Genomic DNA, 115,343 nt, shown 5'->3' on the forward strand with positions numbered 1-115,343 from the left:
AGGAAGAAGCACATGCCCGCGATGAAGTACGGGGCGTAGATCGGCATGACGAAGACGCTGACGAACTCGCTGTGCAGCGAAGGCCCGATCGCCGTGAGCACGGTCCACACCGCGCAGAACACCAGCAGATTGCGGTACGTGATCCCGAACAGCATCACCACCGCGATCAGCAGATAGAACTTCAGCTCCACGAACAGCGTCCAGTAGACATGGTCGATGTCCGGTGTCCCGTTGCCCGCCTGCAGCATCGTCATGTTCACGATGACGTGGTCCCACCCCTTGATGGGAAACACCTCCGGCCACGCCTTCAGGAACAGCGCGGTGACGGGCACAGCGACCCAGTACGCGGGGAAGATCCGTGTGACCCGGGAGACCGCGAACTCACCGACGGTGCGCCCCCACAGGCTCATGGGGATGACGAATCCGCTGATGAGGAAGAAGAGTTCGACGCCGAGCCAGCCGAACTGGGCGAAGTCGAAGAGAGTCGGGAAGATCGTGGCGGGTTTGTGTCCCCAGGCGTGGCTCAGTGCCACGTAGTGGTAGAGGACCACGATCAGTGCGGCGATAAGCCGCAGTCCGTCCAGCGCGCTGAGTCTGTTCTTGGGGGGTGCCGTCCGGCGTTCGGTCATGTCGTGCCTTCGTTGTGCCGGAGGGTGGCCCGCGTGCGCGGGAGAAGCATCAGTAGGGGTAGTGAGAATGTAAGGAAAGAGTGCGCAACTCGCACACGCGAGCCGATCTGATATGCCGTCAAATCGGATGCGCAGTGGTGCGACTCACACGGTGGCGACGACCTGACTCGAAGTGCCGCTGCCTGCCCCCACGTACATCAGGGCAGGCAGTAGCCGTATTACGCAGGGTCAGCCGGTGGCCTTCCTGAGCTTGAGGGTGTTCCAGGTGTTGCCGGGGAGGGTGGAGTTACTACCGGAGATCTGCCGCCGCCGGGCTGGCAGGCGCGGGAGCCGCTGAGTCCTCCGGCTCCGCCCCCGCGTCCGGGCCGGTTGTCCTGGTGTCCGCGTGCTCGTGAAGTGGCTTTGGCGAGATTTTCGTAGGCGTAGATCATCCCGGGTGTGTGATCGGCTGGTCCGCAAAGCAAGCAGCCTATGAGTCTGCTCTGTTGAACTGATCTGTGTGTTTTGGTAGTTGCCTGATGTGTTGGTGGGCTCGGTCGACTTCTCCGATGCCGCGGTGGCGGTCGGCGCCCGCACGGGGTGAGGAGTTCGGCGTACCCGGACGGGTCGGCCACCGGGGGAGTGGCCACCACGGCCGGAACCAGTGCGGCGGTCCGGCGGCCTGCGCACGCCAGACGGCCATCCGAACCGGCAAACACCCGTCGCCGGGCACTACCGAGCGCGGTCGAATTGTGACGGGCGGGGCGCCTCGTCGGGGGCGGCGCGACGAGCGGAACGCGAAGACATGGGCACCCCAGGGGGTTCGCAGCGGGGCATGGCACCCGCAGACAACCCACCGGGCCTTACGGGTTCGTTGACCGAATCCACCTGACCGCGATCACAGGCCGGAACCGGCCGGCCATCGTGCTCAGCGAGGAGCGGTATCGCCCTCCGCCCGAAGCCGCTGACGAGCCGCCTCAAGCCGCTGGCCGTAGTCCGCCGCGAACAGCTCAGGAAGCGTCTTGTCCAACGTTCCGGCGATGCGATGGATCAGTGACCACACGGCCGGATCGTCGATGACACGCCTGAGGTCCGTCATCTGGAGTTTCTCCAGCCAGTCCGACAACACCAGTGCCTGATCGCTCGTGAGCTTGATCGTGATCTGGTTCTCGCTCATACGCCCAACCCCTTACAACTCACCCTCGACCACACGAACCTACGGCCCTCGCCCTTTGGCCAAATACACAGGGGCACCCCTCCCGCAGGGGTGCCGGTAGGCCGAAAGAGAGATGGGTCCGGCTCGTTGGGAGTGATTGAGTTGAGCTGGCGTTCGTGAGAGCGGTCTGGTCGTGGGTGCTCGTGGCTTCTGCTTTCTCGGGCAGGCCACGACGAAGGAACCCGGGGAAGTATCTTCAACTCCCCTGAACTGGCAGTCGGCAGACGGATACTTCTTGCATGACTGGCATAGAGGACCTGATGCGCCGCCTGGAACTGCTGGAGATTGACGTACGCTCCCTGCGCGAGCAGCAGCGTGCAGACGCCGACGTGATCCGTGTGCTGCGCGACACTGTGACCGCTCAGGCCAGAGCCCTGCGTGCTCTGCCGGGACACGGACTGCTGGTACACGATGGGGATACCAGGGAGTTCAGCGACGAAGAGGCCCGCGCCATCGTCGCGGGACCAGACCTGGCGCAGACCACCGTCATGGAACTCTGAGCCCCCCCGCCACCCTCGCCCAGAAGCCTGCTTCCGCGACGGCGTCGACGGGGTCCGAGACCTCTTTGGGCCCAGATCGGCGGCCACCGCTGGCGGGTGCAGAGGTGGGTTCTACTGGACGGCGCCCTCGGGGATGCAGGCGTATCCGGGGCCGAAGATGTTCGGTTCGACACGGTCGGGCGGCAGGCAGTTCTGCCATACGTGGCGGTACTCCGGGTCTTCGAGGATGCGCTGCTGGTCGTCCGCTGATTCCTGGAGGAAGCGGGTGAAGTTCTCGGGGGAGAGCGGTTCGGGGCAGTACGCGAGCGCGGGCGATGCGGCGGCGAGGAGACCGGCGGCGGCCAGCACGGCCACAGCCAGACGGCTACGGGTACGGGGCATTCTGTGCTCCAGTCAGGGAGGCTTGGATGATCGCCCCCCTAACCCGTCTGACCGCAGAAAGGTCACTCCCACCTTGGCAGTGGAGAGCATCGCGCTCAGCCGAGAGTGTGCAGCACGGTTGTCCTGGGCGGCTCCGCCATGCCGGCTTGGGCAGCGTCCTGCGTGTGGGTGTGAAAGGCGGCGGCGCGGGGGGCACTGGTGTCCTCGTACTCGGTGGAACTGACCACCCCTGGCTTCTCCGAGGTCCGCATCGCCCGGAGCAGCGCGTCACGGGCTTCCCGTTCCTGTCCAGCTGGGACTCGCTGCGGACCCTCGGGCTGCGCCTGCGCACCACCCGCCAGGTCGCGACCACCCTCGCGGTGACGGTGCGTTACGCCGAGTCCTGACCCTGGGCGCCTTCGTCAGCTACTTCCTGATGGTGCTCGGCGCCAAGTGGCTCGGACAGAGCAGAGAGCGCGCCATGGGCCTGCTGTCCGGGTACGTGGGAAACCCCGCGATCCTCGCGTACGCCAACAACCGGGCATCCGACAGCCGGATCAACGTCGCCGACGGGATCGAGGGACTGGTTCACCTGCGCGAGCTCGCCTGGACACCGGTGGAGACGTCGGCAGATGTCGTCCAGGTCGGCGACGCGATCACGGTGGTCGTCACCGAGATCGACCGCGAGCGACGCAGGCTGTCCCTCTCCCGACGACAAGGCTCATCCGCCGGCGTGTGACGTGCAGCGGTCCCGCGACGGTTCCCTCGCCCGAGTGCTCTTGAACGACTGCTCAGCCAAAGCAAGGCACACGCCCCAGGTCGGTGAGAGCGGTGCCGAGCAGTGAAGAACCTGCCACGTGGCCTGTGCTGGGCCGAATGGGCCCCAGCTAGGAGTGGTGACGGTTCGACATGACGATCTCGGAGTTCGTGTATCGCCTCATCAACGCCGACCCGGCCGTGAGCCCGTTCCGCATTCCTGAGGTCACGGGCCCACGTCGCTCGGGCTCGCGCCGTGAGCGGCGAACCTTGTTTTCGCAGACTGAGGTGCCGCCCCCGGCCCGTGGTCAGAGCGGTAGGGCAAGCTCAGGGCGCCCAGGGTGCGAGCGTGCTCTTCATCGCGTCCGCCATCGCGAACTGGAGCAGGGGGCCGTAGGTGATCCGGCCGACGCCGAGGCGGCGGAAGCGCGCGAGGTCGTGCTTGACGGGATGGGCGGTGGAGTTCACGGGAATGCCGAGAGCGCCGGTGACCGCCGTGAGCAGGTCGTCGTTGTCCTGAATGCCCACGGGGTAGACACTGTCGGCGCCGGCCTGCTCCAGGGCCCGCAGCCGGTCGAGCGCCTCGTCGAGTACGGCCGATGCGTCCGGCGCGTGCATGAAGAGGTCGGTGCGCCCGTTGATCCAGACCGGGATCCCCGCCTTGTCCGCCGCCGCGCGCAGACCTGCGATGTACTGCGCGTGCTCGGGCGTGGTGCGTACGCGTCCGCCGGCGGAGTGGACGGTGTCCTCAAGGTTGAGACCGACGCCGCCGGCCTCGGTGAGTCCGGCGATCAGGTCCGCGGGCTCCTGTCCGTACCCTGCTTCCAGGTCCACGGACACGGGGACGTCGACCGCCGCGATGATCGGCCTGACGGCGGCGAGAACCTCCTCGAAGGTCTGCCCCTCATGGTCCTCGGCTCCCCGGGAATCGGCGAGCGGGTGACTGCCGATGGTCAGAGCGGGGAACCCGGCGGCGGCCGCCGTCCTGGCGGACCAGACGTCCCAGACCGTCGGGAGGACGAGCGGCTTGTACTCGGCGTGCAGCTTCTTGAGGCGCTGAGCGCGTTCAACAGTGGTGTGAAAGTCCATGCCGGAGACGCTACTCCCTGAACGGAAGATTCCGCGGGGCCACCTGGGGGATCCCCATTCCTCCTGGGGTTCCTCCTGGTCGGCGGGCTCGGGCCTGCGCGCGGGGCGTCCTCTGTGTCCTTGTCGGCGGCGGCGTTCCTGATCCGGGAGGGCTCGTTCGCGGGCCCGGACATCGTCATCCTGGAGGGCTGGAGGAGCAGGACCGTACCGGCGGCAGCCTGGACGCGGCGGGATCGCCGGAGACGAGCTACACCATGCGCGGCGGCCGGATGTTCGAGATCCACTTCGAGTGCACCTACGACCTGCCGTCCTCGATCCCCTCACTGGACGATCCGTCGAAGTCGGTCACGGACGACACCTTCGCCTTCCACGAGGACTTCGCCTGGGACGACCACGCACGCCTGGTGGACGCGAACGGCAAGGTCGTTCCCTCGCACTCGATGGGCTTCTCCGAGCGCGACCGGCTGGAACTGGTCACGTGCGTGGCGACCCCCGAGAAGCACCTCGACGGCAAGCGGATCACCGACTGCTTCGGCCCGGGGTTCTTCGACACCGACTTCTGGTGGATGTGGTGCACCACGTTCGCCTTCGAGCCCTGGCACAGTGCCATCGAGTTCCGCCGCTACCTCAACCGGTTCATCCACCTGTTCAAGTCCTTCGACTCCATGTCGGGGATCTACCGCACCCGGTTCAACCAGTACGACTCGATCGTGCGCCCGCTGGTGAAGTGGCTCGCCGACCAGGTCGTCCCCGCGGGCTCCACCAACCTCGCCTTCATCGGCCAGTACGCGGAAGTCGCCGACGACGTGGTGTTCACCGTCGAGTACTCCGTACGCACCGCATGGGCGGCCGTGGCCACGCTCCTCAAGCTCGACAAGCAGCCTCCGCCCGTCTACAAGGGCGGTCACGACCCGAAGGTCCTGGTGGAAGCACTCGCCACCATGTACCGTCGCTGACACACCCGTAGGCCCGCCGTGGAGGCGGCCAGCACGACTGCCGAGTCGTGCTGGCCGCCTCCACTCGCCCTGGTACGTGGCGCCAGGAAACCGCCGTCAGGAACCGTCCGTCGGAACCTCCGGCTCCAGAGAGTTCCCCGCCGGGATGCGGCCGCAGTCCGAGGGGGCCTTCTTGCCCGCGAAGCGGTCGTTCAGCCAGCCCAGTGCGGTGGGTGCCCACGGAACGGCGGCTCCGACGTGGCTCAGCAGTTCGAACTGCTGGTACTTCACCGCCGTGTTGCCCTTGTCGCAGTACTGCCGCGCCAGCGCCCGCACGTCACCGGCGACCATCACGCCGTCGCCCCGCCCGATGCCCGGGAGGTTGCTGAGGGTGCCCTCGAAGACGCCCCCGTTGCCCTGCGCGATGTAGCCGGGGATCTGCGGGGTCGCGGCCGAGCCGAGGTTGAGCTTGTTCACCGCCTCGACGAAGGGCTTCACCGAGTTCGGGTCGGCGTACTGCGGCTTCACCATCTTCTTCCAGGTCAGACCCGGGTACTGGCCCAGCGCATTGGCGATCGAAGCCTTCTCCAACTTCTTGAAGACCTTCAGGCCGTAGTCGTTCAGGTAGGGCGTGAAGTCGATGTCGTACGCACGGGCCGCCCCGATGACGGCCATGGGCGCGACGCCCGCCCAGATCGCACTGCCGCCGATGTACTTGAGGTTGTGGGACGGGTTCACGAGCAGCCCGCCCTCGGCGTACCCCACCAGTCTCTTGTTGACGTCCGGCGCGTAGCTCGGTGCGAGGACGGCTGCCCAGTGGGTGGCGATCGCCCCGCCGGAGTACCCGGCGAGCCCGAAGCGGGTCGTGGAGTTCAGCCCGGTCTCCGGGGCCTTGCTCGCGGCCCGGATCGAGTCGAGGGTGTTCGTTCCGTACTCCGGTCCGGCGGCGAAGTTGGCGGTCTGCCCCTCGGTGTCCGGGATGACGACGTTGTAGCCCGCGAGCAGCAGCGGGGCCATGAGCAGGGACTCGCCGTTGGCGATCGCCCCGCCGAGGGAGACATCACCGGCGATGGCGCGGGAGGGCCCGTGCTCGGGGTCGAGGGAGTCGTAGAAGGACTGGTACGAGACGGCCTTGGTGCTGTCGCCGTTCGGGCTGCGGACCACCGAGGTCACCCCGGCGGACGGCCGTCCCTGGGCGTCGACCGTACGGAAGAGAAGCTGGGTCGCTCTGACCGGCGTCGCGATGCCGAGGACGTGGTACTTGAGCGTCCGCGTCTTCAGCACGTCACCCGGCGCGTATTCGGAGAGGGGCTTGCTGCCGTCGTACGCGTAGAAGGGGTCCTTCGCGGAAGCGGCGGCGGTGCTGGCAGCACTGTGGGGGGCCGAAGCGGCCTGCGGGGCGGCCGAAGCGGTGGCGGCCATGGGGACGGCGGTGACGGCGGTGACGGCCAGGACGGTGACGACGGCGGCGGCCAGCTTGCCCGGTGCGGTGCGGTGCATGGTTCCCTCGGATTCGGCTCATGGAACACGGGGATGGCGGGGGGTGGTGTTTCGGGGGGTGTTACCTAGCGGTAACAGTGCCGAAAGTTACCAAGGGGTACGCCTGTTGACCAGTGTTCTCACAAGACCGTGTGACTCGACGGCCCCGAACGGGGGCCGGTTCGGCGTTCGGCGGCGAAGCGAGCACGCGCCCGGTCAGCGCGCGGAGAAGCTGTGCACCGTGGTCGAGCGGTACGTGTGCCCCGGGCGAAGCACCGTCGAGGGGAACGCCGGACGGTTCGGGGAGTCCGGGAAGTGCTGGGTCTCCAGGCAGAGTCCGTCGCCCTGCCGGTAGGTGCGGCCCGAGGGGCCGGTCAGCGTGCCGTCCAGGAAGTTTCCCGAGTAGAACTGCACCCCGGGCTCCGTCGTCGCGATGTGCATCGTGCGTCCGGAGCCCGGGTCGCGCAGGGTGGCGAAGTGTTCCGGGTGGCCGGTGAGCCCCTTGTCCAGTACCCAGGTGTGGTCGAAGCCCTTCGCGGTGACGAGCTGGGGGTGGGACGCGCGGATGTCCTCGCCGACGGTCTTCGCCGTACGGAAGTCGAAGGGTGTGCCCGGGACCGGGGACAGCATGCCGGTGGGTATCAGGTCGGCGTCGGTGGGGAGGAACCTGCTTGCCTCCAGGGTGAGTTGGTGGTCGAGGATGTCGCCGCTGCCCTCCCCCGCGAGGTTGTAGTAGGTGTGGTTGGTCAGGTTAACGACGGTGGCCCGGTCGGTGGTGGCCGTGTAGTCGATGCGCCAGTCGCCGTGGGGGGTCAGGGTGTACGTGACCTTCACGCGCAGGGTGCCGGGATGGCCCATCTCGCCGTCGGGGCTCACCAGACGGAGGTGCACGCCGACTCCGGAGGGGCTGTGGAAGGGCTCGACGGCCCACACGCGCTTGTCGAAGCCCTGGGGGCCTCCGTGCAGGCTGTGGGGGCCTTCGTTGGCGACGAGCTGGTGCTCTGCGCCCTCCAGGGTGAAGCGCCCCTTCGCGACCCGGTTGCCGTACCGGCCGATCAGTGCGCCGAAGAAGGTGCTGGCGGTGAGGTAGCCGTCGAGGTGGTCGAAGCCGAGGGAGACGTTGGCGTACGTGGCGTGCCGGTCGGGGAGTTCGAGGGACTGGACGACGCCGCCGTAGGAGAGGACCTTCAGGCGGGTGCCCCCCATCTCCAGGGTCCAGCGGTCGACGCGGGTGCCGTCGGGGAGGGTGCCGAAGTGTTCGCGGATGGGCTTCATGATGCGGGCGCCCACCTGTGCGTACGACATGATGCGGGCGCCCACCTGTGCGTACGGCGTCTTGCGTGGGTACGAGAGGTCCCGGCGGCAGCCGCCGTGGGGCGGGCCGCGGCGGCGGCGCCGGGTACGGATCGTCTGCTGGGGTTCATGTTCCGCTCCCTGGAGGACAGGTGACGTCGCGTCAGCGGCCGGCCTTGCGCTTGTTCCAGATGTCGAAGCCGACCGCGGCCAGGAGGACCAGGCCCTTTATGACCTGCTGGTAGTCGGTGCCGATGCCGACCAGGGACATGCCGTTGTTGAGGACGCCGAGGACGAGTCCGCCGATGACGGCGCCCATGACCGTGCCGACGCCGCCGCTCATGGAGGCACCGCCGATGAAGGAGGCGGCGATGGCTTCGAGTTCGAAGTTGAGACCGGCCTGCGGGGTGCCCGCGTTGAGGCGTGCCGCGTAGACGCAGCCCGCGAGGGCGGCCAGGACGCCCATGTTGACGAAGACGAGGAAGATGACGCGCTTGTCCTTGACGCCCGACAGCTTCGCCGCCGCCTTGTTGCCGCCGAGGGCGTAGACGTGGCGGCCGATGACCGCGTTGCGCATCACGTACCCCAGCCCGATCAGCAGCGCGCACATGATCAGCATGACGACGGGGACGCCGTGGAAGCTGGCGAGCGTGAGGGTGAACGCGATGACGGCCGCCGCGATGGCCACGCACTTGGTGATCCACAGGTTCATCGGCACGACGTCGAGCCCGTAGGCCAACTGCCGCTTGCGGTCGCGTACTTCGCGCAGAATGAGGACGGTGAGTGCGAGTGCGCCGAGGACCAGGGTCGGGTTGTGGTACTGGGTGTAGGGGCCCATCTCGGGGATGAAGCCCTTGGCGATGTTCTGGAATCCCTCGGGGAAGGGGGCGAGGGACTGGCCTTCGAGGACGATCTGGGTGAGGCCGCGGAAGAGCAGCATTCCGGCGAGGGTGACGATGAAGGACGGGATGCCGACGTAGGCGATGAAGAAGCCCTGCCAGGCTCCCGCGACCGCGCCGATGCAGAGCGACAGGACCAGGGCCAGCACCCAGGGCATGTCGTGTTTGACCATCATCACGGCGGACATCGCACCGACGAAGGCGACCAGTGAGCCGACGGAGAGGTCGATGTGGCCGGCGATGATGACGATCATCATGCCGATGGCCAGGATGAGGATGTAGCCGTTCTGCTGGATCAGGTTGGAGACGTTGTTGGGGAGGAGGAGGGTGCCGTCGGTCCAGATCTGGAAGAGGACGACGATGAAGAGCAGGGCGACGAGCATGCCGTACTGGCGCATGTTCGACCGCACGCTGTCGAGCAGCGCGGCTGCGGCCGACGGGCGGGCGGGTCCGGGCTCGTCGGGCGCGCCCTTGCGGAGTGGTGTCGTGGTGGTCATGGCGGGGCCTCAGCTTCGGTTCATGGTCGTAGGTCGGGTACGCGGCGGGCGTCAGGGCGGGGCGGCAGATGCGGAGGGGCAGACGCGGAGGGGCAGGCGGCGGGGCCGTCAGGTGCGGGTTTTCGTCATGTGGCGCATCAGGGACTCCTGGGTGGCGTCCGCGCGGGCGACCTCGCCGGTCAGCCGCCCCTCGGCCATCGTGTAGATCCGGTCGCACATCCCCAGCAGCTCCGGCAGCTCGGAGGAGATGAAGACAACTGCCTTGCCCTGGGCGGCCAGTTGGTCGATGACCGTGTAGATCTCGAACTTGGCGCCGACGTCGATCCCGCGCGTCGGCTCGTCCAGGATCAGGACCTCGGGGTCGGCGTGGATCCACCGGCTCAGCACGACCTTCTGCTGATTGCCGCCGGAGAGCCGTCCGACCTGCTCGAAGACCGTGGGGGTCTTGATGTTCATGGAGGTGCGGTAGCGCTCGGCGACCTGCCGTTCGTGATGCTCGTCGACCACGCCGCGCCGCCGCATCCCCGGCAGCGAAGCGAGGGAGATGTTGCGGTTGATGTTGTCGATGAGGTTGAGGCCGTACTGCTTGCGGTCCTCGGTGACGTACGCCAGACCCGCCTCGATCGCCGCCGGTACGGTCCTCGTGCTCACCTCGCGGCCGCCGACCTCGACGCGCCCGGCCTCGTACCGGCCGTAACTGCGCCCGAAGACGGACATGGCGAGTTCGGTGCGGCCCGCGCCCATCAGGCCCGCGATGCCGACGATCTCGCCCCGCCGGGCGGTCAGGGAGACGTCGTCGACCACGAGGCGCTGGTGGTCCACGGGATGGCGGACGGTCCAGCCGGAGACCGCGAGCGCGATACTGCCCGCGTCCTCGCCCCGGTACGTACTGCGGTCCGGGAAGCGGTGGTCCAGGTCGCGGCCCACCATGGAACGGATGATCTGGTCCTCCGACAACTCCGGTGCCGAGGAAGGAGAGTGACGAACGGTCAGGGACTCGATGGTGCGTCCGTCGCGGAGCACGGTCACCCTGTCGGCGATCTGCCGGATCTCGCTCAGCTTGTGGGAGATGATGATGCAGGCGATGCCCTGATCGCGCAGTTCCACGATCAGGTCGAGGAGTTTCGCGCTGTCGTCGTCGTTGAGGGCGGCCGTCGGCTCGTCGAGGATGAGCAGCTTGACCTCTTTGGCGAGCGCCTTGGCGATCTCGACCAACTGCTGCTTGCCCACGCCGATGTCGGCGACCGGCGTCTGTGGCCTGTCGGGCAGGCCGACCCGCTTGAGGAGGGCGCTCGCACGGCGCAGGGTGTCGTTCCAGTCGACGAATCCCCTTCTGCCGCCGGTCTGTTCGTTGCCGAGGAAGATGTTCTCGGCGATCGAGAGGTACGGGACGAGTGCCAGTTCCTGGTGGATGATCACGATGCCCCGGCGCTCGCTGGCCCGGATGTCCTTGAAGGCCACCGGCTCGCCCTCGAAGAGGATCTCGCCCTCGTAGGAGCCGTGCGGGTACACCCCGCTCAGCACCTTCATCAGGGTCGACTTCCCGGCCCCGTTCTCCCCGCAGATCGCGTGGATCTCGGCGGCGCGGACGGTCAGGTTGACGTCGGAGAGCGCCTTGACGCCGGGGAAGGCCTTGGTGATGCCGCGCATGTCCAGTACGGGGGCCTTGGCCGCGGGAGCCTCTGCGGCGGGGCCGGTCACTTGAGCTGCCCAGCCGTGAAGTACCCTTCGTCGACGAGGAGTCGGGTGTTCGACTTGTCGATGTTCACCGGCTTCAGCAGGTACGACGGCACGACCTTCTTGCCGTTGTCGTAGTCAGTGGTGTTGTTGACCTGCGGTTTCCTGCCGTTCAGTGCGGCGTCTCCCATCGCCACCGCCTGCGCGGCCAGCTTCCGGGTGTCCTTGAAGACGGTCTGCGTCTGCTCGCCGCCGATGATGGACTTCACCGACGCCAGTTCCGCGTCCTGCCCTGTGATGACCGGCAGCGGCTGCGCAGCGGAACCGTAACCCGCGCTCTTCAGGGCGGAGATGATGCCGATCGAGATGCCGTCGTACGGGGACAGCACCGCGTCCACCCGCTGTTCGCCGTAGTTCTTGCTGATCAGGTCGTCCATCCGCTTCTGCGCGGTGCCGCCGTCCCAGCCCTGGGTGGTGGCCTGGCTCATCTTGTTCTGCCCGCTGCGCACCACGAGTTGACCACTCGTCAGGTACGGCTGGAGGACCTTCAGGGCGCCGCCCCAGAAGTACTTGGTGTTGTTGTCGTCGGGGGAACCCGCGAACAGCTCGATCGAGTGCTTCTCGCGCTTCGCCGCCTCCTTCGACGGCTCGCCCAGCTTCAGCTTGTCGACGATGTACTTGCCTTGGAGCTCGCCGACCCGCGCGTTGTCGAAGGACGCGTAGTAGTCGACGTACGGAGAGCCCAGGATGAGCCGGTCGTAACTGATCACGGGGATACCCGCGTCGTGCGCGCGCTGGAGGACCTCGGTGAGCGCCGAGCCGTCGACCGCGGCGACGACCAGGAGCCTGCGTCCCTTGGTGATCATGTTCTCGATCTGGGCGATCTGGTTCTCGGCCTTGTTGTCGCCGTACTGGAGGTCGGTCTGGTACCCGGCCTGCTGGAACTGCTTCGCCATGTTCTGGCCGTCGGCGATCCAGCGCTCGGACGCCTTCGTGGGCATCGCCAGCCCGATGGTGCCGCCCTTGCCGGTGTCGGCCTTGTAGCGGCTGCCGCCCCGCGCCTCCTGGCCGCAGGCGGTGAGGGAGCCGACGAGGAGGGCGGTGAGGGTGAGGGAGGTGGTGAGCGTGAGGCTGCGGGTGCGGGTGCGGGTGCGGGTGGTGCGGGTGCGCATGGGTCAGTGCCCTTCCGGGGTGGGGGAGTCCGGGGCGGGGAAGCGGTTCAGCGCCCCCGGCAGCCGGGAGCCCAGCGGCGACATGCCGCCGTCCGCCCCGTGCCGGGCCAGCAGGTCGAGCACGAGGCGGCCGCGCCGGACACGCTCGCGCGCCGAGGCGAGTGCGGTGTCCCGCAGTTGCGCACCGTACGGGTAAATGCCGGGGGAGCGGCTCAGCCCGAACTTCAGGTAGAGCGGGGCGCCGCGCCGGATCAGCTCGGCGACCTCGTACATCCGAATGTAGCCGCCGAGATCGTCCGGAGCCTCCACGTACATGTCCATGGGTGCGCCGCTGACCCGGCGGATCTCGGTGAGGTGGTCGAGGGTGAGGTCGGAGGGCACGTTGAGGGAGTCCGCGCCGAGGCGTTCGTAGACCGCGTACGAGGCGGGATTGACCGGTCCGGTGAGCGCGGACAGCTTGAACGTGGTGTCGGCGGGCAGTACCCCGGCCACGCGCATCCGGTGCAGGCTCCAGAGCACGCCCTCGTCGGCGACGAGCAGGCAGCGCACCCCCAACTCGGTTGCGCGTACGGCGTCTTCGACGCATCCGGCGAGCGCGTCGTGACCCCGGGCACGCAGCCCGCCGCCGCCGGAGTCGGTACGGGTGGAGCCGCCGGTGTCCCAGGTGCCGCGCGGTCCGGTGAACAGGCACAGCTCGATGTCGTGCGCCGCGCACGTGTCGACCATCTCGGTGATCTCGGCGTCGGTGAGCATCCAGATGCCGGAGCCCTGGCTGATCCGGTGCACGGGGACGCCGAGTCCGACGCTCTCCTTCAGTACCACCGAGAGCGCTTCCGGCCCTTCCACCGACGGGATCTCGGTGCGCCAGGTGCCGCCGTCGGGGAAGGTGTGCGCGGAGGTGTCGGCGGGGTCGGTGCCGGGGAAGGGGTGGCCGATCCGGGCGAGGGCGTCGGCACCGGGACGGCGGGGGAGGTCGGCAGGTGTATCGGGCATGGCGCTCCGTAAGTTCTGTTCGAGTTTTCGAACATCGGTCGGGGGAATGGTCGTGCGGGGCTGCGGAGGTGGTGCGTGCGGAGGTGGTGCGTGCGGCGGTAAGGAGGCATCGGGTGCACCCCGAACCGCCGCACGGTCGAGGAGGGAGGGCCGGCCGGGCCGTGGCTACGGCCGCAGCAGCACCTTCCCGGTCCGGGGGTCGCCCCCGCCCACCAGTGCGATCGCCTCCGCGAACCGCTCCAGCGGGAACTCGTGGGTGATGAGCGGCGCAGGGTCGATCAGCCCGATGCCGAACGCCCGGACCGCGTCCGACCAGGCCGAGGACGGCGCCCCGAAGACGCTGCGCAGCTCCAACTGGCTGAGCGAGAGGTGCACCGGGTCGATGCCGGTCGCGCCCGGCGCGAACATCCCGGTCAGCACCACCCGTCCGCCCCGCCGCGCCAGCAGGCAGGACGAGGCGGCGGTGGTCGGTGCGCCCGCCGTCTCCACCACCAGGTCGAAGTGCCCGTGCGCCGACCGGGCTTCGTCCGGCGTCAGAGCCTGCGTCGCACCGAACCGCCGCGCCTGTTGCCCGCGTGCCGGCCGGGGGTCGACCACTGTCAGTTCGGCGGGCGAGGACGCCGCGAGGAGCTGTACGGCGAGCAGCCCGAGGGTGCCCGCGCCCACCACCGCGATCCGCTCGCCGGGGCTCGGCCGACCGGTCCGTACCGCAGCGGCGATCACCGCGGCAGGCTCCAGCAGGGCCGCGGCGCGCAGGTCCGCGTCGTCGTCGAGGAGGTGCAACAGCCGTGCGGGGACCGTGAGACGGTCCGCGAAGGCTCCCGGTTCGGTGAAGCCGGTCTCCGCGTACCCGCTGGTGCACAGGCTCGTTTCGCCGCACCGGCAGCGCGCGCACGTACCGCACGCCCTGAACCCCTCGGCGACGGTCCTGCGGCCAACCAGCGCCGGGTCCACGCCCGCGCCGACCGCCTCCACGGTGCCGGACCACTCGTGTCCCGGCACCAGCGGATAGCGTACGAAGCCGGGGTCGCGGTGGCCGTCGTACACCTCGCGGTCGCTCATGCAGATCCCGGCGGCCGCGACCCTGACCAGCACCTCGCCGGGCCCGGGGGCCGCTGTCTCTCCCTCGGTGAGGAGGTGTTCGCCGGGCCGGTCGATGACGATCGAACGGGTGAGGACGGCCGCCGGCCCCGGATCCCGGACAGCATCGCGGTTCACTTTCGGGCTCGCTTTCGGGCTCACTTGGGGGCTCGCTTCTCCCAGCCCTCGGCCCACAGGTCGAAGCGCGCCTGCTGCTGCGGGAATTCGGCCGCCGCGTCGACGTCCAGCTCGACGCCGAGGCCCGGTGCGTACGAGATCTCGAAGCAGCCGGTCTCCGGGTCGACCTGCGGGGCGCCCTTGACGACCTTCTTGATCTCCGCGTCGGCGAAGTCGTTGAAGTGTTCCAGGATCTTGAAGTTCGGGGTGGAGAAGCCCACCTGGAGGGAGGCGGCGGTCAGGACCGGGCCGCCGACGTTGTGCGGGGCGACCAGCGTGTAGTGCGTCTCGGCGGTCGCGGCGAGCTTGCGGGTCTCCGCGATGCCGCCGATGTGGCCCAGGTCCGGCTGGATGATGTCGGCGGCCTGCGACTCGAAGAGTTCGCGGAACTCGATCCGGTCGTGGATGCGCTCGCCCGTTGCGATCGGCATGTCGACCTTCGCGGCGACCTTCTCCAGCGCCTTGAGGTTCTCCGGCGGCACCGGCTCCTCCAGCCACGCGGGCTTGAAGGGGGCCAGCTCCCTGGCCAGACGTACCGCCGTGGCGGGGCTGAAGCGGCCGTGCATCTCCAGCATGAGTTCGGTGTCCGGGCCGATGGCGTCCCGTACCGCCTCGATGAGGGAGACCGCGTACCGGCTCTGCTCGGCGTCGAGTTCGAGGTGGCCGGTCCCGAACGGGTCGATCTTCAGGGCCCGGTAGCCGCGCTCCACGACCGCCTTCGCGGCCTTGTGGTACGCCTCCGGGGTGCGCTCGGTGGTGTACCAGCCGTTGGCGTACGCCTTGACGCGCTCGGTCACCTTTCCGCCGAGCAACTGCCAGACCGGCACGCCCAGGGCCTTGCCCTTGATGTCCCAGCAGGCCATCTCGACGCACGCGATGCCCGACATGACGATCTCGCCGGCCCGCCCGTAGTCGCCGTACTTCATGCGGCGTACCAGGGCTTCGGTGTCGAAGGGGTCGGCGCCGACGATGTGGTGGGGGGCGGCCTCGTTCAGATAGCCGATCAGGGCGTCGGTGTGCCCGAGCATGCGGGTCTCGCCGACCCCGGTCAGTCCCTCGTCAGTGTGTACGACGACGTAGGTGAGGTTGCGCCAGGGGGTCCCGACGACATGGGTGGTAATGCCCGTGATGCGCACGGAAGTTGCTCCTTCTGAGCCGGAGTGGAGCTTGGCAGTTGTTCGATATTTCGACACACGTTCGAAATGTTGGCGTGACCGTAGCCAGTGACTCCGAAGGGTGTCAATGGATCACGCAGGGATCGCTCATGAGGATCATGCCCGTCACGGAGGGTGGGCCCGTTGCCCGGCGGTCTCGCCGGGGGCTAATCTGCGTTCGGCATACTGGCCGACAGCCGGAATCTCGAACGCCCAAGACATCGAACGACCACGACGCAGAGGGTGGGTGGACGGACATGGGACGTCATGTTCCCGCAGTGACCAGAGCACTGGACATACTCGAACTGTTCCTGGAGGGCGACGGTACGCTCTCCGCGCCGGACATCACCCGCAAGCTGGGTCTGCCGCGTACCACCGTCCACGAACTCGTCACCACCCTCGCTGCCCGCAACTACCTGGTCACCACTTCCGAGCAGCCGGGCCGCTACCGACTGGGCGTGCGCACCTACCAGTTGGGCAGCCGGTACGCCGAGCAGCTCGACCTCGCGGCCGAGGGGCAGCAGGTCGCCCGCGAGGTCGCCGAGACCTGCGACGAGACCGTCCACGTCGCGGTCCTGGAGGGCACCGACGTCATCTACATCGCCAAGGTCGACTCCACCCACGCGGTGCGCATGGTCTCCGCCGCGGGCCGCAAGCTTCCCGCGCACTGCACCTCCGTGGGCAAGATGCTGCTCGCCTCCCTGCCGGAGGCCGAACTCCGCTCCCGCGTCGACGGCAGGGAACTCGTCGCGATGACCCCCCACAGCATCACCGACCCCGAAGCCCTCCAGCAGGCCCTGGCCGAGATCCGTGCCCGCGGCCTGGCCACCGAGCACCGCGAGTCCAACCCGGACGTCAGCTGCGTCGCCGCCCCCGTGCACGACAGCGCGGGCCGGGTGGTCGCCGCCCTGTCGGTGTCGGTTCCGATGACCCGGTGGAGCGAGCAACGCGGCGCGGAACTGGCCGAGTTGGCTGCCAAGGGCGCCGCCGACCTCTCGCTGCGGCTCGGTCACCGAGGGCGTCTGGGATGAGGATGCGTACGCGGGTGGAGACGGCGGTACGGGAGCACGCGGCGCTCGGCGAGGGTCCCACCTGGGACCGGGCGGCGGGCCGGTTGATCTGGGTCGACATCCTCGGCTCCCGCGTTCACACCTATGACCCCGGCACCGGCCGCCGCACCGTCATGGCCACCGAACAGCACGTGGGCGCCGCGAAGCCGACCGCTGACGGCGGACTTGTCGTCAACCTCCGTGACGGAGTGGCTGTTTACTCTCCCGACGGGAGCTTCGGCTGGCTGCACCACGACCCGGTGCCCGGCAGGCGCGGCAACGACGCGGCGGTCGCCCCGGACGGCTCCCTGTGGGCGGGCACGATGCGCTACGACGAAGCCTCCGGCGGCGGCCACCTGCTGCGCATCGGCCCCGCCACCGCCGGACCCACCGTCCTCTTCGACTCCGTGACCGTCAGCAACGGCGTCGGCTGGTGCCCGCTCAGCCCCCGCGTCTACTACATCGACAGCCCCACCCGCCGTATCGACGTGTGCGACCTGCTGGACCACCTCCCCACGGGCAGACGTCCGTTCGTCGAGATCGAACCCGGCGCCGGATTCCCCGACGGGCTCACCGTCGACGCCGAAGGCTGCGTCTGGGTAGCCCTGTGGGACGGCGGCCAGGTCCGCCGCTACACCCCCGACGGCAGCCTCGACCGTACGGTCCACCTCCCCGTGCCCCGCCCCACCGCCTGCGCCTTCGGCGGCCCCCACCTGCGCGACCTCTACATCACCACCGCCCGCACCGGCCAGAGCCGCCCGCACCCGCAGGCGGGATCCCTGCTCGTGGTCCCGGACGCGGGGCAGGGGCTGCCGTCCCCGGCCTTCGGGGCGTGACACCCCGGCGGTGTCTTCGGCCGGCGGGCGGTCACGGCGCCGGTACGAACCCTCCCCGGACCGAGACGGGGCCGTCCGAGGACCGTGCGTCGACGCGGTAGCTGTCGGCCGAGGCGTCGCGGGTGCCGGGGGCGTGGTTGTACTGGGCGGCGAAGGTGTGCTGCCAGGCCGGCACGGTGCGACCGGGTTTGAGGGTCCAGCGGTAGAGAAGTCCGCCCCCGGACTCCTGCACGGTGACGGTGAAGTCGTCGCTCGGCAGCGTGCGCCAGTTCCCGGTGTCCCGTACACCACCGGTCGCGGCGATGCGGAGTTCCACCGTGAGGGAGGTGAGCGGCCGGGTGGTGGTGAGGAGCAGGTTGCTCTGGGCCCAGTAGCGGGTGCTGTGGGAATCCACCGCGCCGTTCGACGACAAGGGGCCGCTCTGTGCGCGGGGGGCATTCGACGCGGGAGGCGGGCTGGCTGGGTGCGATCCGGTGGGGTGCGAGCCGGTCGGGGGACGGGTGACGGGGGGAGGGGAGGCGGGGGAGTCGCGGGGAGGCGAGGGGGGCGTCGGAGTGGGGGTGGGGGAGGCGGCGGTGGGAGGGGGAGGGGCGGCCGGAGCGGTGGGGGTGCCGGTCGGCGGCGGGGTCCGGACGATCCCGGCGACGGCGAGCGTGCCGGTCGCCAGGATGCCGGCGGCGGCGAGGCCGGTGAGGGCGGCCTTGGGCCACGACCTCGCGACCGCCGGGGCGTGGTGCCGGACGGTGGGGCCGGACTCGCCGCGTTCCACCCGGGCCAGGATCCTCGCGCGGTCGGGCTGATGGGCCTCGGCGGCCTCGCGCAGCCGCCGGTTGATGTCGTCGTTCACCGGTTCCTCCTCCCTGCCATCAGTTCCCCGGCCGCTCGCACGCCGAGCGTCCGTTCCAGCTCCGCCATCCCCTTGGAGGTCTGGCTCTTTACCGTACCGACCGATATGCCCAGTGCTGCCGCGGTGTCCTTCTCCGACAGGTCGAAGGCGTGCCGCAGCACCACGCACGCCCGCTTGCGGAACGGCAGCCGGTCGAGCGCCGCGCGTACGTCCAGCACGGACGCCACGTCGGGCCCCTCGGTCCGCTCCGGACTGCGGGACCAGAACAGGGCGACCCGGCGTCTTTCGCGCACCGCGCTGCGGATGCGTTCGCGCGCCATGTTGGCCACCACGCCGCGGGCGTACGCCAACGGGTGGTCAGCCTGACGGAGCCGGCCCCAGCGCTGCCAGAGAGCGACCAGCGCGTCCGCGGCCAGGTCGTCGGCCGCGTCCGTCTCGCCGGTGAGGAGATGGGCGAATCGGGCCAGTTCGGCGTAGTGGCGTTCGAAGAAGTCGTGGAACTCCGCGGACGCGTCGTCGAGGAGCATTTCCCTCGGTCGCCCTCTCCCTGCATTTTGTATTTTGTGCGTCAAATACCGGCTTGAGCGTAACAACGGCCGTCACCGCGGCCGCCCGGAGGTGGGCTCCGGAAACTCCGCCGTGACCTTGGACGGGGGCACGGTCAGTGCCGGGCGAACTGGACGCGGGCCGACTGGACGACGTCCGGTTTCACCGCGATCCCGTCGACGGTCAGCCGCTGCCCGTGGATGTCGGTGATCCTGATCGACCCGCCGCATCCGCTGCCGCTGGGCGAGAGGAAGTAGTTGTACGAGGAGCGGGGCAGCCGCCGCCAGCCGTCCGCCGTACGGAATTCGAGCGTGGCCACCGGGTTGCGGTGACCGATCACCTGGACGGCACACCAGTGGGGGCTGGAACCCGTCTTGTACCGGAGGGACATCGGCCCGGCGGCGGCGGGGCTGAGCAGCTCCCAGGTGATCGGGATACGGCCCACCTTGAGGTCGGCTAGTTTGGCGAAGGCCTGCTGGCTGAGGTCGAGCTGTCCGGGTGCGCAGGGCAGCGGGCACTCGTTGACGATCCGTACCGTCAGGGAGGCCCCGCTCGCGGCACGGACGCGGACGTACGCCCCGCAGGCCTTGGCCGACTCGTAGTCGGTGTGGTTCATCGCCGCGACCATGAGGTCGGGGGCCGGGCCGTACAGGCAGGCGCCGTTCCCGTCGGCCGCCTCGTAGGCGGTCGCGACGCCCCGGTAGGCGACCTTGGGCTTGATCCGTCCGGCCAGGGAACCGGCGGAGGACACGGACCCGGCGGCGGCCGGGGGCGCGGCGGACGTCTTGCGCGGGCCGGGCCCGGCCGACGGCGTCGGGGTCACGGTGGGCGACGGAGTCGACGGGCCGGTGGACGGCGGCTTCGTCGGTACGTTCATGGGGTGGGCCGTCATGGCCGGGGAACCGGTCAGGGGCGGGACGGTCGCCGGGGCGGCCGCGACCGAGTCACCGGCGGGGGCCCCGGAGCCGTCCCCGCTCCCGGGGAGGAACGCGAGGAGCAGGCAGCCCAGAAGGGCGACGGTGCCCAGAACCAGCGGAACACCGAGGGCCGGTCCGCGTCCGTGTCTGCGCCGTGGCGGGGGAGTGCCGTGCTGCGTGGTCGTCCTCGGGTCCATCCGTGGGGTCCATCCGTTCGGTTCTACGTGTCGACGTGGTGTTCTTCAGTGGCCGCCGGAGGCGGAAAGGTTGCCGCCCCGGTTCTCGCCGGGGGGCGCAGTCAGGAGAGGTCGCCGTACACCACGCCTCGGCCGTAGCTGCCGACGTAGACCCGGCCGTACCTGTCGGGGTCGCCGGAGATGACGCTGATGGAGCTGCCGCCGAACTGGTTGCGGTCGTCGTTGATCCGGACCCAGGCGGTGCCGCCGTCGTCGGACCGGAACAGCCCGGTGACGCCCTTCACCGTGCCGCTGAGGTACAGCGCCTGGTGGCGGGCCCCCGGGGCCGGCTTGCCGAAGCCGATGCCCGACGCCTTCTGCACGCCGCTGAGCCTGGTGAAGTTCGCCCCGCCGTTGGTGGAGTGCAGCAGACCGCCGTCCCCGGCGCTGATCCACAGGTCACCGGCGGCGCCCGGGGCGGCCTTGAGGGGGCCGGTGCCCAGGCCGTTGCTCAGGCCGGTGGCCCGGCCGCTGAAGCTGCGGCCGCCGTCGGTGCTGGCGTACAGGGTGCCGCCGCTCAGGGCGTAGAAGGTGCGCGCGGCCGTACGGTCGGCCACCACGGCCGTGTCCGCGGGAAGCCCCGTGACCGCCGTCCAGGTCGCACCCCGGTCGGTCGAGTGGTGCGGGCGCTGTCCCTCGGCGGTCCAGATCAGGGTGGACCCGTCCGCCGCGACCGCCACGCTGCCGCCGCGCGCGCCGTTCACCGGTACCCCGGCGAACGCGGCCCAGTGGGCCCCGCCGTCGGTCGAGTAAGCGCCGTGCTGCTCGTGGCCGAGCCCGACCCGCGCCATGAACGCGGGCTTCGACTGGGCGAAGTCGATACCGGTGGTGTTGGTGAACAGCGGTCCCGACAGAGCCTTGGCGGGAACCTTGGTCAGGTCCTCGTGCCGGAAGCCGCTGACGTCGCCGAGCGCGCTGATCAGCGGCTGGCCGGGCGGCTTCATCAGCCCGAGGGTCGCGGTCTCCTCCAGACCCTTGGCCGGAACCGTCCAGTGGGTCCTGCCGCCCTTGTCCGCCGCGGTCACGTCCTTGCTGCCCCAGATCCCCGACCCGGTGCCGTACAGGACGTGCCCGGAGTCGAAGGGGTCGATGGCCAAGGCGCCCATCCAGTGGCCGATGCCCTTGCCGACGTACGGCGCCGCGGAGTTGTCCCGTACCGAGGTGGCGCCGAGCGCCTTCCAGGAGGCACCGCCGTCGTTCGACCGGTACAGCTCGTCCGAGGGCCACCAACGGCCCAGCGTGGTGACCATCACTGTGGACGGGCGCCGCGGATCGACGGCCAGCCCGGCGAATCCGTAGGTGCCGCTGGACGGCGAGATGTTCTTCCACGCCCCGGTGGCCGGGGTGTGCTTCCACACCGAACCGCCCGTCACCCCGTTCGGGCCGGGCTCGTTGGTGTACGTCAGATACAGCGAACCGTCACCGGAGAGCACCCCGTGGTGCGGCAACTCCCCCTTGGGCCGGCCCGGTACCGGCTGCCAGCTGCCGCCGTTGTCGGTGGAGCGGTACAGCGAGGTGCCCTTGTCGGCCACCCCGACGTAGAGGGTCCTGCTGCCGGACGGGCCGAAGGTCACGAAGGACAGGCCGACCCCGCTGCTCGCACCGTCCTTGACGGGGAAGCTCGCGACCTGGCTCCAGGTCACCCCGAAGTCGGTGCTGCGCCAGAGCCCGTTCTTGCGGGTGCCCAGGTACAGCTTGCTGTGGTCGGCGGGGTCCACCACCAGCCGCTCGCCCATGGACCGGCCGTCCTCGTTCCCGCCCAGTTTGAACGGCAGGTCGGTGCGCTGGAACGTCCGGCCCTGGTCGGTGGAGCGCAGGATCGCGCCGTTGCCCGCCCAGCCGTTGGTGTAGTGGCCGCTCGCGAGGTACACGCGGTCCGGGTCGACGGGATCGGTCGCCAGGCTCTCGATGCCCAGCAGGTTCCAGTCGTCCCCGCCGATCCAGTCGGTCATCGAGGTCCACCGGCCCGCGGTCGTGTCCCAGCGGTAGGCGCCGCCGATGTCGGTCCGGGCGTACAGCAGGTCCTTGCGGGTGGGGTGGAAGACCAGCCCGGTGACGAATCCGCCGCCGACGATCTGCGCGTTGTTCCAGCTGTAGCCGCCCTGCGAAGCGGAGTCCTTCACCAGCTTCCACTGCTGGTTGGCGGTGTTCCGGTCGGTGAACTGGATGAGCGGCGCGCCCTCGTCGCGGGAGCCGCCCCGCACGTCCAGCACCAGGCCGGTCCTGCGGGAGACGAACTTCACCGCCCCGTCGCCCACTTCCTCCAGCTTCCACTGCTGTGCGGCGGAATCACGGTCGGTCTGCTGCTCGACGGCGGCAGTCGCGTGGGTGGCATCGCCGGGTATGCCCAGGACCTTGCGGCTGGTGCGGTTCTCCAACTCGTAGTAGCCGTCGCCCACCGGCCGCAGCCGCCACTGCTGGCTCGCGGCACCGGCGACGCGGCCCGCCTGCCGTATCCGGACGCCGTCCGAGGTGGCCGCCCCGGGCACGTCCAGCACCTTGTCGCTCCGTACCGACACCAGGGTGTAGTACGCGCCGGGGTCCACCGCTGCGGCGTCCGCGTCGTCCTGTACGAAGAGCAGGTACGGGCCGAGCACACCGGTCACGCCCAGCGCCAGACCCAGGGTCGTCCTGCGCCGGCGGTGGCGTCCACGGGCGCGCTGCTCGGGGGCGGCCGCGTGGGCGCGCCGCCGTCCGCCGTCGGCGCGGGGGTCCATCTCGTTCATGGGGGGTGGTCCTTGCTTCGTTCCTGGGGGTCGCCTCCTCGTTGCCGCCGCCGCGGAAAAGGTTGCCGCCCGGTTCGGACTCATTGCCGCGCGCGGAATATCCGTACGTCCCAGGCGCCGAGAGACACCGGCTCACCTGCGGCGACGGCCGTGCCGTCGAGGGCGTCGACCAGGTGCGCGGGCGCCGGAACGTCCTCCGGCTCCCAGCTCCAGTTGTGCACGACATGGACGCGCCGCCCGTCCGGGGAGGTACCGGTCGCCACCGTGACGGACTCGGGCAGCTCGTCCCAGCCGCTGACGGGGGCGGGCGCCAGCCAGGCGGCCAGCGACCGGGCCAGGCCGCGCCCCGGCACCGTACCGACGCAGGTCACCCGGCCCGTGCCGTGCGGGCGGGTGGTGACGGCGGGCCAGCGGCCGAAGTGCAGGTGGTTGTACCCGGCCAGCACCGTCGCGTCGGTGACGGTGAGGCCCTCCACCCAGTGGGTCGCGGTCGCGTCGCCGTCGAGGTGCAGGGGGCTGCCGGGTGCGGCGTGCAGCCGGAGCGCGCCGGAGAGGTTGCTGAACTCGTCGTACGACACCCCGGCGGCGGCCGTCAGCCGGGCGGGGGCCGGTTCGGGGCGGGCCCGCGCCTCGTGGTCCGCGTAGCCGGTGCGGGGGCCGAGGACGAGGTGGCCGCCCGCGGCGGCGTACGCCTCGAACCAGTCGAGCAGGGAGTCCTCGGCCAGGTACAGGCCGGGGACGACCAGGGCGGGGTGGCGTGCGGCGGCCACCTCGGGCGCCAGGCCGTCCCGTTCGCCCCGGGCGTCGTGCAGCTGGCGGGCGTGCAGGACGCGCACCTGGCGGTCGGACTCGAACGCGCCCCGGTAGAAGGGATCGAAGATGCGCTGGTACGAGGCGGAGTCCGGACAGCCGTCCGCGCTCGCCAGCGGCGGGTACTTCTCCATCAGCCACTGGCTGGGCGTCGAGTGCACCATCGCGATGTCGGCATCGGGTGTGATCCCGGCGAAGAGATCGCCCACGTGCTCGAACTCGGCGCCCAGCGCGGCGAGTTCGGCGTACACCCGGCCCGGCCGCCCGCTGTGCGGCAGCACTCCGCCCCAGTGTGTCTCGGTGCCGAAGTGCAGGGTGTGCCAGTGCCAGTACTCGATCATCCGCGCGCCGCGCGAGACGAGCGCCCACGCGGCCTGCCGCCACTGCCCGTCGTAGCCGGGGCGGTTGTCCGAAGTGCCGCTGATGGCCTGGGCGTTGGTCTCGGTGACCAGGAAGGGCTCCTGGCGGGAGGAGAAGATCCGGTCGGCGCTGCGGTACAGGGCCCACACACCGGTGGTCTTCCACTGCTGCTCGTGGGTGAGGGGGGTGGGGTCGGGCAGGCTGAGGGCGTCCTGGAGGTCGTAGTAGGGGTTTCCCGCGGTGACGTCCAGAGCGTCGGTGAGTTCGTCGTCCTCCAGCGCGGGGTGGGCGTAGGAGAGGCAGGTGGTGACGAACTGGTCCGGGCGGGCGTACTCGCGGGCGATGTCCGCCTGCCGGCCGATGAACTCGGTGGTCAGGCGCGCCTGGAACGCCCGCCAGGCGACGTCGTACTGCGGCTGCTGGTTGCCGTCGGGCTTCCACAGGTCGGCCCAGGTGGACAGGCGGTGCGACCAGTAGACCAGGCCCCACTCGCGGTTGAGGGTCTCCACGTCGCCGTACTTCTGGCGCAGGTGGTCGGTGAACCGCTGGAAGACGCCGTGGTTGTGCGGCAGGCGCAGACCGGGCTCGTTGTCGACCTGGAAGCCGATGACGGCCGGGTGGGCGGCATGGCGGGCGAGGATCGCCCTGGTGACGCGTTCGGCGTGGAAGCGGAAGGCGGGATGGGTGAAGTCGGCCTCCTGGCGGGCGCCCCAGCCGGTGGGCCGCCCGGTGGTGGGCTCGACGGCGATCTCCGGGTACTGGCGGGCCAGCCAGGGCGGCACGGCGTAGGTGGGGGTGCCGAGGACGACGGAGATGCCGCGGGCGTGCGCCCCGTCGAGCACCGGGGTGAGCCAGTCGAGCTCGAAGCGGCCGTTCTCCGGCTCCCAGGTGGACCAGACCGACTCACCGACCCGGATGACGGTGAACTTCGCCTCCGCCATCAGGTCGAGGTCTTCCTTGAACCGGTCGTGGGGCTGGTACTCGGGGTAGTAGGCGGCGCCGAACAGGACGCGCGGGGGCAGGGGGAACACGTCGGATGCACCTCGGAATCGACAGCGTGAGTGCCCCGGCTGCCGGGGGAGCGGCAGCCGGGGCGTGGGTGGGGGCAAAGTCAGGGTCAGGGTCAGGGTCAGGCGACGGTGCCGGTGACGGCGGTCCCGGTCCTGGTCACCTTGTAGGTGACGGTGGCGCCGCTGTAGAAGTGGAAGACCAGCGTGGCCGTCTGCCCCTCGCGGAGCGACGTGTTGAACGCCGGGGTCAGGACGATCGTGCTCTTCGGGTAGTCCGGCGAGAACGCCTGGTTGAACTCCTGGTACGGAGTCCAGTTGGTCGGGCCCGCGTTGCTGCCGTCCGCGTAGGTGGCGTGCATGGTGGCCAGTTGGTCACCCCGGTACTGGGTGGGGACAGCGAACGCCTCGGTGGTGCCGGTCGCGTTCGTCAGCACCGGGCGGTCGGTGGTGACCACCTCGACGGTCCAGGGCCGCCCGGCGGAGAACCGGGCCTGCACTTTCGCGTTGACCCCGTATCCGCGGTCACCGGCCAGTCGGGTCAACAGCTGTGCGGTGAAAGTGAGTTGGTCGCCGGTGACGGTGTAGTCGCGGCCCTGGACCAGCTTGCTGGAGCCGTGCCACAGGCCCCGGAAGGCGAGGCCGTTGCGGTTGAGGGTCAGTGAACGGGTGCCGATCTCACCGGACTTGGGCAGGTACACCCGGTCGAAGGACGTGCTGCCCGAGCGGGAGGTCCAGCTCGACTTGATCAGGGCGAACAGTTCCGGGTCACGCCACTTCAGGGTCTCCCGGTTCAGCAGGTTGAACGCGTCCCACAGGGCGGTGGTGATGCCCAGGGTGCGCATCTTGTGTCCGAGGTGCTCGAAGTACTTCAGCGCCTCGCCCCGCTCGACGCTCTCGGGGTGGAAGTGGTTCGGCCAGCTGAGCAGGCCGAACTCGCCGAGGTACACCGGGATGCCCCGGGCGAGGAGGGTGTCGCGCACCCGGTTGAAGGAGTCCTCCAGGTCCTTCCTCGCGACCTCGTCGTAGCGGGTGCCGCCCGCGATGTTCACGCTGAACGGGTACCAGCTGTAGTAGTGCACGGTGGCGATCAGGTGCGGGTCCTTCAGCGCGCGGATCGTGGTGACGAGGTCGTCCAGGGGCTTCTGGTTGGAGGAGGTGTTCCAGGAGGGCAGGACCAGCACACGATTGCCGTTGCCGCCGCCCGAGGCGCGGACGATCGAGTGGAAGGAGGTGTTGAGTTCGTGCAGGAGCCGGGTGATCTGCTCCTCCGAGGCGTCCGCGAACTGCGGTTCGTTGATGCTCTCGAAGAGCACGCTGCGCGGGGCGTCACGGAACTGCCGGGCGATCTGGGTCCACAGGGAGTTGTAGCGGGCGACGACCGAGTCGTGCTCGGTGGACATCTTCTTGATCCACTGCCACGAGTCGTGGTGCACGTTGAGCACCACGTACAGGCCCTCGGCGACCGCGAAGTCCACGACCTGCTGGACCCGCTTCATCCAGGTGGCGTCGACGGCGTAGGGCGCGGTGGCGGATTGGTGGTCGGTCCAGGTGACGGGGATGCGGACGCTGCGGAAGCCCTCGGAGCGGATCTTCGCGAAGTGCGCTCTGGTGGTCAGCGGGTTGCCCCAGGACGTCTCGTCCGGGATGGCGTCCAGGGTGTTGCCCAGGTTCCAGCTGGGCTGCATCGCCGCGTTGACGTCCTTGGCCTTGTACGGCACGGCGACGGCGGGCCGCGGCGGCTTCCTGTCCGCGTCCGGCCCGGCCGCCGCCGTACCGGCGGACAGGCCCAGCACGACCGCCAGCGCCAGCAGCACGGCCAGCAGACGGCCGGGACCGTGACTTCGGTGGTACGAGGAGCGTCGTAGGTCGTTCACGGTGTTCCTTTCGGTCGGTGGTGCGCCGTGGTGCGGGGGAGTCGACTGGCTCAGCCGTCGAGCGGCTCGTAGTCGAACCAGTCGAAGTGCACGGTGCCGGAGGCGGCGTACATGCCGATCACCCGGCCGGTGAAGCCGCCGGCGACCTCGGTGGAGAGGTACCGGCCGTCGAGGGAGGCGAGTTCGGTGCGGGTGCCGTCCGGGGCCTCGACGCCGAGGACCAGCCGGTCGGGACCGGTCCGCGGGCCCTGCGGAGGCTGCCGTACGACGTCGAGGCCGAGCACCACCGGACCGGCGGGCACCGGGGCGGAGGCGACCTCGGTGCGCACGGACCCGATCCGGGCGAGGACCCTCACTTCGCCGTCGGCCGCCTCGATCTCGTAGTGGTGCTGCTCGTCCAGCCGTACGGCCAGCCCGCCGCGTCCTTGGCCGGGGTCCACGAGGGTGCGCACCCGGCAGGAGAAGTGCTGCTGGCGGCGTCCTACGAGGGTCACGTCGGGCGCGTCGAGGGACTCCCCTGCGGCGCGCAGCGTCAGGTGGCCGGGGCGTTCCCCGGTGGTGCACAGCTGCTGGGGGCGGGCGCGCACCGAGATCCAGTGGAGGGCGAGCTCGGCGTCGTCGAAGTCGTCCCGTTTCGTGGTGGCGGGAACGGGGTGCAACGGCCAGGCGGGGGTGGGCAGTTCGCCGGTGACCTCCCCGACCACGGGCCAGCCGTCGACCCATTCCACCGGGGCGAGGAAGGTCTCGCGGCCCAGTACGTGCCAGCCGGGGGTGCCCCCGCGTGGCCGTACGGCGAGCAGCACCATCCACCAGGAACCGTCGGGCGCCTGGACCAGGTCCGCGTGACCGGTGTTCTGGATGGGACGGTTGGTGCCGCGGTGGGTGAGGACGGGGTTGTCCGGGCACGGTTCGAACGGGCCCGAGGGGTGACGCCCGCGGGCGATCGAGACACCGTGGCCGCGCTCGGTCCCGCCCTCGGCGATCATCAAGTACCAGAACTCGCCGATCCGGTACAGGTGCGGCGCCTCGGGGGCCAGGGCGCCCGGGCTGCCGGACCAGAGCGGGCGTGGCCCGTCCAGCACCTTCCCGCTGTACGGGTCCAGACGGACCTGCGCGACCCCGGCGACCGTGCACCAGCAGGTGCCGTCCTCGTCCCAGGCGAGGTCGGGGTCGATGCCCGGGACGTCCGGCAGCCGCACCGGGTCGGACCACGGGCCTGCCGGGTCGGTGGCGGTGAAGAGCATGTTGCCCTCGTCGCTCACGTTGGTGACGATCAGCCAGAAGCGGCCGTCGTGGAAGCGCAGGGTGGGCGCGTAGATCCCGCCGGAGGACGGAGTGTCGTACGGCAGACGCAACTGGGCGGGCCGGTCGAGGGCGTTGCCGATCTGCTTCCAGTGCACCAGGTCGCGGCTGTGGAAGACGGGGATGCCGGGGAAGTACTCGAAGCTGGAGCAGACGAGGTAGTAGTCGTCGCCCCGGCGGCAGATGCTGGGGTCGGGGTGAAAACCGGGGATCACCGGGTTGGTGAGGGTGCGGGTGCCGTCTGAGCGGGGGTGGTCCGACACGTGGCGGGGTCCTTTCGCCGGGGCGGAGAGGCGGAGGGGCGGGAGAAGCGCGTTCGGTATATCGGACATCGTTCGGAACGAATCCCGTGATGCCCCGAAGAGGCGTTCGGGCGAGCGGGTCCGCTACGGCAACGGCACCGCTGAAGTACTCAGCCCTTGATCGCACCGGTGAGGACACCGGTGCGCAGGTGCTTCTGGACGAAGGGGTAGACGACAAGCAGCGGTATCAGCGTCAGGACCACCACCGCCATCTGCAACGACAGCGGAGCGGTCTGCATCTGGGTGCCGCCGAAGCCGCCGTCGACCGAACCGGGCATCCCGTTGCCCCTGTTCACATAGGTGAGCAGTACGTACTGCAACGGCCACTTCGCGCTGTCCGTCGGCATGTAGAGCATGACATTGAAGAAGGAGTTCCAGTATCCGACCCCGTAGAAGAGCGCGATCACGGCGGTCACGGCACGGGAGGTGGGCAGGACCACGGACCACAGGATGCGCCACTCGCCGGCGCCGTCCATCCGGGCCGCGTCGATGAGTTCGGAGGAGGTCGACTGGTAGAAGGCGCGCAGAACGAGGATGTTGAAGACCGAGACCGCGCTCGGCAGCACCAGCGCCCACCACTGGCCGTAGCCGCCGAGCCCGGTGACGACCAGGAAGGTCGGAATCAGTCCGCCACCGACGAACATGGTGACGATCAGCAGCATCAGGACGAAGCGGTGGCCGAGCGACCTGGACCGGGAGAGCCCGTAGGCACAGGTGATGGAGACGGCCATGGAGAAGACCGTGCCGACGAGGGTGATGCCGAGGCTGACGATCAGTGCGTTCAGTACGGTCGAGTCGCTCAGCATCTGCCGGTACGCCTCGGCGGTCAGCCTGTCCGGCCAGATCACCAGACCACCGGCCCGGTTGATCGAACCGGCGTCGGAGAAGCTGGTAAGGACGATGATCCAGAGCGGGACGACGACGAGGGCGAGCACTCCGCCGAGCGTCAGGCCCTTGGCGGCCTGCCCGGCCCTGGTGGGCGGTTCCTCCCAGGACGGGCGGTTCGAACTGCCCTTGGTACGGGGGGACCTGAGTGCCGAGCGCCGGGTGGTGGCGTGGGTGAGTGTGTCGGTCATTTTCGGTACAACCCGTCTTCGCCGAAGGCGTGGGCCAGCTTGTTGGCGCCCCAGATGAGCAGGAGCGAGATCACGCTCTTGAAGAGGCCGGCCGCAGCCCCGTAGCTGTAGTCGCCGGTGGCGATGCCGTAGTAGAAGGAGAAGGTGTCCAGGACGTCCGCCGTGTCGTGGCCGACCGCTTCGCGCTGGATGAGGAACTGCTCGAAGCCGACCGTGAGCGCGTTGCCGAGCCGCAGCACCAGCATCAGGACGATCACTCCGCGCAGACCGGGCAGCGTGATGTGCCACATCCGCCTGAAGCGGCCCGCCCCGTCCACCGCCGCCGCCTCGTAGAGGTCGGTGTTGATCGCGCTGAGTGCGGCGAGGAAGACAATGATCCCCCAGCCTGCCTCCTTCCAGACCGCCTGCGAGGTGACCAGCAGCGCGAAGGTGTCCGGGTTGGTCATGATGTCCCAGGTCCCGAGGTCGTGCCGGCGCAGGAAGTGGTTGATCGCCCCGGCGCCGCCGAGCATCTGCTGGAAGATCGTGATCGCCAGCACCCAGGAGAAGAAGTGCGGCAGATAGACCACGGACTGGAAGAAGTTGCGGATTCTCGTGCTGAGCACGGAGTTGAGGAGCAGGGCCAGCACGATCGGCACGGGGAAGAACAGGATCAGCTGGACGAAGCTCAGATAGAGCGTGTTCTGCATCGCCTGCCAGAACTGGGCGTCGGAGACGAGCCTGTTGAACTGCTCGAACCCGATCCACGGGCTGTTCCACACGCCGTTCAGCGGGTCGTACTCCTGGAAGGCGGTGAAGACGCCGAAGAGCGGGGCGTAGTTGAAGACCAGGAGCAGGACGACGGCCGGCACCGTCATGAGCAGCAGGCTGCGGTCCCGGCGCAGACGGATGCGCCAGTTGCGCGGGTCCGCCTTCTCGGCGCCCGCGTCGCCGGGACCGGTGGGGCCCTTTGGCGGAGGGGGCTGCGGGGCGTCCGGATCGGGGGTGCGGGCGGCGGGGGCGTGCGCCGTGCTCACAGGCCCGTCCCGTACTTCTCCAGGACGTGGGTGGTCATCCACTCCTTGAGGCGCTTGCCCTGCCCGGACTTCCAGGAGTCGACGACCGTCCGCACCTCGGACACCGTCTTCTTGCCGTGGTTGCAGTCCTTGATGGTGTCCGCCACGGCCTGTGCGGCCTCCGCTGTCGCCATCGCCTGCGGCAGGCTGATGTTCATGCCCCAGAACGGCGGCTTGACGAGCGCCTGGACGTTGGCCTTCTCCCAGTCCGTGACGTCCTTGACCAGCTGGTCGGCTCCCGGGGCACTGATCACCGCCGCGGGGGTCGCGAGGCCGGAGTAGGTGCCGGTCTGGGCGAACTTCTTGCCGTCCTCCGTGTAGACCGGCACCCCGTTCTCACGGGTGTGGTGGACGCCCTCGACCCCGAACTGGGTCATCGTGTACTCGGCCGAGCCGTACGGAGCGGCCAAGTAGTTTGCCACCGCGAGGAGTTCCTCGATCTGAGCGGGCTTCAGATTTCTGTTGAGGTAGCTGATCATGCTGGAGGCGGGGCCCATCTCGATCCTGGGCTTCCCCTTGCCGTCGGCGGTGAAGACGTTGAGCGCACCGCGCCGGAACCGGGGATTGGCGGCGAGGCCGGACTGGTGGTCGGCGAGGACCCAGGCGCCCTTGCCGTCGCCCTTGATGAGCGTCTTGCCGCTGTAGAAGCGGGTGTTGGCGGCGGCGTTGTCGCCCGCCAGGGCATCCGGGTGCATGGAGCCGGACTTGGCCAGCCGGTAGTGCCAGTCGAGCGCCTCCAGGAACTCCTGGGTCTCGTAGAGGTGGATGAGCTTGCCGTCCTCCACTTTCCACTTCGTGGGAGCGCCCCAGAAGGTGTACACGTACGTCCAGATGTCGTCGAAGGCCCAGACGCCCCGCTTGGCGTCGGTGAGTTCCTTGCCCAGGCGCATTAGGTCGTCGGCGGACCTGACCTGGTCGGCGGTGATGCCCTTGGCCTCCAGGATGTCCCGGCGGTAGAAGGTGGCGCCGACTTCGTAGTTGCTGGCGTGCCCGGGGACGCCGTAGAGCTTGTCGTTCCAGACACCCGTCTGCCAGGCGCCGGTGGGCAGGGCCGCCAGGTTGGGGTACTTCCTGACCTTGTCGCCCGCCAGGTACGGCGTCAGGTCGGCCAGTTGGGAACCGGCCAGCTGCCCGGTGGCGAAGTTGGGGTTCCACCAGGCCGGCAGCAGTATCCAGTCCGGCAGCTTCTTGGCGGCGGTCATGGTGGGGACGATGGTGTTGTAGGTGTTGCCGTCCGCAGGCTTGACCTGGAGTTCCACCCCCAGCGCCTTGTTCATCGCCCGGTAGAAGGAGTTGCCGGCCTGCGGGTTGGTGCCCCACAGCGGAGTGACGGCCGTGTAGCTGCCGCCCTTGCCCGGTACGCCCTGGACGGTGACGGGAGGCTTGGCCGGGTACGAGAGGTAGCCGGGGTGCGTGGCCACGTCCTTGCCCCCGGCCACCGGCGCTATCTCCGGTTTCACGGCAGTGCGTGCCACATACGTCGGCAGCGCCGCCTTCATGCCTTCCTTGGTGTTCGCACCGCCGCGCTGTGCCCCTCCGCCCCCTCCGCAGGCAGTGAGCAGGGGAGACATCGCGGCGGTGCCTGCGACGGTGGCGGCGGCGGTGAGCAGACGCCTGCGGCTCATCTGGTGGCTCATGACGGTGGGGGCCCCTTCCGGCAACAGCGTGTCGAAGCGCTTCACTTGGCAGCGGAAAATAGCCGAGTTCATTCGGACGAAACAAGAGGGAGAGCAGAAGGAAACTTTCTTTTCCCTTCTCGTTGACAGGTTCTCGGCGGGAGTGAGAACGTCGATGCGCTTCGATGATGGTCTGTCAAGGCCCACCCGTCCAAGGGGAGTTGCACGTGAGTTCCGTGCCCGAGTCCGCAACTGATCAGCCTGTCTTCCGCGATTCCGGCCAACCGTTGCGCAAGCGCGTCGACGATCTGCTCTCGCGGCTCACGCCCGACGAGCGGCTCGCGATGCTGCACCAGCACGTACCGGCCGTTCCCCGCCTGGGAGTCGAGGGATTCCGTACCGGCAGTGAGGCTCTGCACGGAGTCTCCTGGATCGGAGAGGCCACCTCCTTCCCGCAGGCCGTGGGCCTCGGCGCCACCTGGGACGAGGACCTGGTGCGCAGGGTCGGCGAGGCCGTCTCGGTCGAGCTGCGCGCCTTCCACCACCACCGCACCCCCGCCACCGGCCAGGGCCGCCACAGCCTCCAGGCCTGGGCGCCGGTCCTCAACCTGCTGCGCGACCCGCGCTGGGGCCGCAACGAGGAGGGCTACTCCGAGGACCCGGTGCACACCGCCCGCATCGGCGAGGCGTACTGCCGCGGCATGTCCGGCGACCACCCGGACTACCTGCGCACCGCCCCCGTCCTCAAGCACTTCCTCGCCTACAACAACGAGGACGACCGCTGCACCACCTCCTCCGGGCTGCGCCCGCGCGTCCTGCACGAGTACGACCTGGCAGCCTTCCGCCCCGTCATCGCCTCGGGCGCCGCGACCGGCGCCATGGCCGCGTACAACCTCGTCAACGGCCGTCCCTGCCACGTCACTCCGCTCATCGAGACCGAACTGCGCCGCTGGGCCGAGCCCACCGGTCACCAGCTGTTCGTGGTCAGCGACGCCGAGGCCCCGTCCAACCTGGTCGACCCGGAGCACTACTTCGACGACCACGCCGTCTCCCACGCCGCCGCGCTCAAGGCCGGGATCGACAACTTCACCGACCACGGCGAGGACAGCGACATCCCCCTCGGCAGGCTCCGCGAAGCCATGGGGCGCGGCCTGATCGACCAGAGCGACATCGACCGCGCCGTCCGCCGCCAGCTCGAACTACGCTTCCGCCTTGGCGAGTTCGACCCGACACTCGACCCGTACGCGGCCATCGGACCCGAGGTGATCGACTGCGCCGAGCACCGCACCCTGGCCCGCGAGGCCGCCACCGAGTCCGTCGTGCTCCTCAAGAACGACGGACTGCTCCCGCTGGACGCCCGGCCCGGCCCCCGGATCGCCGTCATCGGCCCGCTCGCCGACACCCTTTACGAGGACTGGTACAGCGGAACCTTGCCCTACCGGGTGAGCATCGCCGACGGCCTCACCGCGGCACTGGCCGCCCACGGCGGCGAGGTCGTCCACGTGGAGGGTGCCGACCGCATCACCCTGCGTTCGACCACCACCGGAGAGCTGCTCGGCAAGACCCCCTTCGACGTCAACGAATGGGGCGACGACGTCCTCACCCTGCGGGCCGCCGACACCGGACTCCACCTCAGCCTCAAGGAGGACGGGACCCTCGCCGCCGACCAGGAGATCCTCAAGTCCTGGTTCGTCAACGAGACCTTCCGCCTCGAACCGGCGGGCGAGGGGCGGGTGTTGCTGCGTTCGGTGATCTCCGGCCGGTACGCCGCCGTCGACCCTGAGGACGGCCGTACCACGGTCACCGCCGACACCCCGGACACCGCCGAGCAGTGGGAGAGGGAACTGCTGCACGACGGCCTCGCCGCAGCCCGCGCCGCCGCACAGTCCGCCGACGCCGCCGTTGTCGTCCTCGGCAATCACCCGATGATCAACGGCCGCGAGACCGAGGACCGCACCGGCATCGCCCTGCCCGCCACCCAGGAGCACCTGCTCCGCGAAGTCGCCGCCGTCCGCCCGGAAACCGCGCTGACCGTCATGAGCAGCTACCCGTACGCCGTCGACTGGGCCGACCAGCACCTGCCCGCCGTGCTGTGGACCTCCCACGGCGGCCAGGAGACCGGCCACGCACTGGCCGCCGTACTCCTCGGCGACGCCGACCCCGCCGGCCGCCTTCCGCAGACCTGGTACCGGGGCGACGACGAACTGCCCGCACGCCTCGACTACGACATCATCAAGGCGGGCTGGACCTACCAGTACCACCGCACCGCGCCCCTCTACCCCTTCGGCCACGGACTGTCCTACACCGGCTTCGGCTACGGCGACCTGCGTCTTTCGCGGTCGTCGATCGACCAGGACGGCACGGTCGACGTCACGGTCACGGTGACCAACGGCGGACCACGCCCCGGCAGCGACGTCGTCCAGCTCTACGTCCGGGCGCTGGACACCCGTTACGAGGCACCCCGGCTGCGTCTCGCCGACTTCCGCAAGCTCCGGCTCGATCCCGGCGAGAGCCGCGAGCTGACGTTCCAGGTACCGGCCGAACGGCTCGCCCACTGGGACGTCGCCACCGGCGCCTTCACCGTCGACCCCGGCGGGTACGAGATCCTCGTCGCCCGCTCCGCCGGACACTCCGTCCTCACCGCACCCCTCACGGTGACCGGGAGGGACCCCGAGCCCCGTGTGGTCGTCGAACGACGCACCCTGACAGCCGACTTCGACGACCACACGGCCATCGCCCTCGTGGACGCCACCCCCACGCACGGCGACGCGGTCACCGCCGCCGACCCCGGGCGGCCCGCGACCCTGCTCTTCCGCGACACCGACCTCTCCGGAGCGGTCCGCGTCGCGGTGGAGGTCGCACGCGAGGACACCGGAACGGACGAGGCGCGGCTCGAACTCCGGGCGGCGGGGCGGCTGTTGGCCGTGGTTGACGTGCCGGTCACCGGCGACCGCCACTGGTGGACCACCGTGACCGCCGCATTCGCCGAACCGGCCGCCGGCGTCCACGACCTGCACCTGACCCTGCACGGCGAGTTCCGCCTCCGAGCCTTCCGCTTCACCGGGTCCGCCGGGTCCGCCGGGGCCGCCGGGGCCGCCGGGGCCTCCCGGTCCGCCGGGTCCTCCCGGTCCGCCGAGGCCCACTGAGGCCCACTGAGGCCCACCCCACCACGCGCGGCGGCCCGCCCTCGCACGGAGGCGGGCCGCCCGCCCCCCGACCGCGCCCGCACCACCAGATGTGGCCCCGGCGCCGGTCACGTACCCGCACCACGGCACCCCGCCGTCCCCCGACAACCGGAGAACCACCATGCCGCTCACCGACCTCGGCCCCGATGAACTCAACGAGTACCGGCCCGAGTTGTGCGTCCCCGAGGACTTCGACGACTTCTGGCGGCGCACCCTCGAAGAGGCCCGCGCACACGGCAGCGCGGTCAAGGCCGATCGGGTCACCTCCGCACACCTCCTGAGCAACGTCGAGGTCGACGACGTACGCTTCCCCGGCTGGAACGGCGAGCCGGTGGCCGCCTGGCTGCTGCGCCCGCGCGGCGCGGAAGGACCGCTGCCCGTCGTCGTCACCTACATCGGATACAGCGGCGGCCGCGGCCTGCCCACGGAACATCTGCTCTGGGCGTCCGCGGGCTTCGCCCAACTCGTCGTGGACAGCCGGGGCATGGGACACGACACTCCGGACCGGACCGTGGGCGACGGCACCCAGTGGTCCGAAGGATTCATGACCCGCGGCATCGACCACCCCGACCACTACTACTACCGGCGGCTGATCACCGACTGCGTGCGCGCCGTGGACGCCGTCTCCCAGCTGCCTGGCCTCGACGAGGACCGGATCGTGCTGACCGGCGGCAGCCAGGGCGGCGGACTCGCCCTCGCGGTCGCGGCCCTAGTCGGCGACCGTGCGGCGGCCCTGATGACGGACGTCCCGTTCCTGTGCCACTACCGCCGGGCCGTGGACATCACCGGGGAGGCCCCGTACTCGGAGATCGCCAAGTACCTGCGCTGGCACAGCCGCCACCGCGTGGAGGAGACCTTCGCCACCCTCGACTACTTCGACGGCGTCCACTTCGCCACCAGGGCCACCGCGCCCGCCCTGTTCAGCGTCGGACTGATGGACCCGATCTGCCCGCCCTCCACGGTCTACGCCGCCTTCAACCACTACGCGGGCGAAGACCGCACCATGACCGTGTGGCCGTTCGCCGACCACGGCGGCGGCTACGGCTCCAACCCGGCCGTCCAGCTCGCCTGGCTGCACGAACGCGGCACGGCCCCCGGGCTCTGACCGACCCGACGGGACCGCACCATCAACTGGCCTGTACGGAAGGGCAGTTGGCCAGCCCGGGTCAGCCCAGGCCAGCCCGGGACAACCCAGCCCGGGACAACCCAGCCCAGCCCAGGCCAGGCCAGGCCAGCCCGGCCCAGCCCGGCCCAGCCCAGGCCAGCCCAGCCCATGCCGGCCCGCGCCCAGCCCCACCCCGACCCACCCACGAGGTACCCCGTATGCACCCTCCGGACTTCCCGGAACTGCCCGCAGGATTCCGCTTCGGCGCCGCCACCGCCGCCTACCAGATCGAGGGCGCCCACGACCAGGACGGCCGCGGCCCGAGCATCTGGGACACCTTCAGCCACACCCCCGGCCGCACCCTCAAGGGCGCCACCGGCGACACGGCCTGCGACCACTACCACCGCTACCGCGAGGACGTGGGGCTGCTGCGCGACCTCGGCGTCGACAGCTACCGCTTCTCGCTCTCCTGGTCCCGCCTGATCCCCGCGGGCACCGGCCCGGTCAACCCCCGGGGCCTCGACTTCTACGACCGCCTCATCGACGAACTCCTCGCCGCCGGCATCGCACCCGCCGTCACCCTCTACCACTGGGACCTGCCGCAGGCCCTGGAGACCCCGCCCCCGGGCAGCACCGCCACCGGCGGCGGCTGGCGGGTGCGCGAGACCGCCGAGGCCTTCGCCGAGTACGCCGCCCTCGCCGCCGCGCGCTACGGGGACCGCGTCGAGCGCTGGATCACCCTCAACGAGCCGTACTGCTCCGCCTTCGTCGGCCACGCCGAAGGACGCCACGCTCCCGGCACCCAGGAGGGCCGCGGCGCGCTGGCCGCCGCCCACCACCTCCTGCTCGCCCACGGCCTCGCCGTACAGGCGCTGCGCGGCGCGGGTGCCCAGGAGGTCGGCATCGCCCTCAACATCGACCGCATCCACGCCGCCTCCGACCGCCCGGAGGACCTCGCCGCCGTACGCCGCGCCGAAGTCCTGCACAACGAGACCTGGACCGAACCGCTCCTCGGCGGGCGCTACCCCCGTGGCGAGCACGAAACCTGGGGGGCGCTGGCCGACGGCTCCTGGCGCCGGCCCGGCGACCTGCGACTGATCGGCGCCCCGCTGGACTTCCTCGGCGTCAACTTCTACCGGCCGACCACTGTCGGAGTGGCAGCCCACCGCACACCTGACCCCGGCCTCCGCGACGCCGTTGACATCGGTGTCACCGAACTCGACCCGTACGGCACCCGGCACACCACCATGGGCTGGCCCGTCGTACCGCCCGCACTCACCGAACTGCTCCGCGACCTCCACGCCCGCTACCCCCACCTCCCACCGGTGTGGATCACCGAGAACGGCTCGGCCGAGGACGACACCGTCGCCCCCGACGGCCTCGTCCACGACACCGGCCGGATCGCCTACCTGGCCGACCACCTTGCCGCCGTCGCCGACGCCGTCGCACAGGGCGTGGACGTACGCGGCTACTACGTGTGGTCCCTGCTGGACAACTTTGAGTGGGCGCGCGGCTACGACCAGCGTTTCGGCCTGGTCCACATCGACTACGACACCCTGAACCGCACGCCCAAGGACAGCTACCGCTGGTACCGGGGCATGATCACCGCGCATCGAGCGCGGACGGAGGAACCTGCCCGATGAAGTTCACCGACGGCTACTGGCTGATGCGTCCCGGCGTGGTGGCGCGCTACGCCGCGGAGGTCGCCGACATCCGGGCCGACGAGCACCGGATGACCCTCTACGCCCCCGTGAAGCACGTGCGCGGCCGGGGCGACACCCTCAACAGCCCGCTGCTCACGGTCGAGTGCTGGTCGCCCGCCGAGGGCGTGATCGGGGTGCGCACCACCCACCACGCCGGTACGCCGGACCGGGGGCCCCACTTCGCACTGCCCGGCGCGGAACCGGGCGCGGGAAAGGTGCGCAGGGACGGAGCGGTGACCGAACTCTCCGCCGGCGAACTCACCCTGCGGGTGGACACCTCCCAGCCGTGGCACCTGGAGTTCACCGCCGAAGGCCGGACCCTGACCACGGTGGGGGAGCGCGGCACCGGCTTCGTCACCGACGCGGCCGGAAGCCATCACATGTTCGGTCAACTCGCCCTAGGAGTGGGGGAGTTGGTGTACGGGCTGGGCGAGCGGTTCACCCCGTTCGTCAGGAACGGCCAGACGGTGGACATCTGGCAGGCGGACGGCGGCACCAGCAGCGAGCAGGCCTACAAGAACATCCCCTTCCACCTCACCAACCGGGGCTACGGAGTCTTCGTCAACCACCCCGGCAAGGTCAGCTACGAGATCGGCTCCGAGTCCGTCGGCCAGGTCCAGTTCAGCGTCGAGGACCAGACGCTGGAGTACTTCGTCGTGCACGGCCCCACCCCGAAACAGATCCTGGAGCGCTACACCGCCCTCACCGGCCGCCCCGCCCTCCCCCCGGCCTGGGCCCTGGGCCTGTGGCTGACCACCTCCTTCACCACCGACTACGACGAGGCCACCGTCAACCGCTTCGTCGGCGGCATGGCCGAGCGCGGCATCCCGCTGAGCGTCTTCCACCTGGACTGCTTCTGGATGCGCGAGTACCAGTGGAGCGACTTCGCGTGGGACCCCGAGACCTTCCCCGACCCGGCCGGAATGCTGGCCCGGCTCAAGGAGCAGGGACTGCGGATCTCCGCCTGGATCAACCCGTACGTCGCCCAGAAGTCGGCTCTCTTCGCGGAGGGCATGCGCGAGGGGTACCTGGTGCGCCGCGCGGACGGCAGTGTCTGGCAGTGGGACCTGTGGCAGCCCGGCATGGCCCTGGTGGACTTCACCAACCCCGCCGCGCGCGACTGGTACACCGGCAAGCTGCGCGCCCTGCTCGCCCAGGGGGTGGACTGCTTCAAGACCGACTTCGGCGAACGCATCCCCACCGATGTCGTCTGGCACGACGGTTCCGACCCCCAGCGGATGCACAACTACTACACCCAGCTCTACAACGAGGCCGTGTTCGAGCTGCTGCGCGAGGAACGCGGCGAGGGCGAGGCACTGCTCTTCGCCCGCTCCGCCACCGCCGGGGGCCAGCAGTACCCGGTGCACTGGGGCGGTGACTGCGAGTCCCACTTCAACGCCATGGCCGAATCGCTGCGCGGCGGGCTCTCCCTGGGGCTGTCCGGCTTCGGCTTCTGGAGCCACGACATCGGCGGCTTCGAGGGCACGCCGAGCCCGGCCGTCTTCAAGCGCTGGGTGCAGTTCGGCCTGCTCTCCTCGCACAGCCGGCTGCACGGCAGCAAGTCGTACCGGGTGCCCTGGGACTACGGCGACGAAGCCGTCGACGTCACCCGGGAGTTCACCCTCCTCAAGCACCGCCTCGCCCCCTACCTCCAGCGCGCCGCCCAGCAGGCGCACACCACCGGCATCCCGGTGATGCGCGCCATGGTGCTGGAGTTCCCCGACGACCCCGCCGCGGCCACCCTCGACCGGCAGTACCTGCTGGGCGGCGACCTGCTCGTCGCCCCGGTCTTCAGCGACGACGGCACGGTGGAGTACTACGTCCCCGAGGGAACCTGGACCAACCTGCTGACCGGCGAGCAGGTCACAGGACCGCGCTGGACCAAGGAACAGCACGGCTTCCACACCCTGCCGCTGCTCGTCCGCCCCGACTCCGTCATCCCCCTGGCGGCCGACGACCAGCACCCCGTCTCCGCCTGGGCCGACGGCATCGAACTGCGCGTCCACGCCTTCGCCGACGGCGCGGAGCGTACGGTCGTCATCCCCCGCTCCGACGGCCCCGGCGAAAGCGCCCGCTTCCAGCTGCGCCGCAGCGGCGACCGACTCCACGTCACCACCGACAGCCTCCGTCCGTGGCACCTGCGGATCGGCGGACCGGACGGCACCCTGCACACCTGCCCGGGCGGCACCCCGCAGGCCGACTTCCCCTGGCCGGCCTGAATCAGGCGCTTCGCACCGGTTTCGCGTTCGAGGAGCCGGACATCGGGGCAGGGTGACCGACACACGGCCGAGTTCATGTCCTACGGTTTCCGGAAGGCACCCGGATCCCTTCCGGGCGCACAGCTACGGAGGTGGGGACTGTGGCCGGGAAACGCGCCCAGCGCACGACAGGTACGCAGAGCCAGGACGGGGCGGCCAAGGTGACCATCAGCGAGATCGCCCGGGAGGCCGGAGTGTCCGTGCCGACCGTCTCGCGCGTCGTCAACGGGCGTTCCGACGTCTCACCCGACACCCGGGCCCGTGTGGAGGACCTGCTGCACCGGCACGGTTACCGGCGCCGCCCGGGGGCACAGGGGGCCCGGGCGGCGCTGCTCGACCTGGTCTTCAACGACCTCGACAGCCCCTGGGCGGTGGAGATCATCCGGGGTGTGGAGGAGGTCGCGCACGAGCAGGGCGTGGGCACGGTGGTCTCCGCGATCCACGACCGGGCGGGCGCGGCCCGCCAGTGGATGACCAACCTGAGGGCCCGCGCCTCGGACGGCGTGATCCTGGTGACCTCCATGCTTGAACCCGGTCTCCACGACGAACTGCGGCGCCTGGGCGTGCCGTTGGTGGTGATCGACCCGGCCGGATCGCCCGCCACGGAAGTGTCCACCGTCGGCGCCACCAACTGGGCCGGCGGGATGGCTGCCACGGAGCACCTGCTGGGGCTCGGCCACCGCAGGATCGGCTTCATCGAAGGCCCGCCCAGGCTGCTGTGCTCCCGGGCCCGCCTCGACGGCTACCGCGCCGCACTCGACGTGGCCGGGGCCCCGGTCGACGACGAGTTGATCGTGCCCGGCGACTTCTACCACGAGTCGGGCTTCACCGGTGCGAACCGGCTGCTCGACCTGGACGAGCCGCCCACCGCGATCTTCGCGGCCAGCGATCAGATGGCGCTCGGCGCGATCGAGGCACTGCGCCAGCGCGGTCTGCGCGTGCCCCAGGACATGAGCATCGTCGGCTTCGACGACCTGCCGGAGGTGCGCTGGTCGTCCCCGCCGCTCACGACGGTCCGTCAACCCCTGTCCGACATGGGCAAGTTGGCGGCCCGGGCGGTGCTGGACCTGGCCCGGTCGGTGCAGCCCGCCTCGCCGCGGGTGGAGCTCTCCACGGAGTTGGTGGTCCGCGCGAGCACGGCGAGGCCGCACCGCGCATAACCGAGCAGTGACTTCCGCCCCGGAGGGGCGGCAGGGGTGTCAACGTCCTTTTTCGCCAGGACCGTTGACACCCCTTTCACATGCCCGTAACTTCCGTGTCCGTCTCCCGAAAATTCTCGGACTTCTTCCGGAAGGTGCGCTGTGTCAGCCTCCGATCGAGTCGCCGCATCCCTCTTCGGTGCCGCGTCCTCCCCGTTTCCCCGCCGCCGATTTCTGGGAGCCGCGACAGCGGCCGGACTCGGTATGGCCGGACTGTCCGCCTGCTCGGACTCCGGGGCCACCACCACCGACAGCGAGGGCCGTACGGTCGTGGAACTGTGGAACATCCAGACCACGGAGCCCTCGAAATCCGTCTGGCCCGAGCGGGTCAAGGCGTTCGAGGCCAAGAACCCCAAGGTGCGCATCAAGCTCGTCACCCTGGAGAACGACGCGTACAAGTCCAAGATGACGGCGCGCACCAGTTCCGGAAAGCTGCCGGACATCTACCACACGTGGGGCGGCGGTGTCCTGAGGCAGCAGATCGACGCGGGACTCGTGGAGGACCTCACGTCCGCCGTCAGCCCCATGGCCCCCACCTTCATCCCGGCGTCGCTCAAGCCCTACGAGTTCGACGGCAAGACGTACGCCATGCCCATCGACATCGGCGCCGTCGGCTTCTGGTACAACAAGGCGCTCTTCGCCAAGGCCGGGATCACCGCCCCGCCGGCCACCTGGGCCGACTACCTCGATGCGGTCAGGAAGCTGAAGAGCGCGGGGATCACGCCCATCGCCCTCGCGGGCAAGGAGAAGTGGCCCGGCATGTACTACTGGGCGTACCTCTCCATGCGGGTCGGCGGAGTCGACAGCATGCAGAAGGCCGCCGACGCGAAGGACTTCACCGGCGACAGCTTCCTCAAGGCCGGCGAACACCTCAAGGAGCTCGTCGCCCTGGAGCCGTTCCAGAAGGGCTTCCTCGGCGCCGGGTACTCCACGCCCAACGGCGAGGCCGCGGTCATGGGCAACGGCAAGGCCGCGATGGAGCTGATGGGCCAGTGGGGGCCCAACGTGCAGGCCGACTCCGGCAAGGGCATCGGCAAGGACCTCGGGTTCTTCCCGTTCCCCGCGGTGGCGGGCGGCAAGGGCGCACAGACCGACGTGTTCGGCGGCGGTGGCGGGTACGCGGTCCGCAAGGGCGCCCCGCAGGCGGCCGTCGACTTCCTGAAGTTCTTCATGTCGCCCGAGTCCGACCGCATCCTCGTCACCAAGGCCGAGATGATGCCGGTCGTCAAGGAAGCCGTCGGCGCCCTGACCGACCCCAGCCTCAAGGCCGTCTCCGACACCCTCGGCAAGGCCACCGGCTTCCAGCTCTACCTCGACCAGGCCTACCCGCCCGCCGTCGGACAGGAGATCAACGACTCGGTCGCCGCCCTCATCGCCGGGGCCAACTCCCCCGAGCAGGTGGCCCGTTCCGTCACGCAGGTCGCCAAGAGCCAGTAAATGACCATGACTTCGACCGATAAGCGCCTCCAGCAGCAGGCCCTCGCCGAGCAGCCGGACGCGGACGGGCCCACCCGCCGCCCGTTCGCCCGCCGCTTGCGGGACTGGCTGACCCCCGTCTTCTTCACGGTGCCCGGCCTCGCTCTGTTCGGCCTGTTCGTCCTCGTGCCGATCCTGTACGCCGGGTACGTCAGCTTCTTCAACTGGGGCGGTTTCGGGGCCCCTTCGGACTTCACCGGCATCGACAACTACACCCGGCTGCTCAGCGACCCGGTCTTCCTCGGCGACCTGTGGCGCGGACTGCTGCTGGTCCTGCTGTCCCTGGGGATTCAGCTGCCGTTCGCGCTCGCCATGGCCGTGCTGCTCAACCAGAAGCTGCGCGGCCGGGCCTTCTACCGGATGCTGTTCTTCGCCCCGTACGTCCTCTCCGAGGTCATCACCGGCGTCCTGTTCTCCATGATCTTCGCGCCGGACGCGGGCCTCGCCGACAAGGTGCTCGGCGCGATCGGCCTCGACGAGCTGGGCGGACTGTGGTTCGCCGACCAGGACAACGTCCTGGCCACCGTGTTCCTCGTCATGATGTGGAAGTACTTCGGCTTCCACATGATGCTCTACCTGGCCGGCCTCCAGGGCGTCCCCGCCGCACTCCACGAGGCGGCCCGCCTCGACGGCGCAGGCCCCTGGCAGCGCTTCCGCCACATCACCCTGCCGCTGCTGGGACCGACGATCCGGATGAGCGTCTTCCTGTCCGTGATCGGCGCGATCCAACTGTTCGACCTGGTCTGGGTGGTGACCCAGGGCGGCCCCGACCACCACTCCGAGACGATGGCCGTCACCCTCTTCCAGTTCGGGTTCAAGCGCACCCAGATCGGCTACGCCAGCGCGATCAGCATCGCGATGTTCCTCATCAGTCTCGTCTTCGCCGTCGCCTACCAGCGCTTCGTGCTGCGCCGCGACACCGAAGGAGCCCTCACCTCGATGCGAGGCAACCGATGACCCCGACGCAGCCGACGCCACCGATGACCTCGAAGGCGCCGACGCCCCCGAAGGCACCGATGTCCCCCACGCTGCGGCGCAGACTGCGCTCCACACCCCTGTACGTCACGGTGTGGGTGATCGGCGTGGTCATGGTCACGCCCCTGCTGTACGCGCTCGTCTCCGGGTTCAAGTCCACCGACCAGCTCTCCGGGAACGGCTTCGGACTGCCCTCGCCGTGGGTCACGTCCAACTACACGGACGTCCTGGCCTCCGCCTCCTTCTGGCGGATGCTCGGCTCCTCCACCCTGATCGCGGTCGGTACGACCCTGCTGACGGTCGGCGCGGCAGCACTCGCCGCGTTCGCACTCGCCCGGTTCGCCTTCCGCGGCCGGGAGGTGCTGTTCACCCTCTTCACCGTCGGGCTGATGTTCCCGTTCGCCGTGGCGATCCTGCCGCTGTTCATCCTGCTGCGCACCTTCGGCCTGCTCGACAACCCGTGGGGCGTGATCCTCCCCCAGGCCGCGTTCGGACTGCCGATGACCATCGTCATCCTGCGCGGCTTCTTCCGGGAGATCCCCGGCGAACTGGAAGAGGCCGCGACGCTGGACGGCTGCTCCGCCTTCGGCTTCTTCTGGCGCATCCTGCTGCCGATGGCCCGCCCCGCCCTGGGCACGGTCTCCGTCCTCGCCGTGGTGGGCAGTTGGAACAACTTCCTGCTGCCGCTGCTCGTCTTCAGCGAACCCACCTGGTGGACGATCCCGGTCGGCGTCCAGCAGTTCCAGGGCCAGTACGCCGCGGACATCGCCCGCGTCTTCGCCTATCTGGTCCTCGCCATGGTGCCCGCGCTCGGCTTCTACGCCGTCGCCGAACGGCAGCTGATCGGCGGCATCACCATGGGCGCCACCAAGGGCTGAGCCCGCACGGGCCCGCCCGGTCGCCTCCCTCAAGCCCCCTTCGCACCACCCATTCGTACCGCACATAAGGAGTTCCATGGCCGAGCCATGGCAGAACACCAACCTGCCCGCCCACGCCCGCGCGGCGGACCTGCTCGCCCGGATGACCCACGAGGAGAAGACCGCCCAGCTCTCCAGCGTATGGATCGGCGCCGACACCGAAGGCGCCGACGTCGCACCCGGACAGCACACCTACGCCGCCCGCAGCGCCGCCCTCGACGCCCTGCTGCCCTACGGCCTCGGCCACCTCACCCGCCCCTTCGGCACCGTCCCCGTGGACCCCGCCGAAGGCGCCGCCCGCCTCGCCGGACTGCAACGCGCCATCCGCGCCGGCAACCGCTTCCACCTCCCCGCGATCGCCCACGAGGAGTGCCTGACCGGCTTCACCGCCTGGCAGGCCACCGTCTTCCCCACCCCCCTCGCCTGGGGCGCCACCTTCGACCCCGCGCTGATAGCGGAGATGGCCCAGGCCATCGGTACGTCGATGCGCGCGGTCGGCGTCCACCAGGGACTCGCCCCGGTCCTCGACGTCGTACGGGACCCGCGGTGGGGTCGCACCGAGGAAGCCATCGGCGAAGACCCGTACCTCGTCGGCACCATCGGCACCGCGTACGTACGAGGTCTGGAGACGGCCGGGATCGTCGCCACCCTCAAGCACTTCGCCGGATACTCGGCCTCGCGGGCCGCCCGCAACCACGCCCCCGCCTCGATCGGCCCGCGCGAGCTCGCCGATGTGATCCTCCCGCCGTTCGAGATGGCGCTGCGCGAAGGCGGCGCCCGCTCCGTGATGCCCGCCTACAACGACATCGACGGACTGCCCGCCCACGCACATGTCCAGCTCCTCACCCAACTCCTGCGTGAGGAATGGCAGTTCACCGGAACGGTGGTGTCGGACTACTACGGTGTCTCGCTCCTGGAGGAAGCACACCGGCTCACCGACGGGGAGGCCGGGGCGGCGCGGCTCGCGCTCGCGGCCGGTGTCGACGTGGAACTTCCGGCGGCCCGCTGCTTCACCCCCGCCGACCCGCTCCCCGAGGACCTGCTCGACCGGGCCGCACTGCGTGTCCTCACGCAGAAGTGCGAACTCGGCCTGCTCGACCCCCACGAAGGACCCGAACCCGCCGAGACCGCCGGCGCACCTGTCGACCTGAACCCTCCGCACATGCGGGAACTGGCACGACGGGTGGCCGAGGAATCGGTCGTACTGCTCGCCAACGACTCCGGTGTGCTGCCGCTCGACGGCGGATCGCGCCTCGCCCTCCTCGGCCCGCTCGCCCACGAGCAGGCCGCCATGCTCGGCTGCTACACCTTCCCCCGGCACGTCGGCGTCCACCATCCGGACCTGCCCACGGGTGTCGAGGTGCCGACGCTCGCCGAGGCGCTGCGCGCCGAGCTGCCGGATGCCGTGTTCGTCGAGGACCCGGCCGGTGCCGATGTGTGCCTGGCCGTGGTCGGGGACCGCTCCGGCCTGTTCGGCCGGGGTTCTTCGGGTGAGGGGTGCGACGCGGAAGACCTGCAACTGCCCTATGGTCAGGGTGAGTTGCTGGACGAGGCGATGGCTTCCGGTGTGCCAATGGTCATCGTCGTCCTCGGCGGGCGGCCCTACGCGCTCGGTCGCTGGGCCGACCGGGCCGCCGCGGTCGTCGCGGCGTTCTTCCCCGGGCAGGAGGGCGGCGGAGCCGTCGCCGGAGTCCTGTCCGGGCGGGTCGAACCCTCCGGGCGGCTGCCCGTCGCCGTACCGCGCAACCCCGGCGGCCAGCCCGCCCCGTACCTCGCCCCGCCCCTCGGCAGGCACGGGTTCCCCAGCACCGTGGACCCCACCCCCCTGTACCCGTTCGGGCACGGCCTCTCGTACACCGCCTTCGCCTGGGACCAACCCCACTGCGAAGCACCGGAGTTCTCCACCGACGGCGAGACCACGCTGCGCCTGACCGTACGCAACACCGGCGACCGGGCGGGCACCGAGACCGTCCAGCTCTACCTCCACGACCCGGTCGGCACCGTCGCCCGCCCCGAGGTCCGGCTCGTGGGATACGCCCGCGTACCGCTCGAAGCCGGTGCCTCGGCCGAGGTGCACGCCACGTTCCCCGCCGACCTCGCCGCGTACACCGGCGCGGACGGCCGCCGCGTGGTCGAACCCGGAGCCCTCGAACTGCGCGTCGCCGCCTCCAGCGAACACGTCCACCACACGGTGCCGCTCACCCTGACCGGCGCAGCGCGGCAGGTGGGGCGCGAACGCCGGATGCGGTGCGAGATGCGGGTGAAGTAGCACCACTCGTCCCTGTGCACGGTCAACAGCACGTCCCTTCCGCGTAGTTGAGAAACCCAACCGAGGAGAGACACCCATGCGCACCCCCGTACGCCGCCCCCGCGCCACCGCCGCCACCCTCCACGCATCGCGCGCCGCACAGTACAGTGCCGCGCGCTGAATCCGCCCCGGGGCCCGGCGAACGCCACGCCGGGCCCCGCAGCACGACGAACGAGAGGACGGCAGAACGTGCCCAGCGAACCCTTCTCCTCGCGGACGACGGTGGAGGGTCTGCCCGTGGGGCTGATGCCCCTGATCGCCTCGGTGCCGGCTCACCCACCTCGGCGCGGCGCTCAGCGGGCCGCGACACCACGACCTCACCCAGGAGCACGCCATGGGAAACGCAGCGACAATGACCCTTCCGGGACCCGTACGTCCCCACCCTGCGGCCTTCACCGTGCTGGACCTCGATCAGGCCATCCACTACTTCGTCGACGTGGTCGGCGGCGAAGTGCTGTACCGGCACGCTCCGTTGCGGGGTACGGACATCGACGGGACACCGCGCCCGTCGGAAGTCCATCTCTGCGCGCCCGCGGAGACCGCCCTGGTCGTACTGCCCCACGGCCAGCAGATCGAGCTGTCCGAGTACCGCACGACACCAGCCGCACGCATCTGAAGGCTCGTCCCTTCGCACTCGCCTCCGAGGGGTCCTCCCTGCCCCCGCTTCCCTCAACGTCCGGTATTTCGTACGGTGTTCGAAGTCTGTGACCGAGAAAAATAGAGCCGCGCCCCGGCCACGTCAACGCCTTCTCCCGAACCGGTTCTCACGCCGCCCGCGGCGCGCCCCGCATGCTTCCGCCGTGTTACGCAAACGTGATGTCCTGCTCTGGTGAGACCTCTTGACCAGCGTGAATTGTTAGCGCTCACAATGACCCTCGCAATGGTCGTTCGACCCTCGTCCGACACCCAGGAGGTGCGGTCATGACACAAGCTCAGTTCCGGCCGCCCACCATGGCCGATGTCGCACGACTGGCCGGTGTCTCGCATCAGACCGTCTCTCGCGTGCTGGGCGACCACCCCCATGTGCGGGACGCGACACGGGCCAGGGTGCTGGATGCGATCGCGGAGATGGGCTATCGCCGCAACTCCTCCGCACGAGCCCTCGTCACCCGGCGCACCCGGACCCTGGGTGCGGTCGCTTCCGACACCACCCTCTACGGTCCGGCCAGTACGTTGTGCGCGCTGGAGGAGGCGGCGCGCGCCGAGGGGTACCTCGTCTCCACGGTCAGCTTGCGCGCGTTGACGGTCGACAGCTTGTCCGAGGCGCTGGAGCACCTCAGCCAGGGGGGAGTCGAGGGAGTGGTCGTCATCGCCCCGCAGCGGTCGGCGGTCGAGGCCCTCGCCGGACTCCGCCACCCGTTCCCGGTGGTGACCGTGGGCACCGGGCCGGGGCTGGGGACCCCCAGCGTCAACGTCGATCAGCGCGCGGGTGCCTGCCTGGCCACGGAGCACCTGCTGGCCGCGGGCCACCGTCAGGTCTGGCACCTCGCCGGACCGGAGGACTGGCAGGAGGCCGTCGACCGGGCCGCCGGCTGGCGGGCCACGCTCGAAACAGCGGGTGTCGAACCGCCGTTGATGCTGCGCGGCGACTGGAGCCCCCTGTCGGGGTACCGGGCGGGCCGGAAGCTGGCCGAACGGGTCGGCAGCGGACTGACCGCGCTCTTCGTCGCCAACGACCAGATGGCGCTGGGGGTGTTACGGGCACTGCGCGAAGCCGGTGTACGAACTCCCCAGGACGTGGCGGTGGTCGGCTTCGACGACATTCCGGAGTCGGAGTTCTTCGCTCCTCCGCTCACCACCGTGCGACAGGACTTCTCGGCGGTGGGCAGGCGAAGTATCGCCCTGCTGCTGGATCTGATCGAGGGCCGGGATCTGTCCGGGACGCCCGCGACCGCCATCGAGCCCCGGCTGATCGTGCGCGACAGCTCTTTCTCGTACGGTCCCGGCCAGGGTGCAGGCGCCGCCTGACGCTGCGACTCCAAGTGCCGACTTGCCGTACTGCCCCATTTTTTTTGATCGGTATATCGAACATCGGCCGACTGGCTGGACACACGACAGTCTGTTCTCAAAGGAGAAGACCATGCTCAACCGAAGGAACTTCCTCACTGCGGCGATCGGCGCGGCGGCCGCGGGTGCCCTCACGGCCTGTGCCAAGCAGGACGACAGCGCATCGGGCTCCGACGGCGGCAGCGGCGGTGGCAAGAAGCTCACCCTCGGCTTCTCCCAGGTCGGCTCGGAGAGCGGCTGGCGTTCCGCCAACACCGACTCGGTGAAGTCGTCGGCGCAGGAGGCGGGTTACCAGCTCAAGTTCTCCGACGCGCAGCAGAAGCAGGAGAACCAGATATCCGCGATCCGCAGCTTCATCGCCCAGAAGGTGGACGTCATCGCCTTCTCGCCGGTGGTCGTCACCGGCTGGGACGCGGTTCTGAAGGAGGCCAAGGCCAAGAAGATCCCGGTCGTCCTCACCGACCGTTCCGTCGAGACGTCCGACGACTCCCTGTTCGTGACGCTGGTCGGTTCCGACTTCACGGACGAGGGCCGCCGCGCGGCCAAGATCCTTCAGAAGGTCCTCGAAAAGGCGGGCCACAAGGGACCCGTGAAGATCGCCCAGCTGGAGGGCACGACCGGTGCCGCCCCCGCGATCGAGCGCGCCAAGGGCTTCAAGGAGGTCATGGACGCCGAGCACAAGGACGACTGGAAGATCGTCGTCAGCCAGACCGGTGACTTCACCCGCGCCGGAGGCAAGCAGGTCATGGCGGCCTTCCTGCAGTCCAACCCGGACATCGACGTCCTGTTCGCGCACAACGACGACATGGGCATCGGCGCCATCCAGGCCATCGAGGCGGCGGGCAAGAAGCCCGGCAAGGACATCCTGATCGTCACGGTCGACGGCGTGAAGGACGGCTTCGCCGCCATGGCCGAGGGCAAGATCAACGCCATTGTCGAGTGCAACCCGCTGCTCGGCCCCCAGCTGATGGAGGTCGTGAAGAAGGTCAAGAACGGCGAGCAGGTCGAGCGCTGGATCAAGACCAAGGAGGGCGACTTCATGCAGGACCAGGCCAAGGAAGCCCTCCCCGGCCGCAAGTACTGATCGACACCCTTGCGGGCCGATACCCGCGCGGGCCGATATCCGTGCGGGCCGGCACCCGTGCGGGCCGACCACCCGTACATCCGTACGTACTGACCAACCGCAGGCACCGGCAGGGAACCACCGCCCTCCGCCCCTCCGCCCGGAGGGCCGCTCAGGAGGTTCCCCGCGGGCCTGACCGAATCCACGAGGAGCGCTGCCATGGCAGAGCCGCAGCCTGTCCTGGAGATGACGGGCATAGTCAAAGAATTTCCGGGGGTGCGAGCTCTGTCGGGTGTCGACTTCCGGCTCTTCCCCGGCGAGATCCACGCCCTGCTCGGCGAGAACGGCGCGGGGAAGTCCACTCTCATCAAGGTGCTGACCGGCGTCCACCCCCTGGACGGCGGCACCATCACCCTGAGCGGCGAGTCCGTACGGTTCGCCGGCCCGGCACAGGCGCAGCACGCGGGCGTCAGCACGGTCTACCAGGAGGTCAACCTCTGCCCCAACCTTTCGGTGGCGGAGAACGTCTGCATCGGACGCGAGCCGACACGCTTCGGCCGCATCCAGTGGAAGAGGCTGCGCCGCGAGGCGGCCGAGCTGGTCGACCGGCTCGGCCTCGACATCGACGTCACCGCTCCGCTGTCCTCGTACCCGCTGGCCGTGCAGCAACTGGTGGCGATCGTACGGTCGGTGGGCACCGGGAGCGCCGACGGCCGGGGAGCGGGCACCAAGGTGCTCATCCTCGACGAGCCGACCTCCAGCCTCGACCGCGACGAGGTCCTCGAACTCTTCGCCCTGATGCGGCGGTTGAAGGAAGAGGGCGTCGCGATCCTGTTCGTCTCGCACTTCCTCGACCAGATATACGAGGTCTGCGACCGGATGACCGTCCTGCGCAACGGCACCCTCGTCGGCGAACACCTGGTCCGCGACCTCGACCAGGTCGGCCTCGTCCAGCTGATGATCGGCAAGACCCTGGGCCAGCTCGACGAACTCCACGACCACCAACTCCACGCCGACGTGGGTGAGTCGCTGCTGAGGGCGGACGGCGTGGGCAGGGCCGGCGGTATCGCCCCGTTCGACCTGGAGATCAAGAAGGGCGAGGTCGTCGGACTCGCCGGACTGCTCGGCTCGGGCCGCACCGAACTCGCCCGGCTGCTCTTCGGCGCCGACCAGCCCGACAGCGGCACGGTGTCCATCGGCGGCAAGCAGGTCCCGATGAAGGTCCCGGGCGACGCGATCGGCGCCGGAGTCGCCTTCTGCTCGGAGAACCGCAAGACCGAGGGCCTGGTGCCGGACCTGACGGTGCGGGAGAACATCATCCTCGCCCTGCAAGCCGCGCGCGGCTGGACCCGCCCCATCCCCATCGCCCAACGCGACGAACTCGTCGCCCAGTACATCGCGGCCCTGGACATCCGCCCCGCCGACCCGGAGGCGAGGGTCGGCCAACTCAGCGGCGGGAACCAGCAGAAGGTGCTGCTCGCCCGCTGGCTGATCACCCGGCCCAAGCTGCTGATCCTGGACGAGCCCACGCGCGGTATCGACGTCGGGGCCAAGGCCGAGATCCAGAAACTCGTGGTCTCGCTCTCGGAGGAGGGCATGGCCGTGCTGTACATCGCGGCCGAGCTGGAAGAGGTCCTGAGGCTCAGCCACACCATCGGAGTGCTGCGCGACCGCAGGCTGGTGGCGCGGCTCGCCAACGGGCCGGAGATCACTCCCACCCGGGTCCTGGAGACCATCGCGAGCGGAGAGCACCAGTGACCACCACTCCCCGATGGCGGGCATGGACGCACCATCACCTGTTCTGGCCGGTTGCCGTGCTGGTCGTCCTGCTGCTCGTCAACGTTCCCTTCACCCCCGACTTCTTCTCGATCAAGGTGACCGACGGCCACCTCTACGGCAGCCTCGTCTCGATCGTGCTGTTCGGATCGCCCCTCATCCTGGTGGCGGTCGGCATGACCCTCGTCATCGCCACCGGTGGCATCGACCTCTCCGTCGGCGCCGTCGTCGCCATCACCGGTGCCCTGACCTGTTCGTACCTCAGCGGGCAGGCCGACCAGAGTGCCCTGTCCGGGGTGTTCACGGCCCTGGCCATCGGCCTGGTGGCCGCGGTCGTCTGCGGTCTGTGGAACGGTTTCCTGGTCGCCAGGATGGGCATCCAGCCGATCATCGCCACGCTGATCATCATGGTCGCCGGGCGCGGTGTCGCCCAGCTGATCACCGACGGGCAGATCATCACCGTCAGCAGCGAGCCGTACAAGCTGATCGGCGGAGGCTACTGGCTGACCCTCCCCTTCTCCCTCTTCGTGGTGGCCGCCGTCGTGGCCGTCACCGTCGCGCTGACCCGGCGCACCGCCCTCGGCCTGCTCGTGGAGTCCGTCGGCGGCAACGCCGAGGCCAGCCGCCTGGTGGGAATCCGGTCCGCGCGCATCAAGATCATGGCCTATGTGTTCTGCGCGCTGTGCGCCGGCGTCGCGGGCCTCATGATCAGCTCCAACACCTCGGCGGCGGACGGCAACAACGCCGGGCTGTGGATCGAGCTCGACGCCATCCTCGCCGTGGTCATCGGCGGTACGTCGCTGCTCGGCGGCCGGTTCTCCATCGGCGGCACGGTCGTCGGTGCCCTCGTCATCCAGACCCTGACCACCACGATCTACACCATCGGCGTACCGACCCAGACCAACCTCGTCTTCAAGGCCGCCGTCGTCATCATCGTCTGCCTGATGCAGTCCCCGAAGTTCCGCGCCCGGGCGTTCGGCGCGAAGGGCGCCGCCAAGCGGGCCGCGGCACCGGCCCCCGCGGACACCGCCCCGACGGCCGAGGCCGCTCCCAAGATGGAGGTGTCGTGATGAGCACGACCACCCAGAGGCCCACGGCGGCGGACAGCCGTACGAAGAGCAGGATCCGGCGGGTCCTCGCCGACCGGAGGCTGCCCGTCCTGGTGACGGCCGGACTCTTCGTCGTGATGTACGCCGCCGGTCTGAGCCGGTACCAGAACTACGGGTTCGGCGAGGCGCAGGTCTTCCTCAACCTGCTCATCGACAACAGCTATCTGCTGGTCGCGGCGGTCGGCGCCACCTTCGTCATCCTCTCCGGCGGCATCGACCTCTCCGTCGGCTCCGTCATCGGTTTCACCACCATGTTCACGGCGTGGCTGGTGGAGCGTCAGGGCCTGCCGATCGTGGCCGTCATCCCCCTGGCGCTCGCCGTGGGCGCACTCGGCGGCTACCTGATGGGCTATGTGATCCACCACTTCGAGATCCAGCCCTTCATCGTGACCCTCGCCGGCCTCTTCCTCTTCCGGGGCCTGTGCCTGGTCATCAGCAAGGAGTCCATCTCCATCGGTGACGCCTCCGTGAGCAGCATGGCCCAGACACAGGTGTCACTGGGCGGGGCCTTCCTGTCCATCGGGGCCCTCGTCGCGCTGGCGGTCCTCGCGGCCGCCTGCTACGTCCTGCACTGCACCCGGCTCGGACGCCGGGTGTACGCCATCGGCGGCAACGAGCAGTCGGCCCACCTCATGGGGCTTCCACAGGGCGGCACGAAGATCGCCGTCTACACGATCAGCGGTTTCTGCTCGGCGCTCGCCGGACTTCTCTTCACCCTCTACATCCAGTCCGGTGACCCGCTGCACGCCACCGGCATGGAACTCGACGCGATCGCCGCGGTCGTCATCGGAGGCACGCTCCTGACGGGAGGCTCGGGCTATGTGATCGGCACCCTGTTCGGTGTCCTCGTCCTCGGCCTGATCAAGAGCCTCATCCAGTTCGAAGGCACGCTCAGCTCGTGGTGGACGAAGATCGCGACAGGTGTGCTGCTGTGTGCGTTCATCCTGATCCAGCGGGCGATGACGGCCCGTCGGAAAACCTGAGCGGGCCGACCGCGACGGGGCCGTCGACGCGGACCACCCGGTCAGGCGGCCCCGGGTGGGCCCCGCGGTGGCGGTTCAGGGAGCCGTGAGGCGGAGCAGGACGGCGGACGGCGCGGTCGGCAGGGTCAGGCTCAGCTCGGCCCGGCCGGGTGTCCAGACGCAAGCGGCCCGGCTGGCCGAGGGGTAGAGCAGGTCGACCCGGGCGGGGGCGCCTCTCAGGTGCGGCAGGCGGAGCGTTGCCGTGGCATCGGTTCCGGGACGGCGCCAGGCCGTGAGGTAGGTGATGGCGGGGGTGCGCAGGGCCAGTGCGACCCAGGGGTCTTCCCAGCCGGGCAGGCCCAGCGGCCAGGACGGCACGGCGTGCGGCAGGTCGTCGCGGAGGGACTTGTACACCGCCACTGCTTCGTGGACCAACGCCCGCGCCCGCGCGTCCAGTTCGGGAAGGCGGCCGGAGAGATGGATGCGCCCAAGGAGTGCGTTGGCCATGGTGAAGGCCACCTCGTCGAGGGAGTCCTCCGGCTGGGGGTACGCCCACACCGCCCCCTGTTCGGGGTTGACGGCGGTGGGCGCGGAAGCCGCGATGGGGGCGTAGCGGTGGAGGTTCTGCTGATCGCTGGTGGACTGCAACTGCATCCGGGACAGCAGGGCGTCGTCCCAGCGCATCCCGCCGGAGGAGCAGTTCTCCAGGACCAGGTGCGGGTACCGGTCGAGGACGCCGTCGAGCCAGTCGAGCTGCGCCCGGTTGTGGCCGAGCAGGCCCGCGCCCGGAGTCTCACCGGGGTGGGAGCTGGTGCCGGAACCGGGGTCGACGTTGTGGTCGAGCTTGAGGTACCCGACGCCCCACTCGCCGACGAGGCGGTCCACGACCTCGTCCAGGTGGGCGCGGGCGGCCGGATGGCGCAGGTCCAGATGATGCCGGCCGGCCTCCGTGACGCGGACGCCGTCGCGGCGGAAGAACGCCTCGTCGGGCAGGGACTTGGCCATCGGGCTGCGCACTCCGACCATCTCCGGCTCCAGCCACAGGCCGGGAACCATGCCCCTCGCCCGGATGCGGTCCAGCACCTCGTGGAGGCCACGCTCCCCGGGGAACCGGGAGGCGGCCGCCTCCCAGGCGCCGACGGTGTCCCACCAGCCGCCGTTCTCGTCGTCGTACCAGCCCGCGTCGATGACGAAGTACTCCGCGCCCGCTTCGGCCGCGGCCTCGATGTGCGGCAGCAGGCTTTCGGTCGTGGGGTCGCCCATCAGGCAGTTCATGTAGTCGTTGAAGACGACGGGCAGCCGCTGGTGGTCGGTGTGCGGGCGGCGCTGGACGCGGCGGTAGCGGGTCAGCGCGGCGAACGCGTCGTCCGGGCCGCCGTCGGCGCTGAAGGACAGGGCGGCGGGCACGGCATGGAATTCGGCGCCGGGTTCGAGGGGGTGGCGCCAGCCGTGCAGGAGGTCGGTGGGGCCGAACAGCGCGGCGTAGACCGCCCGCTGGTTCTCCTGGCACTCCCAGCGCCAGCCCCCGCCGTTGTGTTCGATCTGCCACAGCCAGGTGCGACCGGTGCGCCGGTCCGTCAGACCGCCCATGGGGAGATGCCCGCAACTGGACCAGGTGCCCTGCCCGTGCAGAGCGAATCCGGCCTTGCCGTGCGCCAGGCTCACACGTCCACCGAGGTTCGGTTGGCTCGGACGCATCGGTTTCCGCTGCCAACGGCATTCGGCCGTCCAGTCGTTCTCCGCCCACAGCAGGTCCAGGTCGTCGACGGCCGTCGGGGACCGCGGGACCAGGCACCCCGCCGCGAGCGAGCTGACCGACTCCAGGTTCAGCGCGGCCCGGCCTTCGTTGCGCAGGGTCACCTCGCTGCGGAGCACGGGAACGCCGTCCGGCGACCGGTACGTCACCTCCGCGACCAGCCCGGTTCGCGGCTCGCGAAGCAGCAGGCTCAGCACGTGCCAGTCGCCGTCACGGCTCGCGCGGTGACCTCCGTACCGCAGCCGCCCGCCGAGGTCGGTGCCCACCAGACGGTTTCCCGACCAGCCGCGGCCGTGCCCCGTGGCCGTCACCTCCACCAGGGGCAGGGACGCATTGGGGCTCGGCTGCGCCTCGCCGGGCTGACCGATGTGGGTGAGGCGCGGGCCGTCGTCGTCGAGGGTGATCTCCAGGTGGAGGGCGTCGTGTCCCCACAGGAAGATCTCTGGCCCCTTCGTCGTCTCTTGACGGGGCATGGTGTCCTTCCGGTCAGTGCCCGCGCAGAACCGCGCAACCACCGGCCGGCAGTTCGCGTACGGGGGCGTCGGTGAGCAGGTCGTACGCGGCCTCCGGCAGGGGGACGGCCTCGGCGGTGTGGTTGAGCAGGACCTGCCAGCGCCGTCCGTCGGGGGAGCGGCGGGTGACGGCCTCGACACCGGCCGGCAGGTCCGGCACCTGCGGTGCGACACCGGCCTCCGCCAGCAGACGGCCGACCAGCGCCGCGTAACCGACGTCGTCCAGCCGGGTGGACAGATACCAGCCATGTCCGCTGCCCCAGCGGTGCCGGGTGAGGGCGGACTCGTCCGTGAGCATGCCGTGGGTGTACGTGGCGAGGGTCTCCGCGCCCTCGGTGCGCAGCAATTCGCTCCAGACCGTGCCCTGCGAACCGTCCGACAGGACGATCCGCTCGTCCTCGCGCAGCGGCCGGTACTCCTCGACGCGGATGCCCAGGGCCTCGCGCAGCGGTGCGGCCGGATAGCCGCCGAGCCTGGCGTGCATGCGGTCGTCGACGAAGCCGCTCGCGTGCTGGACCAGAAGCGTCCCGCCGCCGTCCACATAGCGGCGCAGGCTCTCGGCCCCCTCGTCGGACAGCAGGAACAGGGCCGGGGCGACGACGAGCCGGTAGCGCGCCAGTTCGTGCTCCGGGCGGGCGAAGTCGACGGTGCACCCCGCGTCCCACAGCGCGCGGTGCGCCCGGACGAGTTCCCCGTGGTAGTCGCCGAGGCGGGGGGAGGGCAGCCCGTCGACGCCCAGTGCCCACCAGGCGTCCGGGGAGTCGAGCACGGCCACCGACGCGGTGACCGTCGACCCCGCCAGCTCGCCGAGCCGGGCGACGGCCTCGCCCAGGTGCGTGACCTCGCGGAAGATCCGGCTGTCGGGACCCGCGTGCGGGACCATCGCCGAGTGCCAGCTTTCGGCGCCGGCCCGGGACTGCCGCCACTGGAAGAACAGGGCACCCTCCGAACCGCGGGCGATGTGGCCGAGGGAATGACGCATGATCTCGCCGGGCTCCTTGCCGAGGACGCGGCCGCCGTCGTACACGGTGTTGGTGCCCTGCTCCATCAGAAGCCAGGGACGGCCGCCGCCGAGGGAACGGGTGCGGTCGGCGTGGACGGCGACGTCGGCCGCGGCGTCCAGCCCGGGTGCTGCCGGATACTGGTCGGACGTGACGACGTCGAGTTCACCGGCGAGGGCCCACAGGTCCACGTTCTGGTAGGCGGGGAGCATCAGATTGGTCGTCACCGGCCGGTCGCTGTGCGCGCGGATCGCGTCGCGCTGCTCGCGGTAGGCGGCGACGATCTCGGCGGACCAGAAGCGGCGGAAGTCCAGCGCCTGGCCGGGGTTCCTGTGCCACTGCGAGGCGCGCGGCGGCAGTACCTGCTCCCAGGACGTGTAGTGCTGGCTCCAGAACGCCGTTCCCCAGGCCTCGTTGAGGGCGTCCAGCGAGCCGTGGCGTGCTCGCAGCCACACCCGGAAGGCGGCGGCCGTGTGGTCGCAGTGGCAGAGGGTGCCGTACTCGTTGTGCACGTGCCACAGTGCGAGGGCGGGGTGGTCGCCGTACCGCTGGGCGAGGGCGGAGGCGATCCGGCGGGCCGCGCGCCGGTAGGCGGGCGCGGTGAGGCAGTAGGTGTCGCGGCTGCCGTGGGTGAGGCGCGTGCCCTCGGGCGTGACGGGCAGTGCGTCGGGGTGGGCCAGGGTGAACCAGGGCGGCGGTGAGGCCGTCGGGGTGGCGAGATCGACGGCCACGCCGTTCGCGTGCAGGCGCTCGATGTGGGCGTCGAGCCAGCCGAAGTCGTAACGCCCTTCCTCGGGTTCGAGCAGTGCCCAGGAGAAGACGCCCACGGTGGCCAGGTTGACCCTGGCCCGGCGCATGAGCTCGTCGTCCTCCTTCCACACCGGCTCGTCCCACTGCTCGGGGTTGTAGTCCCCGCCGAAGGCCAGGCCGCCCAGGCGGTCGGTGATGCTGCGAGTCGTCATGACGGTTCCTCGGTCGGGGGACAAGCGGCTTCTCGGTGATCTGCAGGGCCGGGTGACAGCAGTACGTACCGCCCAGGACGCCGGACCCCGGCCGGACGGCAGAGGGGCCGGTGCGGCCGCTTGCGCGGCCGGGGACGCCGTGTCGAAGCGCTTCGCCAGCAGATGCAAGCTAACGGAGGGATTCCGCAGAAGACAAGAGCCTCCGCTGGATAATGCTTCCCCTGATGGGCACTTGATAGATTGCCGACGGGGACAGCGAGGTCGAAGCGCTTCGCCAAAGCTCCCCCTTGGAGACCTGGTGACATCCCACTCCGTACAGACAGCTCTCGTCCGCCTCGACGGTCCGCCCGAACCCGCGGCGGTCGGTATCGGCGTCCACGGCCCGGCCGGGCACGTGGACGAGTTCCAACTGCCGGACATGTGGCAGTTCCACCTCTACGACTACGAGGCCGACCTGACCGTGGGTGGCGTCGCACACCGGATTCGCCCCGGCCACGTCAGCCTCGTGCCGCCCGGAACGCCGGTCCGCTACCTGTACCGGGGCCGCTCCGAACACCTCTACGTCCACCTGCGCCTCGGTGCTCAGGGCGCCGCCCGTGAGGTGGCGACGGTTCAACGCGCAGGCATCCGGGCCGCAGTCCTCGACGGCCAGTTGCGCCAGGCGCTGTCCGCCTGGCCGCACACCCCTGGGCGGGCGGCGGCCGAAGTGTGGGCCGCGCTGTGGAACGTGGCCGAGCTGGCCCCACCCCGGGACGGGGACGCACAGGTCTTCCCTCCCGCGGTGGCCGCCGCGGTGGCCCTGATCGAGGCGCGGCTCGCGGAGCCGCTCACCGTGCCCGACATCGCGAAGGCGGCCGGCATCTCCCACAACCACCTCACCCGTCTCTTCCGCGCCGCCACGGGGGAAACAGTGGTCGGCTACATCCGTACCCGCAGGATGGAGCGGGCCGGGCATTTGCTGCGGGCGAGCACGCTCTCCATCTCCCGGGTGGCCGCCGCCGTCGGTATCCCCGATCTGCAGGCGTTCAACAAGGCCTGCCGCCGCGAGCTCGGGGCCTGCCCACGCACTGTCAGGGCCGCACAGCGCGGCACCCCGATGCATCGCCCCGTGGGGAAAATCGACCAGTAGAGGGTGAGCCCGACCCACGCGCCCCGGTGGTGGCCGCTCCTAGCGTGTCCGCCATGACACATACCGAGACCGAGACACGTACAGGAACCGGGGCGCCGACCCCGCCGGGCGGCGCGCTGCTCAGCACGGTCCAGATGGCCCGCTTCGTGGCGAGCGGATCGCTGCGCCTCGACGCGGTGGTTCCGGCGGCGATGAACGCCGAGGCCCTGCGGGTACTGGAGGACGGAGTGCCGTCGGTGCCCTACGGGACACCGGTGCCGCAGGCCTACGCGCCGGGGTCGTTCCCCCGCAGACTGCTCGAACTGCCGCAGGTGGCGGGGGCCTTGCACAGCCTGGTGGGCCCCGGGCCGACGGTGGACCACCACGCCGTGCACATCCGCGAGCCCCGCGGGGGAGACGCCCAGCCCTTGCACGCGGACGCCATCATCGACGTGCGGCCCGACGCGTTCGACGTCCAGCTGATGTACTACCCGCAGCAGGTGACGCTGGAGATGGGCGGCACCCTGAGCGTCCCCGGGAGCCATCTGCGGCGGACCAACGAGACCGACACCGGCCGGTACCAGAACCTGCGCGGCCAGGACCGGTTGGTCTGCCCGGCCGGCACGGTGGTGTTCCTGCACCACGGGCTCTGGCACGGGGGCCGCCGCAACGACAGCGACAGCCGGCGCTACATGTTCAAGATCCGCTTCAATCCGATGGTGCGCCAGCGCCTCCTGTGGGACCTCGCCGACCTGCACGACCCACAGGTGCACGCCGAACTCGACGCGCACTTCCCGTGGTACGAGCAAGCCACTGGCCGCCTGGAGCGGTACCACCGCGTCCTGCTGTGGCGCGAACTGACCGGCGACGACGGATTCGACATCGACCACTGGGTGACCAGGGTCTCCAACCGCCCCGAGGCGAGGACCGCATGACCATCGACACGACGGACTCCGCCCCCCGGACGGGCAGCACCCCGGTGCTGAGGCAACGGGTCCTGGTGCTCTACCTGTCCACTTCGGCCCTGGACTCCCCGGTCGTCGGCTGGTCCCGTTACGACGGCACCGGCCGCACCTTCCCGACCACGGGCGACAGCGACGAGCCGCCGTACGAATCCGGCGTGGCGGCCCTTCTCGACGGCTGGCGGCTGATCCAGGCCGCTCAGCTGATCCCTCCCGGGGCGGGCGACGAGTACGGCGTCTCCTTCCTCAAGCACGAGTTCCTCTTCGAGCAGCTCGTGGACGTCCGGGCGTAGGAGCAGGCACAGCCTGCCGGTGGCCGAGTTCAGGCCAGTCGGACGACGTTCCAGGACAGCGGTTCCAGTACCGCACTCAGCACGCCGTCCGTGAGGCGGGTGCCGGCGGCGGGGTGCGGGCCGACGCGTTCGGGGTCGGCGAGGGTGTTGCGCGCGTCGGGGTCCTCGTCGGCGAGGACGCTGTGCTCGACGACCTCGCTCAACTCCATGGCGTGCAGGGCGATGTCCAGCGGCAGAGGCTCGGTCTGGCTGCGGTTCACCGCGAAGACGGTCACCGACCCGTCCTGTGCGCGCACCGCCGTCGCGTGCAGCAGCGGCACCTCCCCGTGCTTCTTCGTCGCGTACGTGGGCGAGTCGGGCCGTACGTCCAGGACCTGGCCGCGCCCGTACTTGGCGGCCTGGGCGAAGGGGAAGAAGGTGGTCTGCCGCCAGGCGGGGCCGCCGGGCTCGGTCATGATCGGGGCGATGACGTTGACGAGCTGGGCGAGGCAGGCGATGGACACCCGGTCGGCGTGCCGGAGCAGGGCGATCATCAGCGACCCGACGACGACGGCGTCGGTGACCGAGTAGCTGTCTTCGAGCAGGCGCGGCGCCTCGGGCCAGTCGAGCGGGGCGGCGGCGGCTTCCTCGGAGGAGCGGCTCATGTACCAGACGTTCCACTCGTCGAAGGAGAGGTTGATCTTCTTCGACGACTTGAGGCGGGCGCCGACGTGGTCGCAGGTCGCGACGACGGCCTCGATGAAGGTCTCCATGTCGACGGCGGAAGCGAGGAAGGAGTCGCGGTCGCCGTCGACCTCCTCGTAGTAGGCGTGCAGGGAGATGTGGTCGACCAGGTCGTACGTCTCGCTGAGGACGGTCGCCTCCCACGCGGCGAAGGTGTCCATCGCCCGGCCCGAACTCCCGCACGCCACGAGCTCGACGCCCGGGTCCATCTGCCGCATGGCGCGGGCGGTTTCGGCGGCGAGGCGGCCGTACTCCTCGGCGGTCTTGTGGCCGGTCTGCCAGGGGCCGTCCAGCTCGTTGCCCAGGCACCACAGGCGGATGCCGAAGGGCTCCTTGTCGCCGTGGGCGATGCGGCGGTCGGAGAGTTCGGTGCCGGCGGGGTGGTTGGCGTACTCCTGGAGTTCGAGGGCTTCGGCGACGCCTCGGGTGCCGAGGTTGACGGCCATCATGGGCTCGGCCTGCGGGCCGACCTTGCGCAGGAAGTCGATGTACTCGCTGAGGCCGAAGCGGTTGGTCTCGGTGGAGCGCCAGGCGAGGTCGAGGCGGCGGGGGCGTTCGTCGGCGGGGCCGACGCTGTCCTCCCATTTGTAGCCGGAGACGAAGTTGCCGCCGGGGTAGCGGATGGCGGTGGTACCGAGCTCGCGGACGAGGTCGAGGACGTCCGTGCGGAGTCCGGCCTCGTCGGCGGTGGGGTGGCCGGGTTCGTAGATGCCGGTGTAGACGCAGCGGCCGAGGTGCTCCACGAAGGAGCCGAAGAGGCGGGGGTCGACGGTGCCGACGGTGAAGGCGGGGTCGAGGGTGAAGCGGGCGGGGCGCGACATGACGGTGCCTTTCAGGTGGGTTGTGGGGGGCTGGGTGGTGCGGGGGCGGGTGGTGAGGGGGCGGGCCCGCGAGGACGACGGCGGTCATCAGCCGGGGTGCCGTACGCCGCGACGGGACTCGACGTTCCCCCGTCAGTGGAAGAGCGCCGCGACCTCCGCCCCCTCGCGGACGAAGACGGGTATGCGCTCCAGCGGAGCATCGGCGTCGAGTGTCGTTCCGCCCTCTTCCACCCTCCCGGAGAACGGGTCGAGCCAGCGCGCCCCGTACGGCAGGTAGACCCGGCGGCTGCGCGCTCCCGCCTCGTGGACCGGTGCCACCAGGACATCGGGGCCGAGCAGGAACTGGTCTTCCACGTCCCACGCGCGTTCGTCGTCGGGGAAGGCGAAGAACAGCGGGCGCATCGGCGGGGCGCCGGTGCGGTGGGCGGCCTCGGACAGCCCGTGCAGATACGGGCGCAGCCGTTCGCGCAGGAGCAGGTGTTCCCGGAGGATGCCGTAGGCCTCTTCGCCGTAGGACCAGACCTCGTTCGGTCCGCCGGTCATGTCCGTGGAGAACGCGGGATGGTGGGGCTCGCGCTCGCCGTGCAGGCGCATCAAGGGGCTGAAGGTGCCGTACTGGAACCAGCGGATCAGCAGTTCGCGGTAGGCGGGGTCGTCCGGGTCGCCGCCCGAGAAGCCGCCGATGTCGGTGTTCCACCAGCAGATGCCGCTCATCGCGACGTTCAGCCCGGCCCTGATCTGGCGCGACAGCGAGTCGAAGGTGGGCGGGATGTCGCCGGACCACAGCGCGGCCCCGTACTTCTGGCTGCCCGCCCACGCCGAGCGCACCAGGGACAGCGGCCGGTCGTCGCCCGCCGAGGCCAGGCCATCGGCGACCGCACGGGCGTGCAGTACGGGGTAGAGGTGCGCGGCCTCGGCGGCCGGTCCGGCCGCGTACACGGCGCGCTCTGCGGCCTCCCGGCCCAGATCGGGTTCACAGGCGTCCAGCCAGAAGCAACTCACGCCGTGGGCAAGGTAGTTGTCGCTCAGCCGCTGCCACAGCGCGGTACGTGCTCCGGGGTGAGTGGCGTCGTAGTACGCCATCGGGCGCATCGGCTCCTCGGTGCTGCGTGACGGCCAGTGGGAGGTGAGGAGGCCCCCGTCCGCGTCCTGGACGAGGTGCCCGGACGCGGACAGTTCGTCGTACGAGTCACTGCCGGGCTCGACCGTCGGCCACACCGAGACCGCGAGCCGCACCCCGAGCGCGGTCAGCTCCTTCACCATCCCGGCGGGGTCGGGCCACTCGCTCCCCTCGAAACGCCAGTCCCCGTGGGCGGGCCAGTGGAAGAAGTCGCAGACGATGACGGAGAGCGGCAGCCCGCGCTCCTTGTACTGCCGGGCCACCGAGAGGAGTTCGTCCTGGGTTCGGTAGCGCAGCTTCGACTGCCAGAAGCCGGACGCCCACTCGGGCAGGAGGGGCGGACGTCCGGTGACCAGGGTGTACGCGTCGAGGATCCGGGCCGGGGTGTCGCCCACGGTGACCCAGTAGTCGATGCGTCCGCCGCCGTCGGCGGTCCAGCGGGTCGTGTCGGCGCCCAGTTCGACGCGGCCGGTGGCGGGGTTGTTCCACAGCAGGCCGTAGCCGCGCGAGGAGTGCAGGAAGGGGATTGCGGCGACGGTGTTGCGCTGGACGAGGTCGATCACACAGCCCTTCTGGTCCAGGCGGCCGTGCAGGTGCTGACCCAGGCCGTGCAGCCGTTCGCCGTCGTACCCCTCGAAGTGCTGTTCCGTACGGCCGTCGCCCGCGTGCACGCGGGGGCCCTCGTGGTGGGCGTACGGGGTCTTCTCGGCGAGCAGCTCGCGGCCCGACGCGGCGTCCAGGAAGCGCAGGCGCCCGTCCGCCGAAGCCTCCACAGCGAGGCGGCCGTTGACCAGACGGGCGGAGCCGTCGTCGGCCACGGAGATCTCGGTGGGAGGTGCGGGCGGGGGGTCCTCCAGCGCGCCGGGGGCGGCGGGATCGATGGAACCCGGAGCGGCGCGCACACGGACCGCGTGCGGACCCCAGGGCTCGACGCGGAGGACCTCGGTGGCTGTGCGGCGTTCCAGAGCGCCGGCACGGATGGTGTACGGCAAGGGGCTTCCTCTGTTCTGCTCGACTGGCGGTCTTGTCTTTCCGATCGACGGGGCGCGGGGGGCAGGGCGCGGGACGCACAGGGCCTGACATAACATGACCGCTATGTCAGTTATCGCCGCTATTGCGGTTGTCGCTCTCGCCCTCCTGCACCTCTACATCCTGGTTCTGGAGATGTTCCTGTGGACCGGCTCCCGGGCCCGGGCCGCCTTCGGTACGACAGCGGAGTTCGCGGCTTCGACCAAGGCGATGGCCGCCAACCAGGGCCTGTACAACGGGTTCCTGGCAGCCGGACTCCTGTGGGGTGCCTTCGCCTCCGATCCGGTCGGATTTCAGGTGCGGGTCTTCTTCCTGGCCTGTGTCGCCGTGGCCGGGCTCTACGGCGCCGCGACGTCGTCCCGCAAGATCCTCTTCGTGCAGACCGTCCCCGCGCTCGTCGTACTCGCGCTGGTGCTCCTCGCCCGCTGAGGCGGGGGCAGGGGCAGGGGTACAGGGCAGTCAGCGCGCGGACCGGTAGCGGTCCAGGACCTCGGGAGTGGCGGGCGCGGTCACCGTGCGCGTGCCCGCGCGCTCCCAGGTGGGGAAGTGCCCGAGGAGCACACCGGCGGCCTGTCGCGCGGCGCCGTCGGCGACGTACTCACCCGGCTCGGGGACGAGTACGGGAAGCCCGAAGACCGCGGCGGCCACCTCCTGCACGGCGGCCGAGCGCGCCCCGCCGCCGACCAGGACGATCCGTTCGGCCGGGACGCCCTGCGAGGTGAGCGCGGCCAGCCCGTCGGCGAGGGAGCACACGATGCCCTCGACGGCGGCACGGGCCAGGTGGGCGGGCGTGAAGTTCTCCAGCGTCATGCCGTGCAGCGAACCGGTGGCATCGGGCAGGTTGGGGGTGCGCTCCCCCTGGAAGTACGGCACCAGGGTGAGGCCCCCCGCCCCCGCCGGTGCGGAGAGCGCCAGCGAGGTCAGCTCGTCCAGCGGGACACCGAGCACGGCCGCGGTCGCGTCGAGCACGCGTGAGGCGTTGAGCGTGCACACGAGCGGGAGATGGTGGCCGGTGGCGTCGGCGAAACCCGCCACCAGCCCGGAGGGGTCCGCCGTCGGCCGGTCGGCGACGGCGAACACGGTGCCCGAGGTGCCGATGGAGACGACCACGTCGCCCACCGACGCGCCGACCCCGAGCCCGGCCGCCGCGTTGTCCCCGGCGCCGGGACCGAGGAGCGCGCCCCCCGGCGTACGGCCCGCCGCTTCGAGCGGACCCAGGACCCGGGGGAGCACCGGGCCGTGCCCGAGGACACGGGCGACAACGTCGGGCAGGTACGTCCCCGTCGACGGCGACCAGTACCCCGTGCCCGAGGCGTCCGAGCGGTCCGTCCGCAATGCGTCCAGCGCGCCCGAACCGGGGCCGTGCCCCGCGAGCCGCCAGGTGAGCCAGTCGTGCGGAAGGCACACGGCGGCCGTCCGCGCGGCGCTCCCGGGCTCGTGGTCGGCCAGCCACCGCAGCTTGGCCACGGTGAGGGAGGCGACCGGAAGGGTTCCGGTCGCCTCGGCCCACCAGCGGGCCCCGGCGGCGACGTCGCCGCCGCCCGCCTCGCTGATCAGTGCCGTGGCGGCACCGGCCGAGCGGGTGTCGTTCCACAGCAGCGCCGGGCGGACGACCGCGCCGTCCCTGTCGAGACAGACCATGCCGTGCTGCTGGCCGGCCACCGAGACGGCGACCACATCGTCGATGCCGCCCGCCGCCCCGATCGCGGCCTCAAGTGCCTCCCACCACGCGTCGGGATGCACCTCGGTGCCCTCGGGATGGCGGGCCGAGCCCGAACGCACCAGCGCACCGGTCGCGGCGTCCCGTACCACGACCTTGCAGGACTGGGTGGAGCTGTCGACTCCGGCAACGAGATCGGCCATCGGTCAGCGTCCGCCGGTCAGGTGCTCGATCGCCAGCTGGTTGAGGCGTACGAACGCGAAGGAGTGCGCGGCGGCCTTCTCGACGTCGAACTCCCGGAACGCGGACGCGTCGGCGAGCAGGTCCGCCGCCGACTCCCCGGCGGCGAGCGTCGGTTCGGACAGCTCGTGCACACCCGAGGCACGCAACGCCTCCTGGACCTCCGGGTCGGCGCGGAACGCCGCCGCCCGCTCCTTGAGCCGCAGATAGGTGGCCATGTTGGCGCGGGCGGACTCCCACACGCCGTCGTACCCGTCGGTGCGGGAGGGCTTGTAGTCGAAGTGGCGCGGGCCCTCGTAGCGGGGGCCGCCGCCCGGGAAGCCGTTCTCCAGGAGGTCGACCGTGAAGAACGCGCTGGTCAGGTCGCCGTGCCCGAAGACGAGGTCCTGGTCGTACTTGATGCCGCGCTGGCCGTTGAGGTCGATGTGGAAGAGCTTGTCCGCCCACAGCGCCTGCGCGATGCCGTGCGTGAAGTTCAGTCCGGCCATCTGCTCGTGCCCGGTCTCCGGGTTGACGCCCACGATGTCGCCGTGCTCCAGCCGCGCGATGAACCCGAGGACGTGGCCCACGGTCGGCAGGAGGATGTCGCCGCGCGGCTCGTTCGGCTTGGGCTCCAGGGCGATCCGCAGACCGTACCCCTTGTCCTTGATGTACGCGGCGGCGGTGTCCACGCCCTCGCGGTAGCGGTCGAGCGCGGCGGCGAGGTCCTTCGAGCCGTCGTACTCCGAGCCCTCGCGGCCACCCCACATGACGAAGGTCCCGGCGCCGAACTCGGCGGCGAGGTCGATGGTGTGGAGCACCTTGGCGAGCGCGAAGCGGCGCACCGAGCGGTCGTTCGAGGTGAAGCCGCCGTCCTTGAAGACGGGGTGGCTGAAGAGGTTCGTGGTGACCGTCGGGACCTGGAGGCCCGTCTTCTCCAGCGCGGTGCGGAAGGCGCTCAGGATGCGCTCGCGCTCGCCCGCGGAGGCGTCGAACGGGATCAGGTCGTTGTCGTGGAACGTGATGCCGTACGCGCCGAGGTCGGCGAGCCGGTGAACGGCCTCGACCGGGTCGAGAGCGGCACGGGTCGGGGCGCCGAACGGGTCGTTGCCCGTCCAGCCGACGGTCCACAGGCCGAAGGCGAACTTGTCCGCGGCGGTGGGGAGCAGAGTCATGCCAGACACCTCATCCGGGCTCGTCCTCTGCCGCGGGAGAAGCACTTCCGAGCAGAGGCAGAATTAGTATTGGGTCTGAACTATATGGACCGTGGTGAACTTGTCAACGATCGTGCGGCACGGCCGGACGCGGACAGCACCACCGAAGGGACGCATGTGCAGGGGCAGGACGACAGCGCGGCGCGCATCCCGGCGCCCGGCCGGGTCACCGACGTACGGCGACGCAATCTCGCCCTCGTGCTCGCGCGCATCGGGCCGGACGCCCCCGCGTCCCGGGCGGACATCGCCGCAGCCACCGGCCTCACCAAGGCCGCGGTCTCCAGCCTGGTGACCGACCTCCTGGCAACAGGGCTGGCCGAGGAACTCGGCGTGACCCGGGCCGGCGGGCGGGGCCGGCCCGGGGTGGGCCTGGCCCTCGATCCGCGACGCGGCGCGGTCGGCGCCGAGGTGAACGTCGACTACCTCGCGGCAGGCATCGTGGACCTGCACGGACAACTGCGCTTCCACGAAGTGGCCGAGGCCGCCAACCGGAACCGCGCCCCGGACGAAGTCCTCGCGGAACTGTCGGAACTCGTCGCACGCTGCTCGGCCCGGGCCACCGACGCGGGGATGACCCTCCTCGGCGGCGGACTCGCCGTCCCCGGCCTCGTGGACCCGGGGCGCGGGACCGTACTGACAGCCCCCAATCTCGCGTGGCGGAACGCCGATCTGAGCACCGCGCTCACCCGCCTCGCCCCGCCGACGCCCTTCGGTGCCGTCCTCTCCAACGAGGCGGACAGCGCATCCCTCGCCGAACTCTGGTACGGCTGCGGGGCATCGCTCGGCTCCTATCTGTTCGTGTCGGGCGAAGTCGGCGTCGGCGGCGGCCTGGTCCTGGGGGCGGAGCTGTTCTCCGGCCCCGGCGGACATGCGGGCGAAGTGGGACACGTCGTCGTCGAACCGGGCGGCCGGCGCTGCTCGTGCGGAGGCCGCGGTTGCCTCGAAACCGTCGCCGGCCAGGAGGCGATCCTCGCCGCGGCGGGAATCACCGACGGCGGCAGCACGACCGCAAAACGCATGAGCGTGCTGCGGTCCGCCCTCACGGCAGGCGACGCACGGGCGCTCGCCGCCGTCGCACACGCGGGGCACTGTCTCGGGATCGCGGTGGTGTCCTCGGCACGCCTCGTCGACCTCTCGGCCGTGGTGCTCGGCGGGCACTTCGCGACGCTCGCCGCATGGCTGCGCCCCGCGCTCCTCAGCAGCCTCGACGACTTCGCCCCGGGTCTCATCGCTGCCGACCGCGCGGTCTTCTCGGAGCTGGGGGCGACCGCCGCACTGCGGGGGGCCGCGGGCTCGGTGCTGCGGCGGGCGCTGGCCACACCGTACGAACTGCTGGACTGAGCGCCGAAGTCCGCGGGGACCCGCCGCATGGGCAGCGGGTCCCCGCGGGCCCCGGGACCTCCCTCCTCCGCGTGCCGGAAGCCCGTTGCGTGCTGGTTGCGCAGCGGGCCGTGTGTTCAAGCCTTGCACCAGTGGGAGCGCTCCCACTGTTGAGGCAAGGGGGTTCCGCGGTCAAGAAGCGTGAAGAGTCGAAGATATTCGACAGTGCTACGGCAGTGAAAGTCGGTGACGCCTCTGTTGCTTGACGCCACGTGGCGCTACGGTCTGCCTCACCAGTGGGAGCGGTCCCCTTCACTAGGTGCCCCGTCAGGAGCACCTCAGCTGTCAGGAGTCGCTCATGCATCACTCCATGAATTCCCCTCTGAGCCCGCCTTCGAAGTCCCCGGCTCCGGCCACGCGCGGCCGTGCGGGGCTGGCGGCGGCCTGTGCCCTGCTCATGGCGGCCGGGGTCACGGCCGTGGCAACCGGGCCGGCATCGGGAGCAGCCGGTGCGGCCGCGCCCGCCTGCACCGTCGACTACAAGATCCAGAATCAGTGGAACGGCGGTTTCGGCGCGAACGTCACCGTCACCAACAACGGCTTACCGGTCACCGGTTGGACCCTGGAATGGGTCTACACCGGTGACCAGAAGATCACCCAGGGCTGGAACGCCACCCTCAGCCAGACGGGCAAGGCCGTCTCCGCCACGAACGCCTCGTACAACGGGAACCTCGGCACGGGCGGCTCCGCCTCCTTCGGCTTCAACGCCGGCAACAGCGGCGAGAACGCCGTGCCCGCGACCTTCAAGCTCAACGGCGTGACCTGCAACGGCGGTACGGACCCGGGCCCCGGCCCCACGGACCCGCCCGGCAAGCGGGTCGACAACCCCTACGCGGGCGCGAAGTCCTACGTGAACCCGCAGTGGTCAGCGAAGGCCGCCGCCGAGCCGGGCGGTGCGGCCGTCGCCAACCAGCCGACCGCCGTCTGGCTGGACCGCATCGCCGCCGTCAAGGGCAGCGCCACCACCATGGGCCTGAGAGCCCACCTGGACGAGGCCCTGAAGCAGAAGGGGACGGGAGAACTCACCGTCCAGCTGGTGGTCTACAACCTGCCCGGCCGCGACTGCTCCGCACTCGCCTCCAACGGGGAGCTCGGCCCGACCGAGATCGGCCGGTACAAGAGCGAGTACATCGACCCGCTCGTCGCGATCCTCGCCGACCCCAAGTACGCGGGCCTGCGCATCGTCACGATGGTGGAGATCGACTCGCTGCCCAACCTCGTCACCAACACCACCCCCCGCCCCACCGTCACCCCCGCCTGCGACGTGATGAAGGCGAACGGCAACTACCAGAAGGGCGTCGGGTACGCGCTCAACAAGCTGGGCGACGTCCCCAACGTCTACAACTACGTCGACGCCGGACACCACGGCTGGCTCGGCTGGGACGACAACTTCACGGCCTCCGCCGAGATGTTCAAGGAGGCCGCCACCACCGAGGGCGCGACCCTCGCCGACGTCCACGGCTTCATCGTGAACACCGCCAACTTCAGCGCCCTCAAGGAAGACCACTTCGCCATCGGCGACAGCGTCAACGGAACCTCCGTGCGCCAGTCCAAGTGGGTGGACTGGAACCGGTACACCGACGAGCTGAGCTACGCGCAGGCCATGCGCGCCAAGCTGGTCACGCTCGGCTTCGACGCCGGCCTCGGCATGCTGATCGACACCTCCCGCAACGGCTGGGGCGGTACGGCACGACCGGCCGGGCCCGGTCCGAGGACGAGTGTGGACACCTACGTCGACGGCGGGCGCTACGACCGCCGTATCCACCTCGGCAACTGGTGCAACCAGTCCGGGGCGGGCCTCGGCGAACGCCCGACGACCGCGCCCGCGGCGGGAATCGACGCGTACGTGTGGGCCAAGCCGCCGGGCGAGTCCGACGGCGGGAGCAAGGAGATCCCGAACGACGAGGGCAAGGGCTTCGACCGGATGTGCGACCCGACGTACACCGGCAACCCGCGCAACGGGCACAGCATGTCCGGCGCGCTGCCGAACGCGCCGCTGGCGGGGCAGTGGTTCTCCGCCCAGTTCCAGGAGCTGTTGAAGAACGCCCATCCGGCGCTGTGACCGCGTCCTGACGGGTGTGCCGAAGGCCCCTTTCCCCGGTGTGCACGCCGGGGAAAGGGGCCTTCGGGCCGGTTCGGGTTCCTACAGGTTCCCGTCAGGCTCCCTCAGGTGCGCGTCCAGCGCTGGTTGCCTCCGTTCGAGCAGGAGTAGAGCTGGGCGAGGGTGCCGTTGGCCGTGCCGGCTGCGGCGGCGTCGAGGCAGAGGCCGGACTGGACTCCGACGATGGAACCGTCGGAGTTGAGGCGCCACTTCTGGTTGTCGCCGCCCCAGCAGCTGTAGATCTGCACCTTGGCGCCGTTGCCGGTGCCTGCGGCGTCCAGGCACTTGTTGCCGTAGATCCTGAGCTCGCCGGCGGCGGTGTGCGACCACTGCTGGTTGGTGTTGTTGTTGCAGTCCCACAGCTGGACCTGGGTGCCGTCGGTGGTGGTGGCGCCCGGCACGTCCAGGCAGCGGCCGGAAGCGACGCCCCTGATCTGTCCGGAACCCGAAGGGGGCGTGGTGGAGGCGGAGTTGAGCGCATCGAGGACGGCGGTGTAGGCGGGCTTCTTGCTGCCGTCGCCGTTGAACAGCAGGGGCGAGTGCTCGGGCCGCCAGGAGTCGGTGTCGCGCACGCCCCAGACGGTGATGCCGAGACAGCGTGCGACGGCCAGGCAGTCCTTGGTCACGTTGGCGTAGGTGGTGGGGGACGCGCCCTGGATGTCGAGTTCGGTGACGGCCACGTCGACGCCGAGAGCGGCGAAGTTCTGCAGGGTGGTGCGGAAGTTGCTGTGGTAGGGGCTGTCGTTGTTGAAGTGCGACTGGAAGCCGACGCAGTCGATGGGTACGCCGCGCTGCTTGAAGTCCTTGACCATGGCGTACATGGCCTGGGTCTTGGCCCAGGTCCAGTTCTCGACGTTGTAGTCGTTGTAGCAGAGCTTGGCGGCCGGGTCGGCGGCGCGCGCGGCGCGGAAGGCGACCTCGATCCAGTCGTTGCCGGTACGTTGCAGGTTGGAGTCCCGCCGGGCTCCCGAACTGCCGTCGGCGAAGGCCTCGTTCACGACGTCCCACTGGGGGACCTTGCCCTTGTAGTGGGCCATCACGCCGTTGATGTGGCCGACCATCGCCTGGCGCAGCGTGCTGCCGCTGAGGCTTTGCATCCAGCCGGGCTGCTGGGAGTGCCAGGCCAGGGTGTGGCCGCGCACCTGCTTGCCGTTCTGCACGGCCCAGTTGTGGACGCGGTCACCGGCGGTGAAGTTGAACTGGCCGCGCTGGGGTTCGGTGGCGTCGATCTTCATCTCGTTCTCGGCCGTCACCGAGTTGAACTCGCGGTTCGCGATTGCCGAGTACGTCGAGTCACCCAGCCTGCCCGAGGCGATGGCGGTGCCGAAGTAGCGACCGCTCTGCGCCGCCGCGGCACCGAGGGTGTTCTCGGCCGCACTCTCGGCGGCGTGTGCGGTCGGTGACGTGAGCGGTGCGGTGAACGCGCCGAGGACGCCGACGGCCAGTGCCGTGAGCAGAACGCCTCTCTTCCGGCGGACGGCGGGCGGGGGAGTGGCATGTGAGGACATGACTGTGCCTCCAGAGTTGACATCAGGGGGAGGGGGAACAAGGCGGAACAGAAGGGCAGTCCCGCGGCTCAGGTGCAGGTACTCCCGTTGAGGCTGTAGGCGGTGGGGGAGGGGTTGGCTCCGCTGTACGTCCCCTGGACACCGAAGCTCGCGCTCGCACCGGGTTCGATGGTTCGGTTCCAGTCGGTGCCAGTGGCGACGACGGTGGTGCCGTCCTGGGCGACGGTCGCGTTCCAGGCGCTGGTGACGCGCTGGCCTGCCGGGTAGGTCCAGCTCAGCTTCCAGCGGTCCACGGAATTCGTGCCCGTGTTCTTGACGGTGACCGTCGCGGTGAAACCCGTGCTCCAGACGTTGTCGTTCTTGTACGTCACCGCGCAGGCACCGGCGGGTGGTTCGACGGTGGAGGTCCGCTCGGCGGCGTAGGCGGCGAGCCAGGCCAGCGGGGCGTTCCAGTTCACCGCCACCTCGTTGGTGGAGTACGAGCCGATGTCGTCGACGTAACAGGCGGCGGGCGCACAGCCCGACAGCTTCTCCTTCGCCACCGGGTCCTGGAGCCCGCTGTTGGGACCGCCCGCGAGCGACCCCGCCGGGGGGTGGGGCAGCGAGGCGTCCAACTGGTGCGCCCAGAAGCGGTGATGCTGGTTGCGCGAGGACGTCTCGCCGTAGCCGGAAACGTAGGACTGCCCGAGGGCGTTGCGGCCGAGCAGGTAGTCCATCGCCTCCAGGGCGCCGGTGCGGTAGCGCTCGTTGCCGGTCAGTTCTCCGGCGACGGCCAGGACGATCGCGTCGTTGGCGACCTCGCCGTTGGAACCCCAGAAGTATCCGTCCGCCGGGACGGGCACCGCGTAGCCCTGGCTGCCCATCCTGGACAGGTAGCGGTCGGCGGCGGACGTCACCGAGGAACGGACGCGGGTCAGGTCCGCGGCGGGCAGCCCGTGGGGAACGGTGGCCAGGGTGAGCCGGCCGAGCGCGGCCGTGTCCGCCCAGCCGAATCCGTAGTCGGAGAAGGCGGTCGGGGAGGTGTGCCAGGTGGAGCCGGTGACCGCATCCCGGTAGCCGCTGTCGCCGGTCGTGGCGTACAGCTCGGCCGCCGCCCAGTAGAACTCGTCGGTGACCACGGCGTCGCCGTAGGCACCGCCGCCCGTACTGTCCGAATCCGGTGCGAACAGGGCCGGGTTGGCCTGGGCCGCCGCCCAGGCTCGACGCGCGGTCGTCAGACAGCGGTCGGCGAACGCGGCGTCGTAGGGCCGGAAGACGCGGGCGCACTGCGCCGCGGCCGCCGCGAGGTTGAGGGTCGCCGCCGTGGACGGCCGGTGCAGCTCGCGCGGCTGGGCGTCCTTCTCGGGGAGCGTCGGCATGGCGGTCCACTCCGCGTCATGGACCTTGTGGAACGCCATGCCCGCGTACGGCTTGCCCCCGGGCACCTGCATCCGCATCAGGAAGTCGAGTTCCCAGCGCGCCTCGTCCAGGACGTCGGGTACGCCGTTGCCGCGCTCGGGGACCTTGAGCGTCGAGTCGCCGAGCGCCGCTTCCTTGCCGGCCCGCTTGGCCCGCTCGAAGGAGTTGACCATCAGCCAGACGGAAATGCCGCCGTTCACCACGTACTTGCCGTGGTCACCCGCGTCGTACCAGCCACCCCGGACGTCCTGGGTGTAGTCGCACACACCTGCCTGGCACGGAACGGAGGTGTCGCCCTTGTTGGGCGCGACACCTAGGTGCCCGGCCGGTCGGGCGTAGGCGGAGCCCACCAGGGAGGCGTCGATGGGAATGCCGCTGCGCTGGTGGTGGAAGAACGCCATCGCGTCGGAGCGCAGCCCGTCGTACAGGTTGGTACGGATGTCGAAGGGGACGCTGCCGGTGCCGTCCACCGCCAGGACGTATCCCGATCCGGAACCCCGGTACGAGGAGAAGTCGGCCACCTGGACGGACTGCCCGGAGGGAGCGTCCGCGCCGCGCGGGACGGTCGCACCGGAGGCGACCACCGTCCCGGAGGCGTCACGCAACTGCCAGGCGAGCGACTGTGCCGCAGTGGTGACCACGGTGGCGCGCTTGGGACCGTCCGGCAGGTAGCCGACCTGGTTGACGCGTACCGCGGTGATCGCCGCCGCGGAGGGGACGGCTGCCGTGGAGGAAGGGGCGGACAGGAGTCCGCCGACGAGGAGGGAACCCGCCACCAGGGCGGTGGCGAGGCGTCTGGGATGGCGCAATAAAGAGGGGGAGGACATGAGCGGCTCCTGTGTCGAGGGTGTTCACCAGGTGGAGTTGGTCCGGGTGAGCAGGTCCTCCGCCGCGGCAGGCGGCTGCGGGGGCAGCCGTGTGGGGAACCAGGTGCCGGTGGGGCTGGCGGAGGTGAAGGAGCGGAAGCGGCGCAGGCCGGCGGAGTGGATGCTCCCTGGATGAGCACATACCGGTGGCGACCCGCAGCGACTCCGTGGAGGCGTTCTCGGTGCCCGGTGGCACCGTGGTCAACGCCGGGGAGGTGCGCTTCAATTCGAAATATCGAACGGTGGTCGGTACGTCGATTAATTCGAGTGGGACAGTAGCGACGTGCTGTGTGAGCGTCAACAGTGCGGACACATACGGGAGTTGTCGCTGTGAAGACCGGGCGGACGCCGCCTGGCCACCCTCCCTCTCCGCAGCGCGGACGCGTGGGGCGAGGACCGCCGCGAAAGTTTTCGGAGAGTTGCCGTTCCGCCCGACCTGCTGGTCAAGCGGCCGGGGGCAGCACCGTTGGCGGCAGATCGGTCGTAGGTCTTGACCCGAAGGCCTCGTGTTCCTAACTTGTGGCGTCAGCGATTCGAGAACGTTCCGGAAAAGTTTCGGACCCGAAGCGGCAGCCGCCACCCGGAAGTCTCCCTCATCCCGGCCACGGCGAAGTACTCCAGCCGGAGCGCGCACAGAGCGCCGATGCGTCGGCAGGTGCGCCGGCTCTCCCCCGTCCCGCCCCCCCCTGATCCCGCCGCGGCCGCTCCGCGGTGCATCAAGGTCACCTCACCCCCGCCCCACCCCCCAGGAGGTCTTCCGATGCGGTTACACCAACGGCCCCTGTTCCACCTCAGACGCCTGCTCGCCGTCCTCGCACCCCTGCTGCTCGCGGCCACCGTCCTCGGTGCCCCGCCCGCCGCCGCGGCGACCGTCGACACCAACGCCTGGTACGTGCTGGTCAACCGCCACAGCGGCAAGGCCCTGGACGTCCACAACCTGGCGACCGGCGACGGCGCGCGCATCACCCAGTGGACCAGGAACGACCAGAACCAGCAGCAGTGGCAGTTCGTCGACTCCGGCGGCGGCAACTACCGCATCAAGTCCCGCCACTCCGGGAAGGTGCTGGACGTCCACAACCGGTCGACTGCCAACGGCGGCCCGGTCGTTCAGTGGGCCGACCTCAACGGCACCAACCAGCAGTGGCGGCTGAGCGACAGCTCGGACGGCTATGTGAGGTTCCTCGCGCGCCACAGCGGCAAGGCCCTCGAAGTGCAGGGCGCCTCCCCGGCCGACAACGCGAACGTCGTCCAGTACGACGACTGGGGCGGCGCCAACCAGCAGTGGCAGCTCGTAAAGGCCGGCGGCGGCAACTCCGGCCCGTGCGATCTTCCCTCGACGTACCGCTGGACATCGACGGGCGCGCTGGCCCAGCCCAAGCCGGGATGGGTCTCGCTCAAGGACTTCACCGTCGTCCCCTACAACGGCAAGCAGCTCGTCTACGCGACGACGCACGACACGGGGACGAAGTGGGGTTCGATGAACTTCAGTCCGTTCACCAACTGGTCGGAGATGGGCTCGGCCGGCCAGAACACGATGTCGTCCGGCACGGTCGCGCCCACGCTCTTCTACTTCGCGCCGAAGAACATCTGGGTACTCACCTACCAGTGGGGTGCGACCACCTTCTCCTACCGGACGTCGAGCGACCCCACCAACCCCAACGGCTGGTCAGCGCCGCACGAGCTCTTCTCCGGAAGCATCAGCGGCCCGGGAACAGGACCCATCGACCAGACGATCATCGGTGACGGGACGAACATGTACCTGTTCTTCGCCGGTGACAACGGCAAGATCTACCGGGCCAGCATGCCGATCGGGAACTTCCCGGGCAGCTTCGGCTCGTCGTACACGACGATCATGAGCGACACGACCAACAACCTGTTCGAGGCCCCGCAGGTCTACAAGCTCCAGGGCCAGAACCGTTACCTCATGATCGTCGAGGCGATCGGCTCGCAGGGCCGCTACTTCCGCTCGTTCACCGCCACCAGCCTGAACGGCTCCTGGACACCCCAGGCCGCGACGGAGAGCAACCCCTTCGCAGGCAAGGCCAACAGCGGCGCCACCTGGACCAACGACATCAGCCACGGCGAACTGCTCCGCACCGGCCCCGACCAGACCATGACCGTCGATCCCTGCAATCTGCAGCTGCTCTACCAAGGACGCAGCCCCAACTCGGACGGTGTCGACTACGGACTCCTCCCGTACCGCCCGGGTCTGCTGACGATGCGCCGCTGACGGCGCTGACACGAGTCCTCCGCGGAGCCCGCGTGACGGGCTCCGCGGGAAGCCCGGGCCCGCCCGGGCACGGCGCCGGCCAGGCCTTCCCCCCCCCCCCGCCAGGGCCGCGCGGCGCACCACGGGAGCCGCGATCTCCTTTGGCCGTCCTTGCCGGTGAGCTCCAGGCCGGTGAGGCCGTTGCCCTTGCCGAAGGTGTTCGGATCGCCAGGTGAAGCGCTTCAATGGTATTGCCTGGACAGGTCTCCGCAACTGACGCTATGGTGCGCCTTAGCCGCGACAATATAGGCTAAGTGCGCTGTTGAAGCGCTTCCTTATGGGGGAGAATCCGATGGTCACCCTTGCTGAAGTGGCGCAGCATGCAGGAGTCTCGGCCAGCACCGTGAGTTACGTCCTCAGCGGCAAGCGGACCATCTCCGCAGTCACGAAGCAACGGGTCGAACGCAGTATCCAGGAACTCGGCTATCACCCGAACGCCGGGGCGAGGGCACTGGCGAGCAGCCGGTCCAACATCATCGCGCTGATGATGCCGCTGCGTACGGACATGTACGTACCGGTCATGATGGAGATCGCCATCGCCGTAGCCACCCATGCGAGGGAGCACGGCTTCGACGTTCTGATGCTCACCGGTGAGGAGGGGCCCGCCGCCGTACAGCGCGTGGTCGGCAGCGGGCTTGCCGACGCGATCATCCTGATGGACGTGGAGCTGGACGACGCCCGGCTCCCCCTGCTGCGCGCGAGCGGGCGACCCGCCGTGCTCATCGGCCTTCCCGCCGAGCCCGGTGGATTCACCTGCGTGGACCTCGACTTCGCCGAGGCCGGGGCGCTGTGCGCGACGCACCTGGCCGAGTTGGGGCACCGCGAGATCGTCGTGATCGGTGAGGCTCCGGCCGTGTACGAGCGCAAGACCGGTTTCGCCGAGCGCACCATCGAGGGCCTGCGCGGCCGTGCGCAGGAGCTCGGTCTGCGGGTGCTGCACCGCCCGTGCGAGGGGTCGTACGCCGCAGTGGCCGGGGCCCTGGGGCAGGTGTTCACCGAACGTCCCGGTGTCACGGGTTTCGTCGTACAGAACGAGCAGGCGCTGGAACCCCTGCTCAGCCTGCTGCGTCAGGACAGACGCGCCGTGCCCGAGGACATCTCGGTGGTCGCCGTCTGCCCGGAGCAGGTGGCTCTCCAGGGCTCGATCCGGCTGACCTCCGTCACCATCCCCGCGCGCGAGATGGCACGCCAGGCCGTAGAGCGTCTCGTCGCCAAGATCGCGGGTGAAGGCGATGGCGAGGTCTTCCTCCTTGAGCCCGAACTCGTCGCCCGGGCGAGCAGCGGACCGGCGCCCACAGGAGGGTGACGGGCCGGCGTGGCGGGGTCCGACCGCCCCGCCGGATACGGCACCGCCATGCCCTCGGCAACGGGGGAGTGCGCCAACTCCCGGCGCGGGTAGCCCCGTTACGTACAGGACCGCGAAGAGTGCGACGGGGGCAGGCGGTCCCTTCGCGGCACCGCAGCTGGATCACCTGACGCGTTCTGGAGCGGCCCTCGCCGGGAGGAACTCCTTTCCGTCCGCCTCACTCGAAGCGCTTCGAAATTCTCGTGTTGCCTGCGCAGGGTCCAGCAGGAGCCGCAGCCTGCCTGTGCGCCCGTTCGACGGCACCCGCGGTTGCCCCCAGCACGCGCGCATGTTCCCAGCTCCGAGGTGGTGAAGCCGCCGTGAAAGGCCGAGTGAAGTCACCCTCGGCCCCGTTCGGACCCAGAAGTTCTCCGTGACGACCTGTTGTCTTCCCCGGAACCGCATCGCTACTGTCACCGAAGTGTTGAAGCGCATCGACACACGCCTTCTCCAGCCTTCTGAACCTCCTTCGACCGCACGGCTCCGTGTCGATCTGCCCCGGCTCCCGGGAGCGTGAGTCAAAGCCGCCAGCACCGCCGCACGTGCACGTCGCCACCGCCGCCGCACGGACACATCGCCAGCACAGGCCCCCAGGGCCGCACATGACTCGGACGGCCCCACGAACACACCAGAAAGGCAGGACCCCCCATGTCCTTAGCACCCCACCTGTCCCGGCGAGGACTCCTCGCCGCCGGCACGGCCGCCGCCGTGCTTCCGGTGCTCGCCCCCGCCACCACGTCAGCCGTGCCGTCCGGAGCGGCCAGACGTATCCCGTACACCTTCGGCAACGCCGAGATCGTCGGCGGCGGCTTCGTCAGCGGCATCGTCTTCAACCAGCGCGAGCGCGGACTGGTGTACGCCCGTACCGACATCGGTGGCGCCTACCGCCTCGACCGGGCGACCCGGCGCTGGGTCCCCCTCACCGACTGGATCAGCTGGGACCGGTACGGCCACACCGGCATCATCAGCATCGCCACGGACGAGGCCGACCCCGACCGCGTCTACCTGGCGGCGGGCACCTACACCCTCCCCGACTGGGACCCGAGCATGGCGGCGATCCTGCGCTCGGCCGACCGCGGTCGCACCTGGAAGACCACCCCCCTGCCGTTCCGCCTCGGCGGCAACATGCCCGGGCGGGGGATCGGCGAACGCCTGGTGATCGACCCGAACCGCAACCGCATCCTCTACCTCGGCGTGCGCGGAGGCCACGGCCTGTGGCGCAGCACCGACCACGGCAAGACCTTCGCGAAGGTCGACAACTTCCCGAACGCGGGCAACTTCGTTCCGGATCCCACAGACCCCGACGGCCCCAACGGCGACAACCTGGGCGTGCTGCAAGTCGTCTTCGACAAGCGCACCGCACGGGCAGGCAAGGCCACCCGCACGCTCTACGTCACGGTCGCCGACAAGAACAACATCCTCTACCGGTCGACCGACGCCGGTGCCACCTGGGAGCGCGTCCCCGGCCAGCCCACCGGCTTCATCCCGCACCACGCGCTCTTCGACCACGTCGGCGGCTTCCTCTACCTGGCGACCAGCGACACCGCCGGCCCCTACGACGGCGCCAAGGGCGACGTGTGGAAGCTCGACACCGCCACCGACACCTGGACCCGCATCAGCCCGGTGCCCTCCACCAGCGCCGACAACACCTACGGCTACAGCGGCCTGACCATCGACCGGCAGAACCCGCGGACCCTCATGGTGTCCACCCAGGTCAGCTGGTCCCCCGACTGCATCCTCTTCCGCTCCACCGACGGCGGGGCCACCTGGACACGGGCGTGGGACTGGACCTCGCAGACCGAACGCCGGCTGCGCTACGACATGAACATCTCCGACGCCCCCTGGCTGACCTGGAACGCCACCCCGAAGCCGCCGGAAACCGCCCCCAAGCTGGGCTGGATGATGGAATCCGTCCAGATCGACCCTTTCGACCCGGACCACTTCCTGTACGGAACGGGGGCGACGATCTACGGCTCGGACAACCTCAAGGACTGGGACAGAGGGGGCAAGGTGCACCTGTCCGTTCGGGCCCACGGGCTGGAGGAGACGGCGGTCATGTGCCTGATCAGCCCGCCCGCCGGCCGCGCGCACCTCTTCTCCGGCATAGGTGACGTCGGCGGCTTCCGGCACACGGACTTCCGCAGGGCGCCGAAGATGTACGACAGCCCCACCTTCGGCGGCACCCCGGCCCTGGACTTCGCGGAACTGGCGCCCCACACCCTCGTACGCGTCGGCCACCCCACCAGCGGCTGGACGCAGCACTTCGCCGTCTCCACCGACGGCGGCGACACCTGGAAGCCGTCGGGCAGCGAACCGGCCGGACTCACCGGGCCCGGCGCCGAGGACCAGGCCGTCGCCGTCAGCGCCGACGGCAGGCGCGTCGTCTGGTCCCCGGCCGGCGCCCCGGTCAGCTGGTCCGACGACCTCGGGGCGACCTGGACGGCCTCGAAGGGACTGCCTGCCGGGGCCCCGGTGCGCTCGGACCGGGTGAACCCCGCCAGGTTCTACGGGTACGCCGCAGGGGTCTTCTACGCCAGCACGGACGGCGGCCGGACCTTCACGGCCACGGCGGCCGGCGGCCTGCCCACCGCGGGCAACGTCCGCTTCAAGGCGGTGCCGGGCCACGAGGGCGACGTCTGGCTGGCGGGCGGCACCAGCAGGTCCGCCGCTCCCACGCCGTACGGGATGTGGCGCTCGACCGACGCGGGAAAGACCTTCACCCGGCTCACGGCGGTGGACGAGGGAGACACCGTCGGCTTCGGCAAGGCCGCACCGGGTGCCACGTACCCCGCCGTCTTCACCAGTTCCAGGATCGGCGGCGTGCGTGGCATCTTCCGGTCCGACGACGCGGGCCGGACCTGGATGCGTGTCAACGACGACCGGCACCAGTACGGGTGGACCGGTAACACCATCACCGGAGATCCCCGCATCCACGGCCGGGTGTACGTCGGCACCAACGGACGGGGCGTCATCTACGGCGACCCGAAGTAGCCGGCAGGCGGCGTCATCCGGCGGTCAGCGCGGTCCACTTCTGGTTGACGCCGCCATGGCAGTCCCACAGATGGAGCCGGGTGCCGTCGGCCGTGGTGGAGCCCGGCACGTCGAGGCAGCGGCCGGAGGCGGGGTTGCGGTAGCCGCCGGCGTACGGCTGCCAGACCTGGTTGGCGCCGCCGTGGCAGGTCCAGAGCTGTACCGGCGTGCCGTTGGCGGTGCCCCGGCCGGAGACGTCGAGGCACTTGCCCAGGGAGCGCAGGGTGCCGTCGGTGTAGGCGGACCAGAGCTGTTGGGCGCCGCCGCCGCAGCGCCAGATCTGGACGGGGGTCCCGTCGGCGGTGTTCGCGCCGTCGACGTCCAGACAGGCGCCCGCGATGCCGGACCGTACGGGTGCGGCGGCGGGAGCGGGGTTCCTCAGCCAGCCCGCGCCGTCGGCGGCCAGGATGCCTTGGCGGAAGGCGTCGGCCATCTTCCGGTAACCCGCGTCGTTGGGGTGCAGGGGGTCGGCGAGGTCGGCCGTGGTCAGGCCGCTCATGTCCACGAAGGCCACGTGCTTGCCCACCGCTTGGGCGTTCTTGACGATGCGGGAGACACCCTGGTTGTACGCACCCCGGTGCTGCTCCTCCGACGGGCTGGCGGACACCACCAGGGAGGCGAGCAGGACCGTCGCGTCGGGGGCGGAGGCGGTGATCCGGTCGACCAGGGACGTCAGCCGGGCGACAGCTGTGTGGGCCTCGGTGGCCCCCTGGAGGTCGTTGGTCCCGATGTGCAGGGTCACGACGTTGGGCCGGTGGCGGGTCAGCGAGGCGTCTGCGAGCGCGGCGATGTGGCTGACGCTGTATCCGGGGTGACCCTCGTTGTCGGGGTCGGGCATCGGCCCGCCGCGCACATTGCCGACGAAGTCCACCGGGCGGCCGTTCGCCGTGAGTGCGTCCCACAGCGGTCCCCGGTAACCGTTGCCCGTGCTGCTGCCCTCCCCCCAGGTGATCGAGTCGCCCAACGGCATGACGCGTAAGGGGGTGTTCGCTGCGGAGGGCGTTGAGGGTGCGGCGACGGCGGAGGTCGCCCCGAGGGCCGTGGCGACGAGGGCGGCGGCCCCGAGCGTGGACAGGAGTGCCGTCAGCCGGGCGGTCACCGCGCCGAACACTCCTGCACGCCTGCTGTGTCTCCACCGCGGAACGCTTGCGGCCGTGCGTATGCCTGTCATCTGTGGACTCTCTCTCGTTGACTGCGACTCCTGCCGGGTGCCTGCCGGGTGCCTGCCGGTTGGTCGGCGTCGGGCGAGGCGGGCGGGCGGTACTTCCGGGGGATCGAAATATCGAACAATGGTCGGTGGGCCGGAAACCTGAGGCGTACCGTACTGAGGCGCCTGCGGAGCGTCAACGGAATGCGCAAAGGACGGCGAAGTCAGCGCGGTTGCCGGGTCCGGATCTCAGATCCGGAGGGTGCCGGGCGCCTCCCCGGGGGCGGCGGTGTTCGGCCTCCGCCTCTGCCGTACGGGCCGCCTCGGCCGGCCGTGGACATGCCGCCGCGGACATGCCTTCGTTCACGCCGGGGCAGGGCGGCGGCGTGGCTACATGCCGAGGATGTGAGCCTGGATCGCGGTGGTCGCCGCGCCGCGTGCCCAGTGGGTGAAGTCGCTTTGCCGTACGTCCAGTTGGACCGGGGCGGCACCCGGGGCGCGGCCATCGCGCACTGCTTCGTCAACGGCCGCACGGGCCACCTCGGCCAGCCGTACGCCTTCACCCGCGAGCACGACCGTACCTACCAGTGTGAAGTTGGCGATCGCCGCCACCAGACGGCCGAGGGCGCGTCCGGCGTCCGTGACGACCCGCGCGGCCACCGGGTCCCCACTCGCGGCCAGGCCGAGGCACTCCTCGTACGACACCGGTCGCCGCAGACCCACGGCGACGGCGGCGCACAGTGACGACTCCGTCAACATGGCTGTGGCACAGCCCCGGTGGCCGTCCGGGCACAGCGGCCCCAGCGGGTCGAGGGGGACATGGCCGAGCAGCCCGATCCCGGCGTCCGGGCTGTCGACGACGGTGTCGTGCATGACCAGGCCGTATCCGATGCCGCTGCCGATGGTCAGGACCGCACACCGGTCGTGGCCGCGCGCCGCGCCGAACCAGTGCTCGGCCCGGGTCAGAGCCAGCAGGTCGTTGTCCACGACGACGGGCAGACCAAGAGTCCTGGAGAGCAGGCCGCCCAGCAGTACTTCGCCGGTCCAGCCCAGGAAGGGCGCCGTGACGACGGTCGTGTGCTCGCGGACGAGGCCGCCGAGGCTGACACCGACCCTGCTGACCGGCGGCCCTCCGGCGGTGAGTTCGTCCGCCAACTCCCGTACGGCCGCCACGACCGAAGCCGGACCCTGGTCCGTCAGGGGCCTGTGCGCCGAGGTGAGGGCCTCTGCGCGCAGGTTCGTGAGGACCGCGTGCACCGCGTCGCCGGTCACCTTGACGCCGAGGAAGTGGTACGCGGCCGGGTTGACGGCGAGCGGTCGGCTCCGGCGCCCCGCCCGGCTCTCCCGGTCCGGTCCGCCGTCCTCCTCCACCAGCAGCCCCGCGTCGACCAGCGGCTTGGTGAGCCGGGTGAGGCTGCCCGCCGACAGGCCCAGCCGCTGTGCGATCCGGCTGCGGGAGACGGGCCCGCGCAGCAGCACTTCGAGGACGACGGCGCGGGCCGCGCCGGTCATCCGGGTCGAGGGCGCTGGGGTGGCGTCCAACGGTGCTACCTCCGCGAAGCAGGGCCGGTCGGCTGGGTGAGGCTCAGCGTCCCATATCGGCGAATTATTTTCTCTGCGAAATTAATTGGCAGTCTCCGCCCTGAAGTGCCTTGCTGCTCGCGGGGGTTGACGGCGGATAGGTTCCATGGCGAAAGTTTCTTGCGTCCGTCCGCGCACCATCCCAAGGAGACACATGCCCGCGCGCTCGCACGACCATGACCTCCTCCACTTCCGTGCCGCCGGGACGAGCCTCGTCCTGGACTGCTCCGGCGGCCTGCTCCCGCGGGTCGTTCACTGGGGGGCCGACCTCGGTGAACTCTCCGGCGACGCCCTGGCCTGCCTGGCTCTCGCCGACGCGCAGCAGCCCGTGTCCGGTTCCCTCGATGCCCCGGTTCCCTTCACCGTGCTGCCGCAGCAGTCCGTCGGCTGGCTCGGCACCCCCGGGCTCACCGGGCACCGCGACGGACAGGACTTCTCGACGGCCTTCACCGTCCGCTCCCTGCGTCCCGAAACCGGCGACGGGCCCCTCGCCCACCGCCTCACCGTCGAAGCCGCCGACGAACACGCGCGCCTGGCCCTGTTGCTGGAGATCGAACTGACGCGCTCCGGCCTGGTCCGCCAGCGGGCCACCCTCACCCACGAAGGCGGCCATGAAAACGACCGTGAAGGCAGCCACGAAAGCGAGCGCCCCTTCACCCTGAACGGTCTGCTGCTGACCCTGCCCGTTCCCGCCCACGCCACCGAACTGCTCGACCTCACCGGCCGCCACCTGCGCGAACGCAGCCCCCAGCGGCACGAGTTCACCGTCGGGACCCATGTACGGGAGAACTGGCGCGGCCGCACCGGCATCGACGCGACACTGGTCCAGGTCGCGGGCGAGAGCGGATTCGGGTTCCGTACCGGTGAGGTGTGGGGGACGCACGTCGCCTGGAGCGGCAACCACCGATCCCTGGCCGAGCGCACCCCGGCGGGCGTGCGCCTGCTTGGCGGAGGCGAGAGCCTGCTGCCGGGCGAGATCCGGCTCGCGGCGGGCCAGACGTACGACTCGCCCTGGATCTACGGATCCTACGGACGCGGCCTGGACGAACTCGCCGGACGCTTCCACGGCTACCTCCGCGACCGCGCCCACCACCCCCGCTCGCCCCGCCCGGTCACCATGAACACCTGGGAGGCCGTCTACTTCCAGCACGACGAGGACAAACTGAAGGCCCTGGCCGACGCGGCGGCCGAGGCCGGGGCGGAACGGTTCGTCCTGGACGACGGCTGGTTCCGCGGCCGCCGCGACGACACGGCCGGACTCGGCGACTGGTACGTCGACAAGAACGTGTGGCCCAAGGGCCTGCACCCGCTGGTGGACCATGTGCACGCGCTGGGCATGGAGTTCGGGCTCTGGTTCGAGCCCGAGATGATCAATCCGGACTCCGACCTCGCCCGGGCCCACCCGGAATGGATCATGGCCGCGGGCGGGCGCACCCCGCCGCTCTCCCGCCATCAGCAGGTTCTCGACCTCGGTCACCCCGAGGCGTACGCCTACCTGCTGGAACGCCTGGACACCCTCGTCGGCGAGTACGGCATCGCCTACATCAAGTGGGACCACAACCGCGACCTGGTCGAGGCCGGGCACAGCCCGCTCGGCACACCCGGGGTGCACGCGCAGACCCTCGCCGTGTACCGGCTCATCGACGAACTGCGCGCCCGTCGGCCGGATCTGGAGATCGAGTCCTGCTCCTCCGGCGGCGGCCGGATCGACCTGGGCATCCTGGAGCGCACCGACCGGGTGTGGACCAGCGACTGCATCGACGCCCTGGAACGCCAGCAGATCCAGCGCTGGACCTCCCTTCTGCTGCCGCCCGAGCTGCTCGGCTCGCACGTGTCGGCGCCCGTCGCCCACACCACGGGCCGTTCGCACACCCTCGACTTCCGGGCGGCGACCGCCCTGTTCGGTCACTTCGGCATCGAGTGGGACCTCACCCTCGCCACCACCGAGGAACGCGCCCGGCTCGCGCAGTGGATCACGGCGTACAAGAAGCTGCGGCCGCTGCTGCATTCCGGCACCGTCGTCCGTGGCGACCACCCGGACCCCGCCCTGTGGCTGCACGGCGTCGTCGCGGCAGACCGTTCCCACGCCGTCTACGCCTTCGTACAGACGGCCACCAGCGCGCAGTCGCCGCCCGGCCGCGTCCGCCTCCCGGGACTGGACCCGAGCGCCGTGTACCGGCTGGCACCGCTCGCGTCCGGGGACTGCCCGGAGGGGCCGACCCGGACGGACCTGCCCTGGTGGCGCGACGAGCGGATGGAACTGTCGGGGTACGTCCTGGAGACGGTAGGCGTCCAGGCACCCGTGCTGTTCCCGGAACGGGCGGTCCTCGTGGAGGCACGACGTGCCGACCTCTGAGCCCGTGGAACACGGATGAGCCCGCCGAGGACGGGGGCCCGGCGTGGAAGCCTCCCGTGCCGGGCTGCCGCGCAGAACTGCGAGCCCAGAGAGCCGAGTTGAGAGTGGAGTGGGAAAAGGCCGGGCAGGGGCGGGGGATCTCCGCCATTTCGATCTCGTGCGTCACCTTGCCTGAAGGTGATGAACACCTGCGGAAGGACATCCGATCGCCGGGGTTGCGCGCAACCTCGCCGGAGCAGCGCGCAACCCCGATCGATGCGAGACCGCGCACCGCGGCGACGGACGCGAACCACCGGAATCGCGCCGCCACCGCCATCGCCACCAACACCATGGAGACGCCATTGAGCCTGTGTCCGGCTCGACGCCAGCATCCTTCCCGGCACATCCGACAGCGCCGAACTCGCCGACCTCGTGGAATCGGAGTGGACCGCAGTCCACCGGGACGCGCCGGTGATACGCCGCCACCTGGGCACCGACCCGCTGCCCGCCGACGCCTGGGCACACGCCCACACCGGCAAAACGACGGTCGCTCCCCGCCACAGTGGAGATCAACCGTCGTGAGGCTGTGCGACCACACCTTCGCGAGACTAGGCAGCCTGCCGCTCGCCGGGAACACCCCACCCTGGCCAAGGGACCTGCCCGCAGCGCGGACGAGGCGTCCGCTGGATGGGCGCTCATGCCTGCCGACTCAGGCGAGGTGCTTGCTGAAGAACTCGACCAGCTTGGCGACGGCAGGAGTCACGTACCGGTCGCGGTCGTACAGATCGACGTGGGTGGCGCCGTCGACGAGGAACAGCTCGGCGTTGCCGGGGCTGTCGGCGACGGCCTTCTCCGAGAACCCGCGGGTCACCGCTTCGGTGCCGGCAATCATGAGCAGCGGGCGAGGCGCGATCTTGGCGACGTCGGCGAATGAGTCGAACTGGTCGAGAAGATCCGCGCTGCGCACCACCAGGTCCCCCGTGGAGCGCGGGTGCCTGCCGCGGGGCGTCTTGTAGTAGTCGACGAACTCGGCCGTCGGGGCGGGGGTCTCGGCGTCGGCCTTCTCCGGCAGCACGGCAAACGTTGCCGCGGGCTCGCCGGCGGCCTCGGCGCTGCGGAGGTTGCCGGAGTTCGCCACCATCTGCTGCCAGCCCTCGGGGTCGGCGCCGCGGAAGAAGCTGGGAACGTCGGTCCCGGATACACCGGCCACAGCCTTCATCCGGTGGTCGGTCTGGGCGGCGTAGGGCACGTAGGCTCCGGAGCCGCACACGCCCATCACACCGATGCGGTCGGGGTCGATCTCGGGGCGGGTGGTGAGAAAGGAGACCGCCGCACGGAAGTCCTCAGCACGCTGGAAGGGGTCTTCCAGGCCGTGGGGCGTGCCTTCGGATTCGCCCTGGAAGGCGGCGTCGAAGGTCAGGACGGCGAACCCTTCCTTGACCAGGCGTGTGGCGTACGCCGCCGGTGCCTGCTCCTTGACTCCGGTCGTGGGGTGGCCGACGACGATCGCGGCGAGCGGTCCTTCGACGCCGTCGGGGAGGTAGAGGTGGCCGGCGAGCTGCAGGCCGTTGGTCGGGAAGCGGACGTCAGTCCTCATTTGGTGCTCCTGAGGGATCACTGCTGGCCGGCGATCTGCGGGCCTGTGTCCACTGTCCGGCCGACGGCGAGGGCTCAGGAAGGTCGGGATGCTTCCTAGGAAGGATCTCTCCCAGGCAGAGCTTTTCCCGCGGTGCCATGCTGGAGGAGTGACTGGTTCCGCGCACCTTCGTGAGCTCGGTGAGTTCCTCAAGCACCGCCGTGGCGAGCTCACACCCGCGCAGGTGGGGCTCCCCGAGCGCACGCACACCCAGCGCCGAGTGCAAGGACTGCGCCGCGAGGAGGTGGCCGAGCTCGCCGCGATCAGCACCGACTACTACGTACGTATCGAACAGGGCCGACTGGCACCCTCGCCGCCGGTGCTTGAGTCCCTCTCGCGGGAACTGCGGCTGGACGGCGACCAGAGGACGTACGTGGAAGGCCTGGTCGACCAGGCTGCGCGGGCCGGACACCGCAAGACGCCGCGTCGGTCCCCTCGCCCCAAAGTGCACCCGCACCTGACCCGGCTGCTCGGCCAGCTCACCAGTACACCCGCCATCGTTTTCGGCCCACGCCTCGACATCCTCGCGTGGAACCCACTGGCAGCGGAACTGCTGTGCGACTTCGCGGCTGTGCCCGAGCCCGAGCGCAACTACGTCCGCATGGTCTTCACCGACCCGGTGATGCGCGAAATCTATCCGGAGTGGGAAGACGTGGCCCGCACATGCGTCGAAGTCCTGCGCATGGAAGCCGGAACGAATCCGACCGATCCAGCCCTCACAGCTCTGGTGGGCGAGCTGGCCGTTGCCGATCAGCAATTCCGGGTCTGGTGGGCCGAGCACCGCGTCGCGCACCAGGACTTCGGCAGCAAACGCATCACCCACTCCCGCGTCGGCGAACTCACCCTCGACTGGGACACCTTCCGCTACGCCGGTGCACCAGAACAGCAACTCGTGCTCTGGTCGGCCGAACCCTGCACCTCAGACGCGGAACGACTGGCCGATTTGGCCCACGGCACAGCCCAGAGTCCGCAACCTTCGTGAGCGGTGAGCACCACTGTTCCGAGGAGCCCAGGGCGTCTATCGGTAGTGGCTTGGGAGGCTGTTGGTTCGTCAGTCCCGAGGTGGGGCGGCGAGCCAGCGCTCGTCCTGGAATTCGGCGGGGACCTCGTCCTCCCCGGGATCGATCCCGCGGTGTTCCAGTTCGTCGAACCATCGGTCCCGCTGTGACTCGGGGAGGCGTCGTCCGCACCAGGGACAGAAGTCGATGGTGATGCTCGACGTGCCGCCGTCGTGGATGATCAGCCCGTACTCCTGGAACTTGGCGCTGAATTTGATCAGTGCATCCGGGCAGGCGAAGGGGCCGTCGTGCTGGCCGCAGCGCACGTTCACACGGCGGCTCATCGCTTCGCAGCAGTGGTTGGTCATGACCTCGGCTTTCCGGTGATCGATGAACGAGTTCCCCGCCGGCGACGGACCGGATCACGATCATCCAGTAACTCCCCCTGGACGAACGGACGGTGGGCCTGCAGCCCTGCCGCCCCTTTCTCATCGGCTCCCGCACGGGCGACCCGACCCGATCCGGCCGACCGAGCGACCAGATCCAGCCCATAGAGTAGGCAGCTGACAGCTGGAGGCACCCCCCTAGCAGCCCTTGAGGAGCCCGCCGGGTGAGCAACGTACTGAGTATGAAAAGCGTCGGGGGAAGGGCCCACGACCCGGGGACGGTCAGGGATTCGATCAACTTCACCGACGGTTCGGGACCGGCCCGCGTGGTCGTGTACCCGGAGCGCGAGCTGCCGCCGGGCGGCATACCCGCCTATCTCGCGGCCCGCAAGAGCGGCGCCCGCGCCTTCGTGTTGTGGGCCGACGAACACCGCCGGGAGCGGGTGGCCACGGTGATCACCCAGTCCGCCGCCGACGGTGTTGCCACCTTCCAGGTCCTCGGCGCGCACGGCGAGCACATCGGCACGATCGTGCGCGAGAAGACGTTCCGGGGCAGGGGCCTTCGCACGCGCTGGACCGTGACCCCGCCCGGCGGCCCCGACGCGGTGGGCTACAAGGGTCGGATCGTGTGGTGGTTCGTGTGGTGGCTGTGTCTGCCCCTGATGGTGCTGATCGTCCTCGTCTCCCTCTTCGACAGCTCCCCGGGGGTGGAGGGTGCCGCGCGCGGCCCCCGGCGCATCCGGTGGCGTGCGGGCGGCAGGATGCCCCTGGAGTTCAGGTCCGGCGGCGACAAGCTGTACCTGCACGAACCGGACCTGGACTGGCGGCTCGGGGCGGCGCTGGTCGCCCTGGTGCGCAGCTTCAGTTCCCTCGGGTGGGACGCCATGAAGAAGTGAAGGATGGTGCTCCGGGGCCGCGCACAGTAGAACTGACCCCATGTCCGACCAGCAGCCTCCCTCCCCCTGGCCCTGGCCGCCCGGCGCGCCCGGCGTGTACGCGCCACCGCATGCCCGTGAGGTCACCGCTTCCTACCGGCGGTGGGCGGGCGTTCTCACCTTGACCGCCGTCGTCGTCGCCGCCCTCATGGCGGTCGCGCTCGTGGTGAGCATCGTCTTCCTCGTATGGGCGGACCAGGACACGCGGAACGCCGCCTACGGCTACCTCGCGCTCGTTCTCTGGGTCGGGATCGCCGCAGGGGTCCCGGTCCTGATCGGGGTCGCGGTCCCCGCCCGAGCCATGAGGCGTCGGGTGCGGCAGCAGAGCCGGGAGGGGAACGCGCCTTCGTAGGACGCCGCCGGGCGTGCAGGCCGGGGCCGGCGCTCCCGGTCAGGCGGCGGTTCGCGTGTCGTCGGTACGGCGCAGCAGCGACACCGGCGGCAGCGGCAACCGTACGGAACTGCGACACCGCGAGCACCGCCCGGACCTGACCGGCGAACCGCACCCGATTGCCCCCCGACCGTTGCCGGCCTCGACAGCCTGCGCAACTGGCCGCCTTCACCGCGTGTGTTCGGCCTCGGCCGCAGCAGGCCGTGGCCCCGGCCTCTGCGCCGCAGCCCGGCGACGGAGACCTTCCGACGTGTGGACCACCGTGAACCACTTCGGCCCCCTCGGGCCACTTGGCCGAGCTGCGTCAGCAGGTCGGGGCCGACACCGAGTTCCTGCGGCAGGTGCTCCCGGGCGATCCCGGTGCGGAGCGCGAACGGGATGCCCGGGAACACCAGCCGGTCCGGAGTGGCACAACGACCCCGGAGATCGCTTCGTCAGGGTTTCTCAGGCGTCTTGGCCATGGCCGCGACCAGCGCTGCAAGCAGCAGGACGCCCGCCGACCACCAGGCCGCGACGGTGAAGCCGTGCACCATCCCCTCCCACGGACCCCGGCTTCGGGACGGGTGGGCGTCGATGTAGCGGGTGGCGGCGGACGACGCGATCGTGTTCAACAGGACGGTGCCCAGGGAGCCGCCGATCTGCTGGAAGGTGGAGACGGTCGCAGACGTCACCCCGGCGTCCTTCGGGGCGACCCCGGCGGTCGCCGTCGCGTAGACCGGCATGAACGTCATTCCCATGCCCAGGCCGAGCAGCATCAGCGCGGGCAACACCCCGGTGGTGTAGGAGGAGTTCATACTCAGGCGGGTCAGGAGCAGCATGCCGACGGCCGCGAGGAGCATGCCGGGGGCCATCAGGTTGCGGGGGGCGGTGCGGGGCAGGAGCCGGGCGGCGATCTGTGTCGCGCCGATGACGATCGCGACGGACATCGGCAGGAACGCCAGTCCGGTCCGTAGGGGTGAGTAGTCGAGGATGGCCTGGAGGTAGTACGTCAGGAACAGGAAGGCGCCGAACATGGCGACGGTGGCCAGGCCCATCGTCACGAGCGCCGCCGCACGGGTTCTGTCCCTGACGATGTGCAGCGGCAGCATCGGATGCTTGGCGTGGGACTGCCACCACACGAAGACGGCGAGCAGGACCACACCGGCCGCGAACAGGGTCAGGACCAACGGGTTGGCCCAGCCGGCGGATTCGGCCTCGCCGGCGCCGTACACGATCGCCACGAGCCCGCCGGAGGCGAGCAGCGCGCCGGGGACGTCGAGGCGCACCCCGCGCCGGCCGGGGCTGTCCTTGAGGAGGGCCAGCGCGCCGCCGAGGGCGGCCAGCGCGAGGGGGACGTTGACGTACAGGCACCAGCGCCAGGTCGCGTACTCGGTGAGCAGACCGCCCACCAGCAGCCCGATGGCGCTGCCGCCCCCGGCGAGCGCGCCGTAGATCCCGAACGCTCTGCCGCGCTCGGCGGGGTCGGTGAACGTCGTCGTCAGCAGTGACAGTGCGGAGGGAGCCAGGACGGCCGCGCAGGCCCCTTGCAGGGCCCGCGCCGCGAACAGCGTCCCGGGCCCGTCGGCCGCGCCACCGAGCGCGGAGGCGGCGGCGAATCCGACCAGGCCGATCATGAAGGTGCGTTTGCGGCCGACCAGGTCGGCGATCCGGCCGCCGAGGAGGAGCAGGCCGCCGAAAGCCAGGGAGTACGCGGTGATCACCCACTGCCGGTTCGCATCCGACATGCCCAGTCCGTGCTGGACGGAGGGCAGGGCGACGTTCACGATCGTGCCGTCGAGGATCACCAGGAGCTGGGCGCCCGCGATGACGGCGAGGGCCCACCACCGCCTCGGATCGGGCAACTCGGCGGCGGTCGCGGTGGTGTGGGGGACCGGCGTGGGCACGGTGTCCCCGGGGGAGGACTTCTCGGTCAAGGCGATCACATTCTGTGTCGGAGGTGTAGGAGCGGACGCGCGGTCCTACACCCCGGGACGCGACACAAGGGATCGCGAGAGCAGCGGACACCACCATGAGGTGCCGCAAGGGGGGAGAGTCCTACCGCGCGCCGAACGGAGGCACACGGCCGGGGGCAACTATGGCCGCCACACTCGTTGTCCAGTTCCAGTCCATGTTTCCCACCTCCTCCCGGCCGGGCACGCGGTACGCATCGACGCCGAACGCGCCGGATGCTGCGGCAGGGGCCCCGCCGCACATGACCTCCGACAGAGTAGGCCAGCCGGCCGGGGACGCAAACGGATTTACCCGGCGCCCGGGTTCGGGCTCCCCACGCTTCGACAAGCAAAAACCGCGCCGTGCCCAGCCGGGAAGGCTGCGGCTACCAAGCCCTGTCCGTTCTCTGCTGAGGAGAGCATCACTGGCCGAATTCACAGATCCTTATCAGGGTCGCCGCAGCGCACGGCCAGGGGAGTCCGGCGCCCGGTGAAGGTGACCTCCACTGTGTTGGTGTCCGGCGGGAGCTCGATGGTTCTCATGGTGTCGGCAGTGACCGCGACGGAGTCCAGGCACACCCGCACGTCACGTTTCGGCATGCCGGAAGCCCGGCAGAACCGGCAGCGGGCGCACTCAGGAATCCCGAACTCTCCGACAGTGCAGGGGAGTTCACACCTCGACGGCTAGGAGGCGTCCGTGCTCACTCCGGCGGGGCGGTAGCTGCGGCGCCAGTCCGCCACCAGCGCGGCAAGGCACCCGTACCCGGGCGGCCGCCTCCCGAGCCGCCAACTCCTCAAACAGCGGGCCCATCCGGCACCCCCTCCACCTTCACGGTAGAGACGGTAGAGACGGACAGCGGCAAGTACACCCCAAACGGCGTTTCCCCGGCTCAGCGCTTCACTTCACAAGAGCCGCAGCTAAATCCGCAACCCGACTGAGGTCAAGTAACAAGCTAAGGGGTGCCTTGCGGCCGTGGCCCGGTCGCGCGCTGGTAGCGGTCGCCGAGGACACGTACGAGGTCGACGAGTTCCGCGGGCTCGGTCACCGTGAAGTCGGCGCCGAGCAGGCCGAGGTGGACGGCGAGCGCCTCGATGCTGTCCGCGCCGGTGTCCAGCAGGCAGTGGGTGTCGTCGACCGCCGTGATGGTGCCGATGGCCGGATTGATCCGCCCGGCGAGCCGTTCGGCCGGTACGTGAACGACGACTTGGGCCCGGTACCGCCAGGCGGCCGACGACACGCCCCGGCGTACCTGGTCGACGGCTTCCTCGGGGAGGTCGCGGGGGGTGAACCCGGGACCCGTCGGGGTGCGTGGGTGGAGGCGATCCACCCGGAACGTCCGCCAGTCGTTCCGCTCGACGTCGAACCCGACGAGGTACCACCGGCGTCCCCAGGTGACCAGCCGGTACGGTTCGACCTCGCGCCGGCTCTCGGAGCCCTCGTGGCTCCGGTAGTCGAAGCGCAGGCGCTCGTGGTCCCGGCAGGCGGCGGCGAGGGCGCTCAGCGTGTCGGCGTCCACCCGCGGGCCCGGGTCGTCGCGCGGCACCGCCTCGGCATACTGCTTGAGGGCGTCGACGCGACGCCGGAGGCGGGTCGGCAGCACCTGTTCCAGCTTGGCCAGTGCGCGCAGCGAGGTCTCCTCGACGCCGGTGATGGTGCCTCCGGCGGCCGTGCGGAGCCCGATCGCCACCGCGACCGCCTCTTCGTCGTCGAGGAGCAGGGGCGGCAGCGCGGCGCCGGCGCCGAGTCGGTAGCCGCCCACCGCGCCTCGGGTGCCGTGCACCGGGTAGCCGAGGTTGCGCAGGCGTTCCACGTCGTTGCGGACGGTGCGGGTGGTGACCGCCAGCCGTTCGGCCAGTTCGGCGCCGGTCCAGTCGCGGGGCGTCTGGAGGAGTGACAGCAGGCGCAGCAGCCGCGCCGAGGTTTCCAACATTCTTCAGAGTCTGCCGGTCTATTAGGAACGAATCTTTCCTCAATGGATCCTACGCTGCTGCCCATGACGAACGACACCACGATCGCCCCGTTCCGGATCGACATCCCCCAGGCAGACCTCGACGACCTCCAGCAGCGGCTGGCGCGGACCCGGTGGGCGGAGGAACTGCCCGCGGGCGGGCCGGCTCCGGCGGGCCCGGTGCCGCCCGGTTGGGAGTACGGCGTCCCGGTGGGCTACGTCAGGAAGCTGGTCGAGCGGTGGCGCACCGGCTACGACTGGCGGGCCTGGGAGGCGAAGCTCAACGCTTACCCGCAGTTCACCACGGACATAGACGGCCAGAACGTCCACTTCCTGCATGTGCGGTCGCCGGAGCCGGACGCGACGCCGCTGATCCTGACCCACGGCTGGCCGACCTCGGTGGTCGAGTGGCTGGACGTGATCGGCCCGCTCAGCGACCCGCGGGCCCACGGCGGCGACCCGGCGGACGCCTTCCACCTCGTCATTCCCTCGGTGCCGGGCTTCGGCTTCTCCGGGCCGACCCGGGAACGTGGCTGGGACCGGTACCGGGTCGCCCGGGCCTGGGCCGAGCTGATGCGCCGGCTGGGGTACGACCGGTACGGCGCGGTCGGCAACGACGGCGGGGCGCTGATCTCGCCCGAGGTGGGCCGGGTTGACCCCGAGCACGTCCGCGGTGTGCACGTGACGCAGGTCTTCTCGTTCCCGTCGGGTGACCCCGCCGAGCTGTCCGGTCTCTCCGAGGAGGAGCGCGACAAGCTCGCGTTCGCCGAGTGGTTCGTTCAGAACCGGGGCGCGTACGACAAACTCCAGTCCACCGAGCCGCAGAACCTGGCGCACGCCCTGGCCGACTCGCCGGCCGGCCTGCTGGGCTGGCACGCGCAGCTGCTCGGGCCTTCGCTCGACCCGGACTACGTACTCACGAACGTGATGGTCTACTGGCTGACCAACACGGTCGCCTCGGCGGCCCGGTTCTACTACGAGGACGCGGCGGCGGCCCCCGTCCAGCAGAAGTCGAACGGCCGGGGCACCACCGTGCCCGAGCCGACCACCGTGCCCCTCGGCCTGGCCAACTTTGCCTGGGACTTCCCGTCCGTCCGGACGTTCGCCGAGCGCGACCACACGAACATCGTCTCCTGGAACGTCTACGACCGGGGCGGCCACTTCGCCGCGCACGACGCCCCCGACCTGCTCGTCGACGACGTCCGCCAGTTCTTCGGCAAGGTTCGCTGATCCACCGCCGGTTGTCGCCGGACCCGCTCGGACCTCTTGTACCCATGTATGCACACGGAAGGAATTCCCATGTACCTCGTCATCGGTGCCACGGCTCACTTCGGACGTCAGGCGGTGGAGGAGCTGGTCGCCGCGGGTGCCCCGGTGCGGGCGCTGACCCGTACCCCGGAGCAGGCCGGACTCCCGGAGGGAGTCGACGTCGTCCGGGCCGACCTGACCGAGCCCGAGACGCTGCCTGCGGCGCTGGCCGGCGTCGAGGCAGCCTTCCTGGTGCTGCAGTACGGGATGGATGTCGGTCCGCTGCTGGCGGCCGCGGGCCGAGCCGGAGTGAAGCGTGTGGTGTTCCTGTCCTCCGGAGCGGTCGTCCCGGGCGCCGAACGGCAGCCCGACGTGATCGCCCAGTACCACCGCGATGTCGAACGGGCCGTCGAGGAGTCCGGCATCGAGTGGACGTTCCTGCGGCTGCTGTTCCCCGCCGTCAACTCGCTGACGTTCGCGATGCAGCTCCAGGGCGGTGACGTCATACGCGCGCCGTACACCGAAGCGGCCTTCAGCGCCGTGCACGAGCGGGACGTCGCCGAGGCGGCGGCACGGATCCTGGTCGGCGGCGGGCACGCGGGGCGGGCCTACGACCTGACCGGGCCCGAGTCGCTGACCCAGGCGCAGCAAGTCCGCGTCCTCGGCGAGACGCTGGGACGCCCGCTCACGGTCGAGGACCTCGACCCGGAGCCCGTTCTCCAGCAGATGAGCCAGTTCATGGATCCCGAGTTCCTGGCGGCGCTGTTCGCTCTCATGGCGGAGGCGGTCGGCAGGCCCGCGCCGGTCACCGACGTCGTCGAGCAGATCACCGGCCACCCTGCGCGGAGCTACGCCCGGTGGGCCGCGGATCACCGGGCCGACTTCGGCGGCTGACAGCCGACCCCGGCAGCTGAGAACCGACCCCGGCGCCCACCGGATTCCGGGGGCCGGCCCATGCCTTGGGCCTCCGGTGCCCGGTTGCTCTCCAGGAGCATGGGGAACGTACCGACCGCGTCGAGGGCCATGGACAGCTCGGCAACGATCTTCGGGTCGTCCAGCGGTCCCCGCAGGAATTCCTCCAGGCGGTGCATGCGGTAGCGGACCGTGTTCTGGTGGCAGAACAGGATGCGCCCGGCCTCGGCCGCGGAGCCATGGGCCTCCAGCCAGGCGTGGGCGGTGGCGAGGAGCGTGGTGCGGTCCTCCTCCGGCAGTGACAGGAGGCCGCCGAGGATGCGGTGTACGGCCCGCTGGGTCGTGTCCAGGTTGCTCATTACCAGCTCGGTCAGCGGGTTGTCGTCGAGCTGGCGCACTGCTGGGGCGTCGGGGGCGAGCGACTGCGCCGCCACCTGGGCGTAGCGCAGGGCACGGCTCGTCTGGTCGAGCCGCTCGTAGAGCGGGCTGACGCCCACACGGCCGGCGGCAACAGCCCGTACAGCGTCGAGGACCGGGTCGAGCGACTGCCGGGGCGGGCAGGACAGCACCCCGGTCTCGGAAGCTGCCTGCGCACGCCAGGCGGAGCCCACCTTCAGGGCGCGCAGCTGCCGGTCGAAGCCGGGAAGGGGCGGTTCACCGCTGGCCGGCACCTCGGCCGTCACCACGAGGAACCGTCCCTGGAAGGGGAAGTCGAGCATGCGCGCGACCTCCCACACGGTGTCGCTGCTCAGTGAGCGCCCGTCGATGAGCTCGGCGATCTGGGCGGAGCGCCGCCGGTCGGTCTCCACCATCCGCTCCGCGCAGGTCTCGCGGTAGGCGTCGGTGAGGGCCGAGGAGTAGACGTCCGCCAGCTCCCAGATGTGGGAGGCGGCATCCAGGAGCGCGCCGGGTGCATCGCCGCCCTTCTCCCGGGCCTCGTCGAGGAGTTGCTCCCAGAAGTAGCGGAAGCTGATCCGGTAGGAGCGCAGAATCTCTGGCAGCGGGGCGTCCTGCAAGGCGCGTTTACGGCCGGTGGCGGTCGGCCCCGACAGGTCCACGGCGGACGAGGACGGGTTGGTGAGGTGCTCGACTATGGCGGTGACGTTCTGGGTCATCGAGGCGTGCAGGTCCTCGGGGCCCACGACCTGACTGCGGTAGAACGCGATGTTGTCGTACGTGATGCGGGACATCGCCGCGGCAATGTCGTCGACCCTGGTCGCCAGGGTCTGGGCGAGTTCGGCGATCAGGACACGCGAGGGAGTCGTCAGCACGGGCCGAGCCTAGGGCAGCCGACGCCGACGCTCTCCGACAACGGCCAAACCGCATACGAGGTCATTGTCGGAGGCGACAGAACTCCCTGTAGGCGCCGACATGGCGTGCGGCGTGCGCCCCCTGTGAGGATCGCAGGGTGGAAATCTCCACACCCCCCGTGCGCGCATGAAAGCGGTATGACGTGAGCAATCTCGCCACTGTCCTGGTGGAAGCGGCCAAGCGGAGCCCGCAACGACCGGTGATGTGGACGGAGGGCACCGCCCTGACCCTGCTCGAACTGGACGAACTCAGCGCCCGCGTGGCCGGCGGCCTGCAAGCCCACCGCGTACAACCTGGCGACCGGGTGGAGTTGGCGGACACACTCGGCGCCCCTGCCTTCTCCGTCCTGTACTTCGGCGCCCTGCGCGCGGGAGCAGTCGTGGTCACGGCGCATCCCCTCTCCCGGCCGCCCACGCTGGGCACACGCTGTGCCACCGGCCGTACACGCCTGCTGTTCGCCGCATCCGGGGCTCGGGGAACCGGAGCACAGGAGACGAGGGGCACGACCGTCGTCCCGGTAGGCCCAGGTTTCCTGGAGCAGTTGGCGTTCTGGCCGCAGCGTCCCCACGTGGTCCACCGCGCGGAGGACGCACCCGCGGTCGTGGTCGCCGAAGCCGACCGGGGAAGCAGGACACGGTGCCGCGTCCTCTCTCACGGCGCCGCACGCAAGGAGGCCATGGCCCGCCGGGCAGAGGGCGACGCCGTCGCTCTCGTCGACGCATGCCTGTTCATGGAACCTGACGATGTTGTGGCATGAGGTACTGAGGGCGCTCAAGGACGACAGCCTGGACGAGGCCCAGCGCCTGGACATCGTGGCCCGCGGTGCCGCCCGACTGGCCGCCCAGCGCGCGCACGGGCCGCCCTGCGTGCAGCGCGAACTTGTTAGACAAGGACCGGGTGGCGCCGCGCGCAGACGGGCCTCATCAGTGCGGGCAGGCCCCCAACGGCTCCTTCCAGCCACGAGCCAGCCGCCGCACTGCTCTCCACCTCACCCCGAGACGCAGGAGGCCGCCGTATCTGCGCAGCGGACACTGCTACGGGTAGACCTCGACCGCGAACAGCAACTGCGGTGCCCCGACGTCGGACAGGAGCTGTACCGCCCGCCCGGGTACGACGTCGGCGGGGCGTACTTCGCGCTCGGTGAGCACGACGGGCGACCCGGGGCCGGCCTCCTGGCGCACCCCGACATCCGCAAGTGCGAGGCGGTGCAGCAGCCGGCGGTACAGCAGCCGTTCGCTCGGAGGGTGTGCGGTGCTGCGAGCCGCCGACCGGAACAGCAGCCCCGCCTCGACCGGGACCGCCGCAGTGTCGTTATCTGTGATGCACATCACAGATTAAGGTTTATTTAAGAGCTAATGCCATGGTTGCTGCCATTTCATACGACTTGAAGGCAGTTGACGCTTCAATTGAGCGTCGCTCAAACTCTCTTCGTTCTCACCCGGATCCTCGCTGTCGCACCGGACTGCCCGCGATTGACCTCATCTGGAGTACTCGATGCGCGATACACCTGCCCGCGGTGGCCCCGAGCCGACGCCCGCTCAGGACGACCGCGTACTCGGCAAGATCGCGGGATTTGGCGGCGGTCCCGTGGGCGCGCGAGAGCAGGACGTCGCACTCTTCGAATCCACGCTCACCCTGCCCCCTGTTCACGGTCCGGCCGACGCTCGCGAAGGCCGCACGGCGGCGAAGGCCCGCCGGGTGCGGCGCGCCTCGCGGTCGCGTGGAAGCACGTCGAAACCGGCGCGCGGCAGCCGGTCCGGCCTTGCGCTCCCGCTGCTGGGCTCAGGCGCGCTGGCCGCCGGGATCGGGCTGGCTCTGTGGTTCACCTCCGGCCCGTACCGGACGTCCCCGGACAGGGCGACCCTGACGGTGCCCGACCTCCCGCAGCCCAGCACTACTGCGATGGCCGAACCGTTGGTCAGTACGCCTTCAGTCGTGAACTTGCCGACTGCCGTGCGGAGTTCGCCCCGGAAGGGGACAGTCGCGGCCCCCACGGTGCCACCCCGGGCCACCACCGGGCCGTCAGCTTCCACGGCCCGCTCCGCGCCCAAGCAGAAGAAGCCACCGCAATCCAGCTCCCCACAGCCCGGACCGCCGGGGGAGGGCCTGCGGCTCGGCAGTACCGGTCCCGAGGTCGCAGACCTTCAGCGCCGTCTTTTCCAGCTCTCGCTGTTCCTGGGATTGCCCGACGGAGTATTCAGTGAGTCGGTGGAAGTGGCCCTGCACCGCTACCAAGTGGCCCGCAACATCCCGGAGTCCTCCGGTGTCTACGGCCCGCTCACCCGGGCAGCCCTGCACGCCGAGACCCGCGGGAACGGCCGGGACGGCCGGGGCAGTTGGGATGGCGAGGTCGGCGGAGGCGGACACGGCGACCGAGACTGAAACGGCTACCCGCCGACCGCGGCACCAGCTCGGCGCAGGAATCCGGCGAAGCTCTTCGCCTGGGCTGGAGTAATTCGTTCAGCCTGGTGTATCCAGTCCTCCAGGAGGAAGCCACGGCGGTTGCGGAGCAGGTCAGGGAACGCGTGGGTGAAGTCGCAGGGTGCGGTGATGGCCGGGCAGGCGAGTCGCACCTCATCCGGAGTGTGTTGGCGTACAGCGTCTCGCCCGAGCGGCGCACCACGGTGACGTGGCCGGCCAGTGGAACCACGGCCAGCCGCGAGTGGCCTCGTCGCTGCCCGGACGTGTCGCTGCCCGCGCGCGATCAGAGCGTGATCGTGGACCAGAAGCGGCATCGGTGTTCCTGCGCGAGGTCAACGGGCCGGATGCCCCCCGGGCCAGGTGCCAGCGACAGCGTGTACGGCACCGGATCGTGTGGCCGTAGCCGCCGCCAATCGGGACGTGTGCCGCCGTCGGGAGTCCCGGTGCGAGCGAAACTTGTCCAGTACTCGATCATCGTGCCGGCGAGTCTCCTTTGCGCAGGGGAGAGTTCTGGGGATGTCTGTCCCGCGCGCATGTCGAACAGGTAGAACGCATCTGCTGAGTGGTAGGCGCCGTAGGGGTATCCGACCGGTGGAAGGGTCGGCGGCGCGGACGGGTCGGCGAATTCGTAGCCGTAGGTCGGCACGTGCCGGGCGAGCAGCCGGTTGCGCTCCAGTGTCGGACAGGTGAAGGAACTTTCCGTGGTCACCCGCGCCCAGGTACGACTGGGCGGCTCGTGTCGGCCGCCTGGATGGACCGCCAGCACGCGTGCGGCGTCCGTACCGAACGCTTCGTGGACGTACTGCCGATAGCGCTGCGCGGTCAGCGGCCGGCCGCCCAGGTCGTTGAGCGCTTGTACGTACGTGGTTTCGTCACGGGTGGTGCCGGAGAGCACCGGAACTCGATGGAGCCGGCCCTCCCGCAGCATCCGGAAGGGGTCATCCGGCAGGACACGGCTGCCGTAGGCCGGCCCCGCGAACTGCCCGAACGCGGACATCAGTTGCTTTGGGCGCAGGCGGCGCAGGCAGGTGACCGCAGTGGCCGGCTCGACGCAGCCGAGTTCCGCTGCGCTGCGCAGGCCCCGCTCAGCGAGGCTGCGCGGGGCCTCCCACGGCGAGGTGGTCGGCATTCCGGGCGCAAGCAGGTTGGCCGGGATGTTCGTGGTGCAGAGCGCACTCTGGATGATGGCTCGCTGGAACAGCCGCGCGGCCGTCGGCGACGCGAGATGCGCGCAGACACTCTGCCCGCCCGCGGACTGCCCGAACACCGTGACGGCATCCGGGTCACCGCCGAATGCCCGCACGTTGCTCTGGACCCAGCGCAGCGCGGCTTGCTGGTCGGCGAGCCCGAATGCGCCGGAGCCGGCCAGTCCGGGCAAGCCGAGGTTGCCGAAGATTCCGAGCCGGTAGTTGAGGGTCACGACCACCACATCGCCCTGAGTCGCGAGCCGGCGCGGGTCGTATTCGTCTCCCGCGCCCTCGACGAAGCCGCCACCGTGCAACCACACCATCACGGCCTTGGGGCCGCGCGATCCCGTCGAGTTCGGCAGGGTGATGTTCAGGTACAGGCAGTCTTCGGCTGCGCTCGCGGGTGTTCCGGCGATGGACGTATGTTGCGCGCAGCGTGCGCCCGGCCGGGATGCGTCCCGGACACCACGCCACGACGCCGGCGGCTGCGGAAGCTGCCAGCGCAACGCGCCCTCCGGCGCGGCGGCATACGGGATGCCGAGAAACTCCCGGTAGTCGATGTGGTCAACGCCGCGCACCCACCCTGTGTTGGTGCGCACGACCTCGCCGCCTTCCGCGGACGCCCCAGCGGTCACAGTGGTGCCCGTCATGCCTGCCATGCCCGCCAGGACCGCCATCATGCCGGCGAGCGGGCGCCACCACCGCCCCAGGCCCGCCATGTCAGCGTGCCCGGCCCTTCAGCCACACCGCGCCCCCGTGCCGCACTCCCAGCACCAGCCCGGCCGCCAGCAGCAACGCATGCCCGAGCAGCGTTACCGGCGTCGGTAGGTCCAGGTAGTTCAGCGCGAACCAACTCTTCGATTCAGAGAACAGGTTGTTGATCACACCGCCTCCGCCCTGCACCAACAGGACGACGCTCAGTAATTCGATCACGGCACACCCTCCCACCTAGTCAGTACGATCGTATTGATCTAATGGCAATGTAGCCTGGTCCCGCCCGTGACGTCAATTCAGTACGATCGTCTTGAGAAGGGGAGGTGGCGATGAGCAGTGAGCGGCCCGCAGTGCGCGGTCCGGGCGTAGCGCACGACGAGCGGCGCCGCGACATCCTCGACGCCGTGTTCACTCTCATCGACACAGCTGGAACCGATCAGGTCAGCATCCGCCACGTGGCGAACCAGGCGGGCGTGTCCGTCGGCCGCGTCCAGCACTACTTCCCCACCAAGGACGATCTGCTGTCGGAGGCGTTCAGCGCGATCAACGACCGCGGCACGGCCCGCGTGCACCGCCGGCTCGCCGACGACCGGCACGCCGGTGAACCGGCCGCGGTGCTCGGCGTACTGCTCGGCGAGCTGATCCCGGGCGGGGAGGACGACCGCAGGATCTTCCGTATTGCACAGGCATTCGAGGCCTATGCGCTGTCTCGGCCGTCCCTGCGGGAGCGGCTCACACGCGGCTACGACGAACTGGCCAACCTGATCGCCCTGCTGCTACGCGAAGCCGGATGCCCGGGCGAGCCCGAGCAGTCGGCGTTGCTGCCCGAGGCACACGAACTGCTCGCCCTGAGCATCGGGCTCGCCGGGCTCGTGGTCACCGAGAACATCACACCGGAACACGCGCGGAGCATCGCCTCCCGTCGGCTCGCGGACACCCTGCGCGACCTCTCCGGGCGATCGGCATAACCCCAGCAACTCGCACCGGACGAAAGGTTTCCTGCCGGTCGCGAACACGAACGCCTCTACAACCCTGCCGGCCGGCAGGAATACGATCTCGCCGCTTGACCGAGGCGCTCTCCTGCGACGGCATGTCCCACGGAGATCAGCCTGGGGAAGGGCCGTCGTAGTAGCCGGGCGGGCAAGCAGTACCGAGCTGAAGTAGTAGCCCTGCTCATCCTCTGGTTCATCCTCGGCTTCGAAGGGACGCCAGAAACTGAGCAACAGGTCTCGCGCGACGAAGGATGCGGGATCCTCGTTGTCGGGTTCGACAGCGGTGATCTCGGCCACGCGGCTCACGACCTCACGGGCCGGCAGGCCAAAGACGTCGATACCGCGGAAGAGCACGACGTCCGAAGAGGTCGACGGACGTCCCAACTCGACGGATTCCAGACGGTCGCGCATACACCCGATGCTGATCATCAGACCGCTTGGCCGGAAGATGTGCTGTCCCGCCCGATCGGCCGCGGAGAGCTCCCTCATGTCACGCAGGGACTCCAGGGCACTGTTCGCGGCCTCGCGCGACATGCCGATCTACAGAGAACCCATGCCTATCGGCGGGGCCAACTCGAAGTTCATGCGCGCATGCTGTCACGGTGAGCCTTCAAGATCTTCCCCCAGGAAGAGCTGCACCCAAATCGGTTTTGCCTCACGGTGCTGCAGGAGTGAAGCTCGCCCCTATGACGAGAGACCTCATCGTGCGTCCGGCCCGGCCCGCCGATTCGCGGACCTTGGCCGAGCTACGTTGGACGTTCAAGCAGGAGGACTACGAAGGGCAACCGCCAGCTCCTGCTCGGCTCCTGGAAGAGGCCGAGCAGTGGATCCGCACCCGGCTCAGCGATGGCCACTGGTTGGCCTGGGTCGCGGAGACCGAGGGCGAAATCTGCGGACACGTCTTCCTCTGCCTGGTGGAGAGGATGCCGGAGCCTTACGGCGACAACAACCCGATCGGCTACGTCACAAACTTCTTCGTCATGCCGTCACAACGGAACAAAGGGGCCGGCTCAGCACTCCTGGAAGCGCTGAAGCAGCACTCACGCCGTGCCGGCCTTGAAGGCTTGATCGTATGGCCGTCGGATCGCAGCACCCCTCTGTATCAGCGCTCCGGTTTCCGGCCTCCTGAGGACCTGCTGGAACTTCCACTCGACACCTGATGAGATCCACTTCCGATACGCCCTGGCGGCAAGGGTTCGCCGTCGTCCTACGCTCGCCGCCTGGCGATGACCGAAGCGCGGAAGCCCCCGCCCCGTCCGCCGTCGGGGCGCCCGCCGTCCGGCCCGGGCCCGGACAAGAACCCTCCGGTGCCGCCGAAACCTCCCGGGACGCCTTGATCATGCGCGTGGTTCACATCGGCTGGCAGCAGCTTCCCGAGCCTGCCCGTGCGGCGGTGGACCGCCGGGTGGGGGCCCGTACGAGGCGGCCGGGATGAGCACGGGGGACAGCACCACCATCGCCACGCTGCTCACTCTCACCGACGGTACGAAGGTGTTCGTGAAGGGGCTGCCCGTCGGGCACGAGCGGGCCGGGGAGCTTGAGCGAGAAGCGAACGTCAGTCCCCAACGTCCGTCCTACGCGCCGAAGTTGCTGTGGCGGGTAGAGGCCGGCGGGTGGCGGCTGGACATCGGCCGGATCGCCGGGGTGAAGCGGGCCGCCGTGGCCTGGTGGCGGCGCCTGCCGTCGGCGTACACCGTTATGAGGCCAGTGAGGTACAGCGATACGTCCCCAACCTGAGCTGCTCATGCGCAGGTTGGGGAGCCGGGGCCCCCGACCTGTCAAGGTACGGGACAGAGCGGTCCCTCAAGGGCGCCCTACGGCGTCGTTGCGCGACGGGGATCCGCCCCACCCTGGACCGACCACTCTCTCCCGAAGCCGGCTGGCTATCGGCCGGCCCCGGCCATGCGGCTTCCCAGCAACCGGTGACGTTCCCTCGTACCGGCTCGGCGAGATAAGTCCGAACGCCGACACCTGCCCGACTTCCCCGCACCGGCCCGAGGAACAGAGGCGAGTCCGCGCTTCCGGGCCGTTGACGGGGTTCCGTGGCTTGCTGGATCACCGCAAGCTGGCGTTGCCCAGCCACGGCCCTCTGACCGCGTCCGCTGCGGCCGCCGCACGGCGTGAGGCCGGCTGCCGGACGCCAGAAGCCCCCCGTGTCGACGGTCACGTCATTCCCCAGGTGCTGTGGACACACAAATCCCACAGGTGGTGGTTGTAGCGGCGGTCAGGCTCTGGGAGTCGGATGATCGGGCGGCGAGTAGTCTGCGGCTATGCCTGATCCCGTTCCGTTCGCCGTGCCCACCCGCTTCGACGGAGCCCGCGATCGTGTCGCAGTCGTCGTTCCAGGAGTCGGCTATTCGCCTGCCAGGCCGCTGCTGCACTTCGCCCGTAGCGTCCTGCTCCAGCACGGCTGGACGGTCCAGGAGCTGTGGTGGCAGATCCCCGATGGGTTCTCGCAGTTCAGCGTGGACGAGCAGGTCGAATGGGTGGAACGGCAGGTCACCGAGGCTGTTGATGCCGAAGCGGGAGCCTGTCGGCTGCTGATCGGCAAGTCCCTGGGCTCCCTCGCTTGTGGCATCGCAGCTGACAGGAGCATCCCTGCGGCCTGGCTCACCCCGCTCCTGACTGTCGATCACGTCACCGCGGCTCTCCAGCGGGCCACGGAGCCGACCCTCCTCATTGGCGGAGACGCCGACAAGCTGTGGGATTCACGAGTCGCCGCGTCCCTGCGGCACGAGGTCCTGGAAGTTCCCTCGGCGGACCATGGCCTGGAACTCGCAGACGATGCCGCAGGATCCGTTGAGGTTCTGGGGCACGTCGTCTCCCGGCTGGACAGCTTCATCGGCTCTCTCGGCCGCTGAGGGCACGGGACAAGAGTGGCCGGATCTCTCGGCGGCAGGTGTGTCCGGCTTGGGGGTCGGTCCCTTGGGCCGCGGCTGGGTGGTGGAGAGGTTCATCGCCTGGCTTGGCGGCTGCCGCAGGCTGCGCCGCCGATGCGAGAGGAAACCGGAGTACTTCTTGGCCTTCGCCGCCATCGGGGCGACCCTTGTCTGCTACCGGCGCCTCATCCGGTGACGGTCGCGTCGCGTACCCAGTTCAGTGCCGTACGGCTGGGATGTCGGCCAACTGCTTGGAAAAATCCCAGCCCGTCGGCATGCGACTCGGGTTGTGCCACGGAGCACCCTGTCGGCGGTGGGCGGTACATCGCCTCACACTGAGCGCGCGCCGGGCGGCTGGCCCCATGGCGCCTCCAATGCTGTGCGCAGGGCATCGGCGTTCTCCCGGCCAATCCGCTCGGCGAGCTGCTCTTCCAGCCGTTCGAGGATGAGGCCGGCCTGCCTATGTGCACGTTCTCCTTCCGAAGTGCGCCGGATCAGCCGCTGCCGGGCGGAGGTGGGGTCGGGGGATTGGTCGAGCAGTCCGGCGGCGACCAGCCCGTGCACGGCCTGGTGTGCGGTCTGCCGGGTGACACCCATGCGCCGGGCCAACTCCGAGATGGTGGTGCCCCCGTCGTCCAGTACGGCGAAGAGCTGTGCCTGTGTCGGCGACACGGGTGCGGCTCCGCCTGCTTCCAGGGCTGTCAGCAGTCCTTCCTCGAACCAGCGCCGGGCGTCGCCGAGCAGCTGGGGGAGATTGCGGCGGGTGGATTGCATCTGTTCCTCACGAAGGCGGGGCGGAGGGCGGAAGGCGGCAGTCCGGACCGGGTCACCTGCGCGGCTTGCCGCCCCAACTCTTTCATGTCAGGCTACCTGACAGTCTTGACGGGGCAGATCCGAGGAGGAAAAGACATGACCATTGAGTACGCCACCCGCTACCGGCGGGCTTCACGCATACCCGCTGATCCGGGCAAGCCCTACTTCATCGAGAAGGGCGAGGGGGACCGCGCCCACCTGTTCGGCGACCTGATCACCATCTACGCCGGTGGCGAGCAGACCGAGAACACCTTCAACTTCTTCACCGTCGAAGGCCCCAAGGGCGACATCATCCCGGCCCACCTGCACACCGACACCCATGAGGTCTTCTACATCACAGCAGGCGCCGTCCGGCTGTTCGTCGAGGACACCGAGGGCGACCAGCAGGAGAAGCTGCTCACCCCGGGCGACTTCGGCTTTGTGCCCAAGAACTGTCGGCACGCCTACCGCATGGAGCGTCACCACAGTCAGGTCGTCGGCGTCGCCGCCGGTCCCGGCGGCACCTTCGAGCGGTTCTTCGAGAATCTCGGCGTGCCCGCCGAGCGGCTCGGTCTGCCGACTGAGCCAGTCATCCCGGAACCTCACAAGTTCACCAGCGTTCCCGAGCAGTACGATGTGCGCTTCCTGCCCGACCACCAGTGGCGGATGCGGTGACGGGGGCCGGACTCTCCCTTCGAGAACTGATCGCCGCGCCTCACCCCGACCGCGCTGCCCTGCCACCTGTCGATGGAAGGGAGCTCGGCGTTCGTCAGCTGCGCGGCGTGCCGTACCACGTGGTGGAGGGCAGCCGCCCACTGGAACTGGATCTGTGGCTGCCGAAAGACGACCGGACAGAGCCCGTTCCTCTGGTGCTGTTCGTCCACGGCGGCTCCTGGCGCCGAGGGCGGCGCGATGACATGGGCCTACGTACCCGCACCTGGGATCCAGGACCGTTTGCGCGCATCGCGGCTGCGGGCTGCGCCGTCGCCTGTGTCGACTACCGGCTCAGCGGCGAGGCCACCTTCCCCGCTCCGCTCGACGACCTGAACGCCGCACGGCGCTGGCTCACCCTGCGCTCAGCGGAACTCGGCATCGACACCCGGCGGACGGTGGTGTGGGGAGAATCCGCGGGCGGACACCTTGCCGCGCTCCTCGCCCTGACCCCCACCACCCGGCCCCTGGCCGGCGCAGTGATCTGGTACGCACCCAGCGATCTGACCACCGCACGTGGCCGCTTCACTCCCGGAGACCCCACCACCCCCGAAGCACTCCTGCTCGGCGCGGCCCCGGCCACCGTCCCCGAGCACGCCCGCGCAGCCAGCCCTCTCGCCCAAGCCCATGCCGACGCACCGCTGTTCCTCCTCGTCCACGGAACCGAGGACACCTTGGTGAGCTGCTCACACAGCCAATCCCTCGCCGCCGCACTGGAGAAGGCCGGGGCGCCGGTCGAACTGAGGACGGTGGCGGGCGCCGACCACGGCTGGCACCGGCTGTCCGACGCCCAGGTCGAGGAGATCTTCACCCACTCCCTGGCCTTCGTCCTCCGCCTCGCCGCCCAAAAGGGCAAGCTCGGATGAAACGTGCCGAGTTCACCCCGGGCTCCGCGTTCTTTCATCGCGCAGATCGCAGCGGGAGGTCGGGCGGCAGGGTCGATCTTGGGGTGCGTGCGTCGCACGGGCTTGTCCAGTGACCGGGCGTAGGCGATTTCGGCTCGGGTGCTTTCGCCGATGTGGTCGCCGACCACGAGCGCCTCATCGGTGAGCCGCATCTTCGCCCGACGCAGATCGTCGAGCCGTACCTTCAGCGCCTCGGCCTCGACGGGATCAGGCCGGAGCTCGTACGGCGACTTCATGTCGCAGCCTGGTTTGACGACAAGCTTCCCTTCCTTGGTCTCCCGTAGATCGACGAGATCGTCCGGCATCGGGTGCACCGGGACACGGGGGGGCGCGAGCGGCGGCGCCCACCGCTGGGGCGGGGCCTGGCGGATCTGCCGTCGGCAGCCGCGCCAGCCGAAAGCGCGCGTGCACTGCGAACGCGGCGTACGACCGCACCGCGACCGCCAGTGTCTTGTCCGCCTCGCCCTCCCGCACATCCTCCGCCGCCCGGTCCGTCGCGCCGCTGGTATACGCATCCGTGCTCATGGTGTGCTCCTCCCGGCCGGGCGTGGGTGACGGGCACGACGCTCGACCTTTGGCAGCAGCGGCTCGATCACCGCCCACACTGCTCGCGGGGACGGGGGCCGAGGCCGCAGACGGGTACCACTGACGCCGGGGTTCCCCCTCGTCGAAGGAGGTTCCGCGGAACGGAGAGGTTCGATGCGCCGAACGTCATTCAGTACCACGGGTGTTGAGGGCAGGCTGGGCGGGTCCGGGTATACCGGTCAAGGGCGAAACCGCGTCGGCGATGCCGGTCATCCGCGCCTCGGCGACTTCCCAGGTTCTTGTCGCTCCCCTGGGAAGGTACTCGGTCAACTCCACCGAAGCGCGCACTCCTTCACGCATCGCACCGAGGTCGCCGACCAGCCCGGCCGCCCTTGCCTGGACCAGGACATTGCCGAGCGCGGTGGCTTCCGCGGGGCCCGCCGTCACCGGGAGACCGGTGGCGTCCGCGGTGAGCTGGCACAGCAGTGCGTTGCGGGCGCCGCCGCCGACCAGGTGGATACGGGCCAGGGTGCGTCCGGTGAGTTCGGCGGCCCGGTACAGGACGCGTCGGTGTGCCAGCGCCAGGCTGTCCAGGACGCAGCGGACCACGGCGGCCGGGGACTCGGGCGGGCGCTGGCCCGTACGGACACAGAAGCCGTGGATCCGGGCGGGCATGTCGCCCGGTGGCAGGAACTCCGGCGCGTCCGCGTCGATCACCGCCGCCAGCGGCGGGCAGGCGGCCGCCCCGGCGAGCAGTGTGGGCAGGTCCACGGGCAGTCCCCGGTCGCGCCAGGTGCGCAGCGACTCCTCCAGCAGCCACAGCCCGGTGAGGTTGCGCAGGTAGCGGACGGTGCCGTCCAGACCGCGCTCATTGGTGAAGTTCGCGGCGCGGGACGCCTCGGTGAGGACCGCTGCGTCCAGTTCCAGCCCGGCCAGGGACCAGGTGCCGCAGGAGATGTACGCGAACCCGCGGTCGCCGGGTGCGGCCGGGACCGCCACCACCGCCGACGCGGTGTCGTGCGAGGCGACCGTGGTCACGGGGGTCCCCTCGGGCAGCCCGGTCCGCTCGGCGACGTCGGGCAACAGGATGCCCGCCGGGGAGCCAGGAGCGCGGAAGGGCGGCAGCAGTGCCGGGGAGACGCCGACGAGATCGAGCAACTCGCCCGCCCAGGTGCCGCTGCGGGCGTCCAGCAGGCCGGTGGTGGAGGCGTTGGTCTCCTCGGTGCCGAGGGTGCCGGTCAGCCAGTGCACGACCAGGTCCGGCATGAGGAGCAGGGTGCGGGCGGCGGGCAGCCCGCGGTCGCAGGCGAGCTGGAAGACGGTGGTGAACGGGAGGTGCTGGAGTCCCGTACGCCGGTAGAGCTCGCTCGCCGGAACGTGTGCCCAGATCCGCTCGGGCACGCCGTCGGTGCGGCTGTCGCGGTAGTGGTGGGGGGCGTTGAGCAGTACGCCGTCGCCGTCGAGCAGCCCGTAGTCGACCGCCCAGGTGTCCACGCCGACCGAACTGACCTCGGTCAGCCGCCCGGCCCGCCGCAGCCCGTCGAACACACCGCCGCGCAGGGTGTCCACGTCCCAGTGCAGGCCGCTGTCGTGCCGCAGCGGCGCATGCCGGAAGCGATGGGCCTCGGTCAGCTCGATCCGGCCGCCGGAGCCGATCCGCCCGAGGATGACGCGACCGCTGGTCGCGCCGAGATCGACGGCGGCGAAGGTGGGTGGCATGGGACTTCCTTGGAGTGAGCGGGAGGAGGCGGGGGCGTTCCCGCAGTGCCGGGCGTGCGGGGGGAAAGAGAGGGGGCGGGCGGGGGAGAGGGTGGGGGCGGGGCTTGTGTGGTGTGTGGCGGGGTCTGTGTGGTGTGTGGCGGGGCTTGTGTGGTGTGTGGCGGGGTCTGTGTGGTGCGCGGCGGGGTCCGTGAGGTGTGTGGCGGAGTGTGGAGCTCCTCGTGCTCCGCGTCCTTTCCCTCCTCATCGCAAGAACGCCCCTGGCACTCCCGAGTCCACCGGTACGTGCATTCCCGTCGTGCGTGACAGCTCCCCGCCCACCAGGGCGAACACCGCCGAAGCCACGTGTTCGGGGAGCACCTCACGGCCCAGCAGCGTGCGGCGGGCGTAGAACTCGCCGAGTTCCGCCTCCGGTACCCCGTACACCGCCGCCCGCTTCGCGCCCCAGCCGCCCGCGAAGATGCCCGAGCCGCGTACCACCCCGTCGGGGTTCACGCCGTTGACCCGGATGCCGTACTGTCCCAACTCAGCAGCAAGCAGGCGTACTTGGTGCGCCTGGTCGGCCTTCGCCGCCGAGTAGGCGATGTTGTCCGGGCCCGCGAACACCGCGTTCTTGGAGGCCACGTACACGAGATCGCCCCCGCCGCCCTGGGCCCGCATCACCCGGGCCGCCTCCCGCGACACCAGGAACGAGCCCCGGGCCATGACGGAGTGCTGGAGGTCCCAGTCCGCGGCCGACGTCCCGGCCAGCGGGCGCGACAGCGACAGCCCCGCGTTGTTGACCACCAGGTCCACACCGCCGAAGGCCAGCGCCGCCGCGTCGAAGGCAGCCACGATCTGCTCCTCCGAGGTGACATCGGCGGTGACCGCCACGGCCCGGTCGGGGCCGCCCAGTTCCCGTGCCACGCCCGCCGCCGCGTCCGCGTCCAGGTCGGCGACCACCACGCACGCACCTTCCGCCGCCAGACGGTGCGCGATCGCCCGCCCGATGCCGGACGCCGCGCCCGTCACCAGCGCGACCCGTCCGGCCAGTGGCTTCGCGGGCGGCATCCGGCGCAGCTTGGCCTCCTCCAACTCCCAGTACTCGATGCGGAACTTCTCCGACTCCCCGATCGGCGTGTACGCCGACACCGCCTCCGCCCCTCGCATCACCGCGATGGCATTGAGGTAGAACTCGCCCGCCACCCGCGCCGTCTGCTTGTCCTTGCCGAAGGAGAACATCCCGACCCCCGGCACCAGCACGATCGCCGGATCGGCCCCACGCATCGGCGGCGAGTCCGCCGTCGCGTGCCGTTCGTAGTACGCGGCGTACTCCTCCCGGTAGCGGGCGTGCAACTCCCGCAGCCGTACGAACACTTCGTCGAGCGGTGCGGACGGGGGCAGGTCCAGCAGCAGGGGCCGCACCTTCGTGCGCAGGAAGTGGTCGGGGCAGGAGGTGCCGAGGGCCGCCAGCCGGAGGTGCTCGGTGCGGGAGAGGAAGTCCAGGACGGCCGGGGAGTCGCAGAAGTGCCCGACCTGGCGCCGGTCGGTGGACGCCAACCCGCGCACCACCGGGACCAGTTGGGCGGCCCTGGCGCGGCGCTCCGGCTCCGCCGGCGGCGCGTACCCCTCCTGTACGGGACCGAAGGGCTCGGCCTTCCCCCGCTCGACGAGGAACGCCTCGGCGGTGCGGATCAGGTGCAGGGAGTTCGCCTCGCACTCCTGAGAGGTGTCGCCCCACGCGGTGATGCCGTGTCCGCCCAGGACGCAGCCGATGGCCTCGGGGTGCGCGGCCCTGACCGCCGCGATCTCCATGCCGAGCCGGAATCCGGGCCGCCGCCAGGGCACCCACGCGACGGTGTCCCCGAAGCACTCGGCGGTCAGCTTCTCACCGTCGGCGGCGCAGGCCAGCGCGATGCCGGAGTCCGGGTGCAGGTGGTCGACGTGCGCGGCGTCCACCAGCCCGTGCATCGCGGTGTCGATGGACGGCGCGGCGCCGCCCTTGCCGTGCAGGCAGTGGTCGAAGGCGGCGACCATCTCGTCCTCCCGCGCCACCCCCGGGAAGACTTCGGCCAGTGCCCGCAGCCGGTCCAGTCGGAGCACGGCGAGTCCGTCCTCGGTGAGGGTGCCGAGGTCGCCGCCCGACCCCTTGACCCAGATCAGTTCGGTGTCCTCTCCGGTCACCGGGTCGACGGCGGTGCCCTTGGCGGAGGTATTGCCGCCCGCGTAGTTGGTGTTGCGCGGATCGGCGCCGAGCCGGTGGGAACGGGCGAGAAGGGCAGCGGGAACGTCCATGCGGTGTCAGTGCTCCAGAGGTGAAGTGCCAGCGGAAGTACGCGAGTTGGGCGAGGGGAGGAGTGGTGCTACGCGCCCCACCCCGCCTGCGTGCCGCCCACCCGCTCGGACACGGTGCGCTGCGCCCACCCGGACCGCCGGTACGCGGCCAACGGGTCGGCGTCCAGGCCGAGTTCCTCCCGTATCCGCGCCAGCAGCGGGCGGACATCCGTGTTGTAGGCGTCCATCAGCACGGCGTTCGCCGCCAGAATGTCACCGGCCGCCTGCGCGTCGGCGAGCGCGGTGGTGTCCACCAGCAGGGCCTTCGCGGTGGCTTCCTGGACGTTCATCACGGAGCGGATGACCGCCGGAATCTTCTCCTCGATGTTGTGGCACTGGTCGAGCATGAAGGCGATGCCCGCCTCCGGTGCCAGCCCGCCCCCGCGCCGCACCTCGTACATGATCCGGAACAGTTGGAAGGGATCGGCGGCGCCCGCCATCAGATCGTCGTCCGCGTAGAAGCGGGAGTTGAAGTCGAACGCGCCCAGCTTTCCCTCGCGCAGCAGGAGCGCGACGATGAACTCGATGTTGGTGCCCGGCGCGTGGTGCCCGGTGTCCACGCACACCTGCGCGCGTTCGCCCAGTTTGAGGCAGTGGGCGTACGCCGTGCCCCAGTCGGGGACGTCGGTCGCGTAGAAGGCGGGCTCGAAGAATTTGTACTCCAGGATGAGCCGCTGCTCCTCGCCGAGTCGCGCGTACACGGCGGCGAGCGCCTCCGTCAGTCGGCCCTGCCGGGCGCGGATGTCGTCCTGGCCGGGGTAGTTGGTGCCGTCGGCGAACCACAGCTTCAGGTCGCGCGAGCCCGTCGCGTCCATGATGTCCACGCACTCCAGCAGGTGTGCGAGGGCCTTGCGGCGGACCGTGGCGTCGGGGTGGCAGACGCTGCCGAGCCGGTAGTCGTCGTCCTGGAAGACGTTCGCGTTGACCGTGCCGAGCCGCACGCCCTGCTCCTTGGCGTACGCGCCGAGGGCGGCGTAGTCCTCGACCCGGTCCCACGGGATGTGCAGCGCCACGGACGGCGCGGCCCCGGTGAACTCGTGCACCCGCGCCGCGTCGGCCAGCTTCTCCCGCGGTGTGCGGGGGACGCCGGGCCGGGCGAAGACCTTGAAGCGTGTGCCGGAATTGCCGTAGGCCCAGGAGGGGGTCTCTATCGCCTGGGACATGAGGGCTTGGCGGGTGTCGTGGGCATCGAGCACGGTGATGGCGTCTCCCTTAGTAAAACGATTCAAATTTGATGAGGCGAAACGTACATCGACCCGGGCTCTCGGACAAGGCAAGTGCCGCAAGGGTGCGGTCAATTGGGGTGGCAAAGAGTCGTGTGCGACTGGTTGACGCCCTCGTCGTGCCAGACCTAGCCTCCATCGAAGCATGACTGAAACCTTTCATTGCGTCGCTCTGCGGCGACTTCGCAGAGAGGCCGGTTCCCCGTGCAACGCGTCTGCTTTCTGCTCAAGGTCCGCCCCGACCGGCTCGTCGAGTACCGCACCCGGCACGCGGCCGTCTGGCCGGACATGCTGGCCGCGCTCGGCGCCGCCGGGTGGCACAACTACTCGCTCTTCCTCCGCGAGGACGGGCTGCTGGTGGGCTACCTGGAGACCCCGGACTTCACCGCGGCACGGGAGGCGATGGCCGCCACCGAGGTCAATGCCCGCTGGCAGGCG

At 70.2% G+C, this 115,343-nt stretch carries 90 protein-coding genes and 1 pseudogene (1 of these 91 running past the window's edge); 45 read left to right on the forward strand and 46 right to left on the reverse strand.

Features of this window, described 5'->3' with window-relative positions; genetic code table 11:
* Positions 1-629, reverse strand: a 629-nt coding sequence (locus ACZ5PB_RS08255; protein ID WP_468688944.1) for an acyltransferase family protein, incomplete at its 3' end; no start/stop codon positions are given.
* Positions 630-1,536: 907 nt separating this feature from the next.
* A complete protein-coding gene (locus tag ACZ5PB_RS08260; protein ID WP_468688946.1) occupies positions 1,537-1,785 on the reverse strand; it encodes a hypothetical protein in 249 nt (82 codons plus the stop codon).
* A gap of 278 nt (positions 1,786-2,063) precedes the next feature.
* On the opposite strand from ACZ5PB_RS08260, the gene ACZ5PB_RS08265 reads away from it, so the two are divergent.
* Positions 2,064-2,324, forward strand: coding sequence for a hypothetical protein (locus tag ACZ5PB_RS08265; RefSeq protein WP_468688947.1), 261 nt, complete (start codon positions 2,064-2,066; stop codon positions 2,322-2,324).
* 111 nt (positions 2,325-2,435) lie between these two features.
* Here the strand turns inward: ACZ5PB_RS08265 and ACZ5PB_RS08270 are convergent, their stop codons facing one another.
* Positions 2,436-2,705 (reverse strand): hypothetical protein, encoded by a 270-nt coding sequence (locus ACZ5PB_RS08270; protein WP_468688949.1) that lies wholly within the window; start codon positions 2,703-2,705, stop codon positions 2,436-2,438.
* Positions 2,706-2,869: 164 nt separating this feature from the next.
* Between ACZ5PB_RS08270 and ACZ5PB_RS08275 the strand changes: the two genes are divergently transcribed.
* Together ACZ5PB_RS08275 and ACZ5PB_RS08280 are read left to right on the forward strand one after the other, a co-directional pair.
* Positions 2,870-3,091, forward strand: coding sequence for a hypothetical protein (locus ACZ5PB_RS08275; protein WP_468688951.1), 222 nt, complete (start codon positions 2,870-2,872; stop codon positions 3,089-3,091).
* 29 nt (positions 3,092-3,120) lie between these two features.
* Positions 3,121-3,423, forward strand: a complete 303-nt coding sequence (locus ACZ5PB_RS08280) for a S1 RNA-binding domain-containing protein (RefSeq protein ID WP_468688953.1) — start codon at positions 3,121-3,123, stop codon at positions 3,421-3,423.
* A gap of 344 nt (positions 3,424-3,767) precedes the next feature.
* Here ACZ5PB_RS08280 and ACZ5PB_RS08285 read toward each other — a convergent pair whose 3' ends face one another.
* Positions 3,768-4,529: an isocitrate lyase/PEP mutase family protein gene (locus ACZ5PB_RS08285; protein WP_468688955.1), complete on the reverse strand. Its 762-nt coding sequence runs from the start codon at positions 4,527-4,529 to the stop codon at positions 3,768-3,770.
* Between the two features lie 218 nt (positions 4,530-4,747).
* Between ACZ5PB_RS08285 and ACZ5PB_RS08290 the strand changes: the two genes are divergently transcribed.
* Complete coding sequence (locus ACZ5PB_RS08290; protein ID WP_468689546.1) at positions 4,748-5,485, forward strand: oleate hydratase; 738 nt, start codon at positions 4,748-4,750, stop codon at positions 5,483-5,485.
* A 96-nt stretch (positions 5,486-5,581) separates the two neighbouring features.
* Here the strand turns inward: ACZ5PB_RS08290 and ACZ5PB_RS08295 are convergent, their stop codons facing one another.
* The 8 genes from ACZ5PB_RS08295 to ACZ5PB_RS08330 all read right to left on the reverse strand — a co-directional run bounded on the left by ACZ5PB_RS08295 (position 5,582) and on the right by ACZ5PB_RS08330 (position 15,867).
* Entirely contained in the window at positions 5,582-6,964 is a 1,383-nt protein-coding gene (locus tag ACZ5PB_RS08295) for a lipase family protein (RefSeq protein ID WP_468688956.1), read from the reverse strand.
* A gap of 195 nt (positions 6,965-7,159) precedes the next feature.
* Positions 7,160-8,248 carry an aldose epimerase family protein gene (locus tag ACZ5PB_RS08300; protein ID WP_468688958.1) on the reverse strand — a complete coding sequence of 363 codons (1,089 nt, stop codon included), beginning with the start codon at positions 8,246-8,248 and terminating at the stop codon, positions 7,160-7,162.
* A gap of 151 nt (positions 8,249-8,399) precedes the next feature.
* The gene (gene mmsB, locus ACZ5PB_RS08305; protein ID WP_468688959.1) at positions 8,400-9,632 is read right to left on the reverse strand and encodes a multiple monosaccharide ABC transporter permease; all 1,233 of its coding nucleotides are present in this window, start codon (positions 9,630-9,632) and stop codon (positions 8,400-8,402) included.
* A gap of 108 nt (positions 9,633-9,740) precedes the next feature.
* Positions 9,741-11,282: a multiple monosaccharide ABC transporter ATP-binding protein gene (mmsA, locus tag ACZ5PB_RS08310; protein WP_468689548.1), complete on the reverse strand. Its 1,542-nt coding sequence runs from the start codon at positions 11,280-11,282 to the stop codon at positions 9,741-9,743.
* Between the two features lie 47 nt (positions 11,283-11,329).
* The gene (gene chvE / locus ACZ5PB_RS08315; protein WP_468688961.1) at positions 11,330-12,481 is read right to left on the reverse strand and encodes a multiple monosaccharide ABC transporter substrate-binding protein; all 1,152 of its coding nucleotides are present in this window, start codon (positions 12,479-12,481) and stop codon (positions 11,330-11,332) included.
* 3 nt (positions 12,482-12,484) lie between these two features.
* A complete protein-coding gene (locus ACZ5PB_RS08320) occupies positions 12,485-13,474 on the reverse strand; it encodes a hypothetical protein (RefSeq protein ID WP_468688962.1) in 990 nt (329 codons plus the stop codon).
* A 165-nt stretch (positions 13,475-13,639) separates the two neighbouring features.
* Positions 13,640-14,692, reverse strand: coding sequence for a zinc-dependent alcohol dehydrogenase (locus ACZ5PB_RS08325; protein ID WP_468688964.1), 1,053 nt, complete (start codon positions 14,690-14,692; stop codon positions 13,640-13,642).
* Positions 14,693-14,712: 20 nt separating this feature from the next.
* Positions 14,713-15,867, reverse strand: a complete 1,155-nt coding sequence (locus ACZ5PB_RS08330; RefSeq protein WP_468688965.1) for a mandelate racemase/muconate lactonizing enzyme family protein — start codon at positions 15,865-15,867, stop codon at positions 14,713-14,715.
* 275 nt (positions 15,868-16,142) lie between these two features.
* Between ACZ5PB_RS08330 and ACZ5PB_RS08335 the strand changes: the two genes are divergently transcribed.
* Together ACZ5PB_RS08335 and ACZ5PB_RS08340 are read left to right on the forward strand one after the other, a co-directional pair.
* Positions 16,143-16,916, forward strand: a complete 774-nt coding sequence (locus tag ACZ5PB_RS08335) for an IclR family transcriptional regulator (RefSeq protein WP_468688967.1) — start codon at positions 16,143-16,145, stop codon at positions 16,914-16,916.
* A complete protein-coding gene (locus ACZ5PB_RS08340) occupies positions 16,913-17,770 on the forward strand; it encodes an SMP-30/gluconolactonase/LRE family protein (RefSeq protein WP_468688969.1) in 858 nt (285 codons plus the stop codon). The genes ACZ5PB_RS08335 and ACZ5PB_RS08340 overlap by 4 nt, the downstream gene beginning before the upstream one ends.
* A 31-nt stretch (positions 17,771-17,801) precedes the next feature.
* On the opposite strand, the gene ACZ5PB_RS08345 is transcribed toward ACZ5PB_RS08340, so the two are convergent.
* From ACZ5PB_RS08345 to ACZ5PB_RS08390, 10 genes are all read right to left on the reverse strand, one after another.
* Positions 17,802-18,617 (reverse strand): hypothetical protein, encoded by an 816-nt coding sequence (locus ACZ5PB_RS08345; RefSeq protein ID WP_468688971.1) that lies wholly within the window; start codon positions 18,615-18,617, stop codon positions 17,802-17,804.
* Positions 18,614-19,144, reverse strand: a complete 531-nt coding sequence (locus tag ACZ5PB_RS08350; protein ID WP_468688973.1) for a SigE family RNA polymerase sigma factor — start codon at positions 19,142-19,144, stop codon at positions 18,614-18,616. The genes ACZ5PB_RS08345 and ACZ5PB_RS08350 overlap by 4 nt, the downstream gene beginning before the upstream one ends.
* Before the next feature lie 134 nt (positions 19,145-19,278).
* The gene (locus ACZ5PB_RS08355) at positions 19,279-20,277 is read right to left on the reverse strand and encodes an expansin EXLX1 family cellulose-binding protein (RefSeq protein ID WP_468688975.1); all 999 of its coding nucleotides are present in this window, start codon (positions 20,275-20,277) and stop codon (positions 19,279-19,281) included.
* A gap of 101 nt (positions 20,278-20,378) precedes the next feature.
* Positions 20,379-23,033 (reverse strand): RICIN domain-containing protein, encoded by a 2,655-nt coding sequence (locus ACZ5PB_RS08360; protein WP_468689550.1) that lies wholly within the window; start codon positions 23,031-23,033, stop codon positions 20,379-20,381.
* An 89-nt stretch (positions 23,034-23,122) separates the two neighbouring features.
* A complete protein-coding gene (locus ACZ5PB_RS08365) occupies positions 23,123-25,243 on the reverse strand; it encodes a beta-galactosidase (protein ID WP_468688977.1) in 2,121 nt (706 codons plus the stop codon).
* 98 nt (positions 25,244-25,341) lie between these two features.
* Entirely contained in the window at positions 25,342-27,096 is a 1,755-nt protein-coding gene (locus ACZ5PB_RS08370) for a cellulase family glycosylhydrolase (RefSeq protein WP_468688979.1), read from the reverse strand.
* 50 nt (positions 27,097-27,146) lie between these two features.
* A complete protein-coding gene (locus tag ACZ5PB_RS08375; RefSeq protein ID WP_468688981.1) occupies positions 27,147-28,730 on the reverse strand; it encodes a glycoside hydrolase family 43 protein in 1,584 nt (527 codons plus the stop codon).
* Between the two features lie 80 nt (positions 28,731-28,810).
* Complete coding sequence (locus tag ACZ5PB_RS08380) at positions 28,811-29,776, reverse strand: carbohydrate ABC transporter permease (protein ID WP_468688983.1); 966 nt, start codon at positions 29,774-29,776, stop codon at positions 28,811-28,813.
* The gene (locus tag ACZ5PB_RS08385; RefSeq protein WP_468688985.1) at positions 29,773-30,792 is read right to left on the reverse strand and encodes an ABC transporter permease; all 1,020 of its coding nucleotides are present in this window, start codon (positions 30,790-30,792) and stop codon (positions 29,773-29,775) included. The genes ACZ5PB_RS08380 and ACZ5PB_RS08385 overlap by 4 nt, the downstream gene beginning before the upstream one ends.
* Entirely contained in the window at positions 30,789-32,468 is a 1,680-nt protein-coding gene (locus tag ACZ5PB_RS08390) for an ABC transporter substrate-binding protein (RefSeq protein ID WP_468688987.1), read from the reverse strand. The genes ACZ5PB_RS08385 and ACZ5PB_RS08390 overlap by 4 nt, the downstream gene beginning before the upstream one ends.
* Positions 32,469-32,635: 167 nt before the next feature.
* Between ACZ5PB_RS08390 and ACZ5PB_RS08395 the strand changes: the two genes are divergently transcribed.
* The 15 genes from ACZ5PB_RS08395 (at position 32,636) to yjfF (ending at position 54,511) form a co-directional block, all read left to right on the forward strand.
* Positions 32,636-35,593 (forward strand): glycoside hydrolase family 3 C-terminal domain-containing protein, encoded by a 2,958-nt coding sequence (locus ACZ5PB_RS08395; protein ID WP_468689552.1) that lies wholly within the window; start codon positions 32,636-32,638, stop codon positions 35,591-35,593.
* A 160-nt stretch (positions 35,594-35,753) separates the two neighbouring features.
* The gene (locus tag ACZ5PB_RS08400; protein ID WP_468688989.1) at positions 35,754-36,737 is read left to right on the forward strand and encodes an acetylxylan esterase; all 984 of its coding nucleotides are present in this window, start codon (positions 35,754-35,756) and stop codon (positions 36,735-36,737) included.
* A 218-nt stretch (positions 36,738-36,955) separates the two neighbouring features.
* On the forward strand, positions 36,956-38,380 hold the full coding sequence (locus ACZ5PB_RS08405) for a GH1 family beta-glucosidase (RefSeq protein WP_468688990.1): 1,425 nt from the start codon (positions 36,956-36,958) through the stop codon (positions 38,378-38,380).
* Positions 38,377-40,659, forward strand: coding sequence for an alpha-xylosidase (yicI, locus tag ACZ5PB_RS08410; RefSeq protein WP_468688992.1), 2,283 nt, complete (start codon positions 38,377-38,379; stop codon positions 40,657-40,659). Before ACZ5PB_RS08405 ends, yicI begins: the two co-directional genes overlap by 4 nt.
* A gap of 140 nt (positions 40,660-40,799) precedes the next feature.
* Entirely contained in the window at positions 40,800-41,858 is a 1,059-nt protein-coding gene (locus ACZ5PB_RS08415; protein WP_468688994.1) for a LacI family DNA-binding transcriptional regulator, read from the forward strand.
* 243 nt (positions 41,859-42,101) lie between these two features.
* Positions 42,102-43,334: an extracellular solute-binding protein gene (locus ACZ5PB_RS08420; RefSeq protein ID WP_468688996.1), complete on the forward strand. Its 1,233-nt coding sequence runs from the start codon at positions 42,102-42,104 to the stop codon at positions 43,332-43,334.
* Positions 43,335-43,340: 6 nt separating this feature from the next.
* Positions 43,341-44,330 (forward strand): carbohydrate ABC transporter permease, encoded by a 990-nt coding sequence (locus ACZ5PB_RS08425; RefSeq protein ID WP_468688998.1) that lies wholly within the window; start codon positions 43,341-43,343, stop codon positions 44,328-44,330.
* A 59-nt stretch (positions 44,331-44,389) separates the two neighbouring features.
* Positions 44,390-45,226: a carbohydrate ABC transporter permease gene (locus ACZ5PB_RS08430; RefSeq protein ID WP_468689000.1), complete on the forward strand. Its 837-nt coding sequence runs from the start codon at positions 44,390-44,392 to the stop codon at positions 45,224-45,226.
* A gap of 76 nt (positions 45,227-45,302) precedes the next feature.
* Positions 45,303-47,534 carry a beta-glucosidase gene (locus ACZ5PB_RS08435; RefSeq protein WP_468689001.1) on the forward strand — a complete coding sequence of 744 codons (2,232 nt, stop codon included), beginning with the start codon at positions 45,303-45,305 and terminating at the stop codon, positions 47,532-47,534.
* Positions 47,535-47,907: 373 nt separating this feature from the next.
* The gene (locus ACZ5PB_RS08440) at positions 47,908-48,189 is read left to right on the forward strand and encodes a VOC family protein (protein ID WP_468689003.1); all 282 of its coding nucleotides are present in this window, start codon (positions 47,908-47,910) and stop codon (positions 48,187-48,189) included.
* A gap of 305 nt (positions 48,190-48,494) precedes the next feature.
* Positions 48,495-49,541, forward strand: a complete 1,047-nt coding sequence (locus ACZ5PB_RS08445) for a LacI family DNA-binding transcriptional regulator (RefSeq protein WP_468689005.1) — start codon at positions 48,495-48,497, stop codon at positions 49,539-49,541.
* Between the two features lie 112 nt (positions 49,542-49,653).
* Positions 49,654-50,664 (forward strand): ABC transporter substrate-binding protein, encoded by a 1,011-nt coding sequence (locus ACZ5PB_RS08450; RefSeq protein ID WP_468689007.1) that lies wholly within the window; start codon positions 49,654-49,656, stop codon positions 50,662-50,664.
* A 198-nt stretch (positions 50,665-50,862) separates the two neighbouring features.
* Positions 50,863-52,401 (forward strand): sugar ABC transporter ATP-binding protein, encoded by a 1,539-nt coding sequence (locus ACZ5PB_RS08455; protein ID WP_468689009.1) that lies wholly within the window; start codon positions 50,863-50,865, stop codon positions 52,399-52,401.
* Positions 52,398-53,489: an ABC transporter permease gene (locus ACZ5PB_RS08460; RefSeq protein WP_468689011.1), complete on the forward strand. Its 1,092-nt coding sequence runs from the start codon at positions 52,398-52,400 to the stop codon at positions 53,487-53,489. The genes ACZ5PB_RS08455 and ACZ5PB_RS08460 overlap by 4 nt, the downstream gene beginning before the upstream one ends.
* Positions 53,489-54,511, forward strand: coding sequence for a galactofuranose ABC transporter, permease protein YjfF (yjfF, locus tag ACZ5PB_RS08465; RefSeq protein WP_468689012.1), 1,023 nt, complete (start codon positions 53,489-53,491; stop codon positions 54,509-54,511). Before ACZ5PB_RS08460 ends, yjfF begins: the two co-directional genes overlap by 1 nt.
* Before the next feature lie 75 nt (positions 54,512-54,586).
* On the opposite strand, the gene ACZ5PB_RS08470 is transcribed toward yjfF, so the two are convergent.
* Both ACZ5PB_RS08470 and ACZ5PB_RS08475 read right to left on the reverse strand, forming a co-directional pair.
* Entirely contained in the window at positions 54,587-56,719 is a 2,133-nt protein-coding gene (locus tag ACZ5PB_RS08470; protein WP_468689013.1) for a glycoside hydrolase family 36 protein, read from the reverse strand.
* A gap of 13 nt (positions 56,720-56,732) precedes the next feature.
* Positions 56,733-58,721, reverse strand: a complete 1,989-nt coding sequence (locus tag ACZ5PB_RS08475) for a beta-galactosidase (RefSeq protein ID WP_468689015.1) — start codon at positions 58,719-58,721, stop codon at positions 56,733-56,735.
* Between the two features lie 298 nt (positions 58,722-59,019).
* On the opposite strand from ACZ5PB_RS08475, the gene ACZ5PB_RS08480 reads away from it, so the two are divergent.
* From ACZ5PB_RS08480 to ACZ5PB_RS08490, 3 genes are all read left to right on the forward strand, one after another.
* The gene (locus ACZ5PB_RS08480) at positions 59,020-59,850 is read left to right on the forward strand and encodes a helix-turn-helix transcriptional regulator (protein WP_468689016.1); all 831 of its coding nucleotides are present in this window, start codon (positions 59,020-59,022) and stop codon (positions 59,848-59,850) included.
* Positions 59,851-59,984: 134 nt separating this feature from the next.
* The gene (locus tag ACZ5PB_RS08485; protein ID WP_468689553.1) at positions 59,985-60,764 is read left to right on the forward strand and encodes a phytanoyl-CoA dioxygenase family protein; all 780 of its coding nucleotides are present in this window, start codon (positions 59,985-59,987) and stop codon (positions 60,762-60,764) included.
* The gene (locus ACZ5PB_RS08490) at positions 60,761-61,084 is read left to right on the forward strand and encodes a hypothetical protein (RefSeq protein WP_468689018.1); all 324 of its coding nucleotides are present in this window, start codon (positions 60,761-60,763) and stop codon (positions 61,082-61,084) included. Before ACZ5PB_RS08485 ends, ACZ5PB_RS08490 begins: the two co-directional genes overlap by 4 nt.
* 29 nt (positions 61,085-61,113) lie before the next feature.
* Here the strand turns inward: ACZ5PB_RS08490 and arfA are convergent, their stop codons facing one another.
* Entirely contained in the window at positions 61,114-62,628 is a 1,515-nt protein-coding gene (gene arfA, locus ACZ5PB_RS08495) for an arabinosylfuranosidase ArfA (protein WP_468689019.1), read from the reverse strand.
* 132 nt (positions 62,629-62,760) lie between these two features.
* A complete protein-coding gene (locus ACZ5PB_RS08500) occupies positions 62,761-64,740 on the reverse strand; it encodes a glycoside hydrolase family 31 protein (RefSeq protein ID WP_468689021.1) in 1,980 nt (659 codons plus the stop codon).
* Between the two features lie 103 nt (positions 64,741-64,843).
* Between ACZ5PB_RS08500 and ACZ5PB_RS08505 the strand changes: the two genes are divergently transcribed.
* Positions 64,844-65,206 (forward strand): DUF1304 domain-containing protein, encoded by a 363-nt coding sequence (locus tag ACZ5PB_RS08505; protein WP_468689023.1) that lies wholly within the window; start codon positions 64,844-64,846, stop codon positions 65,204-65,206.
* 30 nt (positions 65,207-65,236) lie between these two features.
* Here ACZ5PB_RS08505 and ACZ5PB_RS08510 read toward each other — a convergent pair whose 3' ends face one another.
* Together ACZ5PB_RS08510 and xylA are read right to left on the reverse strand one after the other, a co-directional pair.
* Entirely contained in the window at positions 65,237-66,640 is a 1,404-nt protein-coding gene (locus ACZ5PB_RS08510) for a xylulokinase (protein WP_468689025.1), read from the reverse strand.
* A gap of 3 nt (positions 66,641-66,643) precedes the next feature.
* A complete protein-coding gene (gene xylA / locus ACZ5PB_RS08515) occupies positions 66,644-67,831 on the reverse strand; it encodes a xylose isomerase (RefSeq protein WP_468689026.1) in 1,188 nt (395 codons plus the stop codon).
* Positions 67,832-67,915: 84 nt separating this feature from the next.
* Between xylA and ACZ5PB_RS08520 the strand changes: the two genes are divergently transcribed.
* The gene (locus tag ACZ5PB_RS08520) at positions 67,916-69,211 is read left to right on the forward strand and encodes an ROK family transcriptional regulator (protein ID WP_468689028.1); all 1,296 of its coding nucleotides are present in this window, start codon (positions 67,916-67,918) and stop codon (positions 69,209-69,211) included.
* A 349-nt stretch (positions 69,212-69,560) separates the two neighbouring features.
* Entirely contained in the window at positions 69,561-71,312 is a 1,752-nt protein-coding gene (locus ACZ5PB_RS08525; protein WP_468689030.1) for a glycoside hydrolase family 6 protein, read from the forward strand.
* Between the two features lie 104 nt (positions 71,313-71,416).
* Here ACZ5PB_RS08525 and ACZ5PB_RS08530 read toward each other — a convergent pair whose 3' ends face one another.
* Together ACZ5PB_RS08530 and ACZ5PB_RS08535 are read right to left on the reverse strand one after the other, a co-directional pair.
* Complete coding sequence (locus tag ACZ5PB_RS08530; protein WP_468689032.1) at positions 71,417-72,859, reverse strand: endo-1,4-beta-xylanase; 1,443 nt, start codon at positions 72,857-72,859, stop codon at positions 71,417-71,419.
* A gap of 68 nt (positions 72,860-72,927) precedes the next feature.
* Positions 72,928-75,084, reverse strand: a complete 2,157-nt coding sequence (locus ACZ5PB_RS08535; protein ID WP_468689034.1) for a glycoside hydrolase family 9 protein — start codon at positions 75,082-75,084, stop codon at positions 72,928-72,930.
* 799 nt (positions 75,085-75,883) lie between these two features.
* Here ACZ5PB_RS08535 and ACZ5PB_RS08540 point away from each other — a divergent pair.
* The 3 genes from ACZ5PB_RS08540 to ACZ5PB_RS08550 all read left to right on the forward strand — a co-directional run bounded on the left by ACZ5PB_RS08540 (position 75,884) and on the right by ACZ5PB_RS08550 (position 81,728).
* Entirely contained in the window at positions 75,884-77,353 is a 1,470-nt protein-coding gene (locus ACZ5PB_RS08540; RefSeq protein ID WP_468689035.1) for a non-reducing end alpha-L-arabinofuranosidase family hydrolase, read from the forward strand.
* 331 nt (positions 77,354-77,684) lie between these two features.
* A complete protein-coding gene (locus ACZ5PB_RS08545) occupies positions 77,685-78,698 on the forward strand; it encodes a LacI family DNA-binding transcriptional regulator (RefSeq protein WP_468689037.1) in 1,014 nt (337 codons plus the stop codon).
* Positions 78,699-79,385: 687 nt separating this feature from the next.
* Positions 79,386-81,728, forward strand: a complete 2,343-nt coding sequence (locus ACZ5PB_RS08550) for a WD40/YVTN/BNR-like repeat-containing protein (protein WP_468689039.1) — start codon at positions 79,386-79,388, stop codon at positions 81,726-81,728.
* Between the two features lie 13 nt (positions 81,729-81,741).
* On the opposite strand, the gene ACZ5PB_RS08555 is transcribed toward ACZ5PB_RS08550, so the two are convergent.
* Together ACZ5PB_RS08555 and ACZ5PB_RS08560 are read right to left on the reverse strand one after the other, a co-directional pair.
* The gene (locus tag ACZ5PB_RS08555) at positions 81,742-82,866 is read right to left on the reverse strand and encodes a ricin-type beta-trefoil lectin domain protein (RefSeq protein ID WP_468689041.1); all 1,125 of its coding nucleotides are present in this window, start codon (positions 82,864-82,866) and stop codon (positions 81,742-81,744) included.
* Positions 82,867-83,304: 438 nt separating this feature from the next.
* Positions 83,305-84,456, reverse strand: coding sequence for an ROK family transcriptional regulator (locus ACZ5PB_RS08560; RefSeq protein WP_468689042.1), 1,152 nt, complete (start codon positions 84,454-84,456; stop codon positions 83,305-83,307).
* 193 nt (positions 84,457-84,649) lie between these two features.
* Here ACZ5PB_RS08560 and ACZ5PB_RS08565 point away from each other — a divergent pair, with 193 nt between their 5' ends.
* Positions 84,650-86,851: an alpha-galactosidase gene (locus ACZ5PB_RS08565; RefSeq protein WP_468689044.1), complete on the forward strand. Its 2,202-nt coding sequence runs from the start codon at positions 84,650-84,652 to the stop codon at positions 86,849-86,851.
* A gap of 688 nt (positions 86,852-87,539) precedes the next feature.
* Here the strand turns inward: ACZ5PB_RS08565 and ACZ5PB_RS08570 are convergent.
* The gene (locus ACZ5PB_RS08570) at positions 87,540-88,427 is read right to left on the reverse strand and encodes an alpha/beta hydrolase (protein WP_468689045.1); all 888 of its coding nucleotides are present in this window, start codon (positions 88,425-88,427) and stop codon (positions 87,540-87,542) included.
* A 148-nt stretch (positions 88,428-88,575) separates the two neighbouring features.
* Here ACZ5PB_RS08570 and ACZ5PB_RS08575 point away from each other — a divergent pair, with 148 nt between their 5' ends.
* Positions 88,576-89,448, forward strand: a complete 873-nt coding sequence (locus tag ACZ5PB_RS08575; RefSeq protein WP_468689047.1) for a helix-turn-helix domain-containing protein — start codon at positions 88,576-88,578, stop codon at positions 89,446-89,448.
* A gap of 69 nt (positions 89,449-89,517) precedes the next feature.
* Here ACZ5PB_RS08575 and ACZ5PB_RS08580 read toward each other — a convergent pair whose 3' ends face one another.
* Positions 89,518-89,832, reverse strand: a complete 315-nt coding sequence (locus ACZ5PB_RS08580) for a DUF6980 family protein (RefSeq protein WP_468689049.1) — start codon at positions 89,830-89,832, stop codon at positions 89,518-89,520.
* A gap of 260 nt (positions 89,833-90,092) precedes the next feature.
* On the opposite strand from ACZ5PB_RS08580, the gene ACZ5PB_RS08585 reads away from it, so the two are divergent.
* Positions 90,093-90,746, forward strand: a complete 654-nt coding sequence (locus tag ACZ5PB_RS08585; RefSeq protein ID WP_468689051.1) for a hypothetical protein — start codon at positions 90,093-90,095, stop codon at positions 90,744-90,746.
* Between the two features lie 40 nt (positions 90,747-90,786).
* Positions 90,787-91,137: a hypothetical protein gene (locus tag ACZ5PB_RS08590; RefSeq protein WP_468689052.1), complete on the forward strand. Its 351-nt coding sequence runs from the start codon at positions 90,787-90,789 to the stop codon at positions 91,135-91,137.
* Between the two features lie 473 nt (positions 91,138-91,610).
* Here ACZ5PB_RS08590 and ACZ5PB_RS08595 read toward each other — a convergent pair whose 3' ends face one another.
* From ACZ5PB_RS08595 to ACZ5PB_RS08605, 3 genes are all read right to left on the reverse strand, one after another.
* Positions 91,611-93,089: an MFS transporter gene (locus tag ACZ5PB_RS08595; RefSeq protein WP_468689053.1), complete on the reverse strand. Its 1,479-nt coding sequence runs from the start codon at positions 93,087-93,089 to the stop codon at positions 91,611-91,613.
* A gap of 450 nt (positions 93,090-93,539) precedes the next feature.
* Positions 93,540-93,704 carry a hypothetical protein gene (locus tag ACZ5PB_RS08600; RefSeq protein WP_468689055.1) on the reverse strand — a complete coding sequence of 55 codons (165 nt, stop codon included), beginning with the start codon at positions 93,702-93,704 and terminating at the stop codon, positions 93,540-93,542.
* Between the two features lie 353 nt (positions 93,705-94,057).
* Positions 94,058-95,035 carry a helix-turn-helix transcriptional regulator gene (locus ACZ5PB_RS08605; protein ID WP_468689058.1) on the reverse strand — a complete coding sequence of 326 codons (978 nt, stop codon included), beginning with the start codon at positions 95,033-95,035 and terminating at the stop codon, positions 94,058-94,060.
* 63 nt (positions 95,036-95,098) lie between these two features.
* Between ACZ5PB_RS08605 and ACZ5PB_RS08610 the strand changes: the two genes are divergently transcribed.
* Together ACZ5PB_RS08610 and ACZ5PB_RS08615 are read left to right on the forward strand one after the other, a co-directional pair.
* Positions 95,099-96,283, forward strand: a complete 1,185-nt coding sequence (locus ACZ5PB_RS08610; RefSeq protein WP_468689059.1) for an epoxide hydrolase family protein — start codon at positions 95,099-95,101, stop codon at positions 96,281-96,283.
* Positions 96,284-96,352: 69 nt separating this feature from the next.
* Positions 96,353-97,195, forward strand: coding sequence for an NAD(P)H-binding protein (locus ACZ5PB_RS08615; RefSeq protein WP_468689061.1), 843 nt, complete (start codon positions 96,353-96,355; stop codon positions 97,193-97,195).
* Here the strand turns inward: ACZ5PB_RS08615 and ACZ5PB_RS08620 are convergent.
* Positions 97,171-98,484 carry a PucR family transcriptional regulator gene (locus ACZ5PB_RS08620; RefSeq protein ID WP_468689063.1) on the reverse strand — a complete coding sequence of 438 codons (1,314 nt, stop codon included), beginning with the start codon at positions 98,482-98,484 and terminating at the stop codon, positions 97,171-97,173. The genes ACZ5PB_RS08615 and ACZ5PB_RS08620 overlap by 25 nt on opposite strands.
* 182 nt (positions 98,485-98,666) lie before the next feature.
* Between ACZ5PB_RS08620 and ACZ5PB_RS08625 the strand changes: the two genes are divergently transcribed.
* Positions 98,667-99,281: an AMP-binding protein gene (locus tag ACZ5PB_RS08625; protein ID WP_468689065.1), complete on the forward strand. Its 615-nt coding sequence runs from the start codon at positions 98,667-98,669 to the stop codon at positions 99,279-99,281.
* A gap of 277 nt (positions 99,282-99,558) precedes the next feature.
* Here ACZ5PB_RS08625 and ACZ5PB_RS08630 read toward each other — a convergent pair whose 3' ends face one another.
* On the reverse strand, positions 99,559-99,852 hold the full coding sequence (locus ACZ5PB_RS08630; RefSeq protein ID WP_468689067.1) for a hypothetical protein: 294 nt from the start codon (positions 99,850-99,852) through the stop codon (positions 99,559-99,561).
* Positions 99,853-100,018: 166 nt separating this feature from the next.
* Here ACZ5PB_RS08630 and ACZ5PB_RS08635 point away from each other — a divergent pair, with 166 nt between their 5' ends.
* Positions 100,019-100,906 (forward strand): peptidoglycan-binding domain-containing protein, encoded by an 888-nt coding sequence (locus tag ACZ5PB_RS08635; protein WP_468689068.1) that lies wholly within the window; start codon positions 100,019-100,021, stop codon positions 100,904-100,906.
* A 322-nt stretch (positions 100,907-101,228) separates the two neighbouring features.
* Here the strand turns inward: ACZ5PB_RS08635 and ACZ5PB_RS08640 are convergent, their stop codons facing one another.
* Together ACZ5PB_RS08640 and ACZ5PB_RS08645 are read right to left on the reverse strand one after the other, a co-directional pair.
* Entirely contained in the window at positions 101,229-102,812 is a 1,584-nt protein-coding gene (locus tag ACZ5PB_RS08640; protein WP_468689071.1) for a carboxylesterase/lipase family protein, read from the reverse strand.
* Positions 102,813-102,852: 40 nt separating this feature from the next.
* Complete coding sequence (locus ACZ5PB_RS08645; protein WP_468689073.1) at positions 102,853-103,065, reverse strand: hypothetical protein; 213 nt, start codon at positions 103,063-103,065, stop codon at positions 102,853-102,855.
* A 110-nt stretch (positions 103,066-103,175) separates the two neighbouring features.
* Between ACZ5PB_RS08645 and ACZ5PB_RS08650 the strand changes: the two genes are divergently transcribed.
* From ACZ5PB_RS08650 to ACZ5PB_RS08665, 4 genes are all read left to right on the forward strand, one after another.
* A complete protein-coding gene (locus tag ACZ5PB_RS08650) occupies positions 103,176-103,814 on the forward strand; it encodes a TetR/AcrR family transcriptional regulator (RefSeq protein ID WP_468689075.1) in 639 nt (212 codons plus the stop codon).
* Between the two features lie 710 nt (positions 103,815-104,524).
* Complete coding sequence (locus ACZ5PB_RS08655; protein ID WP_468689076.1) at positions 104,525-104,998, forward strand: GNAT family N-acetyltransferase; 474 nt, start codon at positions 104,525-104,527, stop codon at positions 104,996-104,998.
* Positions 104,999-105,269: 271 nt separating this feature from the next.
* The gene (locus ACZ5PB_RS08660; RefSeq protein WP_468689078.1) at positions 105,270-105,575 is read left to right on the forward strand and encodes a hypothetical protein; all 306 of its coding nucleotides are present in this window, start codon (positions 105,270-105,272) and stop codon (positions 105,573-105,575) included.
* Positions 105,576-106,108: 533 nt separating this feature from the next.
* Positions 106,109-106,699 (forward strand): alpha/beta hydrolase, encoded by a 591-nt coding sequence (locus ACZ5PB_RS08665; protein WP_468689080.1) that lies wholly within the window; start codon positions 106,109-106,111, stop codon positions 106,697-106,699.
* Between the two features lie 348 nt (positions 106,700-107,047).
* Here the strand turns inward: ACZ5PB_RS08665 and ACZ5PB_RS08670 are convergent, their stop codons facing one another.
* Positions 107,048-107,491, reverse strand: coding sequence for a MarR family winged helix-turn-helix transcriptional regulator (locus ACZ5PB_RS08670; RefSeq protein ID WP_468689081.1), 444 nt, complete (start codon positions 107,489-107,491; stop codon positions 107,048-107,050).
* Between the two features lie 135 nt (positions 107,492-107,626).
* Between ACZ5PB_RS08670 and ACZ5PB_RS08675 the strand changes: the two genes are divergently transcribed.
* Positions 107,627-108,184: a quercetin 2,3-dioxygenase gene (locus ACZ5PB_RS08675; protein ID WP_468689083.1), complete on the forward strand. Its 558-nt coding sequence runs from the start codon at positions 107,627-107,629 to the stop codon at positions 108,182-108,184.
* A 107-nt stretch (positions 108,185-108,291) separates the two neighbouring features.
* Complete coding sequence (locus tag ACZ5PB_RS08680; RefSeq protein ID WP_468689085.1) at positions 108,292-109,086, forward strand: alpha/beta hydrolase fold domain-containing protein; 795 nt, start codon at positions 108,292-108,294, stop codon at positions 109,084-109,086.
* Positions 109,087-109,148: 62 nt separating this feature from the next.
* Here the strand turns inward: ACZ5PB_RS08680 and ACZ5PB_RS08685 are convergent.
* The 4 genes and pseudogenes from ACZ5PB_RS08685 to rhaI form a co-directional block, all read right to left on the reverse strand.
* Positions 109,149-109,412 (reverse strand): annotated as a pseudogene (locus tag ACZ5PB_RS08685) (hypothetical protein); the annotation flags it as partial.
* 424 nt (positions 109,413-109,836) lie between these two features.
* Positions 109,837-111,369, reverse strand: coding sequence for a rhamnulokinase (locus ACZ5PB_RS08690; protein WP_468689087.1), 1,533 nt, complete (start codon positions 111,367-111,369; stop codon positions 109,837-109,839).
* A 243-nt stretch (positions 111,370-111,612) separates the two neighbouring features.
* The gene (locus tag ACZ5PB_RS08695; protein ID WP_468689088.1) at positions 111,613-113,643 is read right to left on the reverse strand and encodes a bifunctional aldolase/short-chain dehydrogenase; all 2,031 of its coding nucleotides are present in this window, start codon (positions 113,641-113,643) and stop codon (positions 111,613-111,615) included.
* 68 nt (positions 113,644-113,711) lie between these two features.
* Entirely contained in the window at positions 113,712-114,878 is a 1,167-nt protein-coding gene (gene rhaI, locus ACZ5PB_RS08700) for an L-rhamnose isomerase (RefSeq protein WP_468689089.1), read from the reverse strand.
* A 231-nt stretch (positions 114,879-115,109) separates the two neighbouring features.
* Between rhaI and ACZ5PB_RS08705 the strand changes: the two genes are divergently transcribed.
* A protein-coding gene (locus ACZ5PB_RS08705; protein ID WP_468689091.1) for an L-rhamnose mutarotase crosses the window boundary here: on the forward strand, positions 115,110-115,343 show its 5' portion. It continues 87 nt past the right edge of the window; only the first 234 of its 321 coding nucleotides appear in the window; it begins with the start codon at positions 115,110-115,112; its stop codon lies beyond the right edge, outside the window.

The organism is Streptomyces sp. NPDC032721 (genome assembly GCF_055579625.1).

Excerpts from the sequence above, each read along its gene's own strand:
- ACZ5PB_RS08260 (WP_468688946.1), bottom strand. The coding sequence starts at position 1,785 with ATGAGCGAGAACCAGATCACGATCAAGCTCACGAGCGATCAGGCACTG.
- ACZ5PB_RS08265 (WP_468688947.1), top strand. The coding sequence starts at position 2,064 with ATGACTGGCATAGAGGACCTGATGCGCCGCCTGGAACTGCTGGAGATT.
- ACZ5PB_RS08270 (WP_468688949.1), bottom strand. The coding sequence starts at position 2,705 with ATGCCCCGTACCCGTAGCCGTCTGGCTGTGGCCGTGCTGGCCGCCGCC.
- ACZ5PB_RS08280 (WP_468688953.1), top strand. The coding sequence starts at position 3,121 with ATGGTGCTCGGCGCCAAGTGGCTCGGACAGAGCAGAGAGCGCGCCATG.
- ACZ5PB_RS08285 (WP_468688955.1), bottom strand. The coding sequence starts at position 4,529 with ATGGACTTTCACACCACTGTTGAACGCGCTCAGCGCCTCAAGAAGCTG.
- ACZ5PB_RS08295 (WP_468688956.1), bottom strand. The coding sequence starts at position 6,964 with ATGCACCGCACCGCACCGGGCAAGCTGGCCGCCGCCGTCGTCACCGTC.
- ACZ5PB_RS08300 (WP_468688958.1), bottom strand. The coding sequence starts at position 8,248 with ATGTCGTACGCACAGGTGGGCGCCCGCATCATGAAGCCCATCCGCGAA.
- mmsB (WP_468688959.1), bottom strand. The coding sequence starts at position 9,632 with ATGACCACCACGACACCACTCCGCAAGGGCGCGCCCGACGAGCCCGGA.
- mmsA (WP_468689548.1), bottom strand. The coding sequence starts at position 11,282 with ATGCGCGGCATCACCAAGGCCTTCCCCGGCGTCAAGGCGCTCTCCGAC.
- chvE (WP_468688961.1), bottom strand. The coding sequence starts at position 12,481 with ATGCGCACCCGCACCACCCGCACCCGCACCCGCACCCGCAGCCTCACG.
- ACZ5PB_RS08320 (WP_468688962.1), bottom strand. The coding sequence starts at position 13,474 with ATGCCCGATACACCTGCCGACCTCCCCCGCCGTCCCGGTGCCGACGCC.
- ACZ5PB_RS08335 (WP_468688967.1), top strand. The coding sequence starts at position 16,143 with ATGGGACGTCATGTTCCCGCAGTGACCAGAGCACTGGACATACTCGAA.
- ACZ5PB_RS08340 (WP_468688969.1), top strand. The coding sequence starts at position 16,913 with ATGAGGATGCGTACGCGGGTGGAGACGGCGGTACGGGAGCACGCGGCG.
- ACZ5PB_RS08350 (WP_468688973.1), bottom strand. The coding sequence starts at position 19,144 with ATGCTCCTCGACGACGCGTCCGCGGAGTTCCACGACTTCTTCGAACGC.
- ACZ5PB_RS08355 (WP_468688975.1), bottom strand. The coding sequence starts at position 20,277 with ATGGACCCGAGGACGACCACGCAGCACGGCACTCCCCCGCCACGGCGC.
- ACZ5PB_RS08360 (WP_468689550.1), bottom strand. The coding sequence starts at position 23,033 with ATGGACCCCCGCGCCGACGGCGGACGGCGGCGCGCCCACGCGGCCGCC.
- ACZ5PB_RS08375 (WP_468688981.1), bottom strand. The coding sequence starts at position 28,730 with ATGTCCGATATACCGAACGCGCTTCTCCCGCCCCTCCGCCTCTCCGCC.
- ACZ5PB_RS08380 (WP_468688983.1), bottom strand. The coding sequence starts at position 29,776 with ATGACCGACACACTCACCCACGCCACCACCCGGCGCTCGGCACTCAGG.
- ACZ5PB_RS08390 (WP_468688987.1), bottom strand. The coding sequence starts at position 32,468 with ATGAGCCACCAGATGAGCCGCAGGCGTCTGCTCACCGCCGCCGCCACC.
- ACZ5PB_RS08395 (WP_468689552.1), top strand. The coding sequence starts at position 32,636 with ATGGTCTGTCAAGGCCCACCCGTCCAAGGGGAGTTGCACGTGAGTTCC.
- ACZ5PB_RS08400 (WP_468688989.1), top strand. The coding sequence starts at position 35,754 with ATGCCGCTCACCGACCTCGGCCCCGATGAACTCAACGAGTACCGGCCC.
- ACZ5PB_RS08405 (WP_468688990.1), top strand. The coding sequence starts at position 36,956 with ATGCACCCTCCGGACTTCCCGGAACTGCCCGCAGGATTCCGCTTCGGC.
- yicI (WP_468688992.1), top strand. The coding sequence starts at position 38,377 with ATGAAGTTCACCGACGGCTACTGGCTGATGCGTCCCGGCGTGGTGGCG.
- ACZ5PB_RS08420 (WP_468688996.1), top strand. The coding sequence starts at position 42,102 with ATGGCCGGACTGTCCGCCTGCTCGGACTCCGGGGCCACCACCACCGAC.
- ACZ5PB_RS08425 (WP_468688998.1), top strand. The coding sequence starts at position 43,341 with ATGACTTCGACCGATAAGCGCCTCCAGCAGCAGGCCCTCGCCGAGCAG.
- ACZ5PB_RS08430 (WP_468689000.1), top strand. The coding sequence starts at position 44,390 with ATGTCCCCCACGCTGCGGCGCAGACTGCGCTCCACACCCCTGTACGTC.
- ACZ5PB_RS08435 (WP_468689001.1), top strand. The coding sequence starts at position 45,303 with ATGGCCGAGCCATGGCAGAACACCAACCTGCCCGCCCACGCCCGCGCG.
- ACZ5PB_RS08440 (WP_468689003.1), top strand. The coding sequence starts at position 47,908 with ATGGGAAACGCAGCGACAATGACCCTTCCGGGACCCGTACGTCCCCAC.
- ACZ5PB_RS08445 (WP_468689005.1), top strand. The coding sequence starts at position 48,495 with ATGACACAAGCTCAGTTCCGGCCGCCCACCATGGCCGATGTCGCACGA.
- ACZ5PB_RS08450 (WP_468689007.1), top strand. The coding sequence starts at position 49,654 with ATGCTCAACCGAAGGAACTTCCTCACTGCGGCGATCGGCGCGGCGGCC.
- ACZ5PB_RS08455 (WP_468689009.1), top strand. The coding sequence starts at position 50,863 with ATGGCAGAGCCGCAGCCTGTCCTGGAGATGACGGGCATAGTCAAAGAA.
- yjfF (WP_468689012.1), top strand. The coding sequence starts at position 53,489 with ATGAGCACGACCACCCAGAGGCCCACGGCGGCGGACAGCCGTACGAAG.
- ACZ5PB_RS08470 (WP_468689013.1), bottom strand. The coding sequence starts at position 56,719 with ATGCCCCGTCAAGAGACGACGAAGGGGCCAGAGATCTTCCTGTGGGGA.
- ACZ5PB_RS08475 (WP_468689015.1), bottom strand. The coding sequence starts at position 58,721 with ATGACGACTCGCAGCATCACCGACCGCCTGGGCGGCCTGGCCTTCGGC.
- ACZ5PB_RS08485 (WP_468689553.1), top strand. The coding sequence starts at position 59,985 with ATGGCCCGCTTCGTGGCGAGCGGATCGCTGCGCCTCGACGCGGTGGTT.
- ACZ5PB_RS08490 (WP_468689018.1), top strand. The coding sequence starts at position 60,761 with ATGACCATCGACACGACGGACTCCGCCCCCCGGACGGGCAGCACCCCG.
- arfA (WP_468689019.1), bottom strand. The coding sequence starts at position 62,628 with ATGTCGCGCCCCGCCCGCTTCACCCTCGACCCCGCCTTCACCGTCGGC.
- ACZ5PB_RS08505 (WP_468689023.1), top strand. The coding sequence starts at position 64,844 with ATGTCAGTTATCGCCGCTATTGCGGTTGTCGCTCTCGCCCTCCTGCAC.
- ACZ5PB_RS08510 (WP_468689025.1), bottom strand. The coding sequence starts at position 66,640 with ATGGCCGATCTCGTTGCCGGAGTCGACAGCTCCACCCAGTCCTGCAAG.
- xylA (WP_468689026.1), bottom strand. The coding sequence starts at position 67,831 with ATGACTCTGCTCCCCACCGCCGCGGACAAGTTCGCCTTCGGCCTGTGG.
- ACZ5PB_RS08520 (WP_468689028.1), top strand. The coding sequence starts at position 67,916 with ATGGACCGTGGTGAACTTGTCAACGATCGTGCGGCACGGCCGGACGCG.
- ACZ5PB_RS08525 (WP_468689030.1), top strand. The coding sequence starts at position 69,561 with ATGAATTCCCCTCTGAGCCCGCCTTCGAAGTCCCCGGCTCCGGCCACG.
- ACZ5PB_RS08530 (WP_468689032.1), bottom strand. The coding sequence starts at position 72,859 with ATGTCCTCACATGCCACTCCCCCGCCCGCCGTCCGCCGGAAGAGAGGC.
- ACZ5PB_RS08535 (WP_468689034.1), bottom strand. The coding sequence starts at position 75,084 with ATGTCCTCCCCCTCTTTATTGCGCCATCCCAGACGCCTCGCCACCGCC.
- ACZ5PB_RS08540 (WP_468689035.1), top strand. The coding sequence starts at position 75,884 with ATGCGGTTACACCAACGGCCCCTGTTCCACCTCAGACGCCTGCTCGCC.
- ACZ5PB_RS08545 (WP_468689037.1), top strand. The coding sequence starts at position 77,685 with ATGGTCACCCTTGCTGAAGTGGCGCAGCATGCAGGAGTCTCGGCCAGC.
- ACZ5PB_RS08550 (WP_468689039.1), top strand. The coding sequence starts at position 79,386 with ATGTCCTTAGCACCCCACCTGTCCCGGCGAGGACTCCTCGCCGCCGGC.
- ACZ5PB_RS08565 (WP_468689044.1), top strand. The coding sequence starts at position 84,650 with ATGCCCGCGCGCTCGCACGACCATGACCTCCTCCACTTCCGTGCCGCC.
- ACZ5PB_RS08570 (WP_468689045.1), bottom strand. The coding sequence starts at position 88,427 with ATGAGGACTGACGTCCGCTTCCCGACCAACGGCCTGCAGCTCGCCGGC.
- ACZ5PB_RS08580 (WP_468689049.1), bottom strand. The coding sequence starts at position 89,832 with ATGACCAACCACTGCTGCGAAGCGATGAGCCGCCGTGTGAACGTGCGC.
- ACZ5PB_RS08585 (WP_468689051.1), top strand. The coding sequence starts at position 90,093 with ATGAAAAGCGTCGGGGGAAGGGCCCACGACCCGGGGACGGTCAGGGAT.
- ACZ5PB_RS08590 (WP_468689052.1), top strand. The coding sequence starts at position 90,787 with ATGTCCGACCAGCAGCCTCCCTCCCCCTGGCCCTGGCCGCCCGGCGCG.
- ACZ5PB_RS08600 (WP_468689055.1), bottom strand. The coding sequence starts at position 93,704 with ATGCCGAAACGTGACGTGCGGGTGTGCCTGGACTCCGTCGCGGTCACT.
- ACZ5PB_RS08605 (WP_468689058.1), bottom strand. The coding sequence starts at position 95,035 with ATGTTGGAAACCTCGGCGCGGCTGCTGCGCCTGCTGTCACTCCTCCAG.
- ACZ5PB_RS08610 (WP_468689059.1), top strand. The coding sequence starts at position 95,099 with ATGACGAACGACACCACGATCGCCCCGTTCCGGATCGACATCCCCCAG.
- ACZ5PB_RS08615 (WP_468689061.1), top strand. The coding sequence starts at position 96,353 with ATGTACCTCGTCATCGGTGCCACGGCTCACTTCGGACGTCAGGCGGTG.
- ACZ5PB_RS08630 (WP_468689067.1), bottom strand. The coding sequence starts at position 99,852 with ATGTGCATCACAGATAACGACACTGCGGCGGTCCCGGTCGAGGCGGGG.
- ACZ5PB_RS08635 (WP_468689068.1), top strand. The coding sequence starts at position 100,019 with ATGCGCGATACACCTGCCCGCGGTGGCCCCGAGCCGACGCCCGCTCAG.
- ACZ5PB_RS08640 (WP_468689071.1), bottom strand. The coding sequence starts at position 102,812 with ATGATGGCGGTCCTGGCGGGCATGGCAGGCATGACGGGCACCACTGTG.
- ACZ5PB_RS08650 (WP_468689075.1), top strand. The coding sequence starts at position 103,176 with ATGAGCAGTGAGCGGCCCGCAGTGCGCGGTCCGGGCGTAGCGCACGAC.
- ACZ5PB_RS08655 (WP_468689076.1), top strand. The coding sequence starts at position 104,525 with ATGACGAGAGACCTCATCGTGCGTCCGGCCCGGCCCGCCGATTCGCGG.
- ACZ5PB_RS08660 (WP_468689078.1), top strand. The coding sequence starts at position 105,270 with ATGAGCACGGGGGACAGCACCACCATCGCCACGCTGCTCACTCTCACC.
- ACZ5PB_RS08665 (WP_468689080.1), top strand. The coding sequence starts at position 106,109 with ATGCCTGATCCCGTTCCGTTCGCCGTGCCCACCCGCTTCGACGGAGCC.
- ACZ5PB_RS08670 (WP_468689081.1), bottom strand. The coding sequence starts at position 107,491 with ATGCAATCCACCCGCCGCAATCTCCCCCAGCTGCTCGGCGACGCCCGG.
- ACZ5PB_RS08675 (WP_468689083.1), top strand. The coding sequence starts at position 107,627 with ATGACCATTGAGTACGCCACCCGCTACCGGCGGGCTTCACGCATACCC.
- ACZ5PB_RS08690 (WP_468689087.1), bottom strand. The coding sequence starts at position 111,369 with ATGCCACCCACCTTCGCCGCCGTCGATCTCGGCGCGACCAGCGGTCGC.
- ACZ5PB_RS08695 (WP_468689088.1), bottom strand. The coding sequence starts at position 113,643 with ATGGACGTTCCCGCTGCCCTTCTCGCCCGTTCCCACCGGCTCGGCGCC.